We start from the raw sequence: 81844 nt of genomic DNA, 5'->3' as shown, positions 1-81844 counted from the left end.
GGTGGGCGGGCGCAATACGGGCATAATTAATGGTGTCGTAACTGTAGCGAATGGGTGGCCAGAGCATCCATCCTTTGGGCTCGACCAGTTCTTTGGCAAATTCCTGTCGGTAGTCCATTTCCAGTTCAAACTCTCCGCCAAAGGTGGTTTCCGGATAGGTGACCAGGGTCGGGAAATAGGGGCTGCCATCGTACCAGAGCAGCAGTGGCTTATCGTTAGCCACCACCTCTGCCAGCAAGGTTATGACGAAGAGAATGCTGAATAGCCAGAGCGAAATATAACCCCGGCGATTCTGCTTGAAATTCTGCCAGCGGCGCTGGTTGAGCGGATTAAGTTTGAACTTTGTCATTCCACGTCAGTCCCTGGCTTCGAAGTCAATACGGGGGTCAACGGCGACATAGGTGAGATCACCGAGGAGTTTGATCAGCATACCCAGCAGGGTAAAGATATAAAGAGAGCCAAAAACCACGGGATAATCCCGGTTGATGGCGGCTTCATAGCCAAGCAGTCCGAGCCCATCCAGAGAAAAAATGATTTCAATCAGCAAGGAGCTGGTAAACAGGATGCCTATTAACGCCGCAGGGAAGCCGGAAATCACCAGCAACATGGCATTACGGAAGATATGGCCATACAGGACTTTTCGGTCATCCAGCCCTTTGGCTCTTGCGGTTTGCACATATTGTTTATGGATTTCATCAAGGAATGAATTCTTGGTGAGCATGGTCAGTGTGGCAAAGCCACTGATGACCATGCAGATGATGGGCAATATCATGTGCCAGATATAGTCGCGGATCTGACCTATCAGACTTAATTCGTCGAAGTTGTCCGATACCAGCCCTCGCAGTGGGAAAACGTTCCAGTAACTGCCTCCGGCAAACAGCACGATTAGCAGAATGGCCAGAAGAAAGCTCGGAATCGCATAACCCGTGGTGATCACAGCGCTTGACCAGATATCGAACCGACTGCCGTGTTTCAATGCCTTGCGAATACCCAGCGGAATGGAGATCAGGTAGATGATCAGGGTGCTCCAGAGGCCCAGTGAAATTGAGACCGGCAGTTTCTCCTTAATCAGGTCGACCACTTTGGCGTCGCGGAAAAACGAGTCGCCAAAATCAAAGGTCAGGTAGTTTTTGATCATCTGCACAAACCGCTCATGGGCTGGCTTATCAAAGCCGTACAGTTGCTCGATATCTTTGATCAGTTCCGGGTCAAGACCTCTGCGTCCGCGATATTCTCCGCTCTCATCCAGACTCATCTGTTGGACTTCGGCGTTACCGGAACCTCCGATTCGGCTGATGGCATTGACTTCAAAACCCTCAAGTTTGGCAATCATCTGTTCCACCGGGCCACCGGGAGCGGCCTGAATGATAACAAAGTTCACCAGCATGATCCCGAACAGGGTCGGGATCATCAGGGCAAGTCGGCGCAAGATATAGCTGCTCATGGCGGGTTCCTGTTAACGGTTTTTTCTGCGGCGATAAATCCAGACAGGAATAAGTCCCAGCAATATCAGTGCTGAGTATAACCATGAACTGTCGTTTTCAGCGTTATCGGCTGTCGCCCCGGCATCACCGTTGTTCCGGGATGACTCAGTTGTTGCATCCGGTTGACTGTCGATCCACCAGGTATAAATGTCGGTACTGTACAAAGGTTCTGATTCTGGCCTGATTAATCGGCTGGAATGGGCGATTCGGTCATAAGGGTAGTACCACTGGGGAATCAGGTACTCACCCCACAACAGCACCCGGTCCAGCGCTTTTACTGCGGTCGTCAGCTCCTCTCTGCTGGTGGCATCAATCACATGATCAATCATGGCATCCACCACCGGATCTTTGATTCCCATGTAGTTACGGCTGCCTTTGGTGTCTGCCGCTTTACTGCCCCAGAAACCCGTCTGCTCATTACCCGGAGAGGCAGATTGGCCATAGCCGGCAACGATCATGTCATAGTCAAAGTCACGAATACGGTTGATGTATTGGGAGATATCAACGGTTCGGATCTTCAGTTCAATGCCCATTTGTTCCAGATTTTTCTTGAAGGGCAGTGCCACCCGCTCAAGAGAGGGTTGTCCGAGCAGTAACTCAACCTCCAGGGGTTGGCCATTGTTATTGACCAGCTGGTTGTTCTCAAGGGTCCACCCTGCTTTTTTCAATAGCCTCAGTGCTTTTTTCAGTTGCGGCCGGATATTGCCGGAACCATTGGTTACCGGAACGCTATAGGGTCTGGTAAAGAGTTCTGCCGGTAACTGATTACGCCAGGGCTCAAGGAGTTTCAGTTCATCGCCTTCTGGAATGCCGGTGGCTTCCATGCCTGAATTGCCAAAATAGCTCTTCGAACGAATGTAGCTGTCATGGAACAGGTTGCGATTCAGCCATTCGAAATCCATGGCATAGCCCATGGCTTTTCGGACCAGGGGATCCTGCAGGAAGTCCCGTCGCAGGTTGAAGGCAAAGCCCTGGATAGGCGCAGGGTTTCGGGTAGGGATGGTGGCCAGAATCAGTTCACCGTTGTGAACCGGGGGTACGTCGTAGGCAGTGGCCCAGTTTTTGGCAATATTTTCATAGCGCAGGTCATATTCGCCAGCTTTCAGTGCCTGCAGGGCAACATGTTCGTCCCGGTAGTAGTCGTAACTGACCTCATCAAAATTATATCGGCCCCTGTTAACGGGTAAGTCTTTGGCCCAGTAATCCTTGACCCGCTGATAGACAATACTCCGGCCGCCATCAACACTTTTAACCTGATAGGGACCACTGCCAAGGGGGATTTGCAGTGAGGCAGAGGAAAAATCATTCTCATCCAGTTCCCAGTAATGTTTAGGGAGCACAGGCAGCTCTGACAGAATAAAAGGCAGTTCACGGTTATTGCTATGTTTGAATGTGAATTTGACCCGACGATCGGCAAGAACGGTGACGGTGTCCACATCGGAATAGTAACTGCGATAGAAAGGGTGTCCCTGACGGGTCAGCAGTTCAAAGGTGTATTTTACATCGTCAGCAGTGATCCGCTGACCATCATGGAAACGGGCGTCGGGGTTCAGATTAAAGGTAATGCTGCTGTTATCAGAGGCTTTTTCTGCGGACTCGGCGATGAGTGGATAGAGGGAGAAAGGCTCATCACGGCTCTGGATCATCAATGTGTCATAAATAAGCTCGATACCGCTAACCGGGGTTCCTTTGTTGGTATATGGATTGAGGCTGTCAAAGGTACCACTGGCAGCCATACGAATACTGCCGCCTTTGGGGGCATCCGGATTGACATAATCAAAGTGCGTAAAGGGCTTGCTGCCATATTTCGCTTCACCGTGCAGCACCAGTGACGTTTTAGCGATGACCTCGTGCTCAGACCCGGTTGTATGTCCCGAGGCAGTGGCTGATGACCCGCTGGAATAAGAGAGAGTCACCCCAAGGGTCAGCGCTGCAAGTGTAAGATAACCAGAATTCATGACCATCATAAGCAACCGTTAGTATTTAAGAATCTCTGTGCAGTCTTGTATATAAGTAATCGTTCTAATATAGACTGAACCATGGATGGTTGTTAAGTACCAGTCCTGCTTTGTCAGCATATCAATATTCCCGCCACCAGGTACTTAAGCCATTGTCAAAAGGCGGGGCAAGCTCAGGGTGTTGCAATCCCGGCCAGTAAACCATTGGCCAATAGGGCAGGTACCATTGAGGAATGACCGCGTAGTGCCAGAGTACGATCCGATCAATGGCCCGGGTGTAAAGAGCCAGCTCTTCACGGGTTGTTGCCATGATGGCTTTATCTATCATACGGTCCAGCGAGTCGAGTTTAATGCCGGAAAGGTTTTGTCCCGCGTCACTGTCTGCGCTGGCGCTGCCCCAGAAATTTTTCAACTCGGTACCGGGGGTAATGCCAGGGTAAAAGCCGTGAATGATCATATCAAAATCAAACCTGCGGAGACGATTGATGTACCGCGAGGCATCTACGGTATTCATGCTGGCGGCAATACCCAGTTCACTGAGATTGCGGACGAATGGAATCACAAAGCGTTCATGTTCAGGGTCAGTCAACAGAATTTCAAACTTCAGTGGTTGACCATGGGGATCAACAAGCGTTTTGTTTTTGTAGCTATAACCTGCTTCTTTCAGCCATTGGAAGGCCAGTGTCTTGTTGTTTCGCCAGTTGCCTGAACCGTCTGTCTGAACCGGCTCCCAGTGATTGGTAAACAGCTCATCAGGAAGCTTATTCTGCCAGGGAGCGAGAATTGTCTTCTCTTTGTCAGAAGGTGGCTTATCAGCCGCAAGGTCTGAGTTAGAGAAAAGGCTGTAGGCCTGATGGTACATCCCAAAAAACAGGTGTTGATTCATCCAGTTGAAATCCAGCGCCTGTGAAATGGCTTTTCTGACTTTTCGACTGGCAAAAACCGGCTTTCTCAGATTGAATACAAACGCTCGCATGCCCAGACTTTTGTTATCTATTTTTTCCTGAATGAATTTTGCTTTACCTGTCTGCGTTGGTTTATAAGCCTGTGACCAGCTTCGGGGATTGGCATCAATGCGGAGGTCGTACTCTCCTTTTTTAAAGGCCTCAAGGGCTATGCTGTCGTCCCGGAAATAGTCTGTTCTGATAAGATCAAAATTATGTCGACCTTTGTTGACGGCCAGGTCAGCTGCCCAATAATCCGTAACACGTTCATAGGTAACAAAGCGTCCGGGGCTGAACTCTTTTACCCGGTAAGGACCACTGGACAGTGGGGGCTTCAGTGTCGCCTTGAAGAGGTCACGCTCTGGTCGCTGCCAGTAGTGCGCTGGCAGCACCCTGAGTTGAGAGAGTCGAAGAATCAGACTTTTGGCTGGTGGCTCAGAAAAACTGAAACGAACAGACGTTGTCGATATAGCCTCGACATTATCAATGATTCCATAGAGGTGCCTGTAGTGAGGTGGGCCTCGTTTTTTCAGTGATTGGAAGGTATAGACAACATCTTCTGAGGTGATGGCGTGTCCATCATGAAACCGGGCATGGGGATTCAGATGGTATATGACCCAGCGAAAATCATCCGGATACTCAATTTGCCGGGCGATCAGGCCATAGACTGAATAGGGTTCATCACCGGCCCTGGCCATCAACGGGTCATAGAGAAAGTAGCTGCCATCAGCCCAGATGCCTTTTGGGGCAAAAGTATTAAACGTATCAAAACTGCCGATAACGCCTTTTCTCAGAGTACCGCCTTTGGGGGCATTGGGGTTGGCATAGCCAAAGTGGGTAAAATTATCAGGATATTGCAGCGAGTTATGAAAGCTCAGGCCATGAGCTATCGTTGAATTTTTATCGGCAGGGTTTGCGCAGGCATACACAGAGTAGATAAGACTGATAAATAGAAATCCATTTTTCAAAAAGTCAGTCATCCCGCGAGTTCCTTTCAATTAGCCACACTTATTGGTTTTTCTGGTACCACCAGGTACTCAAATCCAGTGCATAGGGCGCAGGATTTTTCGGGTACCTCAGTTGCTGTTTGTGGACTATCAGCCAGTGGGGCTGGTACCAAAGTGGCAGTACATAGTGATTCCAGAGAATGATTCTATCCATGGATTTGACCAGCGTTAGCAGTTCCTCCCTGGAGTTGGCCCGGGGTATTTTCTCCGTCAGGCTATCAATGGATTTCAGCTTGATACCGGCAATATTTCTGGAACCGTGCTGGTCAACAGTCGCTGAACCCCATAAGCTGGCCTGCTCTGTGCCGGGTGAGGGCGTGTGGGGAAAGGTGTACAGAACCATATCAAAGTCCTGGTTTCTTAGCCTTTCAACATATTGGGCAGCGTCTACGGTTCTTATATTCAGTCTGATCCCCAGGCTTTCCAAAGTCTTTTGAACTGGAATAAAGATCCGTTCATCTTCAGAAGAGGACAACAGGATTTCAAGCTCCAGCGGTTTGCCGTTTTGGTTCACCAGCTGGTTGTTGTTGATGGTCCAGCCGCTCTGCTTTAACAGCGATAGCGCTTTTCTTTTGCGATCCCGGCGGGTCATCCGGGGCTCATCCCCCGGTGGAATCCATGCCTGATCCAATGCTTGTTCCGGAATTTCATGTTTCCATACTGAGAGCAGTTCTGTTTCCTGTTGAGAGGGTTTTCCCGAAGCCCCCAGTTCTGTCCCGGCAAAAACGCTGTCTGCCCGATGGTACATACCATGGAATAAGTGTCGATTGATCCAGTCAAACTCAACGGCATATCCCAGTGCTTCTCTGACACCCGGCTCTGATAGAATCTCTCTTCTGGTGTTGTAGGTGATGGTTAATGTCTGTGGGTTACGATTGCTTAAAGATGTGCGAATCAATTGGTTTTTTTTCAGTGATTCATCCCGTATCTGGTCATGCCAGACGCGAGGGTCGCTGATGGCTTTGAAATCGTATTCTCCTTTCTGCAAGGCTTCTAAAAGGACATGGCTGTTTCGATAATACTCGTATTGAATGCGATCAAAATTGTTTCTTCCCCGGTTAACGGGCAGATCTTTCCCCCAGTAGTTTTCGACCCTGGCAAAGGTTATTGAGCGTCCTGGCTCTATTTTCACAGGTTTATAGGGGCCACTGCTGACAGGAATCTCCATACCGGGAGAAGAGAAATCACGGTTTGCCCAATAGTGTTTCGGTAGAATGGGCATTTGCCCAAGAATCAATGGCAGTTCCCGATTATTGCTATGCCTGAACACAAAAAGTACTCTGTGGCTGCTGGTGGCTTCTACCTTCTCGACATCCTGATAGAACTGTTTATAAAACGTTGACCCTTTTTCCCGGAGCAGGTCAAAACTGAATTTAACATCATAAGCAGTGACGGGGTGGCCATCATGGAATCGGGCCGCCGGGTTTATGGCAAAGGAGACCCAGGTATTATCAGGGGCAAGTTCTATACCCTCGGCAATCAGGCCATATTTGGTCAGGGGCTCATCCCAGGATCTGGCCAGCAGCGTATCATACATCATATGGCTGCCAGCCGCGGCTGTGCCACGATCAATATAAGGGATAAGGCTGTCAAAATGACCAATAACGCCCTGTTTCAGCTCACCACCTTTTGGTGCATCGGGATTAACATAGTTAAAGTGCCGAAAGCTCTCAGCATACCCGGGCTCACCATAAAGGCTGATGGCGTGTCTTAACCTGCTGTTCTGGTCTGCAGCAGATAGCATTGGACTGATACTCAAGACACAGATGATCAGCGGTGTTGTTAATCTGAAGACGGTAAACCCCATAGCCGTAATCCCGATGTCTGCTCTTAAAGACTTATCTTATTTTTGGGAGAGATGATCAAAGATCAGGACCTTCCAGCAAAAAAGCTATCAGGATAGCATCTGCCGGAAAGGTGGGGGTGTCAGAAGCTGCGGGTTACATTGACAAATAATGTGACCTGCTGGCCGGGGTGAATGAATTTGCCATTCATATCGCTGTTCCAATCCCTGATCTGGGCGACATTCACATTAAACTTTGAGGCAATTTTGGCCAGGGAGTCACCGGAACGGACTTTGTAGTGTACCTTTCTCACAACTGCATTTTGTGAATCCTGTTTCTTCCAGACCACCAGCTTCTGATTAATTCGCAGTGTATCTTTGGGAGACATATTGTTCCAACGAGCCAGCTCGTTAACACCAACATCGTACTTTTGGGCAATCGTCCAGAAGCTGTCGCCAGACTTTACCAGGTACTCAACTCTGTAACGGCCATTCACCGAACGATCTTGCTTTGCTGCAAGGCGCTGGCTGGCACTGAGCGTGTAACTTTCTGCTGTTTTCGCCGCTACCGGGATCATCAGGCCCTGACCAATACGAATAATGGTGCCGCTGAGTTTATTGGCCTCAGTAATGACATTGACACTGGTCCGGTATTTCATGGCAATGGTACTCAGGGTGTCACCGGCACTCACTGTGTAGCGATCCCATTTTACCCGTTTCTCCGGCGGCAGGCTTGCCAGCTGAGTCCGGAAATGTTCAGCATGAGTGACTGGGACTACCAGGTGGTGAGGACCTTCCGGTGGCGTTGACCAGCGGTTCAGCCCGGGGTTGAGTCGGTAGAGTTCTTCCAATTCGACACCCGACAGTTTGGCTGCCTTGGCCATATCCAGCTGACCACTGGTATCTACCTTGGCGAAGTAGGGCTTATTGGGGATTTTGCTCAACTGAACGCCATGTTTGGATGGATTTCGAACCACTTTGCCGAGGGCGATCAGTTTTGGCACATAGGCCGTGGTTTCCCTGGGAAGATCAAGTGCCCAGAAACGGGTAGATTTACCGAGCTTTTTGTTTTTCCGAACAGCCCGCTGTACCCGGCCGGGGCCAGAGTTAAACGCTGCCAGTGCCAGCTCCCAGTCGCCAAATCTATTGTACAGGGTTTGCATATAGTCCAGTGCTGCACGGGTAGAATGTACCACATCCCGGCGACCGTCATACCACCAGTTCTGATCGAGGCCATAGTGTTTACCCGTTGCCGGCATAAACTGCCAGAGCCCTGAAGCACCTGCATGAGAGTAGGCGAAGGGATCGAAGCTGCTCTCTACAATGGGCATCAGAGCCAGTTCCAGGGGAACATTTCTCGCTTCCGCTTCTTTGACAATAAAATAGAGGTAGGGCTCTGAACGTTTGGAAATCTGGCTGAAGTAAGACTTGTGACGTTTATACCAGTTCAGTTCCGCCTGGATTCGCGGGTTATTCTGGTCAAGATCCATTGCCAGGCCTGACTGAATGCGAACCCACAGGTCGTCGATGACCACCGGTTCTTTTTTTTCAGGCGTTATCTTCTCCGGTGTTGTGACCTCCACTTTTTCCACAGAAGGCTTTTCAACAATTGGCCTGGTTTCTTTCTTGACGGTGGATGCCGAAGATGAGGGCGAGTTACTCACCAGCTGACAACCAGTCAGAAACAGCGAAAGGGCCAGCGTTGGCAGAGTCCGTCGGGGTGGGCCAAAAATAAACGGCTGGCCTGTTAAGTAGGGGGCTTTGGTCATATATAGGGTTCTGAGTATTATCAGTTCATTATTTTACCACTATCAAAAATTATCCTTCCATGCTCGGATTACCCTTAGAACATCAACGGGGCTGGCACTTGAGGACGGATCCCTGTCAGAGGCGGCTTGAATAACTTCCGGTTGGTCTGATCTCAGGAACGGATTTGTGTCCAATTCCTTTCTCAGGGTTGAGGGCACAGTAGGCCGGTTTTCAGAGCGTAACTCAGCAACTTGCATAACCTGTTCCTGTAGCTTCCGGTTATTTGGCTCCACTGCCCGGGCAAATTTGAGATTGGCCTGAGTGTATTCATGGGCACAGTAAATCCGTGTATGGCCGGGGAGCGAAGCCAGACGGGACAGACTGCTGTACATCTGTTCTGCCGTCCCTTCAAATAATCGGCCGCAACCACCAACAAATAGAGTGTCTCCACAAAAAAGCGCTGGATTTTCATCGTCGCCGAAATCGGTAAAGTAAGCAATATGGTCCAGTGTGTGGCCGGGAGTGGCCAGAATTTTAAACTGGCAGGCGCTGAGCTTAACCGTATCATTATCACGCAAAGGGTGAGTGATTCCCTTGATGTTCGGGTTGTCAGGACCGTAAACCGGAATATTTCTGTTGCTGGTCAGTTCAGCGACTCCGCCAGTATGATCAAAATGGTGGTGGGTGATGAGAATGCCCGCCAGATTGAGTCCATGATGATTCAGTGCCTGTTCAACCGGCCTGGCATCACCGGGATCAACCACAAAAACATCCCGGCTATCCGGCGAATGAAACATCCAGATGTAGTTGTCATTAAATGCGGTTATCGGAGATATAATCAGCATCGCCTTGAATGTCCTTTCTTTCATCCCTGTGATCATCGTTGGTACTGCTGCACAGGGAAGATCAGTGTTGAGCGTGTATATGCTACGAGGTTGTCCGGTTGAAGATGTTATAGCCGATATCTGCTGATGTCATAGAATAATATTTTCTGTATAAACTCGATCTTAACGAGGTTAACATGAACAGACCTGATGATGGAAAGTCTCTGGGGTGTTCCGGGACAAGTATTGACTGTTTATTGGTACAATAATTTGCATGATTCGACGATTTCGGAAAAGGACCAAAAGCAGTTTCTCTGACCGTATTGGAGGCTTGCGCCGCTGGCTCGATACCGACTCAGGAAGGTTACTGGTTGACTATGAAAAAAGTCTGCTGGAACGAGAGTTAGGTACCATCTTTGGTTTCCATGCGGGGCAATACTCTGCCTCCTGGCATAAAGACCTGATGTTCAGCAGTCCGGTAAGAAGACAGTTTATCCTCGGTTCCAGCCATCTTGCCGATTGCCCGAGACCACAGGTGATGGCTGATCCCCATTACTGGCCAGTGTCACCGGGAAGCCTGGATCTTGTTCTGTTGCAACACACGCTGGAAATTGCCGACAGCCCACATCGTTTGCTCAGTGAGGCGGCGAATACCATTATACCGGATGGCAAGCTGATAATTATTGGCTTCAACCCCTACAGCATGACCAATATTGTTCGGTGGTGTGTGCCAGGTCAGCGTCGTCTTCTCAGGGATGCGCATTTTATTTCGACCTCAAGGTTGAAAGACTGGCTTGCCCTGCTCAATTTCAATGTGGAAAGAATCGTTTATGGTGGCTATGTTCAACCGCTGAAACGTTTCTTTACCGGTTTGCGTGGTGATCTGATTGAAGAAAGGCTGGAACAACTTCAGTTACCGGTCGGTGGCTTTTATATGATGATTGCCACCCGCGAAACCCCCGGACTGACCCCGGTAAGAAAAGTGTGGTCCGATGTGCGCAGGCGTTTTGTCGGTCAGCCATTGACCCGCCCCAGTGCTGGTAGAACCAGTTCCGTGAAAGTAAACAAAGACTGGAGTTCTTTTGAGTCAGACAGTTGAAATTTTTACCGATGGTGCCTGTAAAGGAAACCCCGGGCCTGGAGGCTGGGGGGTGTTACTCCGTTACGGCACTGTAGAGAAAGAGCTTTTTGGCGGTGAACCCGAAACCACCAATAACCGGATGGAACTTATGGCGGCGATAGAAGGGCTCAAGGCTCTTAAACGGCCCTGTTCAATTATTCTTACTACCGACTCCCAGTATGTCCGTAAAGGTATCACTGAATGGATGACCGGCTGGAAACGGAAAAACTGGAAAACAGCGGCTGGTCAGCCAGTGAAGAATCAGGATCTCTGGCAGCTGCTGGATCAACAGAATCAACGACACGATATCGACTGGCGATGGATCAAAGGTCATGCCGGTCATCGGGAAAATGAAATTGCTGACCGGCTGGCCTGTAAGGGTGCGGAAGCTTTCAAAAAGTAGATAGCCTCCTGGCCAATATTTGAGAACCGTTAACTATGCGACAGATCATTCTTGATACAGAAACCACCGGTATTGACCCTAAACAAGGGCACAGAGTTATTGAAATAGGCTGCGTGGAGATGATTGACCGGAAGCTCACCGGTAACCATTACCACGTTTATATCAACCCGCAGCGTGTGGTAGAGCAGGAAGCCATCGAAGTCCACGGCATTACCAATGAATTTCTGGCCGATAAGCCGGTTTTCAGTGCCATTGCTGATGAATTTCTCGAGTTTATTCGCGGAGCCGAGCTGGTTATTCATAACGCAGCGTTTGATGTTGGTTTTATCAACCACGAGTTTTCCCTGTTACGTCGAGGGTTTCCCAATGTAGAAGGTTGTTGTGGTGTGCTTGATACCCTGGCCCTTGCCAGGAAAAAGCATCCGGGACAGAAAAATAACCTGGATGCTTTATGTAAGCGCTACTTTATTGATAACTCTTCGAGAACCCTGCATGGCGCGTTGTTGGACTCTGAGATTCTGGCGGAAGTCTACCTTGCCATGACCGGCGGGCAGACGGCTCTTTCCCTGGTAAGCAGTGATGATGGCGCTGGTGATTCGGAAGAGGGCGGTAGTACTATCCGGCGACTGGCTGCTGGCAGGCCAGCACTGAGAGTCATCTCTGTCAGTGATACTGAGTTGCAAAACCATCAGAACAAGCTGGAACAGATTCAAAAACAGTCGGGCAACTGCCTGTGGCTTGCTAATGATTAGTTCATAATTTTAATGAGTTTAATGTGTTTAATCTCCGTTCACCCTGAGCGTCCTTTATCTGCTCAGGATGCATGACGAAGGGTGATTGACACAGTCTTTCAGGGTATGGAAAGGAATCAAGGAGTTTGCTTTGCCACTGGATCATGATCTTACCGATGTGATGGATGTGAACTATTCACCTTTGCAAGGCGTGCAACCTGAACTGAGTGGCCATTGCTGGCTGGTACTGTTTGAGGGGCAGGTTGTTTTGAATGAAGAAAGCATCGGAGAAAACTTCCTCTGGTCCAGTCTCGATAAGTTTCAGCTGGCAATCAAACATCAGGCGATAGTCACCGGCTATCTTCATGGCAAGGCAGCAGGGATTGTTGCACTCTCAAGTCTCACTGTTGAAACAGGTACTATAAGCATCAGGGCCTTACTGTCTGGGTCAGACTCAACGGTTTACAGTTTCCTTAGCCATGGCCTGCAGATCCTGACTTCACGCAGGGAACATGCCTTTTGTGGCTGTTGTGGTCATCAGATGCAGGAAAAAGTCGGAGAGTGGGCAATGGCTTGCACCCAATGTGGGCACCATGCCTATCCAAGGATTTCTCCCTGTGTCATTGTTCTGGTGACACGGGGGGAGGAAATGCTGCTGGTCCGACATCATCGCCATGGCAAAAATTCAACCATGCATACGCTGGTGGCAGGTTTTGTAGAGCCCGGGGAGAGTGCTGAAGAGGCTGTGCATCGTGAGGTACTTGAGGAAACAGGCCTCACGCTGGGCAAACTCCATTACTGTTTCAGTCAGAGCTGGCCTTTTCCCCATTCATTGATGATGGGGTTTCATGGGGAATACAAAAGTGGTGAGCTTGTCCTCGAAGAAAAAGAACTCAGCTTTGGCGGCTGGTTTCATCGGGATAATCCGCCAGAGCTGCCACCGGGATTTACTATAGCCAGAAAGCTGGTGGATTTGTTTAATTGATATTATCCAATCATGTTTATTGGTTTTTTAACAAAAACCTGAAATACCTATGACAAAGTTAATCATAAGGAAAGCATAAACCTCAGAAAGATCACCGAGAATATCGGGGATCTTTGCCTAACAAGAGTGGGTTTTCAGACCAATTCCGATTTGTTTAGCCTTACCAATTGCCGGACCTGTTACCTAAAGAGTCGAGGACCAGGTTGCCATCAGGTACCTGACCTCCCTGTGGTGTTGCAGTCAACTCAAAACCGTCGGTACAGACGAAATCATCCCCGGCGGCTCCACAGGCAGCACTGATTGAATACCAGCCATCGTCTGATATAAATGGATTGGCTCCCAAGCCAAGATTCCTTAAATCAGCGGTGTATTGATGGTTATCAAGGAAAAACTGCTCCTGTCTTCCAGCAATATCCAGCAATGCTGTCTGTCCTTCTGCACGCCGACCATTCTGGATAGCGTTTTGGTAACTTGGCACAGCAATAGAGGCCAGTATGCCAACAATAACAACGGCGATAATTAGCTCGATAAGCGTAAAGCCTGAGGCTTTTTCCATGTTATTTTATTCCTGATGTATTGCTATTGTTCTATCCAGCCACTGCGATGCATACCGACTTCATTGACAGCACCGCTGTATCCGGTATTCAAATCGATCAGGTTCCCGTCTTTACCGAGGGGGACTCTGTCTTTATCGAGGGAGCCATTGTCTTTACCGAGGGAGAGACTGTCTTTACCAAGGGAGACAATAGTGGCATCACCGGGCATCCCTACAACGGAAAATAAGGAAAACCGGTCATTTATCTCTTTATCATTATCATTGTTTACGTCCCGAATCGCCGAAGCAGTGTGAAGGTCCACCACATAAAAGCGGCTGGAACCGATACTGGGTGTGCAGATGTTGGCCCCCGGGGCAGAGGAGGGTGCATAGGTGCTATAAAGCAACTGTCCGCTGTAAACATCGCCGGTGGTGGTTGTCTTTTCCCCCGAAGCGGCAAGGTTGATATACCAGCCTTTACTACTGTCCAGTACTGATAGGCCATCAGCGGTTTGCTGATCAGTACCCTGCTGGATATGGTTGCTGCTGGCATCGTACAAGTCGCTATGGGAAATAACGTTGGGTGGTGTTGTGCAGTCATTACAACTGCCAAAGTGGTTATAGAAAATATTGGTATCACGGATAACGTAGTAACGGTCAGTATTTGAAGTGGCCATGGGGTTGGCCCGGTTACCACTGCCCAGTACTACCGCATCATATGCACGTCCCCGGTAAGTAGTTCTCACCAGCTCCGGTTGGTACATAAAACGACGATCGTCGATAATATCCGGAGATGGACGTATATCTGTCTCATCTGCCCCAAGCTCTGCAAGCTTGATCATGGACCACAGGGCAGTTTCAACATCGGGAGCATTGGCATCAGGATAAGCCTTACCGATATCGATTCTGAAAACATTGCCACCGGTGTCTGCAAAGTAGACCCGGTCTGTAAGGCCGTCACCATTACTGTCCATGGGTGCGGGGGATGCCACCACACTCCATTTCAGATCACTGCTTTCGTACTGTATCGGGTTTGCTGTATCAATGGCGTCAGGGGCAGTAAATGATTGGATTAATGACCCTGACGAAGCGTCAACGAAGAACAGGCCCCGGCCATTTTGTGAATATTTCCTGACTTTATGAGAGTCACCCGCTGCATCGATAAAATCTTCACCTTGGCGATCATCATCATTGGTTGAGTCATAACCGGCACCGAAAGCAAGTGCGTATTTATAATATATTGAGCTGGTTGTGACCCCGGCTTCGGTGGTTGTTACGACATCCCGATAGCCTGGCAAAATGATAGGGGCTGGTGTTGACCAACTCTGGCCAAGCTCGGTAAATCCTGGTGTGGTATGGTCAATCCGCCAAAGCAGGGTAGGGGGGGCATCCGGATTGGAAACGTCAATGGCATAGTAACTGCTGCCACCCCGACGCATGCCGAAATAGAGAACCATTTTATCACCATCGGTATGTTTGATATTACCGTCCCTGTTTTGATCAAGGCGAATGACGCTTATCTGGCCATCAAGCCCGTAGGGGTGGCCTACATCATCACGGTTTTCATAAAGCTTTGCGACGTTATCAGCGGTTTCTCCGGCAAAGAATGACCAGTTCTCAACCACGTTACTCCCCTGATCCTCAATAAAATGCAGGACGCCATAGTTGGTGCCAAAAGCCAGTCGTATATCGGGTTTATTTTCACTGTACTCGGTGCCGTCGCCATCAGTATCACCATAATTCAGAGTTACTGGTCTTGAATGCAGAATATCGCCCAGAACCCAGTCCAGCGTATTGCCATTGCTGTCCAGTCCTTTGATCCAGTTAATCAGATCTGTAGCGGTGAAGCTCTCATTACCGTCAAGATTAAAACGGCTCGTATCAATATTATCCAGTGAGCCAATTGACTCCTGATTTTGAGCATTAACCAAATTGGTATAAAACGTCCCCCTTGAGTTTAGAAGGGTTGCCCCTAATCCCCCACTGGCCACATCACTGCCATCATCAATGGTCCCCCAATACGAACTGCGGCCATCAGCGATCCGGTTGCTGCCATCATCCAGTGCCGCATCACATCGCCGATCAATCACGGTGCCTGGCACGTGATCTTTCAACTCTGTGCAGGAAGGACTGGAGCCATCCTTATAGATTTTCAATTTTTTCAGATTGCCTTTCCATCGAGCGGAGTCGGTCGGGAGGAACATGGCATAGTAAGCATTGTCCAGCGACTCTGTTCGCTTGAATGTATTGACGGCAACTGCTGGAGAAACGAAGGTACTGGTTTGCTGGAGAATTTCCCCCAGGGCACCCTGGAACGCTGAAGCGATATCGTTTACTACCACACATCCGGTCTCAGAGTCTGTATTGCTGCCAACGGTTGTATAGCAGACACCGTTTCCTTTATTCGCGGTGTCGTATAACAGTGGCTGGTCGGTGGCAAAACCGATGGTATAGGTAAATGCTTTCTGATTGCCGGTGTCAATGTCACCATCAAGTCCGCCAGGGCCTGGGTTAGCAAGATATTCGGCAAGCTTTGGCAGACAATTTTCACTTGTTCCATTGTTGTTATCAGCATAATTGTCGCAGCTGGTAATGGGTGTCAGCCCATCGATCAGCAGCCGGGTATCAGACTTGACTGTCGTATTTACGGTAGATTCATTACTCGGCTCCCCATCGGTTACATAGATGACGTACAGGTTTTGACAGGGTTTAACCACAGGAACATCACCATAATCACTGGTGGATTTGTATTGGCTCCCAGGGATTTGTTCGACACTGGTATCGCGGCTATTGGTCAGTTGTGCCCGATATAATTCCCGACCCATAAAAAAGTTAAGCACTTCGTAGTAGGCACCACAAAGAGGCGTTCCACCTTCCGGGTTAATAGAATTCAGGTCGTTTAGAATTTTGCTGCTATCCGGACTTATTCGGTGTCTGATATAGCCCCCCAGACCGCGACTATTGCCATTCAGAAAAGCAGCAAGGCCAAAGTCAACTCCGGGGTTATTATTGATAAGATCAGTAATTGCATTAACTGCCAGGTTAATCCGGGTTCCGGGAGGTTGGAATTCAGCCTGATTATACCAGTTAAGGTAATTACCAGGGCAGGTTGCACCAACAACTGATCCGAAAAAATAAACTGGCGTACATGGGCTACCATCAACTAATAACGCGTAATTCCAGTAAATGGTGTAGCTGTTATTGGGCGATCGGTCGCCACCATAGGTTATTGATGGGTTGTAGGGGCGTTTGGGAATGGATGGGGCATTATTGTTCATACTTCCAGATGTATCCAGCAAGATCATCACCTGGGGTCTGGCATTATTGTTAATATTGGCACCAGTAAACAGTTCCGTATCGTCAGCATGGGCAACAAACTGTAAAAGTACAGCGATCACTACCGCAGATTTAATGCCTTGTAAAACCACTTTATGCCACATTATACGACCACATTTTTTATTCATGTTTATGCTGAAACCAGAACTTCCTGATACGGTCCCTAACTGCTTCTATGGGCTTGCCGTTGCCACTGTACTGCCGACATTGACATTCCGGTCCCCGGTCGCCGACCCTCCCTGTTCACCCAACATCACTTTATAGGTGTTCATGGTCAGAGAGGTGGCTATGCCTGACAGTGCACTGTCCGTTTGAATCTGGTAAAACTCAACGCTGTACTTACCAACACCACTGGCATTCTCGCTGCGGGGTAACGTCTGGCTGGAAGCCTGATAGTGAATACTTGGGCTGGGCGCTGTATTGTTGGCACCACAGGTATGTGCCACTTGCTGTGCCTGGTCCATTGTATTGTCAGGGTCGTATGGGTTATAGGGAGCCTGGTCCGCCCCACAGATGCCCCGGTCAAAACTGTCCATGCCCATAACCGCAATCTGGTTGAGCGTTGCCTGTGCCTGGTTGAACGTAATCAGCTTTATTTCCGCATTGGCGATCATGCGCGGTGACCGGCTGGACTGGTTAACCAGTGTGACAGCAATAGTGGTCAGCATCATTAGAAATAAAAGGGAAACCATCAGAATCATGCCGCGCTGTTTTGTTTTGAACTGTGTCATCCCCGGTCACCGATAGGCCTGGTTATAGAGAAAGATGGTGGTACTGGCTAAACGACGATTGCGGTTATCGCCATTGGGCTGAACAGTAATGTCGCCCATCTGGTAGGTGCGAAAATCTTCAAAGCCATTGATTTGATCGGTAGTGGCCAACAGGTAAAGTTTGATGCTTTGTACGTCATTCCATTGTTGCTCTGTCCAGTTATTAGTGTTGGCTGGTGTTCCCTGATAGCGGTTTACCTGACCATCGCCATTATCATCAATGCCCAGGAATACGCGCATGGCTTCGATATTGTTGGCCAGTGTGGTTTCAACCAGGGCGTCATTGACAAGACGGGTTAGCCTCAGCTGATTATCCCGAAGATAAAACAGGCTGAACTGATATTCCCGAATCTCCTGGTCAGCGGAAATTAACGGGGCATTGGCAGAACGGAAAAGGTGGCCTTCCTGAGTATTGGCGACCAGGTAGTTAGTGTCTGCCGCTGGATTGGTCACCACTTCGCCAATTGCCCCCCGGAACAGCAGCCAGTCAGAAGGCAGGCCATCATCGGCGGTATAGTCTCCGAGCTGTCCGGCAGCGCAGCCGAAAATATCGTTACTGGCCCGTCCGGCCATAAATGCAGGGGAAGGGGTCAGGGCCGCAGCAATGCCAGTGCAATCATCGGTAACCGCCAGACCATTTTGATTAATGCTCTCTGGCGGCAAGCCATTGATATACCCTGCCGAGCGAAGGTCGCGGGAGATGATGGCCAGAGCTGTGCGGGCATTATCATTGAGAGTAATCATGGCACTGCTGTCACGCTGGGCGGTAAAGGTGTTGAGATAGAGAACGGCCACACCAGCCAGCAGAAATAGCGAAAGGGTCACGGCGACCATCAGTTCAACCAGGGTAAACCCTCGTTGTCTTTTATAACTGCCGATGGCCCGCGAGTTTTTTATCATGACTTTCCTCACATCCATGTACTGCATCTAACCGATGGTCGTTTGTATTACCATGACCCTGCGAAGATCATTATCTACTGTGGATCGATAGCCTGCATCTGCGTCTCCACAGGCAACCGCTGCCCTGGTATCGGGGCGGGTAAATTTGCCTCGCCAGACAATCGTCAGGGTCACGTCGGTATTATTGATGTTGATGCATGCCCTCGGTGAAATGAGTCCACCCGCGCCTGTGTTTGCAGCAGTTTGCACCTCATTACCAAAGAGAGCTGCCCCCCATTGCCAAAGATCAAAGGCAGCTGTTTGCGCGGGTGAACAGTTGGAATTCATCCCGTCGCAACGGATTACCGGCTGAGCTGGCGCGGCAGCAATATCGCCGTTGTAGCTGGCCAGCCCGGAATTATTGGCATTAATACGGGCTAACAGATCCTCAGCCAGTTGTAAGGCAATGGACCGTTGTTGTACTTCAACAATGTTCTTTCGGGACTCAACCACCAGACCGGCAATGCCTAACAATCCCACTGATATGATGATCATGGCCACCAGCACTTCAATCATGGTAAAGCCGTTATTTCTGTTCATCACTTATTTCCTGCCCATTACCAGTATCTGCCTCAAGCTGTTCCTGAACCTTTCCGGTTATCAATAGTGATGTAGCGCCACCACCATCAATACTCAATGTTGCAGTATGAGAAGCCCCGGCATCATTGATAGAAACATCGGCACCGGTGAAAAGCCCCCGTGCATCAAAACTGAACTGTGCGGCAACCGAATTGATCGCGGTACCGGAAAGTGGGGGGAGTTGCAGTATGGTGACACCATTGGCGGTTACCGTGCCATTGTTGCCTGCCCAGCCATTATCCGGTGAGATAATAACATCAGTACCACGGGTGATCGCTTCTGAGCGGGCAAATGCCAGGATGCTCTGTATCTCTTCGGCGTGGCTGCGGACCCGGTTATTGGCAATACTCTCGGTCAGGGAAGGGTAGGCAATAGCCGACAAAATACCCAGCACGGCAAGGGTGATGATCAATTCAACCAAAGTAAAGCCATCGGAATTTTCCGCTGTGGGCTCTCTTATCTCTTCATCCATCTTTATTAGCGATGCTGTTTCTATTGTTATTAAAAGTCAGGGTTTGTATATCTTTTCTGGTCTCAGTTCTCACGTCATTCGAGATAAGCGGTGGCTATTTGCAGATAAATGGCAATGAATATCCCGATATGAGAGAGCTTTCAGGATAAAAAAAGCCAGCCCTGAAACTATCCAGGGCTGACTTATTAGAATGATCTATCAGGGGACAACTTTTTCACAAACAGTTAACAAACTGTCGTCTGTTAGTTAGGGAAATAGGCACCAAGCTTGGTGGCTAACATCATATTGCCTTCAGCACGCAACTTACCCATCATAAACGCCTGCATGCCATCAATTTCTCCGGACATCACACCGGCCAGGGTTTCGCTGTCCATAATCAGTGTTACGCTTGGGTCGTCATGGGTGCCAGAAACGATATCCAGGCTTCCATCATTAATGATCAGGTGGTAGTCATCAGCATCTTCAATATTAAACTGGAAAACCTCTTCGACGCCTGCGGCTGCATCTGTATTGAAGCGGCTCTTCATGGACTCAACGATTTCTGCAGGAGTGCTCATAGTCTCTTTATCCTTCTTCTTAACATTCAGCATTTCTGGTTAGACAAGCCGAATCTTATGAGTATTAGCCGAATGTGTCAATGAAATTCAAACGCTTGTATGAATCCTTGCAGGTAACAACTTTCTACTCTCATTATTTTTATAGTCCACGGCAAAGATAAATCAGTTATCATAGAGGCCATTTTGATATTGCAACTCGCAAACCTTTTAAGGAGGCTCCTTTGGAGTATCTGGCAGACTTTATTTTGTTTCTGGCCAAAACAGTCACCCTGATTGGCGGTGTGGTGGTTTTAGTGGCTCTGGTGACAGCAATTGGCCAGAAAGCCAGGAAAATGCATAAGGGACACCTTGAGATTACTCGCCTTAATGAACACTACGAGCACCTTCAGGCAGATTTGAAACATGCCTTGCTGGATAAGGCTGAGCTGAAAAAAGAAGCCAAAGAGCAGAAGGAAAAGGCAAAGCTGGAAAAAAAAGCCAAAAAGAATAAAGAGTGTGAGGAAGAGGGAAAACCAAGAGTCTTCATACTGGATTTTCATGGCGATATTAAAGCCTCAGCGGTCAAATCGCTGAGGGAAGAGATTACGGCGGTTCTTTCTCTGGCAGATAAAGAGCGGGACGAAGTGGTGATCCGGCTGGAAAGTGGTGGTGGCCTGGTCCATTCCTACGGTTTGGCTGCATCCCAGCTGAAGCGAATCCGCGATAAAGGGATTAAGTTGACGGTCACCGTCGATAAAGTGGCTGCCAGTGGTGGCTATATGATGGCCTGTGTTGCCAATCATATTGTTGCGGCACCTTTTGCAGTACTGGGCTCTATTGGCGTAATGGCGCAGTTGCCCAATGTTCACCGTCTTTTGAAAAAGCATGATGTGGATATTGAGTTACACACTGCCGGTGAGTTCAAGCGCACTTTGACAGTTCTTGGGCAAAATACCGAAAAAGGACGGCAGAAATTTATCCAGGATATGGAGGATACACACCTGTTATTCAAGGATTTTGTCAAGACTGAGCGGAAAGTTGTTGATATTGATCAGGTTTCAACCGGTGAAATCTGGTATGGCCAAAAAGCACTGACGCTCAACCTTATTGATGAGATCAGCACCAGTGATGAGTATATCTACCGGAGGGTCGATGAGGTCGATCTGGTACAGGTTGAGTATGTGATGAAAAAAGGCGTTGCCGACAAACTGGGGATGGCGGCTGAGTCAGCCCTGGATAACACCTTAATGAAGTGGTGGGGACGGTTTAACACCAGTCGCTTCTTTTCTTAGCAGTGCCTGGTTCTTCAGGTATTCGTAATTTTTGTTTTTATCTGTGCTGATTAACTTTTGAACTATAGATCTAAATAGCAGTCAAATGTTCTATCAGTTATTCAGATGGACAATAATAATGAACCCTGTTGAAGTATCAGTAGCGACTGGTTACCATCGTAATCAGTCCCATAATAACAATAATGTCGGTAAGACTGAGCATTGGACGCAATCCAGAACCGTTCGGGCGGTTGCTGGGGTGGCCCTGTTAGCTTTAGGAGGGCTTGTGGGCCTGGCTGTTTCTTTTTTTGCCAGCCCCTTGGCTGCGATTATTGCTGCTGGTGCCGTAACTGCAGTGCTTGGCGTCTGTATCATTGGGTATTTTTACCACCATGGTGGTGGGAACAGTTCAACGACACCACCTGATATACACTCGCCAGAGCCCATCTCAGCGGATACAGGTAGTGCTGAAGTTTCCATTCAGCCATCTCCATCCACTGCTTCATATGTTCCATCATCGCCACCGCTGTCATCCACTGCTTCATATGTTCCACCATCGCCACCGCTGCCATCCACTGCTCCCTGTGAAGACCCGCCAGGGTTGCCATATGCCGCTTCTTATGTGCCGTCGGCACCACCTCCATACTCTCCCTTTGCTGAGCCTCCTGCTTCAGCAGGGACTGCGGCCGCGCATTTGTCTTCAGTTACATCTAATCCCCTTCCTGCCGAGCCTCCCCCGGCCTACACACCATTTCCGGCATCCGTTGTAGCAGACCCTTTTGAGCCGCCACCAGCTTACAAAATAGTGGATTCAGATGAATTTATACAGATGCAGGAAACGGGTGTGGATTCTTTGTTGAGGCAGCATGGGGAAACTATTTATCGAAGTAGTCGAGACGGTAATTGCCTGTACGATTCAGCGGCTCACCAATGCCCGGAAATAGCCAGAGATGCAACAGATCTTCGTCAACAGGTTGCTCGTTTTGCAAGAGAATGGCAACAGTGCTATCCAGATGGCAACATCAATTTTTCCCCCATCGAGGCACGAGCCTATGCACGATTACAAGGTGATGTTGGTTATGTAGCTGGCGGTACCACCATAGCTAATGGACTTGACGAAATATCAGTCCCGGGATGTTTTTCCGACCATATAGATACTTTTTTCCTGGCACAGGTTGCCGGAATGCCGGTCATCGTCATAGGTATTGATAACAAGGTGACTATTGCTGTCGATGAAAATGGTCAATCCATGGATTTGCCTGAAACTTATGACAGTAACCTGGTTCCCCGCAGAAAAATTCTCCTGGTGCATGATGGCCCCCACTTTATGGGGCGGCAGTTGGGGCAGAATTAATTATTCTGCTCCATATCCGTCTTAACCCGGATATTTCATAAACTGCCCCGAATCTCGCGCAGGGCTTTGTCGCTCTAAGGGATTTTGTGAGGGAGCGCCGTACCGGGGAGTACGGTCGACTGAACAAAACTCCCTTAGAGCGGCAAAGGACAAGCGAGAACGGGAGCATGTTTATGAAATATCCGGGTTAATCCCTTCTCAAGCGTTCTGACAGGGCAATAGGGGATTCAAAGCGGAACACGACGATGTAGGAAGATACCAGCAGTGAGAGTATCGCTGTTGCCTGGATAATATGCGCTGAAATCTCGCCAATCAGATTCTGTCCGCTGGCAAAAGCCGCTATCAGTATTGAAAACTCACTGGTCTGACCTAATCGAAAGCCGACTTCCCAGGCTGTGGACCGATTTTCGCTGACCTTGCGCAGCAGAAAACCAAAAACCACCGGCTTGATCAGGATAACAGCCCCGGTCATAACCGCTGCCGGGAAAAGTACCTGGCCAAGAAGGTCAAGGTTGAAACTGGCCCCGATAGAAAAGAAGAACAACACCAGGAAAAAATCTCGTAACGGTTTAAGATTGATGGCTATATATTGGGCGATTGGACTGGTGGCAATACTGATACCGGCAATAAAGGCACCAATTTCATAGGAGAGGTTCAGGCTATGAGCTAACTCCGCAAAGCCAAGACACCAGCCCAGGGCCATCAAAAACAGATATTCATGAAAACGGTCAAAGCGGACCATCAGTGGCAGCAGCAGGTATTTGACCAGCATAATAGCGGTGAAGATCAAGGCTGGCAGGGCGATAAATGCCATGATCAGTTCGTTGTAGTTGGTGCTGTGTGATGGACTCAGATTGTAAAGCAGAAGAAGTGCAATAATGGCCATCAAATCCTGCAGAAGCAGCAGGCTGACCATGATTTCACCAGTATGTCTGTGATGCAGCACGGTGGTTGGCAAAAGTTTTATGCCAATGATCGTGCTGGAAAACATCATGGTTGCACCAATGATGATAGCCTCATTCTGGGGCAGACCAAATGTCAGCCCGAGTCCATAGCCCGTCAAGGCAAAGAGAAATGAACTCAGTAAACCAACGGTAGCCGTTTTCCTGAGCAGATGGGCAAGGTGGCTTGGCTGCATATCCAGCCCGAGAAGGAACAGCAAAAAGATGATGCCAACATGGGCAATATCATTGAGGAGATTAGTGTCATTAACCACTTCCAGTCCAAACGGACCCAGTATGGCTCCGAGGGCTATATAGGCTACCAGCAGAGGCTGACGGGTGAACAAGGCTCCAGTAGCGAGAATCGCTGCCCCGGTGAAAATAAGAAAAAAAGAGAAGAGCAGGGAACCGCTTTCCATCATTCAGGCTCATTCTTGGATTATTTATGGAAAGGACAGTATAACCAACAGTTTGGTTTTCGTGCAGAAGAAGGGAAAAATCTCTTCCAAATAAGGAAGAGATTCCAAACTGTGGTTAAAGCTGATGCCTCAACCGATACACAGGTGGTAATTTATCGGCAGCGGTTTGATAGTTCTTACTAAATGTTCTCAGAGCCGCCAGGGCATAATCCGGATTCTGATCTTCCCTTAATCTGAAACTACTGAATCCACAGCGCTTGAGGTAATAGAGCTGGTCCACAAGAATGTCGCCTATGGCTCTAATATCCCCTCGGTAATCAAAGCGTTCCCGAAGCAAACGGGCCAGAGAGTAGCCACGACCATCCATAAAACGAGGAAAGTTAACGGCGATGACTTCAAACTGGTTCAGGGTATTAGCCACCGTTTCAGGTTCGTCGTCACTGTCAAACCAGATGCCAACCTGACCTTTATGCAGGCCATTGGCCTTAACAGCCTGATCAATTGACGACACATGAAAGAGCACATTGCCATCAGGTACTACGGACTCTTCCGGATCCTGTTGCAGAATCTGAAAGTCATCAATACTGATTTGCTGATCCTTAAGCAGCTTTGGCATAAACCTTCTCCTTGAATGGCTGCACACCAACCCGTCGACAGGTATCGATAAAACGCTCTTCCGGAGTGCGGAGCTCGACGTAGGTCTTCAGGATTTTATCGATGATGTCCGGCACTTCATCCATTTTGAAAGAGGGTCCAAGGATCTTGCCCAGAGACGCGTTATGCCCGGATGCACCACCGACCTGAACCTGGTAATACTCTTCACCTTTACGATCAACACCCAGAATACCAATATGACCGACATGGTGATGACCACAGGCGTTCATACAACCGGAAATGTTCAGATCCAGCTCGCCAATATCATGTAGAAAATCCATATCATCAAACCGTCGCTGAATGCTTTCTGCCAAGGGAATGGAGCGGGCATTAGCCAGTGCACAGAAGTCGCCTCCCGGGCAGCAGATCATATCGGTAAGCAGTCCCTGGTTAGGTGTTGCCAGGTTCAGTGGTTTCAGTGTTAGCCAGAGTTCATGGAGCCTGCTTTGGGGAACATCGGCAAAAATCAGATTCTGCTCGTGGCTCACTCTGAGCTCGCCAAAGCTGAACTGGTCAGCAAGGTCTGAGATAGCTTCCAGTTGCTCGGCACTGGCATCTCCCGGAGCATCAGCCGTTGCCTTCAGAGTCAGGGTGACAGCACTGTACCCCGGCTTTTTATGGGGATGGACATTTCGTCTGAGCCACAGTTGAAAATCCGGTTCGGCGGATAAAGCCAGGTGAGTCAAGTCGATATTGGCCAGCTTCTCGTAGTCAGGCTCAGTAAAAAAAGATTGAACCCGATCAATCTCCTGTTGGGGAAGCCGGGCATCGGTTTCTTTCAGTTGAGACCACTCATTTTCAACCTTCTTGGCAAAAACCTCTGGCGTTAGTGCCTTCACCAGAATTTTAATTCGGGCCTTGTACTTGTTATCCCGCCGTCCATAACGGTTATAAACTCTCAGTACTGCATCCAGATAACTCAGGAGGTGCTCTGGTTCAAGGGATGGTTTAATAACGGAGCCCACCATGGGGGTTCTCCCAAGACCACCACCAGCCAGGATTTTAAATCGAACGTCATTATTTTCATTTAAGAAAGCATGAATGCCGATATCATGTACCTGTGTTGCTGCCCGATCCTGTTCACTGCCACAAACCGCTATCTTGAATTTTCTGGGAAGATAAGCGAATTCCGGATGGAAAGTGGACCATTGCCGGATAATTTCACACCAGGGGCGGGGATCTATAATCTCATCGTGTGCTACACCAGCAAACTGATCTGTTGTGGTATTACGGATACAGTTGCCGCTGGTCTGAATAGCATGCATTTCGACAGAGGCCAGTTCTTCCAGAATTTCCGGGACTTCTTCCAGCCTTGGCCAGTTCAACTGAAGGTTCTGTCGGGTGGTAAAGTGGACATACCCTTTATCGTAACGTCTGGCAATGTAGGCCAGTTTACGCATCTGTATACTGCTCACCATACCGTAGGGAATAGCAATGCGTAGCATGGGGGCAAAGCGCTGTACATAAAGCCCATTCTGAAGACGAAGAGGCAGGAATTCATCTTCTGGCAACTCACCAGCGAGAAAACGACGAGTCTGGTCCCTGAACTGCAGGACTCTCTCATCGACTATCTGCTGGTCGTAATCATCGTATTTATACATGAATTGTTCGTCTGATTAGCCACATCCAGGGAGCAGGTCATAAACCTGGGACAGAGGAAGAATACTGATTTTTACTTATAAGTAAAACTATTATTTATTAATAAAAGTAGGCTAAAAAGTAATAAATCAAAGGGGTGCAATAAGTTGATGGTTGGTCAGGGTTTCGCTAGTTTAAATGAGTTGGGTCGATATGTGCCCTTTTGACAGTATTAAGGAGATAAATAATGAAAGACAGTACAATTGATGCCATTGCGGCTGTTGCATTGATAATGCTGGTTGTTGCGACGGCGGTATACTGGGTCAGTTCTCAGTAAAAGCTTAGGTGTTTTGAGTGACGACATACACCACAGATATAAGTATCAAAACAAATAGTGCGGTTCCGGCGATACCAGCGATGATGTAGTGCGCTGGCTTTCCCTGTTGGAAATCCCTTTCCAGATTAGCCCTTTTCTGGACACCGAATGCAGCAGACAGCGCACTCAACACCACTGATTTAATGCCTGTCCCTTTTCTTTCTGACATCAGCCAACTCTCTTTATCAACTGTTAACATGACCATATTATGATCTTGTTATTTCAGTTGGCAAACAGGTAAGACTAATTGAGGACGATAACCCTGATCCTGTATTGGGTATCTCTGGCTGCAAAGTAACCGATCCAGCTATCTTTATCAGCGTCTGTCCATGATACCAGTTGATCAGCCAACATTTGGGTACCTCTGGCACCCAGGTCTTTGACATAGGGAAGTAACACATAAGCCATTGCACCGAGAACCAGGCCATTGGTTGCGGATGTCACTGCTCTTTGCAAGGCAATGTTCAAACCACCGGTAGTGTAGTAATTCAATACCCCATTCATGGCGTAATAGGTTGCTATCGGGATAATGGTTGCTGCTGCTACAGGTACTACATAGCCTCTGATGTTTTCGGGCAGAGGGATCAGTTGATATCCTGATGAAGTTATCGCCTCCGCCCGCTCACCAATAGAGGTTATCTGGTGCTGCAGATTGGCGATCAGGTTTAAATCCTCTGAACCTGAAAGGCTCAGGCGTTCATCCTGACCTGCAGGTATCATTTCATTTAACTGGTAAAAACGATACCCGATTTCCAGCAACCCGGCTCCTGATGCAAGGGCGTAAGCTGACGTCGCATCCCACCCCCTGCCTTTAAAGTACTTCATATAGCCATTGTGAATGGTGTATTGAATACTGGTCTTTATCGAGTTGTTAAAATCACCGGCAAGGTCAGGCAAATGGTCAAAGCCCAAGTCTCTTCGAATTAAAGACAGTGCATCTCCGGGAACGTTGTTAATCATATTGAGGCCATACCCGACCATCAGCATGGCGATACCGTCAATGGTTTCATCATTCAGGCTATGGAGCATGGGCCATTTCCCAAAGACCTGATGCAAACGACCTTCGTTATGCAGCGTCTTCAGTGAACTGCCAACAACGGAAGACATGCAGCTAAGCATTCGATTGGTGGGTGTTGTCCTCATGAAAAGTCTGAACGTTTCTATCTTGCTCGTCTCAATTACGTTTTTTTCAATTTTCCCGGTGTTGACTACCGCCGCTGCTGGTCTTTGTGGATCGCCGGTGACCTTTTCGCCATGATTTGTCAGTAATGAATATGCCGTAAAGCCTTCAACAAAATCCGCAGCGCACTGGGCAAAGAGAGAGTCAGTATCCGTAAACACCTGATTCTGGACAAGGTTCCTGATTGAATGAATAACATCAAGACCCAGAAGTAAATAATTCCATCGTAAAAGGTTTTGCCAGAATGAGTGTGGCTGCCAGGTTACCATGTTCATGGCAATAATGGGGACCACCTGAGGAACAAATGCACCCACAGCGGCTACCCTGGAAAGGTTTTCTTCCTTCTCAAGTATGATTTTTACTTTTTTACCCACCATTTCATCCGTGGTATTCAGTGTCAGGTTAATGAAACGATCATTATTTGTTCGTTGGATTTTCCCATTTTCAACAACAGAAGTTTCCTGGTCGTGCCAGTACATTCTGTTTGACTCTGCGTCTCCTGAACTGAAAAAAGCATGCTTATGTTCTGATTGAAGTCGTATGGGTATTTTACCGTAAATTTGTTCTTTTAATATCTCGGTATCAATTTCCAGTTGAAGTGGTGTGCTGTCTTTTACTGTAATTTCCACAGAATTGTTATTGCCGGGAGATAGCTTCGAAATATTAACTGCAAAAGAATTAACCGGGAAAACTGAGAAGACAAAAAATATCAAAAAGCTTTTGCAGTTAAATAACTCAGGTATGAGTGACAGCAGGGGTGGGGGATAATAATCAGTCGTATCTGATTTAAATGTTTCAGGTTTTTTTCTGGATTTTAAGGATAATAGAAAAGCCATTATTTACCACCTAAGTAGACAGGCTTTCCTTTGCCACAGAAAAATCTGGAATAATATTGTTTAAAGTTGTTATCTCTGTTATGGAGACGAATTTTCAAATATTTTAAACGAATTTAAGATTTTTTTATCATAATTAATTGAGATACAAAAATTTTTTTTATTCCCTTTGTATTTCCATAAATGGGTTAATAAGAATTTATATCTATTATCAAAATCAGTTTTTCAACTGCCGATTTTCAGTGACCACATCTATACGGTAACGAATCGTATCTGCCAGAAAATATTCTGACCAGCTTCCAGGCTCTGCCTCCATATATTGAAGAATTGGCTTTTGTACAGTGTTTGCTGCCCAAATACCATACCTCTGAAGAACAGGTGACAATAAATGCGTGGCAGCACCAAGCACCATTCCTTCATAAGTGGCGTCAAATAGTTTAAACACCGGAGATGAGACATCAGATCCGGTGGTTAATTTAAATGCACCATAAATAACTGCAGGTATTGCGACACCCAGTGTCAGTAGTTGAAGTTCAGATAATTCCGGTAGGGCCAGGGCCTTATTAATCGATACTCCTATTGCTTCGGCCCGCTTGGTCAATGAATGAAGCTGATGAGTCTGGTCGCGGCCAGCCATCCCCTGTTGGGCATAAAGCCTCAACAGGATTTCAATAACCCCGGCACCCGTGGCCATTGGCAGAGCGTAGTGCTCATTAAAATTATGAGCTTTGAGTTGGCCCTTAAAGAGATCTTCATACCCTGCATGAAGAGTATATTGGGTGGCTTTAACGATTGACCGGTCCAGTTCATTCTGTAACGAAAGATCCTCAATTGCATTAGAAAAACCAATGGTTTGCTTCAGTAACTTGAAGAAGTCTCCCGCCTCAAAGGCAAAGGTATTAAAGCCATATCCGACCATGATTTTTGCCAGGCCATTGATCGACTCTTTGTTCAGTCCTTGCAAATATTGCCACTCGTCACCAATGTGATTTTTCTGAATATCAAACAGTGTTGATGCCACTGTGTTTGAGATACAGTCCATCAGCCTCTTGAAGGGGGCGCTCATAACATATGCCCGGATGGTTTGGCTTTTGGTTCTGGAAGATGCCGAAGTTTCTCCATAATTGGCAGCTTCAAAAAGCAGGAACCCTTCAATAAAATCTGCTGAACATTGCGTTGCCAGGGATTTGTGGTTACCAAACGTTTGGCTCAGAACAAGGTTTCGAATCGATTTAACAATATCACCTCCCAATAGTTTATAATTCCATCTCATCAGTGCTTCGTAGAAAATAACGGGCTTTGGACCGAATGTAACTTCATCCATGAAGATAACAGGAATCATTTGAGGAAAGAATGCAGCCAGTGCTGATAGCCTGGAAAGATCTTTCTCTTTTCTTATTCTGATTTTTATAATCTTGCCAAAATGGCTTGAGTCTGGTGTGAGTGTTATATAAACCAGCTCATCATTATTAACTCTTTTGTTACTTTCTTTTTTCAGTGCATTAATTTGGTCGTGCCATAATATCTGCTGTTCACCATTTTCAAATAGCAGACTTTCATTTTCCAAAATAATTTGTACAGGAATGTTCCCCTGAAGATCTTTCTCAAGACCTTTGGTATCAATTGCAATTGTGATTTCCTGCTGTTCTGAAGCTACTATTTCTAAATCAGAATTACTGTCTGGCGATAAAAGGTAAATTTCATTTTGATGGGATGCGCAAGCCAGTGAGGCGTTACACAATAAGAAAATCAAGGATAATAACCCGGCAAATCGAAGGGTTTGGAAACTCTTGAAGCGGTCATTAGACACAATTATTCTTGGCATACCTACCATCCTGAATGGGAGGCATTCCCTTGCCATTTCAATCTAAGGTTAACTATTTCAGGCTAGCTACCGTTAGCCTGAAATAATCTGACGATTATAATTGGTGTTTGCTTATTATTAGGCAATAAATTAGTGAAAAAGTTTCTCAATGTGAGAAATATCGCTATTGCTTCCGGTCAAAACCACAATATCACCGGCATTTAAAATCATTCCGACTTGTGGTTGCAGCACCATATTATCTCGACGGACCTCGACAATTGAAACGTCGGTGCCTTTAAAGTCAAGAGACTCGATGGTTTTCTGATCTGCTGCACATTTTTTGCCCAGGGTAACGGCATGGCGATAGGTTTTCTTATCATTCTCCAGCAAATAATCACTGATGCCCGGATAAAAGCCGTTGAGGATTTCATACCCTTTGGTTCTGGCTTCATGGACTCTTTGACGAACACGGATAGGGTTCATACCCAGCATCAACAGGGCATGCTTGACAATAACCAGGCTTGACTCGAGCACCTCTGGAATAACCACCGTTGCCCCGGCCTTTTTCAATGCGTCTGACTGACTGTCATCCCGCGTGCGAACAAGAACGGGAACCTCGGGCGATTGTTGTCGAACTGCCTGTAGGATTTTAAGCGCATTTTCCGGGCGGTCGATACAGATAACCACCTGACTTGCCCGCTCCAGTCCAACGGCCATCAGCAGTTCTAACTTCCTGCAGTCACCAAAGAAGACCGGATCACCGGCAAGACCCGCTTCATGTACATGAATAGGGTCATCATCAATGGCAACATAGGCTTTGTTTTCCTGGGTCAAAAAGCGGGCAATGGTCTGCCCGACACGGCCATAACCACAGATCAGGGTATGGTGGTGTATATGGGCAGTTTGCTTGCGAACTTCCTCTTCTTTTATCCGATGAATACTCTGTTCGGATTTATCGAACTTGACCAGTTTAACGATGGCATTGCTGTTTCTGATCAGAAGCGGCGCAATGATCATCGATAAGATGGTAATCGCAAGTACAACGGAAGTCAGGTTGCCGCCACTCTCACCATATTGCGATGCCAGGGCAACCAGGGCGAAACAGAACTCGCCACCCTGGGCCAGGGACAGGCTGGTTCTGAGGGAGATATTTTTGCTCTCCGCAAAGGTTCTGGTCAGGGTGTAGATCACCAGAAACTTAAAGACAATCAATGCTACTGTACCCAGTAGAATCTCTTTCCAGAAAGTGACCAGCACATCCATATCCAGCATTAAGCCAACAGATACGAAAAACAGCCCGAGGAGCACATCCCGAAAGGGTTTGATATCGGCTTCAACCTGGTGTTTGTAGTGGCTCTCACCCATCATCATGCCTGCCACAAAACCGCCCAGCGCCATGGATAAATCCATTGCATGAGAGAGCCAGGCGGCCATCAGGGCAATAACCAATGCCATAAGAACAAACAGTTCTTCACTCCTGGCCTTGGCAACCTCGTGAAAAATAAGAGGGAGAACCCATTTGCCAATGGCCAGCATGATCACCACAAACACAACCCCTTCGGCAAAGGCAAACCCGAGGGAGGAGGCAATGGAGTCACTGCCTCCACCGATCAGGGCGGGAATCATAATCAGAAAGACAACGGCGGCAATATCCTGAAATAGCAGGACACCGATGGCCAGCTGCCCCTGGCGGGAACGTATTTCGTTACTCTGGGTGAGTTCCTTGGAGACAATCGCGGTGGAGGAGAGCGCCAGTGCCGATGCACAGACAAAGGATGTAAGTAGGGCAAAATCAAAAGCGATCAGAATGCCAAAAATGCCGACTCCTGTCAGGAGTACCTGCAACCCACCCAGGCCAAATACCTCTTTTTTCATGGCCATAATGGTTTTCATGGAGAATTCCAGGCCTAAGGTAAAGAGCAGGAAAACCACCCCGATCTCGGCCAGCAGGGCAATATCAAAGTCCTGCTGTATCAGTCCGGACGTTGTTGGTCCAAGAATGATGCCTACAAATAAATAACCCAGGCTTTCCGGCAGTTGGAATCGCTTGAAAAAGGCAATAGTGACGGCTGACAGAGCCAGAATAAGCATGAGTTGATTGAAAAATGTAAAGTCCATGGGATCGCCAGCTGAATTTATTAATGCCCAGAGAGAGTATAAGCAAAAACATCGTATTGTAGTTATATCTACGTAATCTTTACTAACTCTACGGTTATATTATCGCTATGATAGACACCCTTTTTAGGGAATAGTTTATGATTCAACTGACTTTATATACCACTTCCGGATGTCACCTGTGTGAACAAGCTGAACAAATGCTCAATTTTCTGCAAAAGCAGCAGGTTTGCCGATGGGCAGCTGTAGAGATCAGTGAGGATGATCGTCTGGTTGATCTTTATGGTGTCCGGATTCCGGTCATCGCGTCAGCAGAGGGCAGGGAACTTGGCTGGCCATTTACCCTTGAGGCGTTGAATCAGTGGCTGATTCCCCCCGTTTCAGGATAGGATAACAACATCGACGGTTGTTAATTGGCAGGGATCGCATGATTAACTACGCTCTGGCTCAAAGACGAGAATCGCGTGCAAGGATGGCATCGTCCGGGCTTAATAACAGTAACACTGGAAAGAACGTGTCTGACGACAAAAACCGCCTCCTCAAATTGGCAACCTATGCCTCAGTTGCAACGGCAAGCCTGCTGATCATTGCCAAACTCATTGCCTGGTTTATGACCGGTTCCATGAGCCTGCTAGCTACCTTGCTGGACTCCACGATGGATATTCTGGCCTCCCTGATCACATTATTTGCCGTCAGAATTGCCATTGCGCCAGCGGATGAAGATCATCAATTTGGCCATGGGAAGGCTGAGCAGCTTGCCGTATTGGCTCAGTCAGCCTTCATTGGTGGTTCGGCCATTGTTCTGGTGCTTAACACGCTAGACCGGATAACTGGTGAGGATGTGGTGCTGGATAATGAAAGTGCCGGTATTATGGTGATGATCTTTTCCATCATTGCCACACTGATTCTGTTATCCATACAGCGGTATGTCATCCGAAAAACCAACTCAGCGGCTATAAAATCGGACTCACTGCATTACCAGGTAGATCTTTTGACCAATATTGCGGTGCTGGCTGCACTGATTGGTACCAGCTATGGCTATTACCAGATAGATAATGTGCTTGCCCTGCTGATTGGTGGTTATATGTTGTTTAGTGTCAGGAGTCTTGCCTGGGAATCCATCGAGCAGTTGATGGACAAGGCTCTGCCTGAAGAAGAACTTCAGGAAATTGAGAAACGGGCCCTCTCGGTTGACGGTGTTCTGGGTATTCATGACGTCAAAACCCGGATGTCAGGCTCAACCCCGTTTATTCAGATGCATCTGGATCTTGAGCCGCATACGCCGCTGATCTATGCCCATGAACTGGGGGTACAGGCCAAGCGGGCAGTGCTTGACTACCTGCCCGAAGCGGATGTTATCGTCCATCTTGACCCTGACGGTCATGATGAGGAGCCGTGAGATTAAAGAATTCCAGTGATGTTGCCCTGGTTTGCCGGGCAACCTGTTCCGGGGATAGCCCGGTGTGTGTAGCGATCATTTGCACAACCTCAAAGAGAAAGGCCGGTTCATTTCTCCGGTTTTTCGGTTTTTTTGCCAATGATCTTGGCAGTAGCCACGGTGAATCGGTTTCCACCATCAATCGGCTTGCAGGAATATCCTTCATCAGCGTGTGAAGATGGGTTCCCCGTCGTTCATCACAAATCCATCCGGTAATGCCAATATGACAGTCCAGGTCCAGGTACCGATACAGGGCGGTTTTATCGGCCGTAAAACAGTGCACAACCAGCTTGCTGACCTGATCCCGGTAGTTTTTAATGATATCTGCAAAGCGTTCTGAAGCATCCCGCTCATGGCAAAACAGTGGCAGGCCAGACTCAATAGCCAGCTCCAACTGACGCTCAAATACTTTCTCCTGAACAGGCCGTGGGGAAAAGTCACGGTTAAAATCCAAACCGGTTTCGCCAACGGCCACCACCTCTGGTTCACTGAATAAGGCTTTCAACTCTTTAAAGGTTTGGGTATTGGCATCTTTTGCTCCGTGCGGATGGATACCGGCAGTACAAAAGCAGTGTTCCGAATATTTTCTGGCCAGCCCCAGTACCTTCTGTGACTCTGTCAAAGAAGTACCGGTGAGGATCATGGTAGTAACGCCGTGCTCAACCGCACGACTGACAACTTCATCACGATCCTGGTCAAAAGCCTTATCACTGAGGTTAACGCCTATATCCACCAGCTGCTGTGTCATTGAGAATCCTGTTATAAACCGTATGTTTGCCGGATATTTTGCTGCTCATTCTTCTTATAAACAAGGTTCTCATCAACAGGCAATAGCCGTATCCTTAGGCGCTAATATTTTCAGGCTAAAAAATTTACAGGAGCAATGGCGGATGCAAGTCACCGGGCTGGCTATCTATCCAATCAAATCAACCAGGGGAATACCCCTGGAAAGCGCCCATGTCACCCGAAGAGGTTTTGAGCATGATCGCCGCTGGCTGTTGACGGATGAACATGGCAAGTTTATCACTCAGCGGCAATATCCAGCCCTGGCAACCGTGGTCACATCCATTGTTGATGGGGGATTACTGATTACCCGGCCAGCGGGCGAGAACCTCTATGTAGCGATACCGGAAGAGGGGGCTTACTCTGCCACAGTAACGGTCTGGAAAGACGATTGTCAGGCACTGGATGCCGGGGATGCTGCTGCCCAGTGGTTCAGTGATTTCCTGGCTATAAAATGCAGGCTGTTTTATCAACCGGAACAATCAATCAGACCAACCGATGCCAGATACTCCCGGCCAGAGGATCACACCAGTTTTGCCGATGGTTTCCCTTTCCTGCTCACCAATGAAGCATCTCTGGCTGATTTGAATCAACGCCTGACTGATGCAGTGCCGATGTCCCGCTTCCGGCCCAATATTGTCATCAGTGGTCAACAGCCCTATGAAGAAGACACCTGGTCAGTGATCAGGGTAGGAGAGATCACATTTCGGGTAGCCAAACCCTGTTCACGGTGTGTGATGACCACAGTCAATCCTGAAACCGGGCAGAAAGAGGGGAGTGAACCGCTGTTTACGCTGGCTCAATATCGTCGGACGGAAAGGGGGGTTATCTTTGGCCAGAACCTTATTCCGGACCGGGAAGGCATTATCCGGATAGGCGATAAGGTTACGATTTTGGAATATTGAGTTATTCAGGCAATAGGACATGCTATTGCCTGATGTCGTTTTTCGTCAGGCCACAATAGCCCTGACCTTGGCGAGAGCCTCATCAATGACCGATTTTGAAGCCCTTTCCACCTTTTTTATGTGTCTTGCCTTGTAATCTACCGTTCGAACCTGCTGGCACACTACAACCCCGGAAACCTGATTGCCCGCTATTGAAACTTCAAAGGCATGACCACGAGCAGTGGAGGTGACAGGTGCTACCAGAACCAGCTTTGTCCTCTGGTTAAATGCTTTTGGAGATAAAACCAGTGCAGGTCGAGTCTTCTGTATTTCCAAGCCTCGCGTTGGATCAAAGTCAACCCAGATCACATCGCCACGCTCGGGAATATACACCATTACAGAAGCTCCTCTCCCTTTGGTGCATCATTGAGCCATTCCCGGTCTTCTTCATTCAGAATGAAGGCACTGGCAGGACTGGCTGATAACAGTTCGTCCATTGTGTACTCTTTATGGGAGCTGGCAGGTTTGATAACGATTTCTCCATCAAGTGCTTCAATCTGGATACTGCTATTTACCTCAAGGCCAGCTTTGGCGAGAACTTTAGCGGGTAATCGCACAGCTGCGCTATTACCCCACCGTTTGATTTCAGTTTCCATGTAAAACCTTTTTAGTATCTATCTATGTAGATACTAGATAGCAGTCAGAAAGGTGTCAACAAATGTATATACCTCTCACTCCTTTCTATCTTGCCTGCGACCGGCGATCACCAGAAGGCAGGGCGTCAGGACCAGGGTCAGCAGAGTGGCAAAGGCCAATCCTCCGGCAATGGACGTTGATAACTGATTCCACCACTGGGCAGTGGGGCCTCCAATTTCAAGTCGATGATTGAACAGATCAATATTGGTGGAGAGCACCATTGGCATCAGACCCAGGATAGTAGTGACGGTGGTCAACATCACCGGTCGCAGACGCTGGGCACCGGTTCGGAGAATCGCTTCTTCAGCCTTCATGCCCTGTTTGCGCAACACATTGTAGGTATCAATCAACACAATATTATTGTTGACCACGATGCCTGCCAGGGAAATGACCCCGATACCGCACATCACAATGCCAAAGGGTTTTCCAGCCAGAAGCAAGCCAAATAATACACCGCCGGTAGACAGTACCACCGCTGACATAATCAGGAATGCCTGGTAGAAGCTGTTGAACTGAGTCACCAGAATCATGGCCATCACAAACAGAGCAACCGCGAATGCCTTGATCAGGAACTGACTGCTTTCCTGCTGGTCTTCATTCTGTCCTTTGATGGTAAAGCTGACTTCCTCTGGCACCTTCAATGCATCAAGCTGCGCCTGCAATTCGGGCAGCAGGTCATTGAGCAGAATGCCCTCAGCCAGGTTGGCACTGACTGTGACGGTTCGTTTACCATCCAGATGCTTGATACTGTCAACCTTGGGGGCGATTTCCCGAGTCGTGAAGTTGTTGATCGGGACCAGACCCGCCGGGGTCATCAGCCGGAGCTGATCAATGCTCTCAAGGTGGCGGTCTGACTCAGGAAAACGAATACGAATGTCCACTTCATCACTGCTGTCGTCCGGACGGTAACCGCCCACCGTTAAACCAGAAGTCACCATCCGTACCAGACCACCGGCACTGCTGACATCGGCACCATAACGGGCAGCTCCGGCACGGTCTACATCGATGCGCCACTCATAGCCGGAAGTAGGGCCGTCGTCTTCCAGATTGGTAAAGCCAGCCATGCCGGTCAGAACCGTTCTGACTTTGCCCACGGTTTCGTGGAGGACATCAAGGTCTTTGGCACTGATCACCAATTCCAGGGGTTTACCTTGGGGAGGGCCATCTTTTCTTCGTTCAACAGTGATATCAAGACCGGCGAAATGGGCAAGTTTCTGATTAATCTCTTCTGCCACCAGGGCTGCTTTGCGGCGATATTTCCAGTCCACCATATTCAGGCGGATAGTCCCCACTTCCTGGTTATCACCGGTTCGTGCATACAGGGTTTTTAATTCTGGCTGTTGCAGCAGAATCGCTTCTACACGTTGCAGTATCTCATCCTTTTCATCTATGGACAGGTTGCTGGAGTTCACGCGCACTTTGATCATAATGTTATTGGTGTCAACATCAGGAAAGAACTCAACGCCTTTACCAAAACTGATAAAGGCAAAGTAAATGGCTACCACCATCGCCATGCCAGAGAACAATATTTTTAAAGGGTGCCGGATCGCTTTCGCCAACATGCGAATATAGATCCCGGCCCAACCGGGCACATTGTGTAAATCTCCGGTTTCCGCTTCGGTGATGGACCTTTTTTCCAGCTCACTGAGTTTTCTGGGCTTACCAATCAGGGAACCGATGGTTGGGATAAAAATCAGCGCCATCACCAGAGATGCGGAGAGGGTGGCAATCAAGGTTAATGGCAGGTACTTCATCATCTCACCCATAATGCCCGGCCAGAACATCAGCGGGAAAAAGGCCGCAAGTGTGGTGGCTGTGGACGCGATGATTGGCCATGCCATGCGTAACGAGGCTTCCTGATAGGCCTGCCTGCGGGCAACCCCCTCACTCATTTTTCGGTCAGCATATTCTGTGACCACAATGGCACCATCAACCAGCATACCAACGGCGATCATCAGCGAGATCAGGACCACCATATTGATGGTTAAGCCCATCATGGCGATGATCAGAATACCGGTCAGAAAAGAGCCGGGAATGGCAATGGCTGCCAACACCGCGCTGCGCAGGCCCAGCGCCCCGACAATCACCGTTACCACCAGAGTGATGGCCGCCAGAACGCTGTTCTGCAGGTCGTTGACCATAGCCAACACATCCACCGACTGATCACCCACATAATCAACCTTCAGGGTTTCCGGTGCCAGTTTCTGGCCCTCGGCAATAATGGTTTTGGCCAGCATCACGGTTTCAATAATGTTTTCCCCGGGGCGCTTTTTGATTTCCAGGGCGATACTATTGTTGCCGTTCATTCTGGCGTAGCCGCCACCGTCCTTGAAGGTACTGAGAACGCTGGCAATATCACCAAAGGTAATCACCCGATCACCGTCTGCCTTGACGGGTTGTGAGAGGATATCAGCCACGGTTTTGTAGACGGCGGGGACCTTGACCGAGAACCGCCCCTTACCATTGTCCAGGTTGCCGGCAGCAACCAGCTGGTTGTTCCGGGAGACCAGATTGATCACATCCGCAGGCACCAGCCCGTAACTTTCCAGCTTGAGTGGATCAATAATAACATCAACCACTTCCTCCCGGTCGCCGGCGATATCCACCTCCAGAATCTGCTTTCTGGATTCCAGCACATCCTTAAGTTCCCGGGCTATTCTAACCAATGCGCGTTCAGGCAAATTGCCAGACAATACCGCCGTAATCACCGGTTGCATACTGGCAAAGGAAATCTGGTTGATGATGGGCTCATCGGTATCCTGTGGCAGCTTACTTTTGGCAAGGTTAACCTTATCCCTGACGTCGGCAAGGACCTCATCCGTATCAAGTCCGGCGATAAACTCCAGGGTAATGGAGGCAAGGGACTGGGATGCTGTGGCCTTGAGTTCCTTAACACCTTCTATCGCCCTGAGTTCATTCTCCAGGGGAAGTACCAGCAGCCGTTCGGCATCTTCCGGCGAGATGCCTTCGTGTGATACGGAGATATAAATGATCGGAATCGTAATATCAGGGTTCGACTCCCTGGGAATCGTAAGATAGCTGGCCAGCCCGGTCATCAGGATTAACGCCAGCAGCATCATGACCGTACGGGTCCGCATGAGTGATGCAGCAATCAGACTGTGCATTGGTCATTACTCCCCGGCAACCAGAGCAACATCAGGATTGATAACATCAACCTGATCACCGGACCGAACGAAGCCCTGACCACGGGTAATGACCCTGGCCTGTTCGGGAATGCCTGTCACCCAGAGGCGGTCACTTTCCGATTTGACGACATCTACGGGGGTGAACTCGACCCGATTGTCCATTGTCACCCATTTAATCCCCGGCTCGCCTTCTTCACTCAACGCAAGCCATGCAGGACTTATTTCCAGTGCCATAACTGCTTCCATCAACAGGTCAGCTTCAACGCTGAGGCCTGCGGGAATTTTCATATCAGGGTTCGGGATGGTTAGCTCGACAGAAAATGTCCGGGTTGATGGATCAGCCTGTCGATCAATAAAGCGAATAGTCGCTTTGCTGGTCGCTCCACCGAGAAACTGGACAACCGCTTTCTGGCCGGAGGTAAAATAATTAATATGATTCTGGGGAACATCGACATGGACCACCAGCGGGTCAAGGTCGAGAATTTCAGCCACCGGTTTTCCTTTATCAATAAAGTCACCAACTTCCACATAGCGCTTGTTAAGAATGCCGGAAACGGGGGCCTTAATCAGGGTATTGTCCCAGTGCGTCTGGAGCTGCTCTTTTTGCGACAGCGCCTCAGCCAGGGAAGCCTCTAGCTGAGTAATCTGATTATCAGCAATGTGTTTTTTCTTTTGCAGCATAAGGGCTGACTGGTAATCCTGCTCAGCTTGTCTGACACGAGCTTCAGCAGACTTCAGTTGAGCCTTCAGACTGCCTTCACGTAGCCGGATAATTTCGTCGCCCGCCGCCATCAGCTGACCACGTTCAGCACTGATATTAATAACCCGGGCTGCCAGTTCAGCACTGACTGTGACGGTCCGGTCAGTTTCCGTGGTGCCATAGAGTGTAAGTGTGCGATGGACCGGTGATTGCTCAAAATGAGAGGCCTGGACAACGGGAATAACCCTATTTTCCTGACTATCCCGGGAAGGAGGGCTGACTTTTTCAGTGTCGTTTATATTAACGACATCCGCAGTCAGCAGGAAGATACCAATGCCAACCGCTATAACACTGGCGGCTAACCATGAGCCGTTTACATTGACTAACTTTTGCACTCTTGTTTACCCCAGTATCATATTTTTATTCTGAGCTGGCAGTCATTGCCCTGACGTGTAGTAGTATTACATCGTCTATCCGGCGAGTTACCGAAGCATTGATAAGAATCATTTATAAAAAGTACAACGCCGGACGCGTATTAGTATCCATAAGATCCGGAATTCTCGCAATATCCCATAAGAAATGCGTCCAGTTTCTTATAGTTCAACCGGGTGATAAAAGGGAAGGGAGGCTCTGACCACCATTTCAGAAGTGATCAGAGTTCTGAGTAAATGGAATGCACTAGTTCAGAGTTTTAGCATCAGGAGTAGATTGACCCCGTGAGTATATTACCGGACGAAGAACATCCGACATTGGATGTTCATAATAATGATGTGGCACATGGTGATAGCCAAAGCTGGCAAAGGTTAAAACCGTTTGAAGCCCATGGGCAAGAGAAGGCTCGGCAATCATTTCCACAACCGTATGGGCTAAATGCATGTGGCCAAAGAGGTTTTCCCATGCACCATGATGGTGATCATGGTAGTGCTTCTGACCACCACTGATAAATTCACTGACACCATGGCTATGGTCAATTATCTCGGCAATATGGAAGCCGGAACTTATCAGACTGGTCAAAGTATGATACGCCGTCGGTCCAATGCCAGCAGAACCGGCAAGATTTTTCAAAAAGGCAAAGTGTGAATGATGATGACCATGGCTTGTTATGCCCAGCAATGAGCCGCTGTACTTGATAAAGTCCATGCCGTGCAACACCAGGCCAACCAGATCACCATAGCCGATAATGGTTTTGAATATTGGATCTCTGTACAGTTTCCAGCGGTCAAGTACGTAGATAAATTCCGGAATGTTTTCCTGGTTGAATATAAGGACCATCGAGTAACTTTCACCAATATCCAGCACCATAAAATCGCCATGGACAGAGCTTGCCAGCTTCTCTGAATCTTTAAATGAAAGGTTGTGTGGTTCCGGCTTAAATAAGTGCAGGGTCTGGGAGTTTCTGGTTGTACCCGTCAGGTAGTCTGCAGCCTCAGTAATGTTGTCTAATTCTTTTTTGGCATGATGGATTAAGGACGGGTGTAGATGCGCAATCACAGCCCTGGTGGTCGAATTGTCTTTATCACCAAGCGACAGTTCATCATAATCAATACCTAATGGAATTTTGGTTTCCCTGCTGTCTTTTTGTGCGGTGATTGAACCCAGCTCTGATAAGTCATTTAAATCTCTTTGAAAGTGCCCATGAAACTTCATTTCTGCTAAAAAGGGCAGGTATGGAAAATCACCATCCTGTTCAAATTCCAGGACAGATTCACAAGCATTATTTGGGTCAGAGCATTGCACACAAATATGACCTTTAAATGTTCCCTTGCCCAGGTAATTTAATGATATTTCATGCTTTTTTACACCATCATCCAGCTCCGCCAGACAATACCCGGGAAGAGAAGCAAAGAGAATGATAAAAAGCATTCTGCTTTTTTGCAAAGCGGTCATATTTATATCCCAATCATTTGTTATTGAATGGGCTTAGAATAGTCAGGCTTTGCAAAGATGCAAATACGAATGATTATCACATGATAAATAGAGTAAAGATTCTCAATATCTTATAAAAAAGAATTTATATTAACTCAGAAAATTCAGCGATGACGGGGGCGTGATCAGAGGGTTTTTCCATGGCTCTGATTTTGTAATCCATAAAAATGGATTGGCATATCTGCATTAAAGAGTTCGTTGCCAGAATAGAATCTATTCTCAAGCCACGCTTTGGCTCACTCTCAAACCCACGGCTTCGGTAATCAAACCAGCTGAAGAGATTGTCTTCATCAGGATATAGCTCCCTGAAACAATCCGTTAGCCCCCACCCAAGCAGTCGGTCAAACCATTCCCGCTCCTCTGGCAAAAAGCTGCATTTGCCGGTTCTTAGCCATCGTCTGGCATTAGCGGGACCAATGCCAATATCCAGGTCTGTATGAGAGATATTAAAGTCACCAATCACTAAAATATTGGAGGAGGGGGAACAGGAGCTTTGCAGATAAGCCTGTAAATCATTGTAAAACTTAGCTTTATTGGCAAACTTGGTCTCGTGACTGCGATTTTCTCCCTGGGGGAAATAACCATTAATGACTCTCAACATTTGCCCGTTCAATTCATAGTCGCCAATAATAACACGACGCTGGGCGTCAGGCAGGTCCGTAGGGAATCCTTTTTGAACACTCACCGCAGGCGTCTTACTGAGTAATGCAACGCCGTAATGGGTTTTCTGGCCATGATACAAGACGCTGTAGCCCAGATCCTCAATGGCTTTCACCGGGAAGTGTTCATCAGATACTTTGATCTCCTGAAGGCCTATCAGATCAGGACTATGGTCCTCAATTACTTGGGAGAGTTGATGTAAGCGCGCCCTCACACCATTGACATTAAAGCTGACTATTTTCATCGTTTTATCATGACCTTAGGGCAGGTTCAGGGTAGTTTTGGTGTTGCCGTCGATAGGATGTAACCAATATTTCCAATTTAACATAATATATATTATGCGAATATTATTTTCATCGATATAAACACTATCTTTCAGAAAAAAAACACCTGTCATAGGCTTTCTTCACGACAATATATGCGTAATGTATTTTTTTAGAGAATTTTTTCCAAAAATCGTTGTCTAACTCTTTACCGATATTAAGGAGACACTGCTCATTAGACGTCATTGAGTTCTATCCGCCTTCAGTCGTAATAATTGGCGGGCTGAATGACGATCCGGATGCTCCATGACTGAAAGGATCTCCCTCTGAGCGTTTGTTTCCTAACGTAACAGTTTTGTTACTCATTGCCGAAATGTTTAACGACTGTGAACGGAAACTTGCTATAACAGTAGAAAACTGTCTAACATTTACTCTGGTATAGCAGTCGCCGTAACAGTTGTACAGACTAGGCTTAAGCCTAATAGCATGGAAAGTAAACGACGCTACTAGTCCACAACAAACCTCATAACTAACTAGAGAAAGGTAACTGCCAATGACTTTAAAAGGTCTTATCAAATTAACCCAGTTGATGCAGGAACAACCACTGACGGTTATCCAATGGCAAATTCTCCTCGTGGTTGCAGAAAACCCCGGAGAAACCATTACAGATCTTGTAAATGCTGAAAAGCTCACCTGTGGTACCCCAAGTGATATTGCGGTCAGTGTTAAACGTCTGGGTGAAGGACGGCACGACAGGCCTGGCCTGGGGCTGATCAAAAAGGTTCAGCACGAAGATGATGGTCGCTATTTTAAGCTGACACTGACTGCCAAAGGCAAAAAACTGGTGGAAAAAATCAAGCAGAAAGCTCGATATCTGAAATGAACAAACCAGTATCACCAGGGCTCTACACGGTTGTAGGAGTATTGTAGAAGTTACTCTTAGGGGCCCTAACCCTCCTCCCATGCATTCTTATCCTCACTGTATCTACCTCTGGTCTTAACCAGCATTTTTCTTCGACATTTTGAAGCTGTCGCAAAACCCCGACGAAAGTCTCTTATTCCTGAAGTGCCCCGGCCTCGTCATAAGGACGCTCTGATACGTCGAATCAACCAATAAAACGTCAACAGGCTTTGCCCTCTGGCTATTGCTATCCATATCCCCTATCAAATGCAAATTACTGCCGGTAAGTTCAGTTACCGGCAGTAAAGGTTCATGTTTTGGTACTGATAATACTGGTATTATAATACTGGTATTATTGGTTCTATATTTTGGAATACTACAGCGAATATGAAGAACTCAGAGCAGGACAAAGTCAGAAGACAGCACATTTTCAGCATCCTTGATGACTTGAAAGAGAAAGGTGAGAGAATTAACGCCGACAAAGTCGCCCGCATCGGGAAAATGGGAAAGCAGACCGTACTGCCATATTACAATGAATGGCGATATCTAGGGGCTATTGGTGAAGCCGAAGAGCTTGAATTGCCGGATGATCTGGTCAGAGGCCTGAAAAGAGGCATTGCCCAGTGGAAGCATCAATTGTCCGAGGACCAGCGGAATTTTGAAGAGTCTGCAAACCAGGAGATCGATGAACTAAAAGAAAGCCTGAGTCAGCTTTTAGAAAAGAATAGCCAGCTATCTCACAACAACTCTGAACTTCAGGATCAGGTTCAGCATATCAGTGCAGAGCTCGAGGCAACGAAGCTCACTTTGCAACAAAGAACTCAGAACCTGAAAGAACTGGAGTCACTGCTGAAATCAGAACAGAGACAAACTGAACAACTACAATCTGCTGCTGCTGAGCAAAAAGCCCTTCATCTTCAGGCCATCAGCAACCTGGAGAAGCAGATGGATCAACGGAGCCAGGAGCAACTGAATCACTGGATTGGCGTGGTCGATGATGAGCGAAGGTTAAAGCAGGGATTGGAAAAGAAGATAAGTAACCAGCTCCAGGAACAGCAGGAGTTGAAAAAACATAATCTGGAGCTGCAAAGCCGATTGGACAGCAAGTCGAAGGCATATATTCAGGTTTGCGAAGAAAGAAACAATCTGTCTTCAGAGAAAAGCAAGACAAAAGCCACGGTTCAGCTTGCTAATCAGCTAATGGTGCTACTGGACAGTGATCAGGGTAATCTACTAGGTGCAGTGCGTAGCCTTCTGGCTGGAGCCAGGGAATCTCATATGATGCAAGAGCAATACAGGACCGCAATATCAGATAAAGAAAAGCTGGAGAGTCGGCTGCTGGAAACGGAAGAGCGACTTGATGAAATCGGCACTCTTCGGCTTGAACTTGAAAGAGCCCGCGGTATTGCCGAGGCTTTTGAAAAAGCGTTGTCTAAAAAAACCGATACTCCTGAGGTAACGCAGTGAGCCAGCCGATTCGCCCTTCAGTTTTTCTGAATGCCCTCCCCGCCCTGCCCGCTCATCATGGTGCAAATGACAATATGATGGGAGCGGGCAATGATGGTGAAGCAATGGTACTTTTCCTGAACAAGTCCGGGGCCCGCTCAGAAGAGACCCTGCGCCGTTATGAGCGAGAAATAACCAGATTGACAGCGTTTTTATACTTTGAATTGGGAATTGGGTATAAAGATGTGCGCCTTAAACACCTGCAAGCCTATGTCAACTTTATGCAGAACTTACCACCGCGCTGGCTGATGCCTGGCATCCTTCCCGGTCAGCCGGAGAGGATTATGTTCAGGTCCCCGATCAAGCCAGGAAAAAGCACCGATCAGGTTATTGATGTACTGTCCTCCTTTTTCTCTTTTCTGGAGAAAAATCGTTATACCGCTGGTAATCCGGCCGCATCACTTATTCGATCGGGTGAAAAGCTGGCCCGGGGCAACACCATCATCCGATATTTTTATGATAATGAGTGGCAATTTATTAAAGAGTGCCTGGCAAGCCTGCCAATGGGCACCGAAAGAGAACGGATTGAATCAGCCCGAACCCGCCTTATCCTCTCTTTAAGTTATGGGCTGGCTTTGCGGGAATCTGAGCTGACGGGACATACCTGTTCAGATATACACCCCGATAATGACAACGGTTTTTATCTCAGTGTTTTGGGCAAGGGCAGAAAAAGAAGACAGATTCCCCTGAATAAAGTGCTTCAACAGCAAATCATTGAATACAGGCGCATGAATGGATTCTCAGGCCTGTACGGAGACCCTTTTCCCCTGGCACCAAAGACACGCAAAACCGGGGGTCTGATCACCCCGCTTTCAGCCCGGGGGCTTCGATTCTGGTGGCGATCCTTTATGGAAAATTGTCAGAGAAAGGCCTCACCGGATATCAGGCACAGATTACAGGGGCTGCCATTTCACACGCTGCGCCATACAGCGCTGACGCACCTGGCCCGAAAAATGGATATCGAAGACCTTGCTATATTTGCAGGTCATGATTCAATCAATACCACAAGCCAGTACTACCATGCAGAAGCAAGTAGACTGAAAAAGATGGCTGCCGATCATCATATCTGATTAAGCTGAAAAGAAGACCATAAGAATTGTTTTCACCTGTGATAAAGGAGGAATTCTTCCGTAAATGGTCTGGGAACTGATTGCTCATACATCAGGGAAGGTCATGAACTATTGCCAGGGCTGTAAAAAACCACTCAAGGGCCAATGCGTTAAGGCAATGGGCATGCGCTGGCACCCGGGCTGTTTCAGGTGCAGTGGCTGCAGGAAGCCATTTGCAGGAAAGGCTTTTGTCGTATTCAGGAACCGGGCCTTTCATCCTGACTGCCTGAGGTGTCCGAGCTGCAGAAAGCCCGTCAAGGGAAACTATGTAGAACTTGATAAAATGGCCTGGCACCCGGTTTGCGCGCAAAAGCAGACCGCCCCACTCTGCTCTGTCTGTCGGAACCCTCTCACCAGGAACTACTTTGTGGATTTCTGGGGCAATGCTTTTTGCAATAACCATGATGGGCATCCGGAGTGTTCCAGCTGCAGTCGGCTTGTTTGTGAAAATCTCACCAATGGCGGTATGCAGTATCCCGACGGGGTTGTTATCTGCAACAAATGCAGCCTCAATGGCGTTTCCACCCAGGAGCGCGCGGACCGCATTGCTATTGAAATGCGCTCGGCCCTGGCATCGGTTGGACTTAGTCTGAACTCAACACAGACACCGGTAAAACTCTGCGGCCGTGATGAGCTAAATGACGCCAGTCATCATGACTTTCATGATAATCACCCCATTCTGGGGGTTACCCGAACCACGACAACTCACCGGAAAGGACAGATATTAGCCAGAAATTTTGACTGCATTTTAATCCAGATCAATCTGCCGGAAGAACATTTCCGAACCGTAATGATTCATGAGCTCACCCATGCCTGGTTTTTTTACAATTATTATGAAAATCTGCCACTGAAGGTAGAGGAAGGAATGTGTGTATTAATGGAGTATATCTGGTTAAAAAACCTTAATACAAAAGATGCTGAATTTCGAAAAAAGCAGATAGAGCAAAGTGCCGACCCAATTTATGGCGATGGGTTTCGGGAGGCCAGAGAGTCATTGAAGCACATGCCACTGACCACACTTCTGGAATTTATCAGGGATAAAAAGAAATTCCCCGGTCGCTGGAGTTCTTTCTTTTTTTAAAAGGAGGGAAAAAAATGGAGGCGAGTACCGGAGTCGAACCGGTCTAAATGGAGTTGCAGTCCACTGCATAACCGCTTTGCTAACTCGCCCTTCTAAAAAGAAGAAAGGTGGGATGGTGCCCGAGGCCGGACTCGAACCGGCACGATCTTGCGATCGAGGGATTTTAAGTCCCTTGTGTCTACCAATTTCACCACTCGGGCAGTACTTGAATAGTACAGAGTAAAAGCATAAAAAAACAGGCTCAGCCTGTAATTTTATTCTGGAGGCGAGTACCGGAGTCGAACCGGTCTAAATGGAGTTGCAGTCCACTGCATAACCGCTTTGCTAACTCGCCAGAATCTTGAGCCTGGTCTGTTCTTGATGTAAGAGACAAACCTGAACATTGAAAGCATCAATGCATCTTGCTCGCATTTATGCAATTGAATCACATAAATTGAATAATTGGAGCGGGAAACGAGGTTCGAACTCGCGACCTCAACCTTGGCAAGGTTGCGCTCTACCAACTGAGCTATTCCCGCACGCTTTTTTGAAAATCGACAATCGGCAATCGATAATCAAGAACCAATGCTAGACGACTTTGGCTAACTGCCTGTCAGCGCCCGAACACGAAGCGTATTTTAGGTTTTTTTGCTTTGATGTCAACCGCTTTCCGTCACATCAGTCAGGCTTGTTGAACGGAGAAAGATCTGGCCAGGCGGCCTTCAGATAAATATACATAGACCATAGTGTCAGAATTGCAGAAAGGTACAGCAGGACAATACCAAGCAAACCAATCCAGGAATCAACAGGCACTGGCGATAATAGCAGTAAGGTAATGGCTGCCATTTGAGCCATGGTTTTCGCCTTACCGATCATGCTCACAGCAACACTGGTCCGCTTACCCAGTTCAGCCATCCACTCTCTCAGGGCCGAGATGACGATCTCCCGGCCAATAATGATCAGAGCCGGCACCGTCATCCAGAATGCACGAAACTCATCAATCAGCAGGCACAGCGCCGTGGCAACCATGATTTTATCAGCGACCGGGTCAAAGAACGCCCCGAAAGGGGTTGTCTGGTTGAGCCGACGGGCAAGATACCCATCAAACCAGTCCGTTGCGGCAGCGAAGGCAAATATTCCAGCACAGGCAAGGTAACTCCACTCAAATGGGAGATAAAAAATAATGACGAGAAATGGGACCAGAACAATTCGTGTTAGTGTTAGAAAATTCGGGACGTTCATAACTACTTAATTAAGCCCTTGTGCTGTAAGGCTATGAAGCATGCAGCTGGCAGCCTTGGGACGGTATTGGGACGGTTTGACATATCGCCTTGCTCTTTTGGGATGATCCTAGGGCCTGTTGACGTTTCGTTGCGTGCTCAGCGTATCAGGGCGCTCCTATGACGAGGCGCGGCATAGCAGGAAGGCTGGTTGCCTTTCAAAATGCCGCAACGAAGTCATAGGGGTGCCCTGATACGCCCGAAGGGTGGCTCAGAAAGGTACCATCTGCTTTGTCAGACTTGCTTGGCGTAGAATAACTACGCGCTGCGCAAGTCTTTCGCGCATATGACACCTTTCTGAGCCACTGAGCACGCAACGAAACGTCAACAGGCCCTAAGATGCCAGAAATCAAAACAGGGCATACGGTACACAGTCCTGCTCTTCGGTGCTAGTCATTATGAAAATATTCATGTATCTGCTGCGCCAGCCTCAGACTGATGCCTTCAACTTTCTTCAATTCTTCGATGGTTGCACCACTCACGCCTTCGCGACCACCAAAAAACTTCAATAAAGCTGAACGCCTTTTGCTGCCAATACCCGGAATATCTTCCAGCACGGAACGGTTTCTGGCCTTTTGCCTGCGTTGTCGATGCCCGGTGATGGCAAAGCGGTGTGCTTCATCCCGGATCTGCTGTATCAACAGTAATGCCGCCTCAGCACCTTCGGGGTTGAGCTCCTGATCCAGGTAAATCAGTGTTTCAAGTCCCGGCTTTCGGGTTACTCCCTTGGCAACCCCAAGCAAGGGAATCTGCAATTGCAGCCTGGTCATCACCTCCGAGGCCTTTCCTAACTGCCCCTTACCCCCATCAATAATGATAAGATCCGGCCTGGCCCCCTCCCCTGCATCTGCCTCCGCCAGTTTCTGATAACGCTTATCAAGAGCCATCGCCATGGCGGCATAATCATCCCCGGGCTCTATACCAGTGATATTGTAACGACGGTATTCACTGAACACCGGCCCTTCCGGACCAAATACCACACAGGATGCAACAGTTGCTTCCCCCATGGTATGGCTGATATCGAAACACTCCATACGCAGGATGGGTTGCTCAATGTCCAGCAAATCCTTAAGTTGTGCGTATCGCTGGTTTAAATGGCTTTTGCTTGCCAGGTGACTTTCAAGATTCTGCTGCGCATTTTTATTGGCCAGGCCCAACCAATCGTGCCGTTCAGAGCGTACTCTGTCCTTGATCTTGATTTTCTTGCCAGAAACCGCCTGGATCGCATCCTCAATAGTATCTGCACCGGCCAGCTCAAACGGAACCACGATTTCCTCGGGAAAATCACGACTGGCAAACAGCCTTACATAGAACTGGGCCATAAAATCTTCCAGGTAATCAGACCGTTCAGCTTCCAGCTTAAAATCAGGAAAGTAATATTTATGACCAAGCAACCTGCCAGAACGAACAAAGAGCACGTCAAAACAGGTATTGCCACCCATTTGGGCAAACCCGATCACATCAATATCACCGGCCGATTTGGTCACCGTCTGCTGTTCCTGAACAGCCCGGAGGTGGTTGATTTTATCGCGGGTTGCCGCCGCCTCTTCAAAATCCAGCGATTCAGCAGCATCTTCCATGCGCTTTATCAGCGAACGGATTAACTGCTGGTTTTTGCCATCCAGGAATTGCCGGGTATCCTCAAGATCCTGCTGGTACTCTTCTTTTGAGACCAGGCCAACACAGGGGGCCTTGCAACGGTTGATTTGATATTGCAGGCAGGGCCGGGTTCTATTGTTGAAATAGATGTCAGTACACTGACGTATCTTAAAAATCTTCTGCAGCAGGTGCAGGCTTTCCCGAACCGCTCCGCTACTCGGGTAAGGCCCGAAATACTGGCCTTTCTGTCGTTTGCGTCCACGACAGGAGTCCATCCTGGGAAAATCATCATCACCGGAAATATAGATATAGGGGTATGACTTATCGTCCCTCAGCAAAATATTGTATGGTGGCTTTCTGTCTTTTATCAGGTTTTGCTCAAGTAGCAGCGCCTCAGTTTCAGTATGGGTAATCGTCAGCTGAATATCAGCAATCTTACTTACCAAAGCCATGGTTTTAGTGGTAAGACCCGTCGCTCGGAAGTAGCTTGAGAGGCGATTTTTAAGATTTTTCGCTTTACCGATATAGAGTGTTTTGCCACTGTGATCACGCATATCATAGACACCCGGACGGCTCGACACCTTTTCCAGAAATGATTTGTGATCAAACTTTTTGCTTTCTTCACTACCTGTCATGAACCACCAGACAACGGTTATCAAATCACCTGCTTATTATATCTTCACAGCGCGGTAGAAACGAATAAGCCTGCATTTTTCAGTACAGGTAACAGGAATTTCGGGCATCAGCACCGGGAGTAGCGGAAGGAACTCAACAAGAGGTTCATCAGAGCCTGTAAGGCAGCGTTCACTCTATGGTATCTACCAGGTCATGGCGAATAGCCAAGTGTGTCAGCTCTACATCACTGGTGATATTCAGCTTTTCAAACATCCGGTAGCGATAGCTATTCACCGTTTTGGGACTGAGGCATAATTTATCGGATATGGTCTGTACTTTCTCGCAATTAACAATCATAAGAGCTATCTGCATTTCGCGATGAGAGAGCTGATTGAAGGGTGACGCACTGTCTGGCTCAATAGCTTTCAAAGCCATTTGCTGGGCAATTTCCGGGGAAATGTATTTCTTTCCAGTAAATACCGTGCGAATGGCCGTAACCATTTCGGTAATATTTGAACTTTTGGTGACGTAACCTGACGCGCCGGCTTCAAGCAGCCTGGTGGGAAATGGGTCATCCATACAGACGGTTACGGCAATAACTTTTGCATGAGGGTTGATCTGGCAGATTTTCCGGGTGGCTTCGAGCCCGCCAATGCCGGGCATTCTGACATCCATTAACGTGACATCCGGAGTGAGTTCCCGATAAAGGCTGATAGCATCTTCACCGCTGACAGCCTGGGCTACAATTTGAATACCCTCAACATCAGCTAACATGCGAGAAATTCCAGTTCTCACCAAATCATGATCATCCGCAACCAGAACTCGTATCAAAATCTACTCCGGTATGTTTCTTATCGTTTTATTGTGAAAGATTATGCACAGAGTTAATGGGTCTTAAAACCCCCAGTGAAAAAAAAGGCATAAAACCAGTAGAAAAATACCACTTTCAAAGAAAGTGGTATTTTTTTAAAAAGACAGCTGCCCTATTGATCAGAGCTTGCCTTCAAGTTCCGGAATAGCTTCAAACAGGTCTGCTACCAGACTATAGTCTGCAACCTGGAATATGGGCGCTTCTTCATCTTTGTTGATAGCAACAATGACTTTACTGTCCTTCATTCCAGCCAGGTGTTGAATGGCTCCGGAGATACCAACGGCAACATACAGCTTGGGAGCAACAATCTTGCCGGTTTGTCCCACCTGCATATCGTTGGGTACATAGCCTGCATCCACGGCAGCACGGGAAGCACCGACTGCAGCGCCAAGCTTGTCGGCTACTTTGTAAAGTAACTCAAAGTTCTCTCCATTACCCATGCCACGACCACCAGATACGATGATGTCCGCAGCCGCCAGCTCAGGACGGTCAGACTGAGCCAGCTCTTCGCTGACAAAGCTCGATACGCCTGCATCATGACTGCTGGCAACGGTTTCTACACTGGCAGATCCACCTTCCGCAGAAACCGGGTCAAAACCTGTGTTACGAACGGTAATAACCTTGATAGATGCACTGGACTGAACCGTGGCAATGGCATTACCAGCGTAGATCGGACGGGCAAAGGTGTCTTCGCTTTGTACACGGATGATGTCGGATATCTGATCAACATCCAGTAAAGCTGCCACCCGTGGCATCATATTTCTGGCATCGGTTGAGGTGGATGCCAGTACGTGAGAGTAATCCTTGCCCAGTTCAGCAACCAGCAGACTCACATTTTCTGCCAGTCGGTTTTCCAGTGCAGCATTCTCGGCCAGCAAGACTTTTGATACACCCGCTACGGCAGATGCCTGCTCTGCAACTGTGCTACACCCGGACCCTGCAACCAGCAGGTGAACCTCTCCCCCGATTGCGGTGGCAGCTGCAACCGTGTTCAGAGTTCCCGCTCCGAGCGTGCTGTTATCATGATCAGCAACGACTAATATGGCCATTAGATCACCTTCGCCTCATTTTTTAATTTTTCTACCAGCTCATCCACGCTGGCCACCTTGATACCCGCCTGTCGTTCAGCCGGTGGTTCTACTTTGATCGTCGTTAAAGTAGACGACACTGTTACGCCGAGGTCTTCTGGTGATTTGACATCCAGGGGCTTACGCTTGGCTTTCATAATGTTGGGCAGTGATGCGTAACGCGGCTCATTCAGACGCAAATCCGTGGTAATCACTGCGGGCAGCTTCAGGCTTAACGTCTGTAAACCACCGTCCACTTCACGGGTAACATTAACGTTATCACCGTCAACATTGACTTCTGAGGCGTAGGTTGCCTGAGACATACCGGCAAGTGCCGCAAGCATCTGACCGGTCTGGCCATTGTCACTGTCGATGGATTGTTTACCCAGAAGAACAAGGTCAGGCTTTTCTTCATCCACAATGGCCTTAAGCAGTTTGGCAACTGCCAGGGAACCCAGAGGCTGATCAGTCTGAACCTGAATGCCACGGTCTGCACCAAGAGCCAGCGCTGTTCGTATCTGCTCCTGGCACTCTTTGGCACCAAGGGATACGGCAACGATTTCTGTAGCGACACCTTTCTCTTTGAGTCTTACTGCTTCTTCAACAGCAATTTCACAGAAAGGGTTGATTGCCATTTTGACGTTGGTGAGATCGACGTCAGTGTTATCCGCCTTCACTCGAACCTTGACGTTATAGTCAATGACTCTTTTGACGGCTACTAATATTTTCATGAGTTCGCAGCCTTCCCTTCTCGTTATTGGCTAGGTCTTGAATTGTCGAGCAGATAACGAACAACCGGACAGACAAATTTTATTATCATTCAGCAACCTGTGTTCACACATCTGCTGGGGCGCAGTCTACCAGCACGTCAATAAGGGTTCAAACGTATGTTTCAATCAGTTCACTCAGATATTCTTATTTAAGACAGGTGTCTGTTACTATGCATCACCGGAAATACACCTGATTCTGCTGATTGCAGAATAGCTGTGAGGGACAAGATAGCAGCTGGTCAGCAGCCGGAATATTTCTGTGTATAGGTATTAATAACTAATGACGTGTTGTCCATTCGGGGAAACACTGAGTATAATGCCAAGCAATTTCAAACAGTTGTTTGAATACCGTTCTGAAAATAACACTCCGACAGGGAGGAAGCTCATCATGGAACGCGAATCCATGGCATTTGATGTCGTTATCGTGGGTGCAGGCCCTTCCGGCTTGTCAGCCGCCTGTCGGCTGATGCAATTGTCTCAGGAGCAGGATAAAGAACTTAGTGTCTGTGTTGTCGAGAAAGGCTCCGAAGTTGGCGCTCATATCATCTCAGGGGCAGTTTTTGAACCAACTGCGCTTAATGAGTTGTTTCCCAATTGGAAAGAGCTGGGTGCGCCGTTAAATACTCCAGTGTCATCCGATGACATTTATGTGCTTCGCTCTGAAGAAAAATCGATAAAAGTACCCAACCTGTTTGTGCCTAAAACCATGCACAATGAAGGCAATTACATCATCAGTCTCGGCAATCTCACCCGCTGGCTGGCGGAGCAGGCCGAGTCACTTGGGGTGGAAATTTTCCCTGGATTCGCCGCCCAGGAAGTGTTGTTTAACGACGATGGTAGTGTCAAGGGCATTGCAACCGGAGATATGGGGATTTCGGCCTCCGGTGACGAGAAAGACAGCTTTATGCCAGGTATGGAGCTGCACGCCAAATACACGCTCTTTTCCGAAGGATGCCGTGGACATTTGGGCAAGCAACTTATCAGCCATTTTAAGCTTGATGAAGGGCGTGATCCTCAACATTATGGCATCGGCATTAAAGAGCTGTGGGATATCGCACCCGAGAAGCATCAACAGGGTCTGGTGGTTCATACTGCTGGCTGGCCACTGGCTGAAAGCGGGTCTACCGGTGGCGGATTCCTCTACCATCTGGAGAATAATCAGGTGGTACTGGGCCTTATTACCGATTTGAGCTATTCAAATCCACACCTCAGCCCCTTTGAAGAGTTCCAGAGATTCAAAAAGAGTCCGGTTATCAAACAATATCTGGAAGGTGGAAAACGGGTTTCCTATGGTGCAAGAGCACTGGCCAAAGGCGGGCCTCAGTCATTACCCGAGATGACTTTTCCGGGCGGACTCTTGATTGGTTGTGACGCCGGAACCATGAATGGTGCGAAAATAAAAGGCTCCCATACCGCCATGAAGTCCGGCATGATTGCGGCAGAAGAAGTGTTCAAGTCGGTGAGTGCAGGCTCTGAAGGCGGCAATAAACTGGAATCCTTTGATGAGGCATTCAAAGCGTCCTGGCTTTATAAAGAACTGCATCAGCAGCGGAACTTTGGTCCGGCCATGCATAAGCTTGGTAACATCTTTGGTGCCGCCTTTGCCTTTGCAGACCTCAATATTTTCAATGGCAAATTGCCATTCACCCTGCACGATACCACTCCGGATTATGCCCAGCTTAAGCCAGCGGCAGAGTCCAGCCCCATCAACTATCCAAAACCTGATGGTGTGATCACCTTTGACCGGTTGAGTTCAGTTTTTCTCTCGAATACCAATCACGAGGAGGACCAGCCCTGTCATCTGAAGCTTAAAGACGCAACCATTCCGCTTAAGCAAAACCTTCCGGCTTATAATGAGCCAGCGCAAAGGTACTGCCCTGCCGGGGTTTATGAGATTGTGATGGATGAGGATAGCGGGGAAAACCGGTTCCAGATCAACAGCCAGAACTGCGTTCACTGTAAGACCTGTGACATCAAAGATCCCGCTCAGAATATCACCTGGATTGCCCCGGAAGGTGCTGGCGGCCCGAATTACCCAAACATGTGAGCTTTCCTGCAATGAGGGTGGTTCAGCCACCCTCAACAACTCCCAGGGAATAGTCTTTCCCCTGGCTGCGAATGCTTAACTCTATTCCCTCAGCCACCCGGGTTTCAACGGCCTCTCCCACTAACTGGTAAAACACATTGCGATTTACCAATGCATCCAGCTGATCTCTAACCCGGATATAAGGAACGAACTCTCCGGTTTTCATACTTTTGATCATTTTCAAACCGTGTTCATTGCTTAGCACTACCTCATCACCAACATTGGTGGTAAACAGGTATTCGGGACCATTCGCACCATCCCGAACCTCAGCTGAAACCACGACAAATGGCGCATCATCCACCTGAATTCTTACTTTTTCTACCGGAGTAACCAGGTAGTAATGGCCATCATCATCATGCCTGAGAACTGAAGCAAACAGCTTCACCATTGATTCCCTGCCAATGGGGGAGCCATTGTAGTGCCAACGGCCATCCCGACTGATGCGCATATCAATATCACCACAGAAAGGAGGGTTCCAGCTGTGTACAGGAGGTAATCCTTTTTTCTTATTCAAAAACTGCAGATTTGCCACAATATTGTCCGGCTTTGATTCATTGTTCACAAAGCATACTCCCATGCTTGCTGGCTATTCAGCCCATTATTATGCCTTATTTGGTAATAACAGCTTTTTGATGTTTTTCAGGGTGCTTGCCATCAAGCAGATGAACACATGAAAAAATGTCAAATTTATCTCAATTCATAATGTCAAGAATAACCAATGCTAACATAAAGAAATAAAGATTGGCTCAGGACTGGAGAATGGAACTCTTCAAAATGGTTGCGGGATGCCTTACAGACTGGCTAAGCCACAACGTTCAGGAAAGAACAAGCCCCCTGTGTGATTTTGAACGTGTCAGGCATGAAATTAAGCCCTGCGATGTTCTGTTGGTTGAAGGAAGATCCAGAGTCAGTCGGGTTATTAAGCAAACCACTCAGAGCCCCTGGTCCCATGCCATGCTTTACCTTGGCCGCCTTCACGATATTGAGGATGACAGAATTCGCCAGATTGTCAGTGAATCCTATGGCGGCTCCCCTGATGAACAACTGATTATTGAGAGTGAACTGGGAATTGGTACCGCTATCCAGCCCCTGAAAAACTATGAAGGGGAGCATTTGCGGATATGCCGACCCAAAGGGCTGAGCTACAGCGACAGCCAGAAAGTCATACACTACGCAACCAGCCGTCTGGGTATGGATTACAATGTCAGGCAGATTCTTGATCTTGCCCGGTTCTTCTTCCCCTACTCTTTTCTGCCCAGAAGGCTTGGCTCCACGTTATTTCAGCATTCTCCGGGTCAGGAAACAAAAACCGTCTGTTCAACCATGATTGCCGAAGCCTTTAGTTTTATCCACTTTCCCATCCTGCCCCTGGTTAAACACGATGGCGATGCTGGCGTACAACTCTTTCAACGAAATCCAAAGCTTTGCACGCCCCGTGACTTTGATTACTCCCCCTACTTTCAGATTATCAAGTATCCATTTCTCGATTACAGTCATCACGCAGATTATCGACTATTGCCCTGGCATGGTCAGAGGGTGCTGGAGGGTCGAGAAGCGGATTTTTATATGTCTTCCCAGCAAATTGAGCAGCTACAGAAAGAAAGCACTGTGGATCATGAGGTTTTGGGTGATGTGGCCTCCCTCTCTCCTGACAAGAAAAGTAGTGGTGAGAGCGGTTCCGTTTCAACTCACTGACCACTCCAGGCGCATGCTACTTAATCATTTTCTGGGTTTTTGATGCATAACTAACGAAACATCATGCATTCTCAGACAATGCCAACTTGCTCTTCGCCTGACCAGCTAAAGATCTTTAAGAGCCTCGTGGATCAAAGGCTGAAACATAAAAGACTGCAAAAAAGAAACCCGCGCTTCTGGGGGAAGAAGACACGGGCTAAGACCATTAGGAGTGAAACATAGGTACACAATCCAAGTACCAAGGCCATTACTGACCTAGACTGATCTGATCGTAGGGGGAAGTCGATCAAACCAGCATCGTAAGTATGATTCAGAATCAAAATACGTCCATTGAAGATTAAGATCATTTTATAATATTAAGAGAAATTCAAAGAAATCAATAGCTCACGGCTCACATTCGCCATTAGGTCGCGGAATTTTAAGCAAGGAGAACCACTCTCAAAACATGAGGACGCAGGGCACTGATTCATGAACACTGAAACGGAGCTAACTCTGGGCAGAATACCCAGAGCCAGGAGAATCAGGAAACGGGGGCATTCATCTGTTCATATAAAGTATCGCAGCGCTGTGCCAATGCCCGATCAATAGCCAGCACGCCACTACCCTCATCGGATTGATGGGTTCCCCAGGCAATAGTCACCTTGCCCCACTCAATAACAATTCGCGGATGGTGGACATGAGCTTCAGCCAGACAGGCAATGGCGTTACAGAATGCCAAAGCTCGAGAGTATTTTTTAAAGCCGAAGGATTTTTCAATATGATCAATGTTGTCATACTGACAGGAAACCCAGTCATTCATACGTGCACTCCTGTTATTGAATAAAAACCGAAGTTCAGTCTAATTCAAATATAAGGGGATGGCATCAGAAATGCAGGTATGAAAATTGTCTGGTCATGCTATGGAGAAAGCGCACAGACCCGGCGAGGCAGTTATACCTGCGAGAAGCATGCGGTGCCTTACCGGCAACAACCCAAAGCATGGGGTGAGCAGTTGCCGGATGCCTACTGAACTGCCAGGAGTCATCAGTAATCCAGGTTAGGAATTACGCCTTCTCAGTTTCTGCTTCAGCCTCTTCAGACTTCAGCTGCTCAAGCTCCTGAGTTGCGGTATTCAGCTGCTGGGTAAGCTGCTTTTGTTTGGTTTTCAGGCCACTGTTTTCACCAGTAAGCGTGCGATTCTGCTCCTGAAGACGCTTGATCTGCTTCTTCATTCGATCAGGATTGCTGGCTCTCAGATCTTTCAGTTCATTTTCCATGTTTTTCAGCTGGGCAGCAGCTTTTTCAGCTTTCTTCTCGGCAGTTTCCAGGCGCGATTTGAGCTGGCTTACTTCCCGGTTGTGTTGCTCTGTAATTTCAATAAGAGCTGCCAGGCGTTGCTGTTCAATGATATCCATTTCACTGCTTGTATCAATGCTTCCGCCCATGCTCAGGGTACCCATAGATTCGATTACCTCCGGGGAGTTTTATAAGATAGGAATTAATAAAAAGCTTCCACCAGCGCGAGGGTTACGCACTGAAGCGAGAAAAATATTAAGAAGATATGAGTTATTCTTCATTAAGCGGCTGGTTAAAAGCAGAATATCAGTAGACTAGGTGGCGGAGTCTAATACATAAAAAGACATATTGAAAGGCTTATCTGAAAAATGAACAGATAACTTTGCCTGTTCAGGGGGATTTTTTACCAAATTGCAGCCATACATGGCTAACTTGCAAATTCATGGGCTAAGCCCGGGTTATAGGGTATTCTGATGGGAGCAGTAATCCTGATACCGCACCAATGCATTCAACTGCTTGATAAAACAACACGTTAGACAATGCCTGAGACAATAACACTTTTGCCGGATCATGTTATCGGCTTCCCTCCCCTTGAGCATGCGCTTGAACAGCCGGATGGGCTTTTGGCTATTGGGGGTAATCTTGAGGTGGACACTTTGGTAATGGCTTATCAGCAAGGCATTTTTCCCTGGTTTAATGAGGGCGACCCTATTTTATGGTGGTCACCCTCCCCACGGATGGTGTTGAAACCGGGAGAGCTGTATTTATCCCGATCATTACGCAAACTGCTGAGAAAAGGGCTCTACCAGGTTACTTTTGATTACGACTTTGCTGAGGTTATAACGGCCTGCTCAAGTATCCGCAGGGACTCAGAAGGAACCTGGATTACTGATGAGATGATTGACGCCTACACGGCTTTGCATGATGCCGGGCATGCACACTCTGTTGAGGTCTGGCAACAAGACAGGCTGGTTGGAGGGCTTTACGGGGTAGCTCAAGGGCGCATTTTTTTCGCGGAATCCATGTTCAGCCGAGAGAACAATACTTCTAAAATTGCCATGACAGCCCTTTCTGAACAACTTTCAGCCTGGCAGTTTGAACTGATTGATTGTCAGGTCTATTCAGACCATTTGGACTCTCTTGGGGCAAAATTGATTTCAAGATCCAGATTTGTAGATTATTTGGACCGCTATTGCTCACAGGCACCTTCCTGTTCAGACTGGAAACAGGAATGGCAATGGAATGACCTTCGATAATGAGCCAGTATAAAAATATCAAATTTTATGCCACACAACCCCATGAATGCAGTTACCTGCCAGAGGAGCAGGCAACCACACTATTTATGGATCCGGAAATTCCGCTGAACAAAGAGTTGTGCAGTGATCTTGCCGACGTTGGGTTTCGACGAAGTGGCCAGCATATTTACCGCCCACACTGTGACCGCTGCAAGGCCTGCATACCGGCAAGAATCCCCGTAGATACCTTTCAAATGAAAAGAACGCAGCGAAAGACCTGGAATCGCAACTCTACACTCAGGGTTGCCAAAGTGTCTGCAGACTTTCAGGATGAGCATTACCTGCTCTATGAAAAGTATATCAATCAATGCCACCAGGATGGTGATATGTATCCTGCAACGATTGAACAGTACACCTCTTTTCTGGTTGAAAGCACCGAATTTACCGCATTTTATGAGTTCCGTCTGAACGGACAACTGCTTGCAGTATCGGTGGTAGATCATTTACGCGGCAGTCTTTCCGCAATTTACACCTTTTACGATCCGGATTGCTCACAACGCAGCCTTGGTCGATATTGTATTTTATGGCTTATCGATCATACCAGAAAACTCGGGCTACCCTATCTCCATCTGGGTTATTGGATCCGGAAATGCCAGAAAATGAATTACAAAATTGAATACCGTCCTGTGGAGCTTTATGTCAGTCAGGAATGGCGACAATTGAAATAATACGACTGACAGTAAAGGGTGCTTTGCTTTACCAATTGTTTTCAGGCAGAATGCCCAACAAAATTAACCAAGCCGTACCAACCCCTTTGAGGTAGTTATTTAATGGCAAAAGAAGAGAGTCTGGAAATGGAGGGTGTCGTCATTGACACCCTTCCTAATACGATGTTTCGTGTAGAACTGGAAAATGGCCATGTTGTTACCGCGCACATCTCCGGAAAAATGCGCAAGAACTACATCCGCATTCTGACTGGCGACCGGGTAAAGGTAGAACTGACGCCATACGACCTGACGAAAGGCCGTATCACTTACCGTTCTCGCTAACAGCGGTGCTCACCCCTGAGCACCTACCCGCTGTCTTCTAACCTGCCTCACCATCAATTGCCTCCAGATCGGAAGCACGGCTTTTCGCTGCCTCAAACTTGAGGTACAACTCTCCCTTGCGAACAGTTACTTTTACATTGCCCCCATGCTCAGCAAGCTTTCCGAACAGAATTTGTTCCGCCATGGGCTTTTTCAAGTGCTCCTGAATAACCCGCCCCATAGGCCTTGCTCCCATCTGGCGATCAAACCCTTTCTCCGCCAGCCAGCTGCGGGCCTTGTCATCAACATCCAGCTGCACGCGCTTCTCATCCAGCTGAGCCTGGAGTTCAGTAAGGAATTTATCAACCACATGTTTGATAATTTCATCATTGAGTGAGGCAAAGGGAATAATGGCGTCCAGACGATTTCTGAATTCAGGCGTGAAGGTTTTCTTAATGGCCTCATTACCGTCAGTGGTATGATCCTGCTCAAGAAAGCCCATGGAGCTTCTGGTCATGTTTTCAGCACCCGCATTGGTGGTCATGATCAGAATCACATTTCTGAAATCAGCCTTACGACCATTGTTGTCTGTCAGGGTGCCATGATCCATTACCTGCAGTAACAGGTTAAACACATCGGAGTGGCCTTTCTCTATCTCATCAAGCAACAGCACGCAGTGCGGCGTTTTATTGATGGCCTCTGTTAACAGGCCACCCTGATCAAATCCGACATAACCCGGAGGTGCCCCTATAAGGCGTGATACCGTGTGAGCTTCCATGTACTCAGACATATCGAAGCGCACAAGCTCAATACCCAGGGCTTTTGCCAGTTGGCGACAAACCTCTGTCTTACCGACACCGGTTGGCCCGGAAAACAGGAAAGAGCCAACTGGTTTTTCAGGTGCCTTCAGGCCTGCTCTTGAAAGCTTGATAGCTGTGGAAAGTGAAGTGATCGCTTCGTCCTGCCCGAACACCACCATTTTCAGATTGCGCTCAAGCTTACCGAGCAATTCCTTGTCAGAGGAAGAGACAGACTTTGGCGGAATCCTGGCCATCTTGGCGACAATGCTTTCCACATCATCGACATCAATAACTTTTTTCCGTTCGGACTCAGGCTGAAGCCTCTGATACGCCCCTGCTTCATCAATAACATCAATGGCTTTATCGGGCATATGACGATCATTGATGTAGCGGTCTGCCAATTCGGCTGCCGCTTTCAGGGCTTCATCCTGATACTTGATAACATGATGCTCTTCGAATTTCTTTTTCAGTCCCAGCAGTATCTGGAAGGTGTCTTCAACGTTGGGCTCGACAATATCCACTTTCTGGAATCTTCTTGCCAGTGCCCGATCTTTTTCAAAGATCCCGCGAAACTCCTGGAATGTGGTAGAACCGATACAGCGCAGTTCGCCGGAAGTCAGCATCGGCTTCAGAAGGTTTGAGGCATCCATCACTCCGCCAGATGCTGCACCTGCACCGATGATGGTATGAATTTCATCGATAAAGAGAATCGCATGATCCAGTTTCTTAAGCTCACTCAGTAACTGCTTGAAACGCTTTTCAAAATCACCACGATACTTGGTTCCGGCCAGAAGCGAACCCAGGTCGAGGGAGTAAACAACAGCCTTGGATAAAACCTCAGGCACGTCACCATCAACAATCCGACGGGCCAAACCTTCAGCAATGGCCGTTTTCCCTACCCCGGCCTCACCAACCAGTAAAGGGTTGTTTTTCCGCCGACGGGTAAGAATCTGGCAGACCCGCTCCACTTCTTCAGCCCGACCAACCAGGGGATCAATTCTGCCGAGACGCGCCTGATCATTCAGATCAGTGGCATACAGTTTGAGGGGATTCTTGCTGCTGCCACCACTGCTACTCTCCGGCTCCATATCGTCGGACAGATCATGACCAAGCTCTTCGAGCTCCTGACCCGGCGTCTTGGATATACCGTGGGCAATAAAATTAACAACGTCTATGCGAGCCACATCCTGTTGCTTCAGGAAGTAAACAGCCTGACTTTCCTGCTCACTGAAAATAGCGACCAGTACATTAGCACCGGTAACTTCCTTTTTACCGGAGCTTTGCACATGAAAAACAGCACGCTGCAGTACTCGCTGAAAGCCAAGTGTTGGCTGCGTTTCACGCTCATGGTCATCGTCGGGGATTAATGGAGTCGTTGAGCTGACAAACTCAGTGAGATCCTGGCGAAGTTTATGAAGATCAATTCCGCAGGAAACCAGGACTCTGGCTGCGGATTCATTATCAAGCAAAGCAAGTAAAAGATGCTCAACCGTCATAAATTCATGACGATTATCGCGGGCGTCTTTAAATGCATTATTCAGTGTTGCTTCGAGGTCTTTGTTAAGCATATGGTGTAACCTTGAAAACGCTAATCGGCCTTTTCTGTCTTGCACAGCAGGGGATGGTCGTTTTCTCTGGAATATTCATTAACCTGCTGAGCCTTGGTTTCCGCGACATCCTTGCTGTATACACCACAAACGGCTTTTCCCTGGGTATGTACCATCAGCATAATTTGAGTCGCCTTCCCTTCTGGCATACTGAAAAACTTCTCCAGTACCTCAACAACGAAATCCATTGGTGTAAAATCATCATTCAGGAGCAAGACCTGATACATGGGAGGGGGAGCCAGTCTGGTTTTTTCCGGAACGACTGCAACGCTCAGATCACCTTCCTGTTCCTCTCCCTCTTTTTGCAAGCTTAGACGAAACAGTTCGAGATTACTCATGGTTTTATGACTGCCAACCTTCGATTTGTAACTTAACTGTCTGGTAACCAACAGCACACTCATGGCACCGCAAGTATTTACTACTGCCAATCATAAAAGCTAATCATAAAAACAACGAGCACAAAATACTGATCGGCACGGTTTACAGACATTTGATGACAGAAGATAAATTAGTGCACACCTACTAAGAAATTGACAAATTTGCCAGGATTTCTCTTCTCATTCTAAAGATACTGGAGCAAATCACAATGGCCGACTTTCGAAAATTGATCGGGCGACTGACAACAAAAGGAGATAAACGTGGAAAGTACAATAAAAAAAGGGGGGATAAAATATTAAAGCCGGAAATGAATTTCCGGCTTTAACTGATGAAAAGTTAACTGAAAACTTACATGTGGTTAATTATTTCATCGGCAAACTCAGAGCACTTGACTAACGTTGCGCCCTCCATCAGTCGCTCAAAATCATAGGTAACGGTCTTGGCACCGATAGCACCATCCATACCCTTGATAATGAGATCTGCCGCCTCATTCCAACCCAGGTGACGAAGCATCATTTCAGCAGAAAGAATGACGGAACCGGGGTTGACCTTATCCTGGCCTGCATACTTTGGAGCAGTACCATGAGTGGCTTCAAAGACGGCCGTTGGCGCACCGATATTCGCACCAGGAGCAATACCGATACCACCAACCTGGGCAGCGAGCGCATCAGAAATGTAGTCGCCATTCAGATTCAAGGTGGCAATGACATCATACTCTGCCGGGCGCAGGAGAATCTGTTGCAGGAAAGCGTCAGCAATCACATCCTTGATGACAATATCTTCACCGGTATTCGGGTTTTTGACAGTGTGCCATGGACCACCATCAAGAGGCTGGCCGCCGAAGTATTCAACAGCTGTCTGATAACCCCAATCCTTGAAGGCACCTTCCGTAAACTTCATGATATTACCCTTGTGAACCAGGGTAACGGATTTACGGTTGTTATCGATAGCAAACTGAATTGCCTGCTTCACCAGACGCTCGGTGCCCTCTTTTGAAACAGGCTTGACACCAATACCGCAGTCTTGCTCAAACCGGATTTTGGTAACGCCCATGTCATTGCGCAGGAAGTTGATCAGCTTTTCGGCTTCGGCACTGCCAGCCTGCCACTCGATACCCGCATAGATATCTTCCGAGTTTTCACGGAAGATAACCATGTCGGTTTTTTCAGGTTCTTTTACCGGGCTTGGCACACCCTTGAACCAGCGCACAGGACGAATGCAGGCGAACAGGTCCAGCTCCTGACGAAGAGCCACATTCAGCGAGCGAATACCACCACCAACCGGCGTTGTCAGAGGGCCTTTAATACTGACCACATACTCTTTGAGAGCCTCAAGCGTTTCTTCCGGAAGCCAGGTATTATCATCGTAAACCTGAGTAGCCTTCTCACCGCAGAAAACTTCCATCCACTCAATTTTACGCTGCCCTTTGTAGGCATTCTTTACAGCAGCATCAACAACTTTCAGCATCGCTGGTGAAACGTCAGCACCAATACCGTCACCTTCAATATAAGGAATGACAGGGGTATCGGGAACATTCAGGGAGAGGTCCTCGTTGACAGTGATTTTGTCACCGTTGGCAGGCACCTTGATCTTTTGGTATCCCATTATCAACTCCGTTCTCTAATCATCGGTTTAGCCAGATCAAAGACTGGTTCAACGCTTCTTGTCGTTATTTAAAGCATGCAGCCATATCCAACAGCAATGTCAGCAGGGTAAAGCATTGCTGACAACGGCAAGCTGACCGCACAAAAACGCGTATACCATATACCATCCTTAGCCAGGAATAAATGAAGTTTTGTTACAAAAGCGAAACCACCATCTGCATTTACCACTATAAATTTCCAGCGGTATGGCGCTTATTTAGCGGGAAAGGTAAAATGACCAGCTATTTTTTGACAGGTGGCAGTATACCCCAGTGATAAAGCATCCTTCCCAAACCAAAGTGATTGTTGGCATGTCCGGCGGTGTTGACTCGTCCGTATCCGCTTTGCTTCTGCAACAGCAGGGCTACCAGGTGGAAGGACTTTTTATGAAGAACTGGGAGGAAGATGACGGGTCTGAATACTGCACCGCAATGACCGATCTGGCCGATGCCCAGGCAGTCTGCGACAAACTTGGCATTCATTTACATAAAGCCAATTTTGCCGCTGAATACTGGGATAATGTTTTCGAACATTTTCTCAATGAATACAAAAACGGCAGAACTCCGAATCCGGATATCCTGTGCAATAAAGAGATCAAGTTCAAAGCCTTTCTGGATTACGCATTCACCCTCGGCAGCGATTACATAGTGATGGGGCATTACTGCCGTCGCGTGGACCGTGACGGCCATAGCTATCTGGTGAAAGGGGTTGATAATAGTAAGGATCAAACCTACTTCCTCCATGCGGTAAGCGAACAACAGATTGCCCGCACTCTCTTTCCGGTCGGTGACCTGGAAAAAACTGAAGTTCGACGCATTGCCGAAGAACACGGTCTGATTACCCATAACAAAAAGGACAGCACCGGCATCTGCTTCATCGGTGAGCGCCGATTCAAGGACTTTTTGCAGCAGTACCTGCCAGCACAACCTGGCGTTATTGAAACGGAAGATGGCAAGGTGATTGGTGAACACTCGGGCTTGATGTACCACACCATTGGCCAGAGACAGGGGCTGGGGATCGGCGGACTGAAAAATGCCGATGAAGCGCCCTGGTATGTACTTGATAAAGACCTTGAAAGAAATGTGCTGATCGCCGGTCAGGGTAAAGATCACCCCCTGCTCTTCTCAGATAGTCTGACCTGCTCGCATATCGACTGGGTTTCAGGAAAAGCACCACAGATGCCCTGCCAGCTCAAGGCAAAAGTGCGTTATCGTCAGCAAGATCAGGGCTGCACGCTTATCCGGGAAGCCAACGGTGATTACCGGGTTACCTTTGATCAGCCGCAACGGGCAGTTACCCCGGGCCAGTCGGTGGTCTTTTATGATGACCTTTATGGTGAGAATGTGTGCCTTGGCGGCGGTGTTATTGAAACACGGGCACAAGCATCGGCTTGATCTTCAAGAAACTGAAAACCTTATCAACGACAACGGAAATCCCAGAGAAGAAGATTGGTGCGATATTCTACAAAGGACCAGGCGGCTGCATTATCTGGCGTGTTCCAGGCCGCAGAGTTGGTAGACAAGCTGGCCAGAACCGGGCAGTGGAGTGAAGAGGCTCTGACCCCATCCATCCACAGCATTTTTGTCACCTCGCCGGATGATGTTTCCCAGGTTTACGGTGGTTTCAATGGTCTGTCCATGGGGCGAAAAACCCTGGAGTCCGTGTTAAGCAGGGACAGCTCCGCGATTCAGGGGGATGTTATCCGTTATGCTCTGGCCCTGATTCACATTGAGAAAAAGCTGAGTAGTAACCGGAAGATGCTGAGCACCATCGGTGAGCGTCTCAACAGAACCAAAGAACAGGTCGAACATTTTGGCATGCTGCATGACAATGTAATTGCCAACCTGGCCAGCATCTACCTGGATACCATCAGCACCTTTAAAACCCGGATACAGGTGGCTGGCGATATGCGCTACCTGCAGAACCCGGTTAACGCTAACCGGATCAGAGCTATCCTGCTGGCCGGTATCCGTTCTGCCGCCCTCTGGCGTCAGTGTGGTGGCAGTCGCTGGCACCTGTTCATCAGCCGAAGCAAGTTACTTGATGGCCTCAAGCGACTGTAATAGCCGAATTTCAAAGGGCACCTCCCGATGCCTGACCCATCCACTGCACCGGAAAGCGGCCAGTGATCTCCCTCCTGATCAGCATTCTGCGTCAGGCCAACCGGCCAATGATTAGAATCTGACAGAGGGATCCGTTATCATGCGCCCTTTTCCCCCGAGCTTAAGGCATAAAACATGGAGCTGAATGCACTGACCGCCGTCTCTCCCATTGATGGACGTTATGGTGATAAGACCCAATCCCTCAGAACCATTTTCAGTGAATATGGACTGATCCGTTTTAGGGTTGCGGTGGAGGTTCACTGGTTACAATCTCTGGCCAGCCATTCTGCCATCACCGAGGTTCCGGCACTGTCTGAACCAGCCAGCCAGCTGCTGAACAGTCTGGTCAGTGGTTTCTCCATGGCCGAAGCTGAGCGGGTTAAAGAGATTGAGCGCACCACCAACCACGATGTGAAAGCGGTGGAATACCTGATCAAGGAGCGCTTTCAGGGCAATGATGAGCTATCAGCGATCAGTGAGTTTGTCCATTTTGCCTGCACATCGGAAGATATCAATAACCTCGCCCATGGTCTGATGCTGAAAACCGGTATGGCCGAGGCCGTCCTGCCTGAGATGCGTAACATCATCTCAGCCATTGAACAACTGACCAGGACCCATGCCGACCAGCCCATGCTGTCCAGAACCCATGGTCAGACCGCCTCCCCGACCACCCTGGGTAAAGAGATGGCCAATGTGGCTTACCGCCTGAAGCGTCAACTGAAACAAATCGAAAGCATTGTCCCCATGGGGAAAATCAATGGTGCTGTCGGCAACTACAATGCCCATCTGTCAGCCTACCCGGAAGTGAACTGGGCTGAACATGCCGAGCAGTTTGTCACCAGCCTGGGTCTGGAGTGGACCCCCTACACAACCCAAATCGAACCCCACGACTACATTGCTGAGCTTTATGATGCCATCTGCCGTTTCAACACCATTCTGATCGACTTTGACCGGGATGTCTGGGGCTATATCTCTCTGGGGTATTTCAAGCAGAAGACGGTTGCCGGTGAGGTAGGCTCTTCCACCATGCCCCACAAAGTCAACCCGATTGATTTTGAAAACTCTGAAGGCAACCTGGGCATTGCCAACGCCATTATGCAGCATCTTGCCGCCAAACTGCCGGTTTCCCGCTGGCAGCGCGACCTGACGGACTCCACCGTGCTGCGCAATATGGGCGTTGGTCTGGGCCAGAGTCTGATTGCCTATGCCGCGACCCTGAAAGGCATTGGCAAGCTGGAAGCCTCCCCTGCCCGTCTTGAGCAGGACCTTGATCAGGCCTGGGAAGTACTGGCAGAGCCCATTCAAACCGTCATGCGCCGCTATGGTATAGAGCAGCCTTATGAAAAGCTTAAAGCACTGACCCGTGGTCAGGAAGGCATTACCAAAGAGACTCTGGCAACGTTTATTGATGGCCTGGAGCTTCCTGCCAATGTAAAGGCCGGGCTAAAAGCACTGACACCAGCTACTTATGTTGGTAATGCGGTAGAGCAGGCTCTGGCTATTTAACACTGACAGGGAATTGGCAAAAAGGAGAGGCAACACCGCAACTCATAAGGTGATTATCCATTAGTTTCGGATAATCACCAAAGAAACCAATTGAATGATCTGAACTATTTTTTTATCCGATTGTCCAAAAATTGTTATTCAAAAAACAACTGGACTCAACCCATGGACTCGACAGTTTCAGGACAAATTCCTAATCTTTCATCAAATGCTTCTTTTACCGCAAGCTCTTGTTCTGAAGGCGTCAATTCTCAATCAACTTCCCCGGGCGGAACAGCTGTTAAAATTGTCTCTGAAGTGGCTACCCCCCCCCTTTCCATAACAACGTTCGAAGAATCTCCGGAATGCCCAATATGTCGTGAGGAAATTTGTCTGAATAAACGTAATATCAGTCAGCCGGAAATAACGTATTGCAAATCCCTCCACACACACCATCAAAAATGCATTGATGATTTTTACACCCGGAACCCTGACCAGAAGGCTCCCCATAAAAACCCCGACTCAAAGTGCTTTATTTGCTCTAATCCAATGCCATTAAGAATGCCCAGATGGGATGGCGAGGCGTTTATCTGTCCGATTCGCAAAAGCGAGCTGGATGCCCTTACCCCTTACGTTGGTGCCCCCATGACTTTCTCCCTGGCCGATTTTCCCATGATTGGCGCTCAGGAGGTCACGGTTGCCCTTGGTTTTAAGGGTGCTCCTGTAATCCGTCTTCTGGACACATCGCAAAGACCACAAGCGGAGAACCCCACACGAGGCGATTATGTCTTCTGCCTTTCTGACCAAATAATCACCATTCCCCGCGATCCTATAAGCGCGAAAAAAACAAGTGTTCATAAAATAATCACTGATTATCTTACCTTTGTCGTACGTATATTGTCAGGCGGATCTGACGCTATTTTTCAAGACTACTTACAAGTGATACATGAAAGCTTGCAGAAGCTCCTTGATGCAGACGAAAACACCCGACCGTTCCAGATGATGATCAACGACAGTAACAACAAGAACGTACTTACGTTTGCCATTAATTACCCTATTTATCCCCTGGAATGGTGCAAGCCTGTGACACAACGAATGGTGTGTCTGGAAAATAAGGAAGGTACTTCTTGTTCACGCCCCATTCTTTCATCTGACTCTGCCCAGTTTGAAGAGCCACTCCCCATTAGCGAAAACAGAACCGGGCAATCAATGGAAGAAAATACCCCCTCCCAGCTCGACAGGCTCTCATTCGAGCTATCTGTCACTGCCCCTGAGAGCAAGGATTCCCTGGCTTTTTTCAATAACATGAATTTCAGTGATAGCCGATCCATCAGATCAGTTTTTGACAATGACCGGTCACCTTCCCACGACCTGCTGGATTCGCCTCAATATGCAAAATTTAAAACCGACTTTCAAAATGCAATCTCAAACATGGACGGGGATGGTGAGTTGCGGGTCAGGGTAAAGCTGAAAAAGCTATCCGATTCAACGAAAAACCAGGACGCAGGGCCACCTCCTGCTGAGCCCCCCCTCGGAGAAATCACGCAACATCTACTCAGTGAAGTACTGTCAACCCTCAGCATCATAAGGAAGTTCTCTAATACCGACCCAAATTGACCTTGCCCAATTCACCGTACGCCTCATTTTCCTCGGTAGCCACCTGATAAGCGGCTCTTGCCTTATTGAGCTGTGCTTCATAATAAGTGTAAGAGGCAAAGAGGTTTACAAGACAATGTTAAGGAAGATCAATACAGAAGGAACATTAGTATAGAGTACAGCGTTGGTCTAATTGAGAAAATTCTTCAAAACCACCCAATCAACCGTATATCCCGTTGATTGGGAGAATGTTTTTTTAGCGCAGAATTCATTCCAGAATCAATGTTTAAACCGGTTTAGCTGCCTTATACTCTTTGCGACGCTGATGAAGCACAGGCTCAGTGTAACCATTAGGTTGCTCACAGCCTTTAAATACCAGATCACAGGCGGCAGCAAAGGCAATACTCTTTGCAAAGTCTGTTGCCATAGGTTGATACGCTGGATCATCGGTATTCTGCCGGTCTACAATCACAGCCATACGCTTCATGGTTTCCATTACCTGCGCTTCTGAACAGATATCATGACGAAGCCAGTTGGCAATATGCTGGCTGGAAATTCGCAGCGTGGCACGGTCTTCCATCAGGCCAACGTCGTTGATATCCGGAACCTTGGAGCAGCCAACACCCTGGTCAATCCAGCGCACCACATAGCCAAGAATTCCCTGGGCGTTATTGTCCAGCTCTTTCTGGATCAACTCTGCGGATAATTTACCCGGATCGGTCATTACCGGAATTTGCAGAATGTCATCAACACTGGCTTTTTGACGACGGGACAGCGCTTCCTGACGGGCCAGAACATTAACTCTGTGATAATGAACGGCATGAAGTGTTGCGCCATTGGGCGACGGCACCCAGGCGGTGTTGGCCCCTGAGAGGGGGTGCGCAATCTTCTGCTCCATCATTTTTGCCATCTCATCCGGCATCGCCCACATGCCTTTACCAATCTGAGCTTTGCCGAGCAGTCCTGTATGAAGACCAATATCAACATTCTGATCTTCATAGGCCTGAATCCAGGTCGACTGTTTCATCTCCCCTTTTGGAATAACAGGGCCGGCTTCCATACTGGTATGTATTTCATCCCCGGTACGGTCCAGGAAACCGGTATTGATAAAGACAATACGATCCCTGGCCTCACGGATACACGCTTTCAGGTTTATGGAGGTTCTGCGCTCTTCATCCATAATGCCCACCTTTAAGGTGTTGGCAGGTAGATCAAGCGCCGCCTCGATACGTGAAAACAGTTTGCAGGTAAAGGCGACTTCTTCTGGGCCATGCATTTTTGGCTTGACGATATAAATGCTGCCTTCCCGGGAGTTCTGCTGACCACCTGCTTTTTTCTTCAGGTCGTGGATGGCAATCAGGGAGGTGAACATACCATCCATAATACCCTCCGGTATTTCATTACCCTCGGCATCAAGAATGGCATCATTGGTCATCAGGTGCCCGACATTTCGGACAAACATCAGGCTTCTGCCGGGTAAGACCAGCTCACTGCCGTCGGGTGCCGTGTAAATCCGGTCAGAACTCAGCTTTCGGGTCAACGGCTTGCCACCTTTAACGAAAGTATCTTCCAGATCACCTTTCATCAGTCCAAGCCAGTTGCGATATACCAGAGCCTTGTCTTCTGCATCCACTGCTGCCACGGAATCTTCGCAGTCCATTATGGTGGTAATGGCAGCCTCAACGATCAGGTCCTGTACATCCGCAGCGTCATCCCTGCCGATCACACCTTCAGAATCCATCTGAATATCAATGTGTAACTCATTATTTTTCAACAGTATTGAATCGGGCTTTTCAGGTATTCCGGTATAACCACAGAATTTTTCCGGCTCTTTCAGGGATGTGATTGAACCATCCTCAAGTGAAATGGCCAGGCTGCTTTCCAGCACCTGATAGCGAACGGCGTCTTTATGGCTACCACAAGCCAATGGAGCCGCTGTATCCAGCAATTCACGACCAAACTCAATCACTTTTCTGCCACGAATCGGGTTATATCCTTTGCCCTTTTCTGCTCCTTCGCTGTCCGGAATAGCATCCGTTCCATAAAGCGCATCATACAGGCTACCCCAGCGGGCATTGGCTGCATTTAAGGCAAAGCGGGCATTCATAACAGGGACTACCAGCTGAGGCCCTGCCTGACGAGCTATTTCGCTGTCGACCTTGCTGGTGGAGATGGCAAAGTCATCCCCTTCAGGCAGCAGATAACCTGTTTCCTCAAGGAAAGACCTGTACTCAGACTTATTATCTTCGGTATAGCGGTTTTGCTGGTGCCATGCATCAATCTTCTGCTGAAGTTCATTCCGGCGGGCCAGAAGCGCTTTGTTTTCAGGGGCGAGGTCATTAACCAACGCTTCGAGGGACAGCCAGAACTTCTCCGGGTCCACACCGGTTCCCGGAACAATGTCATTTACCAGTAAATCATGGAGTACCCGAGCGATTTGCAGGCCGCCTTTCTGGATGCGTTCAGTCATTTCAACCTCACTTCCTGATCATTATTATGCAACTGACGTATACATTATGCTGTAACCATGTACAAGCACAACAATCCAACCGTCAATGTTATCGAAGCGAGAAGGTATGTCCAATTAACGCCCGCAATGACGGCTATTTATCCTGTGAATGTTAAATCGAAAATTGACCGGGAATAATCAAATTATGAGTACCCAGGCTGGAGATTTTCGTCTCACCAATCAGTGCCATGGTGGACTCAAGCTCTTTATGGATTATCTCCAGAGCCCTGGTTACACCAGCTTCACCCGCAGCACCCAGCCCATAAGCAAAGGCTCGCCCCACAAGAACCCCCTGGGCACCCAGCGCAATCGCCTTCAGTACATCCTGACCACTGCGCACACCACTATCCAGTAACACATCGACCTGCTGGTTTGCCGCTTTTGCAATACCAGCCACAGTTCTGATGGTTGAAGGTGCACCATCCAGTTGGCGTCCACCATGGTTAGAGACCACCACGGCCTGGGCACCTGCATCAATGGTGCGATATAAGTCTTCTGTATTCAGTATTCCTTTAATGATCAAATAACCATCCCAATGATCACGAATCCATTGTATATCTTTCCAGCTTAATGAGGCATCCAACTGCTCTGATGTCCACACCGCAAGAGAACGGAGGTTGTCGACTCCTTTTGCATGACCGACAATATTCCCGAAAGTATGATGTGATGTGCAAGCCATCTTCAAACACCAGACAGGGCGATTAAGGAACTGAATCAGCGATGTGGCTGTTATCCGGGGCGGGGCTGAAAGCCTGTTTTTTACATCTTTATGCCTTTGCCCCATGATGGGCAGATCCATGGTTACCACCAGTGTTTTACAACCTGCCTTTCTGGCTCTATCCATCAGTTGCAGGGTAAAATCCCGGTCTTTAAATACATACAACTGAAACCAGAAAGGGTGATGGGTCTGTCGGGCAACATCTTCAATTGAACAAATACTCAAGCTGGACAGCGCAAAGGGAATACCAAATGCTTCAGCTGCCCTGGCAGCCAGAATCTCACCATCAGGATACTGCATTCCTGCCAACCCAACGGGAGCCAGTGCCACCGGCATTGTCACCGGAGTCTGCGCCATAAGAGATGCGGTATTTCTCTGGACTACATCTACCCCAACCCGCTGTCGAAACAGTAAATCGTTAAAATCAGAGTGATTACTGTCATAAGTCCTTTCAGACCAGGCACCTGAGTCTACGTAGTCATAGAACATTTTTGGCACACGTTTTCTGGCCAGAGTCTGTAAGTCATGAATAGAGCATATTTGTGCAAGATTTGAGTGAGCGGCAAACATAGGATCTGCCCAAATTTTGTAGAAGTCTGTTAAATCTAGCGGGCAAAAACAAATGTGCAAAACCCGGGAGCACCGTCTGGTCCGGATTCAGATTCTGTAAAGGGAAAAAAGAAAGCCCTTTTCTTTTGGGAAAAAGAAAAGGGCTTTTTCAATAACGCCTGCTCTGGCTAATCAGTCGTCCAGGACAACACCCTGCTGCTGCTCAGAGATTAACAAGTAGTATGACTCGGCGATAAATTCCTTGCACTCTTCGGCAACATCAAACAGTGCATGTTCTGCTTCCAGGTCACTCAGCCAATCCATTTTTCTCTCCAGTAATCCAACTGATTTTGTACTTATTTAACGGAGGATAACGTCTTATTTTCCTCTTCTGTTTCGCGCAAGTCAGCGAAAGCAAGCAAATTAGAACACAGACAAACAAAGAATAACAGTAATGACTGTTAGTTTATGTTTGTAGCTGTTTATCTGCGTGAAAACAAACGACAAGGTCACTTTCCCGCCACGGATTTAATAATCTGCCTCAGCCACTGATGGGCAGAGTCATGATGCAGCAAAGGGCTCCAGGCCATGGACAGGTCAAATGATGGAATTTCAAACGGGGGCCTGACGACAGTGAGCCTGGTACTGAATCGTTCAATATCCGCAAGTCGACTGGGAAGTGTAGCGATCAGATCATTCTGGGCAGACAACAGCATCGCCACCTGATAATGACGGGTAAAAACACTGATTTTGCGTTTTTTGCCAACAGCGGCCAGCGCTTCATCGACCCAGCCCAGTCGCTGTACATCCTCAGGATTAACCCCTACGCCAATACCCATTCCGGTTTTGCTGGCCCAGATATGCTGGGATTGAAGATAGGTGTCCAGGGTAAAATCAGTCAGTATCGGGTTTTCTCTGCTCATCACACAGGAAAAATCATCCTGCCAGATCCGGGACTGATAAAACGACTGAGGCAGACTGTCAAAACGGTTAATAGCCATATCAACCCAACCTTGCTCAACGTCGTGAAAGCTCACATCACTGGGCGTCAGGACATCCAGTGTCACATTCGGAGCCAGGGAGCGAACCTGCTTCAACACCAGAGGGATCAGGGTTGATTCAGCATAATCAGAAGCCATGATCCGGAATACCCGCTGACTGGTTTCAGGATCAAACTTCTCTTTTGGCTGAATCGTTTTCTCCATGGCCAGTAATGCCTCACGAATCAGTGGCTGGAGTTCAAGTGCACGCTCTGTTGGGGTCATCCCCTCGCTGGTCCGGATTAACAGAGGATCATTAAACAACTCCCGCAGTCTGCGCAGCCCATTGCTCATGGCAGGCTGGGTAATTCCCAACTGTTCCGCGGCACGGGTTACGTTGCGCTCCCTGAGCAGAACATCCAGGTAAACCATCAAATTCAGATCAACGCGTGCAATATTCATTCTATAAATACCCGAGATAACTCTTATAAATTACCAGAATCTTTCTCAGGTGTTTAGGATATGCGACGCAAATCAAACATTTGTTTGAATTTAAACAGTCGCATAACTACACCTCGCTGTTCGGGGGAGGAAAATAAGATGGCTCGCTATAACCGCTCTGAAGAAATTGCCCGCATTGAAAAGGACTGGGCGGAGAACCCGCGCTGGAAAAATGTCAAACGAACCTACAGTGCAGAAGACGTCGTTCGTCTGAGAGGTTCTGTGAAAATCGAAAACACCATTGCCAGACAGGGTGCCGAGAAACTCTGGGACCTGGTGTATGGCAACCAGTCTAAAAAAGGTTATGTCAACTGTCTTGGTGCCCTCACTGGTGGCCAGGCAGTGCAACAGGTTAAAGCCGGCATTGAAGCGATCTACCTTTCCGGCTGGCAGGTTGCGGCAGATAATAATAGCGCCAGCACCATGTACCCTGACCAGTCTCTGTACCCGGTTGACTCCGTGCCTGCAGTGGTCAAGCGCATCAACAACAGTTTCCGTCGTGCTGATCAGATTCAGTGGAAAGCCGGCAAGCAAGCGGGTGATGAAGGCTATGTTGACATGTTTGCCCCGATTGTTGCGGACGCAGAGGCAGGCTTTGGTGGTGTACTGAACGCCTATGAGCTGATGAAGGGCATGATTGAAGCTGGTGCTGCCGGTGTACACTTTGAAGACCAGCTGGCTTCCGTTAAAAAGTGTGGTCATATGGGTGGCAAGGTACTGGTTCCCACCCAGGAAGCTGTGCAGAAATTGATTGCGGCCCGACTGGCTGCTGACGTTGCCGATGTACCCACCATTGTTCTGGCCCGTACCGATGCTAACGCGGCTGATCTGATTACCTCTGACTGCGACCCTTACGATGCAGCATTCCTGACTGGCGAAAGAACCCCTGAAGGTTTCTTCCGGACCAAGGCCGGTATTGATCAGGCTATTGCCCGTGGTCTTGCCTATGCGCCATACGCGGATCTGCTGTGGTGTGAAACCGCCACTCCAGACCTGGATGAAGCCCGTAAGTTTGCTGAAGCGATCAAGGCTGAGTACCCGGATCAACTGCTGGCTTACAACTGCTCACCCTCCTTTAACTGGAAGAAAAACCTGGACGATGAAACCATTGCCAAATTCCAGCAGGAACTGAGTGATATGGGCTACAAGTACCAGTTCATCACCCTCGCAGGCATTCATAACATGTGGTACAACATGTTTGAACTGGCTCATAACTACGCTCAGGGCGAAGGTATGAAGCATTATGTCGAGATGGTCCAGGAGCCAGAGTTTGGCGCTGCGGAAAAAGGTTACACGTTTGTTGCTCACCAACAGGAAGTTGGAACCGGCTATTTTGATGATATGACAACGGTTATCCAGGGCGGTCAGTCTTCAGTAACTGCTTTAACCGGCTCTACGGAAGAAGAGCAGTTCTAAACGGTAAAAGCTTGAGCCCCTGATGGATGACGGGGCTCATTTTTAACGATGAAACATATCTCTGGCCAGTTCAGGATGCACTCTCATTAGCTCGTTCTTAAATCTGTGAGCTGTTTTGTTCGGTGACGTCCTGAGCTCACTGGGCGTTGTTAACGTATCGAGAAGTGACCTGACTTTCGCTGACTTATTACGTTTACGCTGGATACTCTCAAGCTCAGTACTGGAAATAGTAAGTTTATGCGCCAGATTGTTTGTCAGTTTTTTTATCTGATGAGCAAACAGGCCATCCACCGCTTTATCATAGTTCTCTACTAATTTTTGATAGTGTGACGCCTCCGAATTCGCAGTGTGATAAACAGTAAAGCCACTTCCTGATAATTCGTTGTTGCGAAATTTATCATTGATTAATCGACGCAGGGCGGCACCATCCCCAAGGGTTGTGTATCCGGAGCCCCTAAAAGAATCGAAGTCTGCAAGAATTTCTGCTGTCTGCTGCTCTGCGTATGGCGTGCTGGGTTGTTGAGGGACAAACTTTTTACCAATGGAAGAGGGGGAAAAATTTCTTTCATGTATTGCCCTCCGAAGTGCCTGCACATCTCCGAGTGTCGACTGTGTAGAATTAATAAAGTTATTTATATCATAAAGAATCCAGACAGCACGCTGATATGCATGGGGTGAACTGAATTTCGAGTAAAAATCCTTTGCTGTTTTTGAGCTATTTCCTTTGCTTGCACCTGAATCTTGATTAGCCCGTTCAGATGATAGGAAGGCAGGTACCCCGGGAATCTTCGGAAACATTCACACAATCCTTTACATAATTATTATGACTCTATGTTTTACATAGACTTATTCTTTATGTATAAGTTCAATTTTTAAGTGATAACTGTTATAGCCCACGATATCCCGGTACCCGGGAAAACCGCTCTCCCCTGAACTTTTCAGACCTCACAGCCAATTTTGACTATCTTTTAAAGGCGATGGTAGCACCAAAGCCAGTCTGCCTTTAATAAGTTAAAGATGTTGAGGTTATGTCAGCAGTACCCAATGTTAGCCAGCTTCCTGATTATCTGAAGTTAAACCATGCTTTTCAGCAAATAAGAAACAATGTGCGCACCACCCCGCTGTTAAAATCAGATACCTTGAGCGAGCTGATCAGAGGTGAGGTGCTGATCAAAGCCGAGTCTCTGCAAATTACCGGGGCCTTTAAATTCCGGGGTGCGTTCTACCGACTGTTAAATTTAACGGAGAGTCAGAAAAAACAAGGTGTTACAGCCTATTCTTCAGGAAATTTTGCAGCAGGCCTGTCAGCCGCCGGACAACTTCTGGACATACCGGTCAGGCTGGTAATGCCCCATGACGCCCCCAAATCAAAAGTAAATAATGCCAGACGTTACGGCGCAGAGGTCATTCTCTGCCAATGCAATAAACCTTCCAGGGAGGAAGCTGCCAGTGCTATGGCCAGGCAAATAGCCAGAGACCACGGCGCAGTGCTGCTACACCCTTTCGATGATCATGAGATCATTATTGGCCAGGCATCTGTAGCGCTGGAGCTTCAGGAGCAGTTGGCGATGTTCGGGAAATCCTGTGATCACATTCTCTGCCCCGTTGGTGGTGGCAGCCTGGTGGCAGGATCAAGCCTGGTGTTTGGCAGCAACACCCAGGTATGGGCCGTTGAAGTGGATGGTTACCAGGGCATGGGTATTTCCCTTGAAAACGGCAGACGCTCTCGAGCCAAAGGTCATATCCTGTGTGACTGTGATGCTTTACTGGCCCTTGAGCCTGGCATTGCCAACCTGGATATCGTTCTGCAAACCGGTGTCAGAGGTATAACAGTCAATCCTCAAAAATCCCATGACGCCATCAGGCTCAGTTTTCAGGAGATGAACCTGGTGCTGGAACCCAGCGGTGCGGTGGCCATTGCCGCGATTATGGATAACCCGGCACTGTTTGAAAATAAAACCGTAGTAGCGATTGGCAGTGGAGGCAATGTTGATCCGGATAAGTACGCTTCAATAATTCAGGCATAGTACAGTTAAGTCAGGCAGCAATCCAGCTGCGAATATGATCCATTAATACCCTTGCCTCCACGGGCTTCTGCAAATAGTCGTCTGCCCCTGCAGACCGACAGCGCATAACGTGCTTGAGAAGCACATGGATGGCCTGTTTACTCGCCTGGAACATACATCGCCAGATAACGAAGAGGAACAATCCGTCATTGCCATGGCCGCAAGTTGGCTTGGCAGAGCCTGTCCGGTCATCCCCCATTACCAGACAGCCATTTCAAAACCTCAAACTGTCTTCCGCGATCAACTCCAATCATGTATTCCATCTTTGAAGATTGAAGAAGAAAAGAGTATGGACTCATTACCTCCGGTTGACCTGGTACTGCCAGATCACAACATTGCGATTGAAGTTCAGGGACCGTTTCATTATGTGGGTGGTGATTTCAAAACCAGGAATGGTTCGACTCTGCTTAAAATCGCACTGCTGAAAAAATCAGGATTTGAGGTCATTGAAATCCCGGTTTACAAGCTTTGGAACAAAGATTTAATGAAACGATGTATTGATCAAATAACAACCAGGGTATACACCCACCACAGGGTCATGGCTCTGCATCACTTAAAAGAGGGTGGGCAGATGAGGCATACGTAGCTGCCGATAAAGGATGACAATCCTCAGATCCCTATTGCTTAGCCGCCGAAGATCATTAAAAGAGCAAATAGCCAAACCAAAAAGTAGCAAAAAGAAGAGAACAAACAGCCAGTAATCTCCTTCCTTCCATCATAACTCAAGAACCGTTCTCACATTCCAGGGAAGGAGGTTTTCCAGCTTTTCGACCATATCCGCAGGTGATCCATGGGCAGATTGATCAATGGTTGCCACTATTTGTCTCGCTCCAGATCATTTGAACATAGCGGATTGGTGGAACGTAGATGTGTTTCCCCGACCGCTTACGTTTATAAACATTTCAGCAAAATGAACTTCTGAACAGAACCGCAGTCTGCTTTTTATATTATCATGAATTAATGAAATATAATTATGGATAGAAACACTGCTGGTATCAGTGGTAAACACGCAAGACCAGGTAATGATTACAACCAACCAGATAACCATGCCGCTTCTTCAAGGCGTGGGCGATATAGACAGAGTACAGTCAGACAGCGGGGTAATCCCCCCCGCACTACCCTGGGGCGTAATGAATTTTACCATTCTTCTGGCGCATGCTCTTCTCAATCTCTACTGCGCCGTTCAGTCAACCCTGCTCAAGATTTTAATGCCCACATCAAACCAGAAATAATGGCTGGTCTGGTGAGTAAATCGGATCGTTTCGGTCATCGCTATGATGGGAGAAATCACGGGCAATATGCCAGTTCAATTAAAAAATACACGTCAGCTGCTAAAAGACCGTTAAATCGAGCGGAACAAAGCCAGCTGATACGTTTGCTGCAAAATTTTAAAGCAACACGGAGCTGGAATTGGCGAAGCCTGACGACAACACTTCATTCATTTACTTCAGCGGGTGTTTTTACCCCCCATAAACCCATAGATGAGCGTGTTAAGCTGACTCAAGCTGCCTTACTGTCAACGCTACTTGATGCAATAATATTTAACTGCAACCAAAAACCTGAAGCCAGGGATATTGATGCCCGGGGAATCGCCAACCTGCTGTGGGCCATGGCGAAACTGGTGGACAACGAACAGGAGCGGACACCAGAGCTCAACGAGGCCATAGCCGCGCTGTTGCCGCACGTGAAGGCACAGAAAGCCAACTTTAAACCACAGGGAATCGCCAACCTGCTGTGGGCCATGGCGAAGCTGGTGGACAACGGTCAGGAGCTGACACCAGAACTCAAAGAGACTGTGGTCGCGCTGTTCCCCCACGTAAACGTACAGAAAGACCAATTTATTCCTCAGCATATCGCCAACCTGCTGTGGGCCATGGCGAAACTGGTGGACAACGGCCAGGAGCAGACACCAGGGCTCAACGAGGCCATGGCCGCGCTGTTGCCCCACGTGAAAGCACAGAAAAACCAATTTATTGCTCAGCATATCGCCAGCCTGCTGTGGGCCATGGCGAAACTGGTGGACAACGGCATGGAGAAGACACCAGAGCTCAGCAAGGCCGTGGCCGTGCTGTTGCCCTGCGTGAGCGCACAGAAAGGCCAATTTAATGCTCAGGGTATCGCCAACCTGCTGTGGGCCATGGCGAAACTGGTGGACAATGGGCAAGAGCAGACACCAAGGTTCAATGAAACCGTAGCCGTGCTGTTGCCCCATGTGAACGCACAG

Annotated in this window: 70 protein-coding genes, 4 tRNA genes and 2 pseudogenes; 28 read left to right on the top strand and 48 right to left on the bottom strand. The window is 48.1% G+C overall.

The features are described 5' to 3' along the window. From J7438_RS16785 to gloB, 7 genes and pseudogenes are all read right to left on the bottom strand, one after another. A pseudogene (locus tag J7438_RS16785) lies at window positions 1-349 on the bottom strand (ABC transporter permease); the annotation flags it as partial. A gap of 6 nt (window positions 350-355) precedes the next feature. Beyond that, window positions 356-1444: a microcin C ABC transporter permease YejB gene (locus tag J7438_RS16780; RefSeq protein WP_209277456.1), complete on the bottom strand. Its 1089-nt coding sequence runs from the start codon at window positions 1442-1444 to the stop codon at window positions 356-358. Between the two features lie 12 nt (window positions 1445-1456). Beyond that, on the bottom strand, window positions 1457-3442 hold the full coding sequence (locus tag J7438_RS16775) for an extracellular solute-binding protein (RefSeq protein ID WP_209277455.1): 1986 nt from the start codon (window positions 3440-3442) through the stop codon (window positions 1457-1459). Window positions 3443-3563: 121 nt separating this feature from the next. Next, window positions 3564-5366 (bottom strand): extracellular solute-binding protein, encoded by a 1803-nt coding sequence (locus tag J7438_RS16770; RefSeq protein WP_209277454.1) that lies wholly within the window; start codon window positions 5364-5366, stop codon window positions 3564-3566. Window positions 5367-5394: 28 nt separating this feature from the next. Next, a complete protein-coding gene (locus tag J7438_RS16765) occupies window positions 5395-7200 on the bottom strand; it encodes an extracellular solute-binding protein (RefSeq protein ID WP_209203561.1) in 1806 nt (601 codons plus the stop codon). Between the two features lie 119 nt (window positions 7201-7319). After that, window positions 7320-8945, bottom strand: coding sequence for a lytic transglycosylase (locus J7438_RS16760; RefSeq protein ID WP_209277453.1), 1626 nt, complete (start codon window positions 8943-8945; stop codon window positions 7320-7322). A 42-nt stretch (window positions 8946-8987) separates the two neighbouring features. Continuing rightward, window positions 8988-9770, bottom strand: a complete 783-nt coding sequence (gene gloB, locus J7438_RS16755) for a hydroxyacylglutathione hydrolase (protein ID WP_286196642.1) — start codon at window positions 9768-9770, stop codon at window positions 8988-8990. 253 nt (window positions 9771-10023) lie between these two features. Between gloB and J7438_RS16750 the strand changes: the two genes are divergently transcribed. The 4 genes from J7438_RS16750 to nudC all read left to right on the top strand — a co-directional run bounded on the left by J7438_RS16750 (window position 10024) and on the right by nudC (window position 12988). Next, a complete protein-coding gene (locus J7438_RS16750; RefSeq protein ID WP_209203564.1) occupies window positions 10024-10848 on the top strand; it encodes a methyltransferase domain-containing protein in 825 nt (274 codons plus the stop codon). Then, window positions 10832-11272 (top strand): ribonuclease HI, encoded by a 441-nt coding sequence (gene rnhA / locus J7438_RS16745; RefSeq protein ID WP_101745800.1) that lies wholly within the window; start codon window positions 10832-10834, stop codon window positions 11270-11272. Before J7438_RS16750 ends, rnhA begins: the two co-directional genes overlap by 17 nt. A gap of 35 nt (window positions 11273-11307) precedes the next feature. Then, entirely contained in the window at window positions 11308-12024 is a 717-nt protein-coding gene (dnaQ, locus tag J7438_RS16740) for a DNA polymerase III subunit epsilon (protein ID WP_209203565.1), read from the top strand. 130 nt (window positions 12025-12154) lie between these two features. Further along, on the top strand, window positions 12155-12988 hold the full coding sequence (nudC, locus tag J7438_RS16735) for an NAD(+) diphosphatase (protein ID WP_209277452.1): 834 nt from the start codon (window positions 12155-12157) through the stop codon (window positions 12986-12988). A 160-nt stretch (window positions 12989-13148) separates the two neighbouring features. On the opposite strand, the gene J7438_RS16730 is transcribed toward nudC, so the two are convergent. The 7 genes from J7438_RS16730 to J7438_RS16700 all read right to left on the bottom strand — a co-directional run bounded on the left by J7438_RS16730 (window position 13149) and on the right by J7438_RS16700 (window position 20176). Then, window positions 13149-13544, bottom strand: a complete 396-nt coding sequence (locus J7438_RS16730) for a type IV pilin protein (RefSeq protein ID WP_209277451.1) — start codon at window positions 13542-13544, stop codon at window positions 13149-13151. Window positions 13545-13567: 23 nt separating this feature from the next. Continuing rightward, on the bottom strand, window positions 13568-16987 hold the full coding sequence (locus tag J7438_RS16725; protein ID WP_209277450.1) for a PilC/PilY family type IV pilus protein: 3420 nt from the start codon (window positions 16985-16987) through the stop codon (window positions 13568-13570). A 45-nt stretch (window positions 16988-17032) separates the two neighbouring features. Further along, window positions 17033-17551 (bottom strand): hypothetical protein, encoded by a 519-nt coding sequence (locus J7438_RS16720; protein WP_209277449.1) that lies wholly within the window; start codon window positions 17549-17551, stop codon window positions 17033-17035. Between the two features lie 45 nt (window positions 17552-17596). After that, the gene (locus tag J7438_RS16715) at window positions 17597-18529 is read right to left on the bottom strand and encodes a PilW family protein (RefSeq protein WP_209277448.1); all 933 of its coding nucleotides are present in this window, start codon (window positions 18527-18529) and stop codon (window positions 17597-17599) included. A gap of 27 nt (window positions 18530-18556) precedes the next feature. Continuing rightward, window positions 18557-19108 carry a type IV pilus modification protein PilV gene (pilV, locus tag J7438_RS16710; protein WP_209203570.1) on the bottom strand — a complete coding sequence of 184 codons (552 nt, stop codon included), beginning with the start codon at window positions 19106-19108 and terminating at the stop codon, window positions 18557-18559. Further along, window positions 19095-19619, bottom strand: coding sequence for a GspH/FimT family pseudopilin (locus J7438_RS16705; RefSeq protein WP_209277447.1), 525 nt, complete (start codon window positions 19617-19619; stop codon window positions 19095-19097). Before J7438_RS16705 ends, pilV begins: the two co-directional genes overlap by 14 nt. Before the next feature lie 242 nt (window positions 19620-19861). Beyond that, window positions 19862-20176, bottom strand: coding sequence for an SCP2 sterol-binding domain-containing protein (locus tag J7438_RS16700; protein ID WP_209203571.1), 315 nt, complete (start codon window positions 20174-20176; stop codon window positions 19862-19864). A 221-nt stretch (window positions 20177-20397) separates the two neighbouring features. Between J7438_RS16700 and sohB the strand changes: the two genes are divergently transcribed. Beyond that, a complete protein-coding gene (gene sohB / locus J7438_RS16695) occupies window positions 20398-21447 on the top strand; it encodes a protease SohB (RefSeq protein WP_209277446.1) in 1050 nt (349 codons plus the stop codon). A 118-nt stretch (window positions 21448-21565) separates the two neighbouring features. Continuing rightward, the gene (locus tag J7438_RS16690) at window positions 21566-22780 is read left to right on the top strand and encodes an OTU domain-containing protein (RefSeq protein ID WP_209277445.1); all 1215 of its coding nucleotides are present in this window, start codon (window positions 21566-21568) and stop codon (window positions 22778-22780) included. Window positions 22781-22967: 187 nt separating this feature from the next. Here J7438_RS16690 and J7438_RS16685 read toward each other — a convergent pair whose 3' ends face one another. From J7438_RS16685 to J7438_RS16655, 7 genes are all read right to left on the bottom strand, one after another. Further along, entirely contained in the window at window positions 22968-24143 is a 1176-nt protein-coding gene (locus tag J7438_RS16685; RefSeq protein WP_209203574.1) for a cation:proton antiporter domain-containing protein, read from the bottom strand. Window positions 24144-24255: 112 nt separating this feature from the next. Further along, on the bottom strand, window positions 24256-24756 hold the full coding sequence (locus J7438_RS16680) for a DUF934 domain-containing protein (protein ID WP_209277444.1): 501 nt from the start codon (window positions 24754-24756) through the stop codon (window positions 24256-24258). Further along, window positions 24740-26395 (bottom strand): nitrite/sulfite reductase, encoded by a 1656-nt coding sequence (locus tag J7438_RS16675; protein ID WP_209277443.1) that lies wholly within the window; start codon window positions 26393-26395, stop codon window positions 24740-24742. Before J7438_RS16675 ends, J7438_RS16680 begins: the two co-directional genes overlap by 17 nt. 318 nt (window positions 26396-26713) lie before the next feature. Further along, on the bottom strand, window positions 26714-26947 hold the full coding sequence (locus J7438_RS16670) for a DUF2970 domain-containing protein (protein ID WP_209203577.1): 234 nt from the start codon (window positions 26945-26947) through the stop codon (window positions 26714-26716). 44 nt (window positions 26948-26991) lie between these two features. Beyond that, the gene (locus J7438_RS16665) at window positions 26992-28557 is read right to left on the bottom strand and encodes a hypothetical protein (RefSeq protein ID WP_209277442.1); all 1566 of its coding nucleotides are present in this window, start codon (window positions 28555-28557) and stop codon (window positions 26992-26994) included. A 421-nt stretch (window positions 28558-28978) separates the two neighbouring features. Next, window positions 28979-30586 (bottom strand): hypothetical protein, encoded by a 1608-nt coding sequence (locus J7438_RS16660; RefSeq protein ID WP_209277441.1) that lies wholly within the window; start codon window positions 30584-30586, stop codon window positions 28979-28981. 129 nt (window positions 30587-30715) lie between these two features. Next, the gene (locus J7438_RS16655; RefSeq protein WP_209277440.1) at window positions 30716-32683 is read right to left on the bottom strand and encodes a monovalent cation:proton antiporter family protein; all 1968 of its coding nucleotides are present in this window, start codon (window positions 32681-32683) and stop codon (window positions 30716-30718) included. Between the two features lie 137 nt (window positions 32684-32820). Between J7438_RS16655 and J7438_RS16650 the strand changes: the two genes are divergently transcribed. After that, window positions 32821-33069 carry a glutaredoxin family protein gene (locus tag J7438_RS16650; RefSeq protein ID WP_209203581.1) on the top strand — a complete coding sequence of 83 codons (249 nt, stop codon included), beginning with the start codon at window positions 32821-32823 and terminating at the stop codon, window positions 33067-33069. A gap of 125 nt (window positions 33070-33194) precedes the next feature. Continuing rightward, window positions 33195-34079 carry a cation diffusion facilitator family transporter gene (locus tag J7438_RS16645; RefSeq protein WP_209203582.1) on the top strand — a complete coding sequence of 295 codons (885 nt, stop codon included), beginning with the start codon at window positions 33195-33197 and terminating at the stop codon, window positions 34077-34079. Here the strand turns inward: J7438_RS16645 and J7438_RS16640 are convergent. Further along, window positions 34036-34866, bottom strand: coding sequence for a TatD family hydrolase (locus J7438_RS16640; protein ID WP_286196638.1), 831 nt, complete (start codon window positions 34864-34866; stop codon window positions 34036-34038). The genes J7438_RS16645 and J7438_RS16640 overlap by 44 nt on opposite strands. A 142-nt stretch (window positions 34867-35008) precedes the next feature. On the opposite strand from J7438_RS16640, the gene J7438_RS16635 reads away from it, so the two are divergent. After that, window positions 35009-35806, top strand: a complete 798-nt coding sequence (locus J7438_RS16635; protein WP_209277439.1) for an MOSC domain-containing protein — start codon at window positions 35009-35011, stop codon at window positions 35804-35806. A gap of 45 nt (window positions 35807-35851) precedes the next feature. Here the strand turns inward: J7438_RS16635 and J7438_RS16630 are convergent, their stop codons facing one another. The 6 genes from J7438_RS16630 to xthA all read right to left on the bottom strand — a co-directional run bounded on the left by J7438_RS16630 (window position 35852) and on the right by xthA (window position 43157). Further along, window positions 35852-36181 carry a type II toxin-antitoxin system PemK/MazF family toxin gene (locus tag J7438_RS16630; RefSeq protein WP_209277438.1) on the bottom strand — a complete coding sequence of 110 codons (330 nt, stop codon included), beginning with the start codon at window positions 36179-36181 and terminating at the stop codon, window positions 35852-35854. Continuing rightward, window positions 36181-36441 (bottom strand): AbrB/MazE/SpoVT family DNA-binding domain-containing protein, encoded by a 261-nt coding sequence (locus tag J7438_RS16625; protein ID WP_209203586.1) that lies wholly within the window; start codon window positions 36439-36441, stop codon window positions 36181-36183. Before J7438_RS16625 ends, J7438_RS16630 begins: the two co-directional genes overlap by 1 nt. Before the next feature lie 75 nt (window positions 36442-36516). Continuing rightward, complete coding sequence (locus tag J7438_RS16620; RefSeq protein WP_209277437.1) at window positions 36517-39606, bottom strand: efflux RND transporter permease subunit; 3090 nt, start codon at window positions 39604-39606, stop codon at window positions 36517-36519. 6 nt (window positions 39607-39612) lie between these two features. Continuing rightward, window positions 39613-40722 (bottom strand): efflux RND transporter periplasmic adaptor subunit, encoded by a 1110-nt coding sequence (locus tag J7438_RS16615; RefSeq protein WP_209277436.1) that lies wholly within the window; start codon window positions 40720-40722, stop codon window positions 39613-39615. 283 nt (window positions 40723-41005) lie between these two features. Then, a complete protein-coding gene (locus J7438_RS16610) occupies window positions 41006-42190 on the bottom strand; it encodes a hypothetical protein (RefSeq protein ID WP_209277435.1) in 1185 nt (394 codons plus the stop codon). A gap of 148 nt (window positions 42191-42338) precedes the next feature. Further along, the gene (gene xthA / locus J7438_RS16605) at window positions 42339-43157 is read right to left on the bottom strand and encodes an exodeoxyribonuclease III (RefSeq protein ID WP_209277434.1); all 819 of its coding nucleotides are present in this window, start codon (window positions 43155-43157) and stop codon (window positions 42339-42341) included. A 572-nt stretch (window positions 43158-43729) separates the two neighbouring features. Between xthA and J7438_RS16600 the strand changes: the two genes are divergently transcribed. From J7438_RS16600 to J7438_RS27820, 5 genes and pseudogenes are all read left to right on the top strand, one after another. Beyond that, window positions 43730-44059 (top strand): MarR family winged helix-turn-helix transcriptional regulator, encoded by a 330-nt coding sequence (locus tag J7438_RS16600; protein ID WP_020583484.1) that lies wholly within the window; start codon window positions 43730-43732, stop codon window positions 44057-44059. A gap of 405 nt (window positions 44060-44464) precedes the next feature. Beyond that, entirely contained in the window at window positions 44465-45544 is a 1080-nt protein-coding gene (locus J7438_RS16595; RefSeq protein ID WP_209277433.1) for a coiled-coil domain-containing protein, read from the top strand. Beyond that, window positions 45541-46653, top strand: a complete 1113-nt coding sequence (locus J7438_RS28385) for a tyrosine-type recombinase/integrase (protein WP_209277432.1) — start codon at window positions 45541-45543, stop codon at window positions 46651-46653. Before J7438_RS16595 ends, J7438_RS28385 begins: the two co-directional genes overlap by 4 nt. 64 nt (window positions 46654-46717) lie before the next feature. Further along, window positions 46718-46987, top strand: a pseudogene (locus J7438_RS28380) (LIM domain-containing protein); the annotation flags it as partial. A gap of 72 nt (window positions 46988-47059) precedes the next feature. Further along, the gene (locus tag J7438_RS27820) at window positions 47060-47773 is read left to right on the top strand and encodes a protein DA1 (protein WP_353620148.1); all 714 of its coding nucleotides are present in this window, start codon (window positions 47060-47062) and stop codon (window positions 47771-47773) included. Window positions 47774-47788: 15 nt separating this feature from the next. Here the strand turns inward: J7438_RS27820 and J7438_RS16580 are convergent. The 9 genes from J7438_RS16580 to J7438_RS16540 all read right to left on the bottom strand — a co-directional run bounded on the left by J7438_RS16580 (window position 47789) and on the right by J7438_RS16540 (window position 53915). After that, a tRNA-Cys gene (locus J7438_RS16580) sits at window positions 47789-47862 on the bottom strand. A gap of 24 nt (window positions 47863-47886) precedes the next feature. Next, window positions 47887-47973, bottom strand: a tRNA-Leu gene (locus tag J7438_RS16575). Between the two features lie 60 nt (window positions 47974-48033). Further along, window positions 48034-48107 (bottom strand) — tRNA-Cys (locus tag J7438_RS16570). A 108-nt stretch (window positions 48108-48215) separates the two neighbouring features. Further along, window positions 48216-48291 (bottom strand) — tRNA-Gly (locus J7438_RS16565). Window positions 48292-48430: 139 nt separating this feature from the next. Continuing rightward, entirely contained in the window at window positions 48431-48994 is a 564-nt protein-coding gene (gene pgsA, locus J7438_RS16560; RefSeq protein WP_209201686.1) for a CDP-diacylglycerol--glycerol-3-phosphate 3-phosphatidyltransferase, read from the bottom strand. Window positions 48995-49421: 427 nt separating this feature from the next. Continuing rightward, complete coding sequence (gene uvrC / locus J7438_RS16555; RefSeq protein WP_209277430.1) at window positions 49422-51266, bottom strand: excinuclease ABC subunit UvrC; 1845 nt, start codon at window positions 51264-51266, stop codon at window positions 49422-49424. 169 nt (window positions 51267-51435) lie between these two features. Further along, window positions 51436-52077 carry a UvrY/SirA/GacA family response regulator transcription factor gene (gene uvrY / locus J7438_RS16550; RefSeq protein ID WP_209277429.1) on the bottom strand — a complete coding sequence of 214 codons (642 nt, stop codon included), beginning with the start codon at window positions 52075-52077 and terminating at the stop codon, window positions 51436-51438. Window positions 52078-52236: 159 nt separating this feature from the next. After that, window positions 52237-53166: an electron transfer flavoprotein subunit alpha/FixB family protein gene (locus tag J7438_RS16545; protein ID WP_209201684.1), complete on the bottom strand. Its 930-nt coding sequence runs from the start codon at window positions 53164-53166 to the stop codon at window positions 52237-52239. After that, a complete protein-coding gene (locus J7438_RS16540; RefSeq protein ID WP_209277428.1) occupies window positions 53166-53915 on the bottom strand; it encodes an electron transfer flavoprotein subunit beta/FixA family protein in 750 nt (249 codons plus the stop codon). The genes J7438_RS16545 and J7438_RS16540 overlap by 1 nt, the downstream gene beginning before the upstream one ends. Before the next feature lie 427 nt (window positions 53916-54342). Between J7438_RS16540 and J7438_RS16535 the strand changes: the two genes are divergently transcribed. Continuing rightward, window positions 54343-56001, top strand: a complete 1659-nt coding sequence (locus J7438_RS16535) for an electron transfer flavoprotein-ubiquinone oxidoreductase (RefSeq protein ID WP_209277427.1) — start codon at window positions 54343-54345, stop codon at window positions 55999-56001. 22 nt (window positions 56002-56023) lie between these two features. Here J7438_RS16535 and J7438_RS16530 read toward each other — a convergent pair whose 3' ends face one another. Next, window positions 56024-56602 carry a DUF1285 domain-containing protein gene (locus J7438_RS16530; RefSeq protein WP_353620147.1) on the bottom strand — a complete coding sequence of 193 codons (579 nt, stop codon included), beginning with the start codon at window positions 56600-56602 and terminating at the stop codon, window positions 56024-56026. A gap of 197 nt (window positions 56603-56799) precedes the next feature. Between J7438_RS16530 and J7438_RS16525 the strand changes: the two genes are divergently transcribed. Continuing rightward, the gene (locus tag J7438_RS16525) at window positions 56800-57735 is read left to right on the top strand and encodes a YiiX/YebB-like N1pC/P60 family cysteine hydrolase (protein WP_209201681.1); all 936 of its coding nucleotides are present in this window, start codon (window positions 56800-56802) and stop codon (window positions 57733-57735) included. Window positions 57736-58255: 520 nt separating this feature from the next. Here J7438_RS16525 and J7438_RS16520 read toward each other — a convergent pair. Continuing rightward, complete coding sequence (locus J7438_RS16520; protein WP_209201680.1) at window positions 58256-58534, bottom strand: 4a-hydroxytetrahydrobiopterin dehydratase; 279 nt, start codon at window positions 58532-58534, stop codon at window positions 58256-58258. A gap of 78 nt (window positions 58535-58612) precedes the next feature. Between J7438_RS16520 and J7438_RS27815 the strand changes: the two genes are divergently transcribed. Then, window positions 58613-58744, top strand: a complete 132-nt coding sequence (locus tag J7438_RS27815) for a hypothetical protein (RefSeq protein ID WP_286196636.1) — start codon at window positions 58613-58615, stop codon at window positions 58742-58744. Window positions 58745-58778: 34 nt separating this feature from the next. Here J7438_RS27815 and J7438_RS16515 read toward each other — a convergent pair whose 3' ends face one another. Next, window positions 58779-59174 carry a hypothetical protein gene (locus J7438_RS16515; protein ID WP_066016598.1) on the bottom strand — a complete coding sequence of 132 codons (396 nt, stop codon included), beginning with the start codon at window positions 59172-59174 and terminating at the stop codon, window positions 58779-58781. 375 nt (window positions 59175-59549) lie between these two features. On the opposite strand from J7438_RS16515, the gene aat reads away from it, so the two are divergent. From aat to infA, 3 genes are all read left to right on the top strand, one after another. Then, on the top strand, window positions 59550-60266 hold the full coding sequence (gene aat, locus J7438_RS16510) for a leucyl/phenylalanyl-tRNA--protein transferase (RefSeq protein ID WP_209277425.1): 717 nt from the start codon (window positions 59550-59552) through the stop codon (window positions 60264-60266). Then, the gene (locus J7438_RS16505) at window positions 60266-60973 is read left to right on the top strand and encodes an arginyltransferase (RefSeq protein WP_209277424.1); all 708 of its coding nucleotides are present in this window, start codon (window positions 60266-60268) and stop codon (window positions 60971-60973) included. The genes aat and J7438_RS16505 overlap by 1 nt, the downstream gene beginning before the upstream one ends. A 102-nt stretch (window positions 60974-61075) precedes the next feature. Further along, on the top strand, window positions 61076-61294 hold the full coding sequence (gene infA, locus J7438_RS16500; protein ID WP_020583463.1) for a translation initiation factor IF-1: 219 nt from the start codon (window positions 61076-61078) through the stop codon (window positions 61292-61294). A 37-nt stretch (window positions 61295-61331) separates the two neighbouring features. Here infA and clpA read toward each other — a convergent pair whose 3' ends face one another. The 3 genes from clpA to icd all read right to left on the bottom strand — a co-directional run bounded on the left by clpA (window position 61332) and on the right by icd (window position 65663). Beyond that, complete coding sequence (clpA, locus tag J7438_RS16495) at window positions 61332-63641, bottom strand: ATP-dependent Clp protease ATP-binding subunit ClpA (protein ID WP_209277423.1); 2310 nt, start codon at window positions 63639-63641, stop codon at window positions 61332-61334. A 20-nt stretch (window positions 63642-63661) separates the two neighbouring features. Then, entirely contained in the window at window positions 63662-64018 is a 357-nt protein-coding gene (clpS, locus tag J7438_RS16490; RefSeq protein ID WP_101748546.1) for an ATP-dependent Clp protease adapter ClpS, read from the bottom strand. A 388-nt stretch (window positions 64019-64406) separates the two neighbouring features. Then, window positions 64407-65663, bottom strand: coding sequence for an NADP-dependent isocitrate dehydrogenase (icd, locus tag J7438_RS16485; protein WP_209201676.1), 1257 nt, complete (start codon window positions 65661-65663; stop codon window positions 64407-64409). A 313-nt stretch (window positions 65664-65976) separates the two neighbouring features. Here icd and mnmA point away from each other — a divergent pair, with 313 nt between their 5' ends. From mnmA to J7438_RS16465, 4 genes are all read left to right on the top strand, one after another. Next, window positions 65977-67095, top strand: coding sequence for a tRNA 2-thiouridine(34) synthase MnmA (gene mnmA / locus J7438_RS16480; protein WP_209277457.1), 1119 nt, complete (start codon window positions 65977-65979; stop codon window positions 67093-67095). Window positions 67096-67152: 57 nt separating this feature from the next. Continuing rightward, on the top strand, window positions 67153-67764 hold the full coding sequence (gene hflD, locus J7438_RS16475; protein ID WP_209277422.1) for a high frequency lysogenization protein HflD: 612 nt from the start codon (window positions 67153-67155) through the stop codon (window positions 67762-67764). A 174-nt stretch (window positions 67765-67938) separates the two neighbouring features. Then, window positions 67939-69309, top strand: coding sequence for an adenylosuccinate lyase (purB, locus tag J7438_RS16470; RefSeq protein WP_209277421.1), 1371 nt, complete (start codon window positions 67939-67941; stop codon window positions 69307-69309). A gap of 162 nt (window positions 69310-69471) precedes the next feature. Further along, the gene (locus tag J7438_RS16465; RefSeq protein WP_209277420.1) at window positions 69472-70902 is read left to right on the top strand and encodes a hypothetical protein; all 1431 of its coding nucleotides are present in this window, start codon (window positions 69472-69474) and stop codon (window positions 70900-70902) included. A gap of 265 nt (window positions 70903-71167) precedes the next feature. Here J7438_RS16465 and J7438_RS16460 read toward each other — a convergent pair whose 3' ends face one another. From J7438_RS16460 to J7438_RS16450, 4 genes are all read right to left on the bottom strand, one after another. Beyond that, a complete protein-coding gene (locus tag J7438_RS16460; RefSeq protein WP_209277419.1) occupies window positions 71168-73351 on the bottom strand; it encodes a malate synthase G in 2184 nt (727 codons plus the stop codon). Window positions 73352-73502: 151 nt separating this feature from the next. Further along, the gene (locus tag J7438_RS16455) at window positions 73503-74678 is read right to left on the bottom strand and encodes an alpha-hydroxy acid oxidase (RefSeq protein WP_209277418.1); all 1176 of its coding nucleotides are present in this window, start codon (window positions 74676-74678) and stop codon (window positions 73503-73505) included. A gap of 171 nt (window positions 74679-74849) precedes the next feature. Next, the gene (locus J7438_RS27810) at window positions 74850-74981 is read right to left on the bottom strand and encodes a hypothetical protein (RefSeq protein WP_269674385.1); all 132 of its coding nucleotides are present in this window, start codon (window positions 74979-74981) and stop codon (window positions 74850-74852) included. Between the two features lie 185 nt (window positions 74982-75166). Then, window positions 75167-76099, bottom strand: a complete 933-nt coding sequence (locus J7438_RS16450; protein WP_209201670.1) for a LysR family transcriptional regulator — start codon at window positions 76097-76099, stop codon at window positions 75167-75169. A 138-nt stretch (window positions 76100-76237) separates the two neighbouring features. On the opposite strand from J7438_RS16450, the gene aceA reads away from it, so the two are divergent. Then, window positions 76238-77554, top strand: a complete 1317-nt coding sequence (gene aceA / locus J7438_RS16445) for an isocitrate lyase (protein WP_209277417.1) — start codon at window positions 76238-76240, stop codon at window positions 77552-77554. 42 nt (window positions 77555-77596) lie between these two features. Here the strand turns inward: aceA and J7438_RS16440 are convergent, their stop codons facing one another. Further along, window positions 77597-78352, bottom strand: a complete 756-nt coding sequence (locus tag J7438_RS16440) for a hypothetical protein (RefSeq protein ID WP_209277416.1) — start codon at window positions 78350-78352, stop codon at window positions 77597-77599. A 230-nt stretch (window positions 78353-78582) separates the two neighbouring features. Here J7438_RS16440 and J7438_RS16435 point away from each other — a divergent pair, with 230 nt between their 5' ends. The 3 genes from J7438_RS16435 to J7438_RS16425 all read left to right on the top strand — a co-directional run. Continuing rightward, window positions 78583-79581, top strand: coding sequence for a threonine ammonia-lyase (locus J7438_RS16435; RefSeq protein ID WP_209277415.1), 999 nt, complete (start codon window positions 78583-78585; stop codon window positions 79579-79581). A 109-nt stretch (window positions 79582-79690) separates the two neighbouring features. Then, window positions 79691-80206: an RAP domain-containing protein gene (locus tag J7438_RS28375; protein WP_209277414.1), complete on the top strand. Its 516-nt coding sequence runs from the start codon at window positions 79691-79693 to the stop codon at window positions 80204-80206. A gap of 387 nt (window positions 80207-80593) precedes the next feature. After that, a partial coding sequence (locus tag J7438_RS16425; protein ID WP_209277413.1) for a DUF1601 domain-containing protein occupies window positions 80594-81844 on the top strand: 1251 nt, incomplete at its 3' end.

The organism is Thalassotalea sp. G20_0 (assembly GCF_017744175.1).
Lineage (GTDB): Bacteria > Pseudomonadota > Gammaproteobacteria > Pseudomonadales > Endozoicomonadaceae > Endozoicomonas.
This window is presented reverse-complemented; position numbering and strand designations above follow the sequence as displayed.

Coding starts and splice junctions, on each gene's coding strand:
- J7438_RS16780 (WP_209277456.1), bottom strand. CDS start 1,444: ATGAGCAGCTATATCTTGCGCCGACTTGCCCTGATGATCCCGACCCTG.
- J7438_RS16775 (WP_209277455.1), bottom strand. CDS start 3,442: ATGAATTCTGGTTATCTTACACTTGCAGCGCTGACCCTTGGGGTGACT.
- J7438_RS16770 (WP_209277454.1), bottom strand. CDS start 5,366: ATGACTGACTTTTTGAAAAATGGATTTCTATTTATCAGTCTTATCTAC.
- J7438_RS16765 (WP_209203561.1), bottom strand. CDS start 7,200: ATGGGGTTTACCGTCTTCAGATTAACAACACCGCTGATCATCTGTGTC.
- J7438_RS16760 (WP_209277453.1), bottom strand. CDS start 8,945: ATGACCAAAGCCCCCTACTTAACAGGCCAGCCGTTTATTTTTGGCCCA.
- gloB (WP_286196642.1), bottom strand. CDS start 9,770: ATGCTGATTATATCTCCGATAACCGCATTTAATGACAACTACATCTGG.
- J7438_RS16750 (WP_209203564.1), top strand. CDS start 10,024: ATGATTCGACGATTTCGGAAAAGGACCAAAAGCAGTTTCTCTGACCGT.
- dnaQ (WP_209203565.1), top strand. CDS start 11,308: ATGCGACAGATCATTCTTGATACAGAAACCACCGGTATTGACCCTAAA.
- J7438_RS16730 (WP_209277451.1), bottom strand. CDS start 13,544: ATGGAAAAAGCCTCAGGCTTTACGCTTATCGAGCTAATTATCGCCGTT.
- J7438_RS16725 (WP_209277450.1), bottom strand. CDS start 16,987: ATGAATAAAAAATGTGGTCGTATAATGTGGCATAAAGTGGTTTTACAA.
- J7438_RS16720 (WP_209277449.1), bottom strand. CDS start 17,551: ATGGTTTCCCTTTTATTTCTAATGATGCTGACCACTATTGCTGTCACA.
- J7438_RS16715 (WP_209277448.1), bottom strand. CDS start 18,529: ATGATAAAAAACTCGCGGGCCATCGGCAGTTATAAAAGACAACGAGGG.
- pilV (WP_209203570.1), bottom strand. CDS start 19,108: ATGAACAGAAATAACGGCTTTACCATGATTGAAGTGCTGGTGGCCATG.
- J7438_RS16705 (WP_209277447.1), bottom strand. CDS start 19,619: ATGGATGAAGAGATAAGAGAGCCCACAGCGGAAAATTCCGATGGCTTT.
- J7438_RS16700 (WP_209203571.1), bottom strand. CDS start 20,176: ATGAGCACTCCTGCAGAAATCGTTGAGTCCATGAAGAGCCGCTTCAAT.
- J7438_RS16690 (WP_209277445.1), top strand. CDS start 21,566: ATGAACCCTGTTGAAGTATCAGTAGCGACTGGTTACCATCGTAATCAG.
- J7438_RS16685 (WP_209203574.1), bottom strand. CDS start 24,143: ATGATGGAAAGCGGTTCCCTGCTCTTCTCTTTTTTTCTTATTTTCACC.
- J7438_RS16680 (WP_209277444.1), bottom strand. CDS start 24,756: ATGCCAAAGCTGCTTAAGGATCAGCAAATCAGTATTGATGACTTTCAG.
- J7438_RS16675 (WP_209277443.1), bottom strand. CDS start 26,395: ATGTATAAATACGATGATTACGACCAGCAGATAGTCGATGAGAGAGTC.
- J7438_RS16670 (WP_209203577.1), bottom strand. CDS start 26,947: ATGTTAACAGTTGATAAAGAGAGTTGGCTGATGTCAGAAAGAAAAGGG.
- J7438_RS16660 (WP_209277441.1), bottom strand. CDS start 30,586: ATGCCAAGAATAATTGTGTCTAATGACCGCTTCAAGAGTTTCCAAACC.
- J7438_RS16655 (WP_209277440.1), bottom strand. CDS start 32,683: ATGGACTTTACATTTTTCAATCAACTCATGCTTATTCTGGCTCTGTCA.
- J7438_RS16650 (WP_209203581.1), top strand. CDS start 32,821: ATGATTCAACTGACTTTATATACCACTTCCGGATGTCACCTGTGTGAA.
- J7438_RS16640 (WP_286196638.1), bottom strand. CDS start 34,866: ATGACACAGCAGCTGGTGGATATAGGCGTTAACCTCAGTGATAAGGCT.
- J7438_RS16635 (WP_209277439.1), top strand. CDS start 35,009: ATGCAAGTCACCGGGCTGGCTATCTATCCAATCAAATCAACCAGGGGA.
- J7438_RS16630 (WP_209277438.1), bottom strand. CDS start 36,181: ATGGTGTATATTCCCGAGCGTGGCGATGTGATCTGGGTTGACTTTGAT.
- J7438_RS16625 (WP_209203586.1), bottom strand. CDS start 36,441: ATGGAAACTGAAATCAAACGGTGGGGTAATAGCGCAGCTGTGCGATTA.
- J7438_RS16620 (WP_209277437.1), bottom strand. CDS start 39,606: ATGCACAGTCTGATTGCTGCATCACTCATGCGGACCCGTACGGTCATG.
- J7438_RS16610 (WP_209277435.1), bottom strand. CDS start 42,190: ATGCTTTTTATCATTCTCTTTGCTTCTCTTCCCGGGTATTGTCTGGCG.
- xthA (WP_209277434.1), bottom strand. CDS start 43,157: ATGAAAATAGTCAGCTTTAATGTCAATGGTGTGAGGGCGCGCTTACAT.
- J7438_RS16600 (WP_020583484.1), top strand. CDS start 43,730: ATGACTTTAAAAGGTCTTATCAAATTAACCCAGTTGATGCAGGAACAA.
- J7438_RS16595 (WP_209277433.1), top strand. CDS start 44,465: ATGAAGAACTCAGAGCAGGACAAAGTCAGAAGACAGCACATTTTCAGC.
- pgsA (WP_209201686.1), bottom strand. CDS start 48,994: ATGAACGTCCCGAATTTTCTAACACTAACACGAATTGTTCTGGTCCCA.
- uvrC (WP_209277430.1), bottom strand. CDS start 51,266: ATGACAGGTAGTGAAGAAAGCAAAAAGTTTGATCACAAATCATTTCTG.
- J7438_RS16545 (WP_209201684.1), bottom strand. CDS start 53,166: ATGGCCATATTAGTCGTTGCTGATCATGATAACAGCACGCTCGGAGCG.
- J7438_RS16540 (WP_209277428.1), bottom strand. CDS start 53,915: ATGAAAATATTAGTAGCCGTCAAAAGAGTCATTGACTATAACGTCAAG.
- J7438_RS16535 (WP_209277427.1), top strand. CDS start 54,343: ATGGAACGCGAATCCATGGCATTTGATGTCGTTATCGTGGGTGCAGGC.
- J7438_RS16525 (WP_209201681.1), top strand. CDS start 56,800: ATGGAACTCTTCAAAATGGTTGCGGGATGCCTTACAGACTGGCTAAGC.
- J7438_RS16520 (WP_209201680.1), bottom strand. CDS start 58,534: ATGAATGACTGGGTTTCCTGTCAGTATGACAACATTGATCATATTGAA.
- J7438_RS27815 (WP_286196636.1), top strand. CDS start 58,613: ATGAAAATTGTCTGGTCATGCTATGGAGAAAGCGCACAGACCCGGCGA.
- J7438_RS16515 (WP_066016598.1), bottom strand. CDS start 59,174: ATGGGTACCCTGAGCATGGGCGGAAGCATTGATACAAGCAGTGAAATG.
- aat (WP_209277425.1), top strand. CDS start 59,550: ATGCCTGAGACAATAACACTTTTGCCGGATCATGTTATCGGCTTCCCT.
- J7438_RS16505 (WP_209277424.1), top strand. CDS start 60,266: ATGAGCCAGTATAAAAATATCAAATTTTATGCCACACAACCCCATGAA.
- infA (WP_020583463.1), top strand. CDS start 61,076: ATGGCAAAAGAAGAGAGTCTGGAAATGGAGGGTGTCGTCATTGACACC.
- clpA (WP_209277423.1), bottom strand. CDS start 63,641: ATGCTTAACAAAGACCTCGAAGCAACACTGAATAATGCATTTAAAGAC.
- clpS (WP_101748546.1), bottom strand. CDS start 64,018: ATGAGTAATCTCGAACTGTTTCGTCTAAGCTTGCAAAAAGAGGGAGAG.
- icd (WP_209201676.1), bottom strand. CDS start 65,663: ATGGGATACCAAAAGATCAAGGTGCCTGCCAACGGTGACAAAATCACT.
- purB (WP_209277421.1), top strand. CDS start 67,939: ATGGAGCTGAATGCACTGACCGCCGTCTCTCCCATTGATGGACGTTAT.
- J7438_RS16465 (WP_209277420.1), top strand. CDS start 69,472: ATGGACTCGACAGTTTCAGGACAAATTCCTAATCTTTCATCAAATGCT.
- J7438_RS16460 (WP_209277419.1), bottom strand. CDS start 73,351: ATGACTGAACGCATCCAGAAAGGCGGCCTGCAAATCGCTCGGGTACTC.
- J7438_RS16455 (WP_209277418.1), bottom strand. CDS start 74,678: ATGTTTGCCGCTCACTCAAATCTTGCACAAATATGCTCTATTCATGAC.
- J7438_RS27810 (WP_269674385.1), bottom strand. CDS start 74,981: ATGGATTGGCTGAGTGACCTGGAAGCAGAACATGCACTGTTTGATGTT.
- J7438_RS16450 (WP_209201670.1), bottom strand. CDS start 76,099: ATGAATATTGCACGCGTTGATCTGAATTTGATGGTTTACCTGGATGTT.
- aceA (WP_209277417.1), top strand. CDS start 76,238: ATGGCTCGCTATAACCGCTCTGAAGAAATTGCCCGCATTGAAAAGGAC.
- J7438_RS16440 (WP_209277416.1), bottom strand. CDS start 78,352: ATGTTTCCGAAGATTCCCGGGGTACCTGCCTTCCTATCATCTGAACGG.
- J7438_RS16435 (WP_209277415.1), top strand. CDS start 78,583: ATGTCAGCAGTACCCAATGTTAGCCAGCTTCCTGATTATCTGAAGTTA.